Source organism: bacterium (assembly GCA_041649255.1).
GTDB lineage: Bacteria > Hydrothermota > UBA3073 > JACQXS01 > JAQTXJ01 > JAQTXJ01.
The window spans coordinates 57,672-146,476 of the sequence record JBAZNK010000006.1 but is presented as its reverse complement, the minus strand read 5'-3'; the positions used below and the strand labels follow the sequence as shown (position 1 = coordinate 146,476).

Sequence of the window (88,805 nt, the reverse complement as noted above, 5' to 3'; positions counted from 1 at the left end):
CAAAAATACTGTTGGAGAAATGGGTAGTGTATCATCCTTATGATTCCGTTGCAGTGCAATTAATAAAAGAACTGGATAAGGAAATGAAACATCCGATGTCTTTACCGGTAGTGGGTTCATAATATAAACATTGCGTCGCCGTAAGAATAGAATCTGTGGCGGATTAATTCTGTTGTCTGTTTTTCGTGTAAATTCGCGTGCCGTAGCAGGGGATAAAATTCTTTCTGTTATCCGTGTTAATCCATGTTTATCCATGGTAGAAAGCTCTTTGGCGATAGCCATTAGAAATTTCTATCCAGCTCAGCTGGGCTAAATTTCAGTTACAGTTCTCAATCATCATCAAAGAATACTTTTTTGTTCTCTACTCTTCCACGTGTTCTCAAACGGATATTCTTCGGCGTGACTTCTACCAGCTCATCATCCTCGATGAATCCCAGCGCTTGTTCCAATGTCAACTTGATTGGAGCTGTCAACTGGATAGCGTCATCCGAGCCTGCCGCGCGAACGTTGCTTTGTTTCTTCTCTTTGCAGGGGTTGACAATCATATTCTGTTTACGGGCATTTTCCCCGATAATCATCCCTTTATAAATTTCAACCCCCGGTCCGATGAAAAGATGTGACCTGTCCTGTAAGTTTCCCAGCGCATAAGAAGCTGACTTTCCTGTGGTCCCGGAAATCAATACTCCGTTATTACGGGTGGCGATTTCTCCTTTGAATCTTTCGTAACGAGCAAAAGAATGATAAAGTATTCCTTCGCCTCTGGTTGCCATTATAAATTCCGCACGGAATCCCAACAGTCCACGTGTTGGAACGATGTAAACAAGAGTTGTCGTCCCGTTTTTGGAACTCATTTCTTCTATTATCCCTTTTCTTTTGCCGAGATTTTCGATTGCAGTTCCCGCAAACCTATCGGGAACACTTATTATTGCTTGTTCCATCGGCTCCATCGTTTCCCCGTGAATCGTTTTCAAAATTACTTTTGGTTGGGATACCTGTACCTCGTATCCTTCGCGACGCATTTGTTCCAGTAAAATGGAAAGATGGAGTTCTCCTCTGCCCGAAATCCTGAACCCTTCAACTCCGCCGATAGGGTCAACTTTTAATCCTACGTTTGTTCTAAGTTCCCGTCCCAGTCGTTCCCGCAGGTGACTGTTTGTAACGAACTTTCCATCACGCCCTGCAAATGGTGAATCATTAACAAGAAAGTCCATAGTCAAAGTCGGTTCGTCTATTTGGAGCGGTGTCATTGGTAATGGGTTTAATGCCGAACATATTGTCTCTCCAATCGTAATATCGGGCATTCCCGCAACCGCGACGATGTCTCCGCATTGCGCCGAATCCGCCTCTATTTGTTTTAACCCTTCAAAAATGGACAATTTAACAATCTTGGCAGGTTGGATTGAATTATCAAGTTTGCAAACTACGACATCCATATTTTTTATAAGTTGTCCGCTCGTTACTCGTCCAACCGCTATTCTTCCCACATAATCGTCATACTTGAGGTTTGCCGCCTGCAGTTGTAATGGCATTTCGCTTTTGTTAGGGTATGGCGGTATATGTTTAAGAATGGTCTGGAAAAGTGGTTTCAAGTCAGTACTTTTCTCCCCGATGTTGTATTGCGCAACTCCTTCTCTGGAAATACAATATACAACGGGAAAATCAAGTTGAGCATCGGTTGCGTCAAGTTTGACAAAAAGGTCAAAAATCATATCGATTACTTTCTGTGCTCGTTTTCCTTCTTTATCGATTTTGTCAATTTTATTGATGACTACGATAGGGCGGAGGCCGAGTTTAAGCGCTTTTGAAAGAACGAATTTTGTCTGGGGCATTGGGCCTTCTTTTACGTCTACCAATAGAAGAACGCTGTCAACCATTTTCAATACGCGTTCTACTTCCGAACCGAAATCCGCGTGTCCCGGCGTGTCAACGATGTTTATTTTGTAGTCTTCGTAATATATAGAACAGTTTTTGGAAAAAATGGTTATCCCGCGTTCGCGTTCAAGTTCATTGGAATCCATAACCAAATCGGGAACTTCATCTCCCTCGCCAAAAGCTCCTCCCTGCCGGAGCAGGTGGTCGGTTAAGGTTGTTTTTCCGTGGTCAACGTGTGAAATGATTGCAATATTTATTATTTTATACATTTTTTATCTCACTTTCTTTCTGCCTAATATGTATGTCTTTTATTTGTGGTAGATCGGACATTTGTCCGCCTTCTGTCATTCTGAGTCGAAGACGAAGAATCTCACTCTTGTTGCAGGTTTGAGAAAGAATATTTTGTGGCAATGGTAGGTCAGACCTGCCTACCGTCAGGCAGGCATTCTTGTCTGACAGCCAGTCTGTTTTGTTAGTTCCGTAGGGAACGGTTTGTAACCGCTCCATCCCTTTACAACAAGTCATTTTCATACTAAACATTTTGTTAGCTATTTGTTCCTTATCTATATTTTTAGCCTACAAACTCAATTTTGTCAACAAAAAACAAACCTGCTCTCTGTTTCTTTATTCCCGTATCCCCTTATATTTATGGCGTTCTATCCTCGCGTCTTTCTTCTCTTGGTTTCCTGCTATCTCTTCCAATCCCTGTTGAAATTTTCTATTTTCTATGATATCTGTGTTTTCAATTTCGTGTTTATTTTTTAGTGTTTTAGTGCTGGAGTTTACCCCGCTATGTCGGAGATCCCGCCTTGGCGGTGAGCGGGGTGGCTATATGTTTCTGTTATCTGTTTTATTTATTCTTTGACATTTAGATTTCTATATTCTATAGTTTTTTTCTAAACGGAGGAAATTATGAAAAAAAATTATATTTTATTTTCTGTTTTTATTTTTACCGCAGTTGCTTCTAATTCCTTTGCTCAATACTCTGGCTGGACAAATTATACCAACGGACAATATATCACGGCTATTGCCGATAGCGGTAATGAACTATGGATTGGTACTTGGGGTGGACTTGTAAAAATGAACAAAACTACTTCAGAAAGGACATTCTATAACGCTTCAAATTCTGGTTTGCCTGATAACGATATCCGGGCTCTTGCAATACAAGGAAGTAATATTTGGATTGGTACTTGGGGTGGACTTGTAAAATTTGACGGCGCCAACTGGACGGTTTATAATACCTCGAGTTCAAGTTTGCCTGATGACAGGGTTCGTGCTCTTGCCGTAGAAGGGAGTAATATATGGATAGGTACTTCGTGGGGTGGTCTTGCAAAATTTGATGGTACGAACTGGACGGTATATGACACCTCAAATTCCGGGTTGCCTAATAACTGGATTAATGCTATTGCAATAGAAGGAAGCAGTGTCTGGGTTGGCACCACTGGCTATTGGCCTAATGGTGGTCTCGCAAAGTTTGACGGAACTAACTGGACTGTTTATGACACCTTAAATTCCGGAGAGTTTATTGGTACTGTCAATGCTCTTGCAATAGAAGGCACGACTGGTGCAAAATGGATTGGAATGGCTTATGGTGGTCTTGTGAAGTTTGATGGTACGAACTGGACTCTATATGATACCTTAAATTCGAGCAATATTTATGCTCTTGCAATAGAAGGGAGTAATATTTTTATTGGTACTTTTTTGGTTGGACTTGTGAAGTTTGACGGAACTAACTGGACTGTTTATGACACGAGTAATTCCGGGTTGCCTCATAGCACTGTCCTTTCTCTTGCAAAAGAAGGGAGCAATGTTTGGATGGGGACCTTTGATATTTATGGCGGTGAGAGTTGTCTTGCAAAGTTTGACGGCACTAACTGGACCACGTTTAACACTTCAAATTCCGGGTTGCCTTCCAATGGAGCAAATGTTCTTGCAATACAAGGGGCTAATGTATGGATTGGTATCTGTGAGACTCGTTGGAATGGTGTTTTGGGTGGACTTGTTAAATATGATGGCGCTAACTGGACTGCTTTTAACTACTCGAATTCCAGTTTGCCTGGCAATCAAATTTATGCGCTTGCAATGGAAGGAAATAACATCTGGATTGGATCTGACAATCCTTACGATGGTGGGCTTGTAAAATTTGATGGTACAAACTGGGTTGTATATGATACTTCAAATTCAGGTTTGCCTGATTATACCGTCATTGCTCTTGCAACAGAAGGAAGTAATGTCTGGGTTGGCACGTGGAATGGAGGTATGGGAAATGGTCTTACAAAGTTTGATGGCACTAACTGGACTACGTATGACACCTCGAATTCCGGTTTACCGGATAACCTTGTCAATGCTATTGCAGTACAAGGAAATAATATCTGGATTGGTACCGGGGATTGTTATGGAAGTGGTAGTGCTGGACTTGCTAAGTTTGATGGCACTAATTGGACTGCTTATGATACCTTAAATTCCGGCTTACCTGCTAACCGTGTTGGACGTCTTGCAATACAAGGTAATAATATCTGGGTTGGCACTTGGGATGTTACGCAGGATGGACTGGATGGAAAGGGGAGACTTGCAAAGTTTGACGGCACAAACTGGACTGTGTACGACACCTTAAATTCCGGTTTGCCTTCTAACCACATTTATGCTCTTGGGATAGAAGGGAGTAATGTCTGGATTGGAACCGATGAAGGGCTTGTGAAGTTTGATGGTACAAACTGGGTTGTATATGATACTTCAAATTCAGGGTTGCCCGGGAACACCGTTGGTGATATTGCAATACAAGGAAACAAGATCTGGCTTGTAACCAATAATGGCCTTGCAGTATATAATACCGCGGGACTAGAAGAATCATCAATTTCGGATCTCGGATCTCGGAATTTGGAATTAAAAATAAATAAGAACCCTTTTATTAAATCAACAGTAATCACTTATTCCATTCCTTCGAATTCCTCTTCTCCTAATAACTATTATACTAATACACTGTTAACTATTTATGACCTTTCGGGACGATGTGTGAAGACTTTAGTCAACGAACTCAAACCTGCAGGTGCTTACAATCTAACTCTCAATGCAACAGAACTAAAACTAAAGACAGGGGTTTATTTTCTAACCCTTTCTGCCGGCACTTCCAAAACCACCAAGAAACTAATATTGATGAAATAAACTTAAATAACGTAGAAAGGAGGAAAGATGGGAAAAAATGTTTTTTTATTTTCTGTTTTTATTCTTACCGCAGTTGTATCTAACAGTTTTGCTCAACACGCAGGTTGGACCAATTATACCGATGGCCAATGTGTCACGGCTATTGCCGATAACGCAACTGAATTATGGATTGGCACTGAGGGTGGTCTCGTAAAAATGAACAAAACTACTTCAGAAATGACATTTTATAATGCTTCAAATTCTGGATTGCCCTATAATAGTATCAATACGCTTGCAATAGAAGGAAGTAATATATGGGTTGGTGCTGGCGGTCTTGTGAAGTTTGACGGTACTAACTGGACTGCGTATAATACCTCAAATTCCGAGTTGCCGAGTAGCGTCACTGCTCTTGCAATACAGGGAAGTAATATTTGGATTGGCACTTATAAGGGTCTTGCAAAATTTGATGGCACGAACTGGACTGTGTATGACACGAGTAATTCCGGTTTGCCTAATAACCGGATTAATGCTATTGCAATAGAAGGAAGCAATATCTGGATTGGCACCACTGGTGATTGGGATAATAGTGGCCTTGCAAAGTTTGACGGAACTAACTGGACTGTATATGACTCCTTAAATTCCGGAGAGCATATTGGTGCTGTATATGCTCTTGGGATAGAAGGGACGACTGGCGACAAATGGATTGCTACTAACGGATATCTTGCAAAGTTCGATAATACTAATTGGGTTATGTATGATGCTTCAAATTCCGGGTTGCCGAATAACTGGCTTAGGACTCTTGCAATACAGGGAAGTAATATTTGGATTGGCACTTATGACGGTCTTGCTAAGTTTGATGGCACGAACTGGACTGTGTATGACACGAGTAATTCCGGGTTGCCTTATAACTCTATAATTTCTCTTGCAACAGAAGGAAGCAATGTTTGGATGGGGACCTTGGGTATTTGTGGTGGTGGTCTTGCAAAATTTGACGGTACTAACTGGACTGCGTATAATACTTCAAATTCCGGTTTGCTTGAGAACTATGTCTGTGCCATTACAATGCAAGGAAGTAATGTTTGGATTGGAACTACGGGACAATCTTATGGTGGTGGTCTTACAAAATTTGATGGAACTACATGGACTTCGTTCAACCCTTCAAATTCCGCTTTACCTGGCAATGCTGTTTTTGATATTGCAATAGAAGGAAGCAATATCTGGATTGGCGCTGAATATTCTCAAGCCGAATATGGTGGTCTTGCAAAGTTTGACGGCGGCACTAACTGGACTGTATACGACTCATCAAATTCCGGGTTGCCGGATTACGCGGTTATGGCTATTGGGATACAAGGAAGTAATGTATGGATGGGTACTTGGAATGGTGGACTTGCTAAATTTGACGGCACTAACTGGACCGTCTATGACACTTTAAATTCCGGCTTGCCTCATAACTGTGTCAATGTTCTTGCAGTAGAAGGGAGTAACATATGGATGAGTACTTTTGACCATTATTATTCCATTCGCAGTGGCATTGTGAAGTTTGACGGAACTAACTGGACCGTGTATGATAGCTCAAATTCCGGTTTACCTACGAACCGTGTTAATTCTATTGTAGTAGAAGGAAGCAACATTTGGATGGGGACTAGTGGTGGACTAGTGAAGTTTGACGGTACTAACTGGACTGTGTTTGACGCCTCAAATTCTAGCTTGCCTTATAACGGTGTTGGGGCTATTGCAATAGAAGGAAGTAATATTTGGATGGGTACTTATAATCCTGCGTATACTATTGATGATTATTATGAGGGTCTTGCGAAATTTGATGGAACTACATGGACTGTGTACGACACTTCAAACTCCGGGTTGCCGGATAACGATATAAATGTACTTGCAATAGAAGGAAATAATATATGGATTGGAACTTATGGTGGCGGCATTGTAGTATATAATACCGCGGCAGTAGAAGAATCCTCGATTTCGGATTTCGGATTTCGGAATTTGGATTTGAAAATAAACAAAAACCCTTTTATTAAATCAACAGTAATCACTTATCAGTTGCCGAAACTCTCGACTCTTAACTCTCAACTTTTAACTCTCAAACTGTACGATTTATCGGGACGATGTGTAAAGACTTTAATCAACGAACTCAAACCTGCAGGTACTTACAATCTAACTCTCAATGCAAACGAACTAAAACTAAAAACGGGCGTTTACTTTCTAACCCTTTCCACCGGCACTTCTAAAGTAACAAAGAAGTTAATCTTGATGAAATAAAAGATTAAAGATTTATAAACAGTGACTTTAAGAGACTTTAAGAGAAATAGAAATAAAACTCTTATATAATTTTAGCAAGCCCTTTCCAGCTATGTTACAGTCTCTTTGCTGGAAGCATTAGAGACTGGTTATCCAGCAAAGCTGGGCTGGATTAGGGATTGTTATCTGGCGTGAAGCGACACCCCGCCTCCTTGGCGGTGGCCACAAAGTGGGGCTTTTAATCTCTGTTGAAATTTTTTGTTTTCTGCCCTTTCGTGTTTAGTTTTTAGTGCTTTCGTGCTTTTGTGGCAAATTAGTTGTTTTTCCCTTTGCAGAGTGTGATAATTTTTTTCTAATCTGTGTAAATCTGTGTGAATCCCTGCCTGCCGGCCGGATTTTTTCTGTGGTTTGATTTTCCGTTCTCCATTAACCCAAAAACTTTTCTTTCTTTTTTGTTCTCTGCGAATATCCTAATTCTGTTTATCCTTTTTATATCTTTTTCTATTTTATCTCTATGTTTCTCTGTTTTTTAATCTTGTTGTTATCTGCGTTAATCTGCGTCCTTAGTTGGACTTTGTTCCATTAGAAACTTAGTCCAAGTTATCCAGTTCTACTGGGAAAAAATTCTTTCCTTTGCTTTTTAAGTTCATATTTTGTGGTAAGTACGAAGGAAGATAGTAAAAAGAAGAAGCCCTTCGGAAATCTTCCGAAGGGCTTCTTTGTAGTAACTAACCCTTATTCCATAACAATACACTTTGCAGTGGCAGTCCCGGTATTGCATATCAGTCTCACAAGGTAAATTCCCGCCGGGAAATTAAATTCGAGCGTATGATTGCCTGCATTTTTGTTTCCCGCATCTATTACACTTACAGCTCTCCCCGTTATATCGTATACTCTAAAAGACACATTACTCTCTTTTGCAAGTGTATAGGCTATCTTCTTTTCGGCTATATTATAAGAACAGGATAGCGTTTTTTTCTGTTCGGCTTCCGTTATTCCGGTGGGAGGTTCTTCGTATTCAACCCATATTGTATCCACAATTGCCACTCCTCCGGCATTTCCGAACCAATCGTCCATCTCCACGCGATACTGAAAGTATCTCCCCGCAGGAAGTATCCCTTTCAGACTATCGCCGGAATAACTCATCGGTGCGCTCCAGCTAGATGCTTCAACATCTGCCATAGTTAATCCGCATCTAACCCTGTACGTCATAGTATAACCGTCAGGCACGCAATCATGCCACCCGAATCTAAGCCAAGCGACCTTTTTGGAGACATCAAGTATTGACGATTCAAGCCATGCGTGGTCCTCGTAACCCTTTACCATCAGATTTTTCCAGAATGCAAATTTGCCCTTGTCTGTATAAAGAATATCCATAGCAATGTCAGATACTTCACCACAAGGGCCTTTTCCCATATTACACCCGTATACCCAGTGACAATCCGTTGCATTCCCCAAAAAATGTTCCTTGAATCCTCCGCTGGTGCTTTGCTCAAACCAGCCAATTGCATGATAGCCTCCGATTATATCTACCTTGTCGCTCATATCTATGTCCACTGCCATTCCACCGTCTCCGTATTTTGTCGTTCCGCTTGTAATGGGATGAAAGATAAAATTGTTTCCCAGCCCGTTGTTCTCCAACCAGAAAAAATCTCCGCTCTGGGCGCTGACGCTTATATCCATAAATCCATCTGCATTTACATCATTGGGCCAACTGCCGTCAAGCTGTTTCCCGTTCCCATACCTAAAAACAAGATTGAAATTCCCCGCCTTATCATTCAGGTATACCCTTACGCTTTTGGCATTATACGCAGATGTCTGGATATCGACAAACCCGTCATTATTGAAGTCCGCAAAATTTGTTCTCCATGTGGTATCTGCTTTGGCAAGCTTTGAACTTGAGAAGTTCATACTGCCGTCGTTCTTGAAAATGTAAACCGTTCCTTCCCATTTGTTGCCCGCGATGGCGCTGTCGTATTTTTGAGCCACCATATCAATATCCCCGTCGTTGTCAATATCTGCGGTTCTTGAGAAAAACCACCCCACGGAGGATATTATCGTATGACGGGTAAACACTGTGCCGTTGTTTTCAAACCACAGGAACCCCTTATCACCGGAAACCACAATGTCACTGTCACCATCCCTGTCCAAATCATAAGGCCATACCGTTCCGTTAGTTCCAAGAGTAAAAGTTGAATCGATTATATGTTTGGTAAAAGTGAACGAAGCCCCTTGTTCGTACCAGACGACAAATTTTGAAAAAGCTCCAACTAAATCGTAGTGTCCATCCAAATCTATATCCACAGGAACAATTAAATTATGTCCGCCAATCAAAGAGTTTGCCTCTATTGTATATAACTTCCAATTATTCGTATCAATTCCATAGGGTTTAAGAGAAATTTGATTCGGAAGACTGAAAACAATATTGGAACAAGTGTCAAAATTGCTCTCCCATTTCAAAAGAGAACTATGGTTCCCGGGACCGGTATACCAATTCGTCTGTATTTTCAAAACAGCCCCAAGAAGCAGAAGAATATATATGTTTGTCATGTTGGCCTCCTTCCTTTTTCACTTTAGTTATACAGCAATATCTATGTCATTAATTCTTTATGCCCCAAACCCATTGTTTGATAAGGGATTTGCCTTTTAAGAGAAAATTCAATAGTGTGGAAAAATGGGGTGTATTTACCTCATTGTAAATATTTTTATAACAATTTGGGGGACATAGATGTTGGGTGGTATTCTCTTATAAAAGATGAGTCCAGCCTATATTTTTTGAGTTATTTGAAACGAGGTGTTTTTGCCTCACGGGTTTCCGTTTAAAAATTAATCTTTTTCAATATTTTCTGTCTGTCTCAGGAGGATCTACGGTGAAAATGTTTCTCTGTGCCATTTGCTCTTTTTACCTTCTACTTTTTTAGTTGGATTTTGCGATCCGCCTTAGGCTGATTATCCGTTCACAGGGTTGGACTAATTTATTTGTCTTTGTTTCTGCCTGTTGCAACATTTGTGGAGAAAACCTATTGTTTGGCATCCGGGGTAACCTAATTATCGAATAATTGCTACTATTTAGAGTCGGGTTTATGCATTTCTTCCTTAAGTGCATTAGGGGGAAATTGAATTTTTATGCAGCCTTGCGTTTCCCCAAAAGAAATCGCTTCCCATTTCCAGTGCTCTGCTACCCATTTTACTACCATATCATCCCAATCCGGGTATCCCGTTTTTGATAGTATCACTGGTTTGCCAATTACATTCCCTGCGGAATCTACATTTAACTGCATTGAAAAAGATGCTGCTGTCCCCTGTTTTATTACCCAATCAGGATATGGTATTGTCGGAACTTTAACTCTTTTCCTTCCCATAAGTGGTCCGATAATTTCTATTCTCATAGGCACGGTACTTTCAGTTAGCATAGAATCCGTAAAAGCTGATTTTATGTTTTTTACTGCAACTCCGGGCACTGAATCTTCCTCCTTATTCTCTGTGAAATTTTGCATCACTATTCCTAACTCGAAAACTTTTTTTTCATTAAAAAGATTAATCATTTGTTGCATTTCATCCTGTTCAAGCGTTTTTATAAAATTACAGATTCCTTTTTTCCCGATGGAATATACCTTTCCGTTTTTGCGAATACCTAATATATCATTCCGTTCCCATACGCAAAGAATATTCTTATGTTGTATCAATACGTTTTTCCATAATTCTTTTTCTTTTTGCTTAATCGCATCTGTCAGTTCATCTAATTCAGGAATAATATTTAAAAACACCTGCGAAAGAGTATCTTTTGACGAAGTATAAAAAGTCTTTTTCTTGAATGTTAATTTATATCTGATAATTCCATTTCCCGAGTCGGAACAAGCCCATTTCTCATAACTATCCCCTTTACCTTCTTCCCATATGTTTTTCTTAAATGTTTCAATTATTTTTGATAAATACTTTTGTTTGAGTTTGCTTCCTAAGGAACTTTCTCCGTAATTAAAATTCAACTGCCCATCCTGGCAAATCTCTAAGTGACTATACTTTACAGCACCATCAATTTTTTCATATATAATTAATGGGGCACTAAATCTCTGGTCTTTATATTTAACGGTCCCTATAGCATTTTCATATTTGTTTTCTTTGGTGTTTTCGGCTTCGGCAACCCCTCTAATATTAATAACCGTTACAACCACTAAAAGATATAACCAAATCCGCATATTAATTTTCATCTTAATATTACTATTACGATGCAATATGGCTCTCTTTATTATTTTTGTCAAATTATTTTTTATTATTTATGCAAAATTTTTATTATCCTTATAAAAACAGCTGAATTATGGGATACAAAACCGCTTTTGAAAAAGCATTTGTATGGTTTGCTATAGTCACGTATTTTTTAGGGGATAGTTCCGAGCCTTTTCCGAGATCCGTGCTTATAATCTCGTGATTTCTATTCTGCTTCTTTTCTGTAAATCTGTCTCTAAATTTTATCTATTCTTTGTTAAACTCAGTGTCCTATGCAGTGAAATTTGTTTTCTGTGGCCTCTTTACTTTATATGGTGCGCGGGGTGTTTACTATTTTTTATTCTTTTTAAAACTTGACAAGTTTAATTTATTTATTAAATTGACCGTGTAGTCAGAAAAATACTGACTGGTCAGAATGTGGAGAGCGAAGATATGAAAAAAGAAGTAAAAGCAACAAGAAAAGAAAGAGAAAAACAGGGACGAAGGGAAGAAATTTTTAATGCGGCTAAGACGATATTTGCTAAAAAGGGCTTTGAAAAAGCTACGATGGAAGAGATTGCCGAAAAAGCCGAACTTTCAAAAGGAGCGATATATTTACATTTCAAAAGTAAAGACGAATTATTTATTAGTCTCATAGAAAATTATCTTGATAAGCTTACATCTCTAATTAAAAATATAGTTGAAAGCAAAAAACTGCCATTTGAAAAAATTAATGAGATAGTTATGCAAATAATATCTTATCTCTATGCAAACAAGGAATTCGTTTCTATTTTCTCTCCTGAACGAGGAGAATTCCTGCATAAGATGCAAGTAAAAAGTGCAAGGGAAAGAATTCTTTTGAAATTACAAAATCAAACTATACTCATTGCGCGGGTCATAAAAGAAGGTACAGAATCAGGTGTGTTTAAAGACGTAGACCCTCACGCATCCGCTTATATTCTTTTTGGTATGATACATAACACAATTGCCGGGTTAATCATTTATGAGAAAAAAACTTTTAAGAAAGATGCCCTCTTAATAATAGATATGTTTTTAAACGGAGTTAAAAAAGAAGTAGGCAGGAAACAGATTAAATAAAAGTGGAGAATAGAAAGATGAAAAAAGAAATAAAAATAATTACGGGACTGGTGTTTTGTCTTTTATGTTTTAATAGTATATACGCCGGGGATTCTTTAACGTTTTCTCTGGATGATGCTGTCAATTATGCATTAAAACATAGTGAAAGTATGAAAATAGAACAGGCAGGAGTAAAATCTGCCGATGCCGGTACTATGATTGCAGGGGCAGGTTTTCTGCCTAAAGTAAGCGCAAGCGCAAGCTATACAAAACTTGGCAAAACGTCCAATTTTGATATGCTTAGCCCAAGCTATGGTATGATGCAAATGCCTGTATTTGGGCCAATGGGGGATACAATAGGTTTTACTGTTGTGCCCGGCATAATAGGAGCAGATACCATTAGTATTCCAATGGGACAAGAGGAAAACTATATTACCCAATTAACCGTTCAACAGCCTATATTCACTTGGGGAAAAATCATTAGTGGATACCAGATATCCAAATTAAATCTGGATGCAACAAAAGAAGATTACAGAAAAAACAAAAACGAATTAATACTTAACGTTACCAAAGCTTTTTATGGTATTATTGTTCTGGAAGAATTTGTAAAAATTACTGAAGATGGCTATAAACAATTGCAAAAACATACAAATGTTATAGAAAAAAGATATAATGAAGGACTTGCTTCAAAGTTTGATTTATTGAGAGTGAAAGTTCAACTAACAAATATGGAACCTCAGCTGATTAAAGCAAAAGATGGATTAGAACTTGCAAAAAACGGGTTTAAATTAATGCTCGGACTTAAGCAGAATGAAAACATCAAATTGGAAGGGAAATTAGATTATGAGCCAATCACAATAGAATTAGAGAAGTCAACAAAAATCGCTCAAGTTAACAGACCTGAAATTAAGTCAATGAATATGCGAAAAGAAATGGCGAAAAAGGCATTATTTATTAACAGAACATCCAACTTGCCCAATATCGTTGCCATAGGTAATTATAGTTATAAAAAACCTCTTTATTTTACTAATGAATGGGGAACGGATTGGAACGTAACGCTTGCAGCGCAAATGCAAATTTTCAGCGGATTTGAAAATCTGGGAAGAGTGCGACAGGCAAGCGCCCAACTTTCTCAGGCAGAACACGGACTTAATCTTATAAAAGAAGGTATAAAGATGGAAGTCCAATCAACGTATTTACAACTTGAACAGGCAAAAAAACTTGTAACGTCACAAAAAGAAAATATTTCTCAAGCAGAAGAAGCATTAAAAATAGTCGAACAAAGATATAATAATGGACTGGCAACCAGTCTGGAAGTAATGGATACACAGCTTGCTTTAATGCAGGCGAAAACAAACCGGTTACAAGCATTATCGGATTATGTAATAGCAAAATGTGCATTTGAAAAAGCCGTAGGGGGTAAATAATGAAAAAATTAGTAATGTGGATTGTAATAATTGCGCTTGTTGGACTTGTTGGATTTCGTATTTCGGAAAAGTTTAGAAAAGTAAAAGAAAAACCTGCAGAAGTTGCCGAACCTACGGAAGTAACCGTAGAAATCGCTTCTTATGGTTCCATTGCCAAAACTCTTCCTTATATAGGGAACATAGTTGGCAGTGAGCAGGCTTATGTTTTTCCCGTTGAAGAAACCGGGAAACTTATAAGATATGTTGCAAAGGAAGGGAGTATGGTTTCGAAAGGAGATACGATTGCTCTTATAGACCGTAACATAAAAGGTATGGATTTCAAACCTGCCGTTATTAACGCTCCTATATCCGGGATTGTGGGAAATTTAAATTTAGATCCCGGCTCTATGGTTGCTCCCGGAATTCCGGTAGCTATGGTTGCCAATATAAATGCGGTAAAAGTCGAAATAAATGTTCCGGAAAATGATATCTCTTACATAAAAACAGGCAATAAAGCGAATATTAAGGTTTCGTCATATCCAAATGATATCTTTAATGGGAAACTAATAAAAATAAGTCCTGTGCTTAATCCTATGAGCAGAACTTCTCAAGCAAGTATTGCCATTCTTAACCCGGGACATAAATTAAGACCCGGTATGTTTGCAAATGTAGATGTAATAATAAAGGAAGATACTAATGTTATAGTAATCCCTGCAAAAGCAGTTGTTGAAAACGGAGATAAAAAAGTCGTATTTGTTTTAAATGGAGAAACGGCTGAAATGAAAGAAGTTTCAATCGGGCTTGAAAACAACGATTTTGTTGAAATATTAGCAGGTATAAATTTAGGAGAACAAATAATTACTCTTGGAAATTACGGATTAACCGATAAGGCAAAAGTAAAACTTATAAAATAAAGAAATATAAAAATAAAAAATATGCCACGAAATCACAAAATCACGAAATTATATTACAATTTAGTGGGATTTGGTGTCTTAGTGCTTTTGTGGCCGGAGCAATAATATGAATATCGCAAAATTTTCAGTAAATAAAAGAGTGACCGTAACTATGATGATTCTTATCATAGTGTTGTTCGGTTTTATGTCGTTTAGTAAGTTGGGATTGGATTTACTTCCGGATATCGAGTATCCTACGGTTTATGTAATAACAAGTTACTCCGGCGTGTCTTCTCGTGAAATAGAAGAACAAATAAGTAAACCTATAGAAGAAGTCGTTTTAAGCGTAAAAGGCGTGAAATCGATAAAATCAACTTCGGAAGAAGGCTCTTCTATGGTAACGGTAGAATTTGAATGGGGCACCAATCTTGATTTTGCGGCTCAGGATGTCAGGGATATGATTGGACAGATAGAAAACTATCTTCCGGAAGAAGCAGGCGCTCCTTTAGTTTTTAAGTTCAGCACGTCTATGATGCCGGCGGCATTTTACGGAATTACCGGTGATTGTGATTTGAAAGAATTATACAATGCAGTTAAAGATAAGGTAAAAGACAGATTAGAAAGATTGGATGGAGTTGCTTCCTGTGCTCTGACCGGAGGACGGGACAGAGAAATAAGCGTTTTTATTGATGAAACAAGACTTGTTTCATATGGACTTGGGCTTACCCAGATTCTCCCGATGCTCCAGGCTTCCAATATGAATTTTAGCGCAGGATACCTGAATCGTGGATATAAAGAATATTCAATACGAGTCGAAGGAGAATATAAAACACTTGAAGACGTTAAGAATACGGTAATTGGAAATAAAAATGGAGTTCCCATAAAGATAAAGGATGTCGGGGAAGTTATAGATGGTAACAAAGACGTCAGGGGATACGGAAGAACACAGGGCAAAGAAAGTGTCGTTATGGTAGTAACCAAACAGGGTGGGGCAAATACAGTAACTGTTTCCGACAGAATCAATAAAGAAATGGAGAAAATTAAAGAGACTATCCCTTATAATATCAAATTCCACACAATATTTGACCAAGGGGATATGATAAAAGATATAACGAAAAATACCAGCACAAGCGCTCTTGAGGGGTGTATCCTTGCCATTTTATTTGTTTTCCTTTTCCTGACTAACTGGAGACCGACTTTAACAATAGCATTAGCTATTCCTTTTTCAATTATCGCTACCTTTATTGCTATGAATTGGGCAGGTTATACGCTTAACGTTATGACTCTTGCAGGTATAGCTCTTGCGTCGGGAATGTTGGTGGATGATGCCGTAGTTGTAATTGAAAGTATCTATAGAAAAGTAGAAGAAGGAAACGACCGTAAGAGTGCGGCAGTTCACGGCACTAATGAAGTTTTGATGGCGGTAACCGCCTCAACACTCACGACTATTGCGGTATTTGTCCCTCTTGCATTCGCTACCGGAGTGGCAGGCAAAATGTCCCGCGCTTTTGCGCTTACCATATCTTTCGCTCTTCTTGCGTCTCTCCTTATAGCTTTTACAGTAGTTCCAATGCTTGCTTCCATATTATTCAAAAAGAAAGATAGTCAAATCGCATGGGAGAAAAAATTTAATGAGTTTAGAGAATGGTATGGAAGAATTTTACAATATTCTCTCAATCACAAGAGAAAAGTTCTTTCAATTGTTGGTATAGTATTTGTTGGAACAATGTTTTTAATCCCGTTTATCGGTAAAGAATTTATGTCTTCTTTTGACATACCTTTTATTCAGGCAGGACTTACAATGCCTGTGGGAACTTCACTCGAAGAAACGGATAGAGTTGCTCTCCAGATTGAGAATGCCTTTAAATCCATTCCCGAAATGGAAACAGTAACTTCATTCGTAGGTACTAGTGGTTCGGAACATTCTGCTATGGAAGGTGCGGCAATACATAAAGCATCAATAATGGGAAGATTGGTGGATAAAAAGAAACGTAAGAGAGGCGCTGCGGATGTTACGGTTGAACTCAGGAAAAAATTACCTAAAATAGAAGGCGCAAAAATAGATTTTTCCGATGTAAGCAGTGGAATGTTCGGCAATACGGGCGCTCCAATAGATATAAAAATATTCGGTAAAGATTTTCCAACTCTTCAGGATATTTCCTCACGAATTGCCCACCAGATAAAAGATGTAAGAGGAGTAAAAGAGGTAGACATCTCTATGAAAGAAGGAAAACCTGAATTACAAATAAAAATCGATAAAGAAAAAGCTTCTTTGTTCGGATTAACTACATACCAGATAGGACAGGAAGTCAGAACTGCCGTTTACGGTACTGTAGCTTCAAGATTCAGGGATAAAGGCGAAGATATAAACATAAATATAAAACTTAATAAAATTGATGTGAAAGAAATTCAGGATATTGAAAATATTCCCATTGCAACACCTTTTGGAACTACAATTCTTTTGAAACAGGTAGCAAACATAATTTATACCGAAGGTCCCGTTAAAATAGAAAGAGAGGAACAAACCAGAAAGGTTTCGGTTACGGCTAATATTGAAAAAAGAGATGTGGGCGGGGTTGCGAAAGACATTACGAAAAAGATTGCCACGATAAGGAAAAATATTCCTGCAGGCTATTTTATAGAATTTGGTGGCGAATTCCAGAAGATGAACGAAGCATTTTTCACATTGGGGATAGCTTTTATATTTGCTATATTACTTGTATATATGATAATGGCAGCTTTATTTGAGTCGTTGATGCATCCTTTTGTAATAATGTTTACGGTGCCGTTAGGAATTATAGGAATGATATGGGGATTGCTCCTTACACATAAATCCCTTTCAATGACATCGGTTATGGGGTTGATAATTCTTGTAGGTATTGTGGTAAAGAACGGTATTATATTTATAGATTATGCAAATCAGTTGAGAGCAAGAGGAATGGACATTATAGAAGCTCTTATTTCTGCGGGTAAAATAAGATTAAGACCGATTTTAATAACTGCATTGGCAACTATGTCAGGTATGATACCAATGGCGTTTAGAAAAGGTATGGGAGCAGAAATGATGGCGCCAATGGCAGTCGTAGTCATTTTTGGATTGCTGGTTTCTACGGCGCTCACTCTGATAGTTATTCCTATTATTTACACAATATTTGACGGCTTCGCAAAAAGAACCGGCATAAGAGCAAGAAAAACTATGTACGGGAGTAAGTAAGTCTTGTCTTATTTCATTAATATTAATTTCTTACTTATACTGATGTTACCTGCATTTAGCTTGACAAAGTAAATCCCTGATACCAACCCTTTTGCATTAAAACTCACTTCATAACTCCCGGCTTTTTGTATTCCACTGACAAGTTTACGGACTTCTCTGCCTGAAAGATCGTGAATAGTTAATTGGACATTCGTTAATAGTGTATTAGTATAATAGTTATTCGGTGGAACGGTATAACTGATAACCGTTGATTTAATAAACGGATTTTGACTTATTCTCAAATCCGCGTTCCGCATTCCAAAATCCAAATTTGTCTGTTCTTCTATCCCTGTCTCCGTATAAGTTGTCAACCCGCCGCCATTTAATGTTCCAATCCATTTCATATTTCCTTCTATTGCAATAGTCGAAATATACTCATCATTAGGTAATCCGGAATTACTTTGTTTATAAACAGTCCAGTTTGTTCCGGTAAATTTTGCCAATCCATATCCCGTCGCAATCCATTTGGTTGTTCCTTCAATTGCAATGTTGGTAACTCCATTATTTGGTATTCCCGAATTACTCGTATTGTAAGTAGTCCAGCTTGTTCCGCTAAGTTTTGCCAAGCCATAAGCTGTTCCAATCCATTTTATGTTCCCCTCTATTGCTACGGAGAAAATAGAGTTACCCGGCAAACCTGAATTACTCGTGTTATACACAGTCCAGTTCGTCCCATCAAACTTTACTAATCCCGAGGGCGTTCCAATCCATTTAGTGCTTCCTTCAATTGCTATTTCAATAATATTATTATCCGGCAATCCTGAATTACTCGTATCATAAACAGTCCATGTTGCGCCATCATATTTTATTAATCCACTGTAAGTTCCAATCCATACAGTTGTTCCTTCTGTTGCAAGAGTTATAATCCGGTCATCAGGCAATCCGGAATTTTCCGTATCATACAAAGTCCATGTTGCTCCATCAAACTTAGCTACTCCATACATATCCGTTCCAATCCATTTTGTGCTTCCGCTTATTGCTATAGCGGGGATAGTTATTGCAAAATAAGGCAATGCCGAATTACTTTCGTCATATAATGTCCAGTTCGTGCCGTCATAGCTTGTTAATCCGGAACCCGTTCCAATCCATTTTGCGCCAGTCGTGCCTTCAATTGCTATGGAATAAACAAAATCACAGGGCAAACCCGAATTACCTGTCTTATACATAGTCCAGTTTGCGCCATCAAACTTAAAAACGACTCCCATTGCATAATTAGCCATATTACGCTGGTCATAAAGAAGACACCCAATCCATTTTGTAGTTCCATTTACCGCAACTATAAAAAATTCCGGGTCAACTGCCTGATTATTAGGTAAACATGGAATATTGTCATAGTCATAGATAGTCCAATTTGTCCCGTCAAACGCTGCTAATGCATAGTTTGTTCCAATCCATTTTACGTTTCCGTCTATTGCTATTGAAGTAACGTTATTGTGCGGCATTCCGGAATTTCCTGTAAAATACGTTGTCCATGTTGTCCCGTCAAACGATGCCAATCCTTCATAGTATGTCCCAATCCATTTAGTGCTTCCTTCTATAGCTATTGCATTAATATCATCATAAGGCAAACCTGAATTACTCGAATTATAAACAGTCCAGTTCGTCCCGTCAAACTTCACCAACCCACCGGCATCTGTTCCAATCCATTTTATATTTCCTTCGATTGCTATTGCCTGAATAAGATTATCCGGCAAACCTGAATTAGTCTTGTTGTACACAGTCCAGTTTGTCCCGTCAAATTTTACCAACCCCTTGCCCCAGGTTCCAAGCCATTTTACGTTTCCTTCAATTGCTATTGAAAAAACATAATCCTGTGGTATGCCTGAATTTGCCATAGTATAGACAGTCCAGTTAGTCCCGTCAAACTTAACTAATCCGGAAGGCGTTCCAATCCATTTTACGCTTCCTTCGATTCCTATTGCAAAAACATAATTGTCCGGCATACCCGAATTCGCATGGTTATAAAACTCCATATTTCCAGTAGTTGCATCTATAGATACTAACCCGCTGGAAGTTCCAACCCATATTGTATTCCCTTCGCTGGCAACGGCGTTAACATCCATCCCGCTTGTATAATTCGTCCATCCCGGGTATTTCGCATTTGCAGTATTATAAACAATTCCAAGTAGTAAAACAACCATTCCACAAAACTTTTTATTCCTCATATTATTCTCCCATTTTTTCTGTCCCCCAGCTTGCTTACCCTGCAAATTTCTTCTTGTTTTTCAAAAGTATTTTACTTCATCAAAATCAATTTTTTATTTATGCTAATGTTCCCTGCGCTTAATTTAGCAAAGTAAATTCCCGATGCCAACCCTTTTGTATCAAAACTCGCTTCATAATTTCCGGCATCTTTTTTCTCATTTACTAATGTTTTAACGCAATTGCCGGTTATATCGTAAATCTTTAAGGAACAGACATGTCTGTTCCCTACACTAAATTTTATCGTTGTTGATTTGATAAACGGGTTTTTACTTATTTGTAACTCTAAACTTTTTACTTTCAACTCTGAACTCTCTTCTATTCCCAGCATAACGGATGTATTATTTTGATAATTCAAATTTCCACTGCCATCTTGCAGCCATACATAAAGTTCTCCTCCGGTTGAGAACAGAGTATCCGGGATAGAATAGAACACGCCGCTTATATCAAAATTAAAGGTAGGTGCTGAACCTACCTTGTAATAATATATTGCAATACCGCTTGAATCAGCAGGATTTGTCCAGTTGATTCTAAACTTAGACCCGGCAAGCTTTGTAGAAGTCAGATTAATAGGAGCAGAAGGGGCTGTTGTATCAATAAACGGTGTATTAAGGAATGGTTGATATAATACTTTTCCTTTGCTAAAATCGTCATAGTAGTCATAAATCTTAGCATCAATTGTATCGGTATTTAAGCTATTTAAATAATTATATTTTACATCTATATCAAGCGTATCATTATTGTAAAAAGTGTACCCGGTAGCATAAATATTGTTTGTGCGAATAAGAGTATTAAAATTGGATTTGAGATGTATGGCAGAATAAGTGGTATCAGTTATTCTATTATAACGAATCGTAAGTAAATGCGGAAAATCAGGCAAGCTATCAGACTTACTATAAATACTACCAAAATTCTCATCGTTAGCAGATCCATTATTAGAAATAGTGTTGCCGGCTATTGTGAGCGAATCAATAACACAAACATTATAAATTCCTCCTCTTGTATTACCGATAATAGTGTTTCCAACTATTTTACCTGTCCCCATCCAATTATAGATACCCGTACCTGAGGTGTTAGAAACAATATTGCCGGATATTATAGCTGAGCCGGAATTAGAATAATTACTAAGGATACCATAATAACCTGAGTTATTAGTAATAGTGTTTCCAACTATTATGGCTGAACCATAATTACCTTCAGAGGTGTTAATAGCTCCAGAGTTATTAGAAATAGTACTATTAATTATTACGGCTGAACCTTTATAATTATTGATACAATATACAGATGGCATCATTGATGGTACCGGATTATTAGAAATGGTGCAATAACCAACATAAAAAGAACCATTGTCATCATTATATATAGCGGTACTATCTGCATATTCAATCCTGCAATATTTAAGACTACATATTGATGCTGTTCTTAACCATAACCTGCTCCACCCTGCAGTCCCGTTCTTTGTTATTATAATCGAATCGCTCGATGTCCCGATTGCCCTTAAAATTCCCTTGACCATTATATATTTTGCTTCATTAACCTTTACTTCAACTCCCGGCTGAATTGTTAATGTAACTAAAGTATCTACTAAGACATTTCCCGTAACAATATATGGACTGCCTGTCGTGTTCCATACTGTATTTGTGCTAATAATGCCGCTTACATTGGTGGCATTTACGATTGAGAACATAATAAATTGTGTTCCTACAATCAAACTTAAAAATCTTCTCATTTTTCCCCCTGTTTATTTTAACAACAAGTACCCCTCTAATTGATGATATCCTTAAAATCTAGATTTGTCAATGTTTAATACTACCTTTTTCGTTCCTCTGAGAATCAAGAAATTGCTGTGTCGGGGAACTACAAAATAGGGGGGATGCTACAATAAATATTTTACCAGTTAGAATTAGATACTAAGAATTATTAGAAATTCTTAATTGCCGAATAATTACTGTTCCCGAAGCAATTGTAGCGTTATCAGGGCAACTAATTAAATTACTTTATTACAATAATTTTTTTCGTTAATTTATTTTCACCTGTATTTAAGACTATAAAATATGCTCCGGTAGTCAATCCTTTGCTCTCCAAATTAAATTCGTAACTTCCCGCTTTTTGCACTCCATCCAAAAGTTTACGCACTTCTCTCCCGGAAATATCGTTAATAGTTAATAGCATATTAGTATAATAGGGAATGCTATAACTAATAACCGTTGACTTAATAAATGGATTTTGACTTGCCCTGAGCGTAGTCGAAGGGGTTTTGATATTTGATTTTTCTTCTATCCCCACAATATAAATACCCGCCCTGTTATTGCAATCTAAGTTCCCGCTGCTGTCTACTAACCAGACGAATAAAGATTCACCGGGAGTAACAGTAATTGTATCCGGTAAAGAATAGAATGCGCCGCTTGTATCAAAATTCGACATAGGTGACCAGGAAAGGTGATAATAATATTCCGAAATTCCGCTTGCATCAACAGGGTTCGTCCAGTTGATTTCAAATGTCGAATCAACAATCTTTGTAGCAGTAAGGTTAATCGGAGCCGAAGGCGCAATTGTATCGCTGAACGGAGCATTTAAAAATATTTGATAATGAACTATCCCTTTACTAAAATCGTCAAAATAATCAAAAATCCTTGCATTCATTGTGTCGGTGTTAGTAATATTCCAATAGTTATACCTTGCATCTAAATCAGACCCCCCATTATTATACACAACATAACCCGTAGCAGAAATGTTATTTGTTCGTATAAAACCCTCTCCTTGATTATATATAGCAGAAGGGCTGGTATCTATTATTGTGTTATAATAAATTGGGCTTGATGTGCCACTACAAGTATAGATAGCGCCTCCTCCGGAATCAGCCATATTATAAGTTATTGTGTTATGACGAATCATAGCTGCTCCACTAAAAATAGCGCCTCCCTGAGTAAGAGCAAAATTATTAGATAAGATGTTGTTAGTTACTGTAACATTAGCCCCATTGATAAGGATTCCGCCTCCACCAAAAGTTGTAGAGTTATAAGTTATCGTATTGCTATCTATTTTTACGGAGCTGCCGTTGCTGGATGTCCATATACACATCCCTCCGCCAAGCATCGCCGAGTTATTAGTTATAGTGTTGTTAGTTATAGTAATTGAACCATCAGAAGCAAGTCCATAAATAGAGATACCTCCGCCATAACCACCGTTCGAATTGTTAGATATAATGTTCTGTGTTATTACGGCCGAAGTGCCTCCGCCAATAGTAAGTCCTGCGGCTAAACCACTTATAGGAAAGCTATTATCAGTTATAGTGTTATTGGTTATAACGGATATCCCACCATTAATATGAATAGCTCCGCCTATATTATTAGAAATAGTGCAGTGGTCCATATAAATGGAATCTCCAATGTCACTATAGAGGGCAAAATTATTCGCATATTCAATCCTGCAATATTTAAGACTGCATATCACTGCCGGTTTAAGCCATATCCTGCTCCATTCTGCGGTTCCATTCTTTGTTATTATAATTGAATCGCTTGCCGTTCCGATTGCATTTAAAATTCCCTTGACCATTATACATTTTGCCGAATCAAGCCTTACTTCTACGCCGGGCTGAATATCAAGTCTTACTAAAGTATCTACTAATATATTTCCCGTAACAATATACGGACTGCCTGCTGTGTTCCATACCGTATTCGTGCTGATAACTCCGCTTACGTTAGTGGCATTTACGAGTGAAGACACAATAAACTGTGTCCCTATAATCAAACCAAAAAATCTCACCGCCATAGCGGGATGTTTCATTTTCATCTTTCCTCCTGTTGTTTTTAAACCAGCAACTATAAAATAATTAATGTCCTTAAATCCATATTTGTCAATCTTTTTATTAGGATGAAAATAAGCGCAGATTTAAAGAAAAAGATAGTTTAGAATTGAAAGTAGAAATTAAAAATAAAAAGGTATAATAAACTCTTTTTACCTGTCTATCATAGACAGAAAAACACTGTTGAGAAAATTGTAACCTTTATTTTATTAATATCAACTTATTCGTTTCTTTATAATTACCCGTACTAAACTTTGCAAAATATATTCCTGTCGGCAACCCTCTTGCATTGAAATCAATAGTATAATTTCCTGCCTGTTTTTCTTCGTTTATTAATGTCTTCACACACCGCCCTGATAAATCGTTAATCGTTAATAGTACATTCGTATACTCGGGAACACTATAACTAATAAGCGTTGATTTAATAAAAGGATTTTTACTTATTTTCAATTCCGCATTCTGCAATCCAAAATCCGCATTTTCTTCCGTTCCTATTGCGGGATAAAACTTGCTTAAGAAAATATCACCCCCGGCTACTGCGTTAAGGTTAGATGTTCCTGTGCCCGGGTCAAAATTGGACGTACCGGTAAAACAGCCGGAACTATAAATATTCCCGCTGTCATCAATCCCAATGGAATACCCCCCGTCATCTCCCGTTCCACCCATTCGTTTTGCCCAGAGAAAATTCCCGGAAGCATCTATTTTTATTATGAAAATATCATTACTGCCTCTTGAGGTAAGCGTATCATCTCCGGTGTTCCAATCAAAATTGGCTTTCCCGGAAAACAAACCTATCATATAAATATTCCCGTTCTTATCAATCACATTAAACCCGCCTCTTTCATCACCCGTTCCACCCATTGGCTTTGCCCAGATAAGATTCCCGGAAGAATCTATTTTACTTAGAAAGGCATCGTAACCGCCTGCCGAAATTATGGTGTCTTTTGGTGTGGACCACTGATTGAAATCAACCGTGTCCTGGTAATATCCTCCTACAAAAGCATTTCCGTCTTCATCTACGGTAACGTGTCCTCCGCAGTCATTTCCATTTCCGCCCCATGTTCTTGCCCAATAGAAATGTCCACTCGTATCAAATTTACTGAGGAATACGTCAATTTGCCCGCCATTGCACGAATGTATGTCGGCGGGTCCCGTACTATCCGGATTCAGGTTAACGCCTACTGATTCAAACATTCCTGCCCAATATAAAATTCCTGACCTGTTTACATTAATGGCGCATCCGTCGTCATAGTCTGCCCCGCCCCATGTTTTTGCCCAGGCGAAATTTCCATTCGCATTATACTTGACCATCCATGCATCAAAGAAACCATTACAGCAATGGTTGTCAACACCGATGCCCGGATTAAAATCAACCGGAGTTCCTGCCGGGTTGGAGAAATCTCCTCCTCCATAAATATTTCCTACCGGGTCTACGGTAACGCTATATCCTTCGGCGCCCCAAACTCCGCCCCAGGTCTTTGCCCAGAGAAAGTTCCCGCTTGAATCAAACTTGCAGATGTATGGGTTGTTCTGGTGGCTAAGACCGTTTGATATGTGAGTGTCTGCCCCTGCCGGATTGAAGTTGACGGTATCCTGGAATCGTCCTATTACGACTATATTGCCGAAACTATCCACGGCAATGCCATTTCCGACATCGCCTTTGTGTCCGCCCCAGGTTTTCCCCCAAATGAAACTTCCGTTTGCATCAAGTTTACAAAGAAAGGCATCTCTTTCGCCATTAGAAGTATGGCTATCAACACCGATTCCCGGGTTTAAGTCAATTGTGCCGTCAAAATATCCTGTAACATATATATTGCCTATGTTATCTACGGCCATTGAACCGGCAAATTCTTCTCCTGTTCCGCCGAGTTGTTTTGCCCAAAAACCTGTTTGAGCGTTTGCAGATACTGCAAAAAACAAAGAAAGAATAAAAAGTTTTTTCATACTGTCTCCCTGTTATTGTTAAAAATTAATACTTTTAAAACTATCTGTCAATAATTTAAATGTATTGTTGTTATATGCAATCCGAATAGGGGATATGTTTATAATGAAAAGGGCAGGAAACATTAAGCTTCCTGCCCTTTCTTCTTTGCCTTTAGTTTTAGAGTTTAATTAACTTTTTGTTTATCCTGGTTCCTGCATTTAAGTTCAAATAGTATATGCCTGTTGGAACGTTTTTCCCGTTGTCGGATAAGCCATTCCATTTTAAGTTGTATTGCCCCGAAGTTTGCATTGCGTTGACAAGTGTCTTTACTTTGCGTCCGTCAGCACTATATACCGTGAGCTTTACGTTAGTTTGATTCGGGACGTAATAAGAAATTTCTGATGTGGAGTTGAACGGCATTGGATAGACTTGTAAGGATATAGGTTTCCGGATACTTACCTTTTCCTCGGAACCTTGCGATTTTAATGGTGTTATGTCTACAATAACCATACAATGATACTGCCCGCCGCAGATTGACTGCACATTAGTTACCCCGGGTACCGTTAGCGGTTTGTATTTTGTTACTATCGTCCCGTCTCCTAACTGTCCATAACTTCCATATCCCCAAATTTTAACCGTTCTGTCGGCTAAAAGTACTGCATGCCAGTCTACTCCACCGCGAGCTATCGCTATGGCGTTTGTTATCCCGAATACCTGTACAGGTTTTACTTTAGCGATTGTTGTTCCATCTCCTAATTGTCCGTGATTATTAGAACCCCATGTTCTTAATGTTCCGTCCGCCAATAATGCTATACTGCTCGGGTTGCCGGAATCAAAGTAACTCCCGGCTATTGCCGTTGCATTCGTTATTCCGTATACTTTTACGGGTTTAAGTCTATTAGTTTTTGTACCGTCTCCTAATTGTCCCTTGGAGTTGTTACCCCATGCACTTATCGTTCCATCAGCTAACAGAGCAAGTCCGTAATAAGCGCAAGCTGCTATCGCCGTTGCATTTGTTATCCCGTATACTGTTACGGGAGTATACCTGTTAATAATCGTTCCATCTCCCAACATTCCCTGCCCGTATGAATATGAAAAATTATTTCTGCCCCATGATTTTATTGTTCCATTGGATAATAATGCGTATGCAAAATCTCCACCACAGGCTATTGCCGTAACATTTGTTAACCCTGATACAGTTACCGGAGCAGACCTGTTGATAATTGTCCCATCTCCTAATTGCCCGTAAGTATTTCCACCCCAGGTCTTTACAGTTCCGTCAGCCAATAAAGCCATACCAAAAACCGAACTGTTTTTTGAACCTGAACCGCCTGCTGCTATTGCTATTGCATTAGTTATTCCCAATACTTGTACGGGAGTAGTTTTGCTGACCGTTGTTCCGTCGCCTAATTGTCCGAAAGAGTTATTTCCCCATGACCAAACTGTCCCATCCGAAAGTAACGCCAAACTGAAATCGGTTGCCCATTGATGTGCTCCTCCGCCTGCAACTGCTATAGGTGTTCCGGGCAACCCGTTTACTGCAACTGCGAGTAATTTATTATTCCCTGTTGTCCCATCGCCAACCTGCCCAACATCGTTGTGTCCCCATGCTTTTATAACTTGCTGTCCATTAGCTTGCGAGTAGAAACCCAACACACAGGATATAATCAGAAGGAAACTCGACAATTTTATGTTTTTCATTGTCCCCTCCCTTTCTGTTATGTCTCTTTCGAAAATCAACTTCAAAAACTTTCCTTCTCAACTCTTACCTCCTTTCAATAAATTAAAAATTTATTTATTCAATAACTTAGGTGTGTCCATCTGCAACATCTGTCAAGTGCTTTTTGCTAATGTATGAAATTTCGTTACTATATCAATGAAAAATTGATTTTTTAGGTATTTAACCGGGAAGATGAAAAACTTCTTTTCTATCTGAGTCTGCCTTTTGTCATTCTGGGTGTAACGAAGAATCTAATCTCTATTTGCCTATCAGTTATGGGTGCGTCCTAAATATGGTTTTGATTTTAATATATTTTTCCATAACTTTATCCGTATCACAGAATGACATTTAATATTACTTAACTGATAAATTTACTTAAAAATCTGCGCCTTGATTATTATCGCTACTCTTGTATATTGCTACTTAAATAATAGTTGCAAAAACAACTTTCTTGGAATAACTTAGTTCTTGATTATTTTACTTTTTACCCACTCAACTTTGTCAACTCCGGGGATTTTATTACTTAGTTTCCTATTGTGAAAAACTTAATAATTTGTTCGGAGTAAAAATTTAACATTAGACAAACAATAATCAATAAAATACCAATTGCAATAACACTTCCATTTTCCTTAGCAATAAACTTTGTCTCCCGAAACAGAAGAACTCTGCTGATGCGTAAGATATAACCAAGCGTAAATAAATCTGCCAATACAATAGCTAAACTATAAACTGGATGTATTGACCATGTTATCGAACAAAGATGAAATTTGCTTATGAACCCACTTAATGGCGGTATTCCTATAAGACTTAAGCCTCCAATTATAAAAACAGCAGTTGAAAATGGCATTCTCTCGGCTAAACCTTCAAGATTTATTATTTCATTTCCGGTCGAACCTGTATTCTTATTGACTTTCAAATACCCGCTTGATAAAGATTTCAAACCAACTATTATAAGCAACCATCCGGATAAAGCAGTTATTAAATAAAAAATCCCCACGCCTAATCCCTCACTTGCCAAGACGGGCAAGCCTATTGCTAATAAAACATAACCCAGTTGGCTTAAACCACTATAAAGAATAAATTTTTTAATATTATTCTCGACCAGTGCCAGCAGTGCGCCAACTAACATAATAGCGCAGGCAGTAATTTCCCGTAACATCGGCATTCGTATAGCAATGGAAATAATTAGAAAAGCTGCTAATCCGATAATTAACCGTACGGAAAAACCTTTTACAAATTTCCCTAGACCAAAAATGATTTCAACAATAATTTCATAGAACCGTGCAATTGCTCTATCAATATAACGGAAAGTTATCAGGGCAACTTCATTCATCCCGGATAATGCCTGTGGATAAAGGTCATAAACCCCGGATAATGCTCTATGATAAGTTTTATCAAAATAATTCATATCTTTTACTGTTTTATAAAAATCTACTCCTGTCACTTTATTCTCCGGAAGTAATTTCTCACCGCCAATAAACGCTTCGGTTTTTCTTACTTTCCCAACCTTCCCAAAGAAAAATACAATCATTCCTAAAATGATTCCTACCAGGATTAAAGTCGTTGCCATCCCCGGAGACCAGAAACCAATAAAATCTATCATAGGTGCGCCCTTACTTGTCAAGAAAATAGACGGGAAAACAAGATGTTTTAATGGTACGGAAAATGCAAATACACCAAATACTACACACAACCCGGCAAGAAGTATCATTGGTAACCACATTGTCCAATCAACTTCTTTCTTTATTTCTATTTTTTCCTGGTTTGTAGATTGCCCTAAAAATATTGCATACAAAAGTTTTGTAAAACTTGCTAGAGTCAATGCACTTCCAAAAGTTGCTGCAATTAACCAGATAGGCCATAATATCAACCCTTGCCTACCTCCTTCTATTATTCCCTGATAAATCATCCATTTGGAAACAAATCCGTTAAAAGGAGGAACTCCGGAAATGGATAAAGATGCAATTAAACAGGTAACAAAAGTAATAGGCATAAATTTTGCCAATCCGCCAAGTTTTGATAAATCTCTTGTTTTCGCACGATAAATAACAGCACCTATACAAAGGAACAGAAGCCCCTTAAATAATGCATGGTTCATTAAATGAAACAATCCACCGGCAACACCAACAATAGTTCCCGTTCCGATACCAAGAATCATATACCCAATTTGACTTACGCTATGATATGCCAGAAGTCGTTTAGCATCGTGCTGAACTAATGCCATAAATACTCCTACTAATATGGTAATCGAACCAATGGCACAAAGAATGAATTGCCAGACAACTGGCGTTATAAATATCTGCCAGAATATTCTGAGCATCAAATAAATTCCAACTTTAATCATCACCCCTGATAAAAGAGATGAAATTGGTGATGGTGCAGCCGGATGAGCATCGGGCAACCATGTATGTAAAGGAACCATCCCTGCTTTTACTCCGGCACCGATGAAGAAAAATAATAAAAGCCAATTTGTAGCTTTTGAACTAAGTAATAATTCCCTGCTTGAAAGGAGAGAAATATCAACGGTGTTTTGCGAATAATAAATAAAGATAATTCCTAATAACATAAACATTGAGCCGACTATTGTCATAATAAAAAATTTTATTCCGGCATCTACTGAAACTTGCGTTTGATTATGCATAACCAGAAACAGACCAAACAAAGTCATCAGTTCCCAGAATATAAATAACGTGAAGAGATCTCCTGCCACTACCGTTGCAATCATCGAACCAATAAAAAGCATAAGCATTGAATAATAAAAATTAAGATTCTTGTACTCTTTTGCGTAAGAAATTGAAAACAGCGTAGCTAAAAAACCTAAGAAAGAAATTAATAACACCATTATAAGCGCTAACAAATCTAAATTCAGACTCATCGGGGTGTTTAATACGGGAAATGTTGCAAAATTAAATTTAATAGGCGCTATTAATACAACGGGAAGTAACCTTAAAGCAATAACAAAAATTGCTAAAGTAGAAAAAGCTGCAAACCATTCACGTAATACCATCCCCAATAAACAGACCATAGGAACTGAAATAAGAGGTAGGATTAATAAAATTATTAATTCAATTTTTTCCATAATTATTGCTTACTTACCAATATGCAGGTGTAATATGTTTCTTATAATGCCTGTTTACGCCATTTATATTTCTAATTTTTATTTCCATTGCCAATAACTTTACTTCATTTGCTCGACTGCTGTCCGGATAAGATTTAACGGTAATTTCACAAAACATCCAACTACAAGGCCAAGTATCCCAAGTGTCATTACCGTAAAGAGCATAGGAAAAGACTTCTCCCTACAAGACGGATTAGTAGGCTCGCCCATAAAAACTTTATTAAAGAAACGTATCAGATACACCATAGTTAATATGGCAGTAATTATAGCTACCCCTGCAATAATAAAATGTCCGGACTGAACCGTAGCAGTAATAATAAAAAGCTTGCTCCAGAAACCGCCAAACGGAGGGATTCCCATAATAGATAAAGCACAAAGAATAAAAGATATGCCTGCAATAGGCATAGTTTTAAACATCCCGCCCAACTTACGAATATCTTTTTCTTTTGTTTCATGTTCTACAACACCGGCACATAAAAACAATCCCGCTTTTCCTAAACCATGAACAAGTATGAACAATAATCCACCAGTGATACCAACGGTAGTATTAAGAGACAGTCCCAAAAGAATATAAGCAATCTGGCTAATGGTAGAATACGCCAGAATGCGTTTCATATCATTTTCAACTAACGCACAGCACGCAGATACAAAAGCGCCAATAACAGCTATTACAGGAACAATGTTTGACCAGGGAATAGGAGTATGAAATGTCCAGCAGAATATACGAGCAAAAGCATATACACCTATTTTTACCAACACGGCGGCATGAAGTAAAGCAGTAACCGGGCTTGGAGCTACACCGGCAGTAGGTAACCATATCTGGAAAGGCAATTGTGCCGATTTTGATAATATACCCAAAAGTATTAGTAAAAGTGCTAAGTTGTCAACAGGCGCTCCTCGTAATTGAGTTAAATTCAATGTGCCGAATTGCTGATAAATTATTTCCATACCAATAAGCATCATTGCAGAACCAAAGAAAGTAATATAAAAAGCTTTATCGGCGTTGGCTAAATGTTGTTTTTCCCTATAAAAACCAATTAGTCTCCATGAACAAATTGTGGTAATTTCCCAGAATATATACATTAAAAGCAAATTCGTGGAAAAAATTAATCCCAACATTGAACCAATAAAAAGTGCAATAAATGAATAATATTCGCCTAAATGGCGATATGGAACATCCCGCCCTGGCGTGGAATCTTTCATATAACCGAAAGAATAAAAGACAATTAAAGCACCAATAAAAGATGAACACAGTGCCATAAAAACCGCTAAACTATCGAAAGTAAAATTCAAATTAAGCCAGTCAGTGAGTTTAAGTTGTATTACAGGGTATTTACCGGACATAGAAGGGGAAATCAAAAATAAGCTGCCTATAAAAGCGATTATTGTAAACAATAAGGGAAAAAGACCTTTTTCTTCCTGTTTAAATATTTTCACAGAAAATAAAAGCAAATTAAAGCTACTGTTCGTCAAGGTTAAAACGAACGGGCCACATCATCCAAACCCTTACCGGTTTACCGTTTTGCAGTGCGGCACTAAATTTAGTATTATATGCACTCTGGACTGCAGCACTATCAAGGAGTGGATGCACACCTCTAAGAACCACTACTTTCATAACAGTTCCATCCAGGTCAATCAAAACTTTAATGAAAACTGTTCCGCTTACATCAACAGCTTTAGCAGCTTCCGGATATTTAACATTGCCCGTAGAAATTCGTTTAGGTTGAACTTCACATGGAACGAAAGCATTTATATCCGGGATTCCATCTCCTCTGCCTGTATCCTGGGCAGAAGTATTACCTGCGATGTCTTGTTGGGTTGGCGCAGTTTCTTGGGTTGCTTCCGCATCAAGAACCGGTTTTGGAGTTCCTACGATTGGCACGCTCGGTCTATTTACCGTTGTCTGGGGAGTGCTCTCATCCCCGGTAATCGAAGGTGGCGGACCTAATTGTGCATAAGTCATTTTTATTACCCTTTTACCTAAATTCATTTTGTCTCTTTCCTGACGCCATTGTTGATATTTTATTCCTAAAAAAGAAAATAGAATAACAAGAAAAATTAATATATTAGTTATATAATACGCACGTCTGAGATGGCTCCCTTCGCTTTTTACAATAGGGCTTCTTTTCCCAAGTGTAGAAAGCGAAATTTCACTAATTATTGCGTTCGTTATTTGCCACCTCCCCTGGTAGGCTTTGCTTTCTCTTCAATGTGGGGAACAATACAAAAACGCCTCATTCCTGCCTGCTGAACGGTATCTAATAGTTTTACCATATATTGGTAAAGTGATTTTTGTTGGACATCTATTAACACAACTAACTTTGATACACTTTTCTTTATGAATTTATCAAGACTATCTCGTTTCGTCCCTTCAGGTGTGGATTTTAACTGGGCAAGATATTGGGAACCATTCGGCTGACGTTCAATGTTTTTTCGTTCCTCTTGTTGGAGGTAACTTTCAAGCGAATCCCATTCTATGGGAGTTGGTTTCTCATCGGATAATTGTTTTTTTAACTGATTTAAAGAATCAATATAAATAATCACAACGTTTGACTGTGCTGTAGGAACATTCCCTTTGGGAGGTAATGAAATCTCGATTGCTTGCGGTTCACGGAAAACCGTCGTTGTCATAAAAAATATTACTAACAAAAATGCAATGTCAACCATTGGAGTCAAGTCATTAATTACCCGTCCCCGTCGTTTTTTTTGACCTCTTGTTGCCCCTTCAACAGCTGCCATAATTATTAACCTCCGGCTTTTACAAAAACTACCGAACCTTCCTGAAGAATTGTCATCATACTAAATCTTAACATATTAACGTTTGGGTCCTGAAGTATATCCATAAGCTGTAATATAAAACCTGACTGCACATTCTTGTCTGCCTTAATCACAAGATGAATGCGTGGATTTTTTATCCTCTCGTTCATTATAACATAACCTAAAGAACTTAGTGAAATAGGTTGAGCAGAACCTCTTCCCAGATTCCACCAGACAATCAAACTATCTGCACGTGCTTTTAATTGTTGAGGCGTTAAAGCCGCCGATTCATCGACCGTCTGCCGATATTTTTCCGGGGTTTTTAATTCATGTATTGCTCTCTCTATCGCTATTTCTCTTCGAAGCCCTAACCCCCCTTCGTTTACCGGTGCCTGGTATTGGGATATTGTCTGCATTAGAAGGGAAGGATTTATACTGTCAGCAATGCTAAGAGCATAGTCCGCAGGTATAATCGTCAAAATCATAACGTCTGACTCGGGAACCTTGAACGGTGAATGCGATAAAGGCAATGCAACGCCAACTGTTTCCGGTGGTCGGGCGTTATAAGTGCACATAAAGAAAATCACCAATAAAAAACCAATGTCTACCATTGGTGTCATATCCGTAACAATACTCCTACGCGGTCTTTTTGTAATTGCCATTGTATTTAGTTTGACTTTAACATAAAATCATCTTACCACTTTTGACCTGTTTTTTCCAACACATCTGTCGTATCATAAACTACTTCACTTATTTCGTAAGTAAACTTGTCAACACTGTTTACAAAAAAGTTATTGGCAATAATTCCTAAAATTGCATTGGCTAATCCACCGGCAGTATTAAATAATGCCTCCGAAACACCTTTCGCAAGCTGTATCGCATCGGGCGCCCCCGCATGCGCCATTGCCTGGAACGCACGAATCATCCCGATAGTTGTCCCCAGAAGCCCAATCATCGTAGCGATTGAAGCAATTGTTGTCAGTATAATCAGGTTCCTTTCTAATAAAGGAGTTTCGCGGGCAACCCCTTCTTCAAATCGTCTTTTAATTTCTGCCGGATTTTGAGAAACTACCGCCGATTCTCCCGTTCCCTTAACGAGTTTTTGTAACCCGCCTTTCAAAATATTTGCCATAGAACCGGTTTGAGCATCACATTCCGAGATAGCGCCGGCATAATTTCTCTCTGACAGATGTCCCATAAAATTAGATATAAATTCGGCATTGGGTTTCTTCCCCATAGAACGCTTTAAAGTCAGGAATCGTTCAATCATATAAGTTATCAAAAGAATAAATATGAACATTAAAACCCCGACCAAAGGCCCTCCTGCCCTGACAAAATCAGGCATCATCTGGAATATGATGAAACAAACAATTGCGTTACAAACATAAAGCAATGTAGTTAAAAGAGCAATACGTTTAACAAAAGCAAAAGCGATTCCAATACCGATAGCTAAAGCGCCCGGGATACAAAAGGATACAATTATCTTTAGTATGCCGGGGGCATTATGAAGCCCTTCCATATTTATGCCTCCTTGTTATTTATTGTTTTTATCATAGAAATTTATTTATTGTTTTCTTTTTCCTCAGCATTTTCCTTTGCCTCAGCCTTATCTAAAGCATCTAAATAATCCTCATAAGTAGGCTCTTTCTTGGCAGGTTGTTCAAGACTTTTTAACACGTCCTTAACCTCTTTATTAGTTGAATCTATTTTGATTACCTCAGCGCATTCTGCTTTAGCTTTCTGCTTCATACCCAAAAACCCATAAGTCTGAGCCAACCACAAATGTCCCTGGGCATAGTTTGGCTTAATCTCTAAACCTTTTTGCAAGTCAACTATTCCTTCCTTGTATTTCTTTAACTGAATACGCGCTAAAGCTCTATTGAAATAAGCACCCGCTGCAAGGCTGTCTCTTTCAATTTTTTTAGAAAATAAAAGTTCCGAGGAATCATACTTTGTTGCCTGGAAACAAGCTAACCCCAACTCAAAACAGAAAGTAGATTCCAGAGTAGAATCAAGACTAAATGCTTTATTATAAGCATAAATAGCCGCGGGAAAAGAATCTATTTTTGAATAAGCTTTAGCCAAATCAATCCAAATCCCAACATTAGTAGAATCTTTAAGGACAATTTCACTCAAAACCTCTTTTTCCTTAAGACTCATTCCCGCCTGGTTATACAAAACACTTATAAATTTCAGAGAACTTAAACTTGTATCGCTATAGCTAACGGCTTTATTCATTTCATTGATGGCATTATTGTAATCTTTTGTTTGTGAATAAATATTAGCCAGTGCTGTGTATCCTTTAGGGTCTTTCGGGTTTAATTGAATATACTTTTGAAGTTCTGTAATGCCATTCTCATGCTTCTTTTGAGTTGCATAAAAAGAACTCAAAGCAAGATAAGTCGGCGCATAGTTAGGATTTATTTTTTGAGCTTTGGAATAAAAACTCAATGCTTCTTCGTATTTTTTCTGTTTTTGATACAAATTTCCCAATCCAAGTAAAGCGTCAACGTATGAAGAGTTAAGCTGTAATGCCTTTTTATACTGCTCTTCAGCCACCGTGGAGTTACCTCCATTAAGATACACATTACCCAAAAGCGTATGAACCTCAGCACTATTTGGGTTTAAGTCAAGGATAAGTTGGTATTCAATACTTGCTTCCACACTGTTGTCGGAAGTTTGATAAGCTTCTGCAAGAGCTAAACGTACTTTCAACTCATCATACCCACAATCCAACGCATTTTTAAGATATTTAATACCGTTTTCATAATCAGATTTCATCACATAACTTTTACCTAACTCAAAGTTCGCCCCGGGATGTTTAGGTTTTGATTTAAGAATTTCCTGGAATTTTAGAATTGCCTGCTCAACATTGTCTGCATCTCTTAAAACAACGCCTTCTTTTAAAAACTTCTCCGACGAATCTGCCCATACTGTTGCACTAAAATGACTACTGCAACTTAACAAAACAAAAATAATTAGTTTTTTCATATTGTCATTCTGAGCGTAGCGAACCTGCCTACCGCAGGCAGGGAATCTCTACCTACAGAACTTTCATTCTCTTTATATTTAACCGGAACGGTAATAGGTACAAAACCGGTGCCTGCAATTATTTTCTGTCCTTCAGAAGATGTTATAAAACTAATAAATCCGGCATCTAAACCTTTTGGCTCTTTTGAAGTATAAAGATAAATATAGCGGACAAGCGGATATTTACCGGAATGGACTGTTGCCTCATCGGGCGAAACAAATTCTCCTTTTTGTTCGAGAGCAATCTCCAATGCTTTAATCCGCGTATCCTCAATAAGCGGACTCCATGAACTATACAATCTCGACATTGAAATAAAACCTATCCCACCTTTTTCTTTTTCAATAAATTTTACGATACTTTCAGTGTTGTCAAATTGCCAGACAAATTTCGAATATTCTTTTCCCTTAAGGACACTGTCCTGAAACCATTTGTAGGTTCCAGAATTTTCACTCCATATCCCAACTTTTATTGGCAAATCAATCCCGTCTACCTCAGACCAGTTTTTGATTTTACCGCTAAAGATATCTGATATTTGGAAAATAGTAAGCCTCTGGAGTGAGTTATGTGGATTAGTAACAATCGCTACTCCATCCTTGCAAATTTTGAATTCATTTACTTTGAATCCGGCTGCTGTTGCCTGAGTATTTTCTTCTTTGGTTAAGGGTCTCGTAGAAACTGCAATCCTCGCAGAATCAACGAAAATAGAAGATAAACCTGCATCCGAACCTCCACCTAAAGCTAAGATTTTCGCATTAGTGTAAAGATCCATAAAGGTATACGCTTCTTCCATTATCATAGATAAAGCTTCTTCAGACCCCTTTACGGTAATATAACCCGAAATAGTAGTTTCAGGGGATTCCTTTTTACCACAACCGGCAATACAGAATAAAACAATACTTATCGCCAAAATCTTTTTCATTTTGCTGACAGAATAAGACTTCTTTTTATTACCGGGTGTTTTACGGCAAAAAGATAATGCCGAAGATAGAATACAATTAGTAGAAGATTGAAAGGAGTTGGACTTTTTTACAAAAATTAATTTTTCTTCCATATGCCTACGAGGTTAGCTGACGGGCTCGGAGTTGGAAGTCTCCTACTCTGAATCATTACGGTTCAGAGATACGCCCCTACAACCTGCATCCCCCGCATCTACAATCCTTTATAGATTTAGACCTTTTCGGTGCCTACCATATAGACACATTAAAAAAAGTCAAGAAATTTTTAAAAAAAATTATTAACCATCATTTTTTACAAAGTTTTATAAACATAACAATCCTATAAACGCCATAAGCGCATATAACTAAACTAATTATTCCCGGTTTTGAAAAACTTTTAAAATTTTTACTCTGTAATAAGAAAATACTTCCTATGATAATAAACAATATACCGGAAAACAGACGATAAACTATATGCCAATCTATTTTACGAATTATTTCAATGATTTTGCTTGAGTTCCACATATGGTTGTATTCCTTTATGCTAAATCTTCCTCCGGATATTTTATTCTTCCTGCGTTTTCATTTCCCAAAAATAGAGCCATACCAAAGCTTAAAGGACCTATCCTTCCAATAAACATTGTAATTATGATTATTATTTTCTCTAGATGGTTCAGTCCCGGGGTTATTCCCGTACTTAGTCCTATTGTTCCCAACGCCGATGCTACTTCAAAAATGACTTGTTGAATATTGAATCTATTAGTTTGTAATAAAATGAAGAATGTACTTAAAAACAGCGCCAATAAATAAAAGCACAAAGAGGAAGCGGCTAACCATAAACGTTCGTTAGGTATTGTGCGATTTAAAAACTTAACGTTTTTTTCTCCTGACAGTGAACTTTTCATTACTCCTAATAGAGCGGTAAAAGTTGTTGTTTTGAGTCCGCCACCGGTTCCCGAAGGAGATGCCCCGACAATCATTAATATGGTTATTATAAAATATGACAAAACTGAGAGCGTAGATATAGGTATTGTGTTAAATCCCGAAGTCGTTAATGCCGTCATACTCTGGAAAAAAGATGTTAACAAGCGTTCAATAAATGATTTTCCTGTGATACTTGGCTCAAAGAAGAATAATACAATAGCCCCTGACATTATTAATATAAATGTAGACCATAATATTATTTTTGACGTTAAAGATATTCGTTTTTTTGATTTTATACGGTTATTCCATATATCATATACTATTATAAACCCAATAGCCCCTAAAATACACAACGCTGAAATTGTAATATTTACGCCAACATTCCGTGAGAATGATTCAAGACTGTTGTTATATATGCTAAACCCTGAAGTACAAAAAGCCGATATACTGTGAAAAACTGCACTCCAGAGAGAATTCGGCAAATGTTCTATCTTGAAAAATATATACAATAATAATGCGCCTATAAATTCAACGGCAAATGAATAATAAACAAGTATGCGAATAAATTTGGTTATAGTTATATGGTCAGGCAAACAAAAAACATGTTTTTGTATTTTCTCCCTTGAAAAACTTAACCTGCCACCAAGTGAAAGGATAATGAACGAACCTAACGTCATATATCCTAACCCGCCAAGCTGGATTAATATAATTAGTATCATCTGCCCCCAGAAATTATAATTGTCAGCTATGCTTATTGTAGTTAATCCTGTGGTAGAAACAGCGGATGTAGCAATAAAAAAATTATCTAAAAAACCAATCGAGGGCACTTTTTTAAAAAAAGGTAAAGACAGAAGTAATGTTCCTATTAATATATACGAGAGATATCCTAATACAATAATCCGATTATGATTTTTGCTTTTAAGAAATTTTTCAACAACGTTGACGCTTTTCATTCCCTATCCTCCTTTTTTACAATTTTATTCGTATCGGCAAAATAACATTTGATATGCCTTTCCACTGTAGTCTTCTCTGAATTGCAAATGCAGTCTCGTTATGTAACATTTTATGATAAAAGTTTTCAGTTTCAAACACGAGCTGTCCTGTAAATACCGTAGACCGCCTGAACTCACTTGAAACTTCTTCACACAGTTTTGATGCAATATCCACCACGTCCGTTCCCACTCCTATCCTGTATTCCGCAGGGAACCCAAACTTCCTTGCAAGCTCAACATATTTTTCAAGTGATTGTATTACTTTATTTTTTAAGTCTTCTATTTTTTCCTCGTGTTTAAATAAATCCTGGTCAACTACTGCAATGGATACGAATACAAAATTCTTATATAATCCCGGGAATGAACGTGCTATGGATAGAAAACTGTGTACTCCAAAACCGTTATATCCGGTTACAAGCTGTATTGCGGTCATATCTCTTTTATCTGTTGGCGCGTTATTGATATTAATTTCACTGGGCATATCTGCTATGCCTGAAAGAAGAACGTCCAATTTCTTCGTTCCACGAGATACTTTTGAATAATGATTTTTAATTAAATAACACAAAATTATAAGAAATAATGTGATTATTAATGTTACCCATCCGCCTTCGCGGAATTTTTCAAAAACCGTTATTACAAGGATAGTAATACATAGTATGAATGCAACAACGCATATACTGAGATGTTTTTTCCAATTCGTTTCCTTTTTACGGTTTTTGATAAAAAACCACGACATTGCAAACTGCGAAATGGAAAAAGTTAAAAATACATTTATAGAATACATAACTACAAGTGCCGAGATTGAGCCGTGAGTATATATAAGTAGGGCAAGTGCCGCTCCTCCTATGATTAAAACCCCATTCTGCATTGTAAGCCGCTCAGAAAATGATGCAAATCTGTGTGGGAACCATGAATCTACGGACATATTTGCCATAACGCGCGGGGCATCTATAAATCCTGCTTGCGCTCCTACTATAAGCAATGCTCCTTCGGAAAAAATAGTTATTAATGCAAGCCAGTATCCCCAGCGCCATTGCCCGAAAAGACTATCTGCAAGAATTGCGTTCAAGGTTTTCCCCTCGCAGGGTATCACTTTTAACAAAAGATAGCAGATAAATATTCCTCCTGCGGTTATTGCAAGAGAACTCGCCATATATAACATAGTTTTCTTGCCTGTTTCTGCCCTTGGCTCGCGCATAATCTGTAAACCATTTGAAACTGCCTCAATCCCGGTGTACGTTCCTCCTCCTAAGGAGTAAGCTCTTATAAAAATCAGGAAAACGCCCAATCCGCCTATTGCGGAAATATCTCCCCGAAAACTGGAATTTACTTGTTGGGCAATAGGTTTTATTGCCCAAATATTACTGAATACTCCATATCCTATAAGAATAATGTGAGTTACCACAAATACTATAAATATAGGCGCAAGAAAGGTTACTGATTCCTTGACTCCCCTGATATTTAAAATGATGAGCATAATAATCAAACAACCCGAAAAAAGCAGTTTGAATTTATGGAATTCCATAGGGAGATAACTGAAAAGCGCATCCGAGCAAGAAGCTATGGATACGGAGATTGTCAGAATGTAATCAATAATCAAAGCGCATCCCGAAACAACACCTGTCTTTTTTCCGAGTATTTGAGTTGCGACTACGTAACCACCACCACCGTTGGGAAAATGCTCAATAATTCTCATATATGCAAATGAGATTATGAAAACGGTTATTGCAGTAGCAAGCGCGAGAAAAAGCGCTAAATAAGTATGACTACCGATTGCCCTGAAAGCTGCTTCAGGTCCGTATGATGAGGAGGAAAGCCCGTCTGCACCGAGTCCAATCCATGCCAATAAAGGTATAAGAGCTAATTTGTGGAATATACCGGGGTCACGGATATCGCGGGGTGCGCCGACTATTTTCCTGCGAAGTTTTGTTAAAAAAGTTAGTTCACTTTCCGAACCGTCTTTATCCAATTTACATTGTTTCTAAAGGCATAGTGGATTTTGCTGCGGAAGAACCCCTTTCTTGTTTATGGTTTGCCTGATAGTTAAGTACTGCCGGCAATAGAATACTCTCAGTTTTGAATTGGGGTAGGGCAATTGCCCCGGTTACAAAATTTAGTTTTTCTCCCATATGCCTACGAGGTTAGCTGACGGGCTCGGAGTTGGAAGTCTCCTACTCTGAACCATTACGGTTCAGAGATACGCCCCTACAACCTGCATCCCCCGTATCTATATTATTTTATATAGATTTAGACCTCTCCTGAGTGGTTACCCTATATCAATATCAAAAAAAGTCAATAAAATAATGATATTTTTGGTTTTTGTGAGTGATATTTTTACTATTTGTGGTCATCCCTGTCTGCCGTTTTTATTAGTAAGCGCGTCATAAATTGTATAAGAATTAGTTCAAAGGTTTTGTAATTGCCAATGCTACAACACTTGAAAATGACTCATATAACTGCTTTTGGTCGGGTGTTAAAAGTTTGTCCGAAGAAACCCTTAAACCAACTACTCCAACCGTCTTCTCCTGTATCATTAACGGTAAATAATACCAATTAGTGGAAGATAATGTAGCCGTCCCCTTGCCTGCCGTCTGCCCGTTAGCATATACCCATACGGCGACAGCCTGTTCTGCCTCATTTAATAATATATTCTCGTCGTTTTTGGATTTGATTTCCAATTTCCCTGCATCATCAGGTAGAAAAATAACTACACTGCTTTCAAAAGCTTCCGATATGTTTTTGACTGCGCGGGTTAATATGTCATTCAAATCTTTTGCTTTGATAATCTCCCTGCTAAAGGAATATAAAGAATAAACAAACCGCTCCCTGTTTTTTGACCCTCGTATCTCCCGTCTTATTGATTTTACAAGAAAACTTATAGTCATAGAAACAAGAACAAAAACTACAAAACTCGGTAGGTATCTTATGTCTGCAATTCTGAATGTAAGATAAGGCGGGATAAAGAAAAAATCAAAAGCGCATACTGCAATAATTGAAGTAAATAATCCGACACGAATTCCCCATAAAACTCCACTCGCGATTGAAGGTAAAAGAAGCAAAAAACCTATGTTAATTGGTTCGGTATTCAAATGCAAAAGCCAACCGATATAAACAATTACAGAAACAGCTAACAAACTGAAGAGATATGCTTTAAGATCTCTGGCAGCAGGAATATATTCTCTTTTTGATGAATGCGAATCTTTTTCATACCCCTGCTTTTCATCTTCGCCTTCACCTGCAACTAAGACGTATATAGAGCCGCTTTCCCTTATTAGTTTGTCTATTACGGAACCTTTGAATATTCTTTCAAAACGTGTCCTTTTGGATGAACCGGCGATAATCAGAGTTACATTTTTTGATTTGGCGAAATTAAGAATTTCATACGATATAGAACTGCCGTTTAATAAAACAACTTTTGCTCCTAATTCTTCCGCAAGATTAATGTTTTTAGTAAGTTGAAGGGAAGGTTTATTTCCTTTTTCAACTTTTTGGGGTGATTCAACATAAACTGCAAACCATTCAACATCAAGGTCATTTGCCATTCTCCGGGTAAAACGTAATAATCTTTCCGATGCAGGACTTGCGCTTATGCTCACTAAAATTTTTGAATCAACCAGCCATGGTCCCTGGATGGCATTTTTTTCCATAAACGAATGCACATCCTCATTTACCTGCTTTGCTGTATATTTCAAAGACAGTTCCCTGAGAGCAAGAAGGTTGCCTTTTTTGAAAAACTGGCTCATTGCCTGTTCTGCTTTTTTCGGAATATAAACCTTACCTTCTTTGAGCCTTTCAAGTAATTTTTCCGGTGTCAAATCAACAAGCTCTATTTCATCTGCAAGTTCAAGAATGCTGTCAGGTAAAGTTTCGGTGACCTTTATGCCGGAAATCTGCTGAACAATATCATTAAGACTCTCAATGTGTTGAATGTTAAGAGTTGTAAAAACGTTTATACCGTTTTTAAGCAATTCCTCAACATCCTGGTAACGCTTAACGTGCCTTGAAGTCGGGGCGTTTGTATGTGCTAGTTCATCGACAAGAACAAGGGTTGGATGACGGGAAAGAACATTATCAATATCCATCTCATCAAGTGTAATGCCTGAATACTCAATTTTTTTCCGTAAAATAATTTCCAGTCCCGAGAGCAGAGCTTCGGTTTCTTTTCGCCCGTGAGTTTCGGCAATGGCAACTGCAACAGATATGCCTTTGTTACTTGCTGCCTTGCCTTCCTGCAGCATGCGATAGGTTTTACCAACACCGGCACAGTAACCAAGAAATATCTTTAACCTGCCTTTTTTATTGTTCTGTATGTCTTTGGTTTCGTAGGGCAAACCTTCAGGTTTGCGGCCGTTTTCTTCTTCCTGCTTTATTTGTTCAAGAAGTGCATCCGGATTTAGTCTTTTTTCTTCCATATTTAATCCTTTTTTGTCCTATGTTCTACGTGTTGATTTTCTGAATAATACTTAGTACTTCAGCCGGTGTAGTTGCGTTAAGAATTGCATTCTTTACGGACTTATTTCTAAATAACCGGGATACACAAGCCATTGCCTGTAAATGTTCACCGCTGTTTTCAGGTGAACATATAAGTAAGAAAATTAAATGTACAATGCCTCCGTCTAAAGCATCAAAATTTATTCCCTGCCGTGAAATTCCTAATGCGCCTATAATTCCCGATGGGGAAGAGGATTGTTTAGTTAAAGAATCAATTTTACTATGAGGAATGGCAACTCCCTGCCCGATTCCGGTTGACCCTAATTTTTCTCTCTGCAGTAAGGTATCAACAACTTCGGAAGAGTTTTTAATCTTGTTTAAAGTTTTTAGCACTTCTACTATTTCCGTAATCGCCCCTTTTTTATCCGTTGCATTGATGTCAACGATAATAGCTTCAGGGCAAAGAAAATCCATAATCTTCATTTTTTAGCTCCTTGAGGAATTGTATCCATTTTATATTTGCTTTCAAGTTCGTCAACAGCAATATTAAGTTTCAGGACGTTGACTCCGGGACAACCCCATATACCAAGAAAATCTTTATCTATATTATTATTAACTAACTGTATAACCTTGTCTGTCGGAATTCCTCTTACTCCGGCAACTCTTTTTACCTGCATCATAGCATTTTCCGGAGAAATATGCGGGTCTAATCCGCTTGCCGAAGCAAGTACCATATCTGCAGGAACGGAGTTTTCCGTTATTCCATTAATCGCTTTTACCGAGTTTATTCTTTCTTCTACTACTTCTATAAACTTCTTATTTGAAGGCCCATAATTACTGCCACCGGAGCCCGAAGCATTATAATCAACAGCAGAAGGTCTGCTTTGGAAATACTTGTTATCCGTAAAAAGTTGACCTATAAAAACAGACCCGACTGTCTCGTTTCCTTTTACAATAAGGCTGCCGTTTGCTTTGTAAGGAAGTGTCAAACGTGTCACGATTGTAATAAATGCCGGGTATATTAACCCAAGAAGTATTGAAAATAGTATAAATGCTTTTAATGATTTTATAAATTCTTTCATAGTTAATGCACTAATTTTAACGAAACAATCAAAATATCAATTAATTTTATTCCGATAAATGGCAATATAATTCCTCCCAACCCATATATAAGCGCATTATTTCTCAACAGCTTTAATGCGGATGTGTGTTGGTATTTTACCCCTCTCAAAGAAAGCGGGATAAGCAAAGGTATAATAATTGCATTAAATATTACTGCAGATAAAACGGCGCTTTGTGGTGTTGCAAGGTGCATAATGTTTAACATGCTAAGTCCTGCAAGGGCGGGAATTATTGCAAAATATTTTGATACGTCATTTGCTACGCTGAAAGTAGTTAATGCGCCTCTGGTTATAAGTATTTGTTTGCCGACTTCTACTATGTCAAGAAGCTTGGTCGGGTTAGAGTCAAGGTCTATCATATTTGCCGCTTCACGCGCAGACTGAGTCCCTGCATTCATTGCAACGGCTACATCTGCCTGTGCAAGCGCAGGAGCGTCGTTAGTTCCGTCACCTATCATAGCTACCATATAACCCCTGCTTTGAAATTCTCGAATAGTATGCAGTTTCGTTTCCGGTTTTGCCGGGGCTATAAAATCGCTTACGCCTGCTTCTGCCGCAATAACTACAGCTGTAAGTGGGTTATCCCCGGTTATCATTATTGATTCTATTCCCATTAATCGGAGCTTGTGCAATCTCTCTTTTATGCCCTGTTTTAAGATGTCTTTTAAACGTATGATTCCAAGAACTTTTCCGTTTTCACAAACAGCCAGGGGAGTCCCGCCATCTCCCGATACGTTGTCGGCATTGCGCTGAACGTCCGGAGGCAGCCCTTTCCCTTCATTTGCTCCATCTAAAGCAAATGAAAAAGATTTTGCAAAATCTTCTATAGACTCAACTGCACCTTTACGAATTTTTTTGCTATCTGCTATGTCTATGCCGCTCATTCTTGTTTCTACACTGAATTGAACGTATTTTGCGCCTTCCGGAGTTTTGATGTCCTGTCCCCTGATTTTCAGTTTTTCTTTTGCAAGTATTACAATACTTCTCCCTTCAGGCGTTTCATCTGCTAAGGACGAAAAAAGCGATGCATAAGCAAGTTCTTCTTCGGATACGCCTTCTGCAGGTAGAAATTCCGTCGCCATCCTGTTTCCTATCGTAAGCGTACCTGTTTTATCCAGAAGCACCACGCTTACGTCTCCTGCTGCCTCAACGGCTTTTCCGCTTAGAGCAACAACGTTATTTGAAATAAGTCTGTCCATCCCGGCGATGCCTATTGCAGGTAAAAGCCCGCCTATAGTCGTCGGCATAAGGCAAACAAGCAAAGATATCAAAATAGGGATAGATATGTTGATATTAGTATATCCGGCAAAGTATTTTAATGTTATAACGACAACTAAAAACAAAACCGTTAATCCTATTAGAAGTATTTCAAGAGCTTTTTCATTGGGAGTTTTTTGTCTTTTTGCGTTTTCTACCATTTTTACCATCTGGTCAAGGAAAGTTTCTCCGGGGTTTGCCGTTACCCTAACTTTAATTTTTCCCGATAATAATCTTGTGCTTCCTGTTACGCCGCTCCTGTCGCCTCCGGATTCTCTTACCACAGGAGCAGATTCGCCGGTTATTGCAGATTCGTCAACGAGAGATACGCCTTCAATTATTTCACCGTCACAAGGTATAAGGTCGTTTTCTTCAACTATGACTATGTCGCCTTTTACAAGCGTTAATCCGGGTATTGTTTTGATACTGCCGTCATCGAGAATTTTTTTTGCGATTGTTTCACTTCTTGTTTTTCTTAGTGTTTCTGTTTGTGCCTTCCCTTTGCCTTCTGCGAGCGCTTCTGCAAAATTCGCAAACAGAACGGTAAACCAGAGCCATATACTTATTTGAATGTCAAACCCGGCGTTTACACCGGTTAGTATGTCTTTTAAGGCAATAATAGTAGTAATTACCGAACCGATTTCCACAATGAACATAACAGGATTACGAACAAGAGTTCTCGGGTTAAGTTTTAGTACTGAGTTTCTGACTGCCCGTATTACGATATCTTTCTGCCAGATACTTTTTTTATAAATGTTTTCCATATTTTATTATTCTTCCTCTCCCGTAGGGGCGAACCTATGCGTTCGCCCGTTAACTCGCCCTTTTGTATTCCTCAATCTGTTACAATCAATTACATTCCTTACAGTTTTTACTACAAGTTACCATCTGTTTTTCTCTTCACTATAATTAAAAAACTTTCCCGGCAATAATGGATATATGTTCCAGAAATGGTCCTAATGCCAACACCGGAAAAAAGGTCAAAGCTCCCACAATAAGTATCACGCTTACAAGCATAATTACAAACAAAACGCTTACCGTAGGAAACCGTATACTCTCCGGAACAAACTTCTTATTTATTATTGAACCGGCAATTGCCAGAGCCGGTATTATTGTCGTAAACCTGCAAACAAACATTGAAAAGGCCAATGTAAGATTATAAAACGGGGTGTTGGCATTCAATCCTGCAAATGCAGACCCGTTATTGCCTGCGCCCGAAGCAAATGCGTAAACTATTTCCGAGAGACCGTGAGGACCGAGATTATTAAGGCTTGAAATGCCTGCTTTCGTTGAAATCGCTATTGCCGAAAAACAGAGTTGTATGATTGAAGGAACTACTAATCCGGTAATTGCCATTATTACTTCAAACGGTTCAAGCTTTTTCCCGAACAGTTCAGGTGTTCGTCCAATCATAAGACCTACGAGAAACATTGTGAGTATTGCATAAAATATTAACCCCACAAAGCCGACGCCTACACCTCCGAAAATCACTTCACCGATAGCGATATTAAATATAAGTACAAGTCCTGTTAACGGCATAAAACTGTCGTGCATTGAATTAACTGCCCCGCAAGAAGTAGAAGTCGTTGAATGAGCAAAAACTACCGAAGCTAACTCTCCGAATCTGACTTCTTTCCCTTCCATATTCATTCCGTTTTTTACACCAAGTTTTGCGAGCAAAGGATTGCCGTGAAGTTCAGCGTATACTGCTATGCTCAAACCAAGCAGATATACTATCATTATTGAAGCAAATATAACCCACCCCTGTTTCCTGTTTTTTATCATTGCCCCGAACATAAAAGGAAACCCTCCGGCTATTATCATAAATCCAAGTATTTCCAGAAAATCGGTAAAAGGCGTAGGGTTCTCGTAAGGATGCGATGAGCTTGCATTAAAAAAACCACCACCGTTAGTTCCTAATATTTTAATCGCTTCCTGTGATGCTACAGGTCCCTGGGCGATAACCTGTTCCTGTCCCTGTAAAGTTTTTGCTTTGGTGTACGGATTAAAGTTTTGAATTACTCCGTTACAAACAAGTACTATTGAAAATATTATTGCTAAAGGCAGTAAAAGATAAAGTATGGAACGGGTCATATCAACCCAGAAATTCCCTATTTTATTTATGGATTGTTTGACAAAACCTCTTATTAAAGCTACCCCGACTGCTATGCCTGTTGCAGCAGAGAGGAAATTCTGCACGGTAAGCCCAAACATTTGTGTGAAATAACTCATCGTTGATTCGCCGCCGTAAGCCTGCCAGTTTGTGTTTGTAACGAATGATATGGCAGTATTTAAAGCAGTATCCCATCTTACTGCGCCAAACTTCTGAGGATTAAATGGAAGTAAATACTGAATACGCTGAAGCAGGAAAAGTACTAATATTCCGATTACGTTAAAAAGGATAAGAGCAAGTAAATAAGTTTTCCAGTCTGTTTCATTATCCGGGTTAACACCTAAAAATTTATATATAATTTTTTCTGCCGGGTTTAAAATAGGTGATAGTATGGTTTTCTGACCATTGAAAACCTTTACCATATACTCGCCCATTACAACGGAAAATAGTGTTAGAAAAAATAGGAATACTACTATTTGAAATAACAACATACTGTTGTTTCAAAAAGCATAATGGAGTTTATTTTTGAAGGAACAACGATTAACGTCCTAAAGTTTTCTCCCATATGCCTACGAGGTTAGCTGACGGGCTCGGAGTTGGAAGTCTCCTACTCTGAACCATTACGGTTCAGAGATACGCCCCTACAACCTGCATCCCCCGCATCTATATTATTTTATATAGATTTAGACCTCTTAGGTGGCTACCTTATATCAATGTTAAAAAAAGTCAATAAAATAATGATATTTTGTAGGTTTTTTGCCCAGTTTCGGGTGGATTATTCAAAACTTAACCACAGAACATATAGAGAAGGTTTTTCACCGCAGAGACGCAAAGTACGCAGAGAAAAACGGAAAATAGAATTTTTTGAGTTAAAAAATTAACAGATAAAAGAAGAGTTTTACAGAAGAGGACACAGAGAGAAAAATGAGGATTATATCCACTAATCCGGCAAAAGATTCCGGACTATAGTGAACACGAATAAACGCGAATTATGGATAGACAGAAAAAGTTAATATGATAATCTTGCAAAACAAATAGAAATAGACCTCCAAGTATAGATGTCTATTAATCTTTTCTCCGTGTGCTCTGTCTTCTCTGCGTTCTCAGCGTCTCTTTGTTCTGTGGAAATCTTGTATAAATCTTTTTCTGTTTTTTTATATTATTTGTTTTAATATTGTGTGAATCTGTGAAATCTTGTGGTTACAATTTTGTATTTCTGTAGTTTGGTTACTTTTTTAACAACTTTCCTCTTGTCCATACGATTCTGTAAATTGCCGTCAAGATTGTCGTAATCATCAAAAACCACAGGAAATAAATAAATATTGCCGGTCCGAAGAAGCTGCCAATTATGATTATCGGAATTCTAATACCTCTATCGGCGAGTCCTCCTTTACACTCTTGTCCAAGACTTTCTGCTCTTGCCCTTGCATAAGGCACTATAGATGAACTTCCAATGGTTAAGATTGTTATAATGCATGTTGATATATCATTCCCTTTCATATACCACAAGAACATCCCGAACAAGATTACGAAATCCGACACCCTGTCAAGACAGGAATCAAGAAATGCTCCGGCTTTAGAGACTTTGTTTGTGATTCGAGCAACTTCCCCGTCAAGCATATCAAATATCCCGCCTACGAGTAAAATAATACCTGCTATCCAGAAAGTTCCGTTGCTGTAATAAACGCCGGATATACAGGTTATGATGAAGCCGATGATTGTTAGAAAATCAGGGCTTAATCCGGATAAGCCTTTGGCAACGGGAGATAAAAGTTTACGTACTTTTAATTTTATTGAATCCATTATTTGTTATCTGCTTCAAGTTACAAAAAGACTATAGAATATAAAAATAAAAATGTCAAAGAATAAAAGAACAGAATAGTAACCACAAGATTTCCAGCAGAGCAGGATAAGTTGGTCTAATGTTCCTTACGGAACAAAGTCCAACTAATCACACGATTAACACGAGAAAAGAAGAACAGAAAATAGAAATTTTTAACAGGGATTTTAAGAGATTGTATGAGATTCTTTATTTTATAACTGTAAGTTTTTTTGTTATCTTAGAAGTGCCGGTGGAAAGGGTTAGAAAATAGACTCCTGTTTTCAGGTCGTTTGCGTTGAGAGTTGTGGTATAAGTACCTGCAGGTTTTGATTCATTGATTAATGTTTTAACGCAACGGCCGGAAAGGTCGTAAATAGTTAATAGTGTATTAGTATAATAGTTATTCCCTCCTACGGCGGGCAGGCGGGAAGAGGAATTCGGAGGGATGGAATAAGTTATTACTGTTGATTTGATAAAAGGGTTTTCCCGAAATTGGAGCGTAGCGACATCCCGCCCTGGCGGGACCGAAATTGACGATTCTTCTATTCCTATAGTATTATATACTGCAATACCACCAACATAAGCAACAATCCATTTATTATTTCCTTCTACTGCAAGAGCAACAACACTATTATCAGACAACCCAGAATTTGAGGTATTGAAGACAGTCCAGTTAGTACCATCGTACTTCACAAGTCCACCCCAAACACCAATCCATTTATTATTCCCCTCTATTGCAATAGCACGGACTTGATTAGAAGGCAAAGCGGAATTTGAGTGGTTAAAAACCGTCCAGGTAGTGTCGTCGTATTTCGCAAGACCACCATTCAAAGTGCCAATCCATTTGTTATTTCCTTCTATTACAATAGTAGTGACCCAATTATGAGGCAACCCGGAATTTGAGGTATTGAAGACTGTCCAATTAGTTCCATCAAACTTCGCAAGTCCCCCACCACCAGAGTAACCACCAGTGCCAATCCAAATATTACTTCCATCTATTGCAATAGTATTAATAGTATTATGAGGCAACCCGGAATTTGAGGTATCATACACGGTCCAGTTAGTGCCATCGAACTTCGCAAGCCCTCCTTTACCATGAATATCCAAAATACCAACCCAGATATTATTTCCATCTATTGCAAGAGCATTGACATAGTCATCAGGCAAACCTGAATTTGAGGGATTAAATATAGTCCAGTTAGTATCATCAAATTTCGCAAGGCCGCCACCGTCAGTGCCAATCCATTTATTATTCCCTTCTATTGCAATAGCACAGGCACCACTAGAAGGCAATCCTGAATTCCATATATTAAATACAGTCCAGTTAGTACCGTCAAATTTTGCAAGACCATCAGTAGTGCCAATCCATTTATTGCTCCCTTCTATTGTAATAGTATTCGCTAAGTAACAAGGAACCCCTGAATTTGAGGGGTTGAATATAATCCAGTTAGTGCCGTCAAATTTCGCAAGTCCATCTCCGTCAGTGCCAACCCATTTATTATTCCCTTCTATCATAAGTGCGTTGATATTATTAGAAGATAAACCAGAATTTGAGGTGTTAAAGACAGTCCAGTTAGTATCGTCAAATTTTGCAAGACCATTACAAGTGCCAATCCATTTATCACTTCCTTCTATTGCAATAGCCTCAACCCAGTAAGTAGGCAAACCGGAATTTGATGGAGTATAGACAGTCCAATTAGTGCCATCAAACTTTGCAAGGCCACAAGAAGTGCCAATCCAGATATTACTATCTTCTATTGCAAGAGACCAGACCCAGTTAGCAGGCAACCCGGAATTTGACGTGTCATATACTGTCCAGTTCGTACCATCAAACTTCGCAATCCCACTATCGTTAGTGCCAATCCATATATTATTGTTTCCTTCTATTGAAAGAACATTGATCTGGTTAGATTGCAAACCAGAATTTGATGTATCCCACACAGTCCAGTTAGTCCCGTCAAATTTCGCAAGACCATCAGTGCCAATCCAGATATTACTATCTTCTATTGCAAGAGAAGAGACATGGTTGCCAGGCAATCCAGAATTACTTTTATTATAGACAGTCCAATTAGTGCCATCAAACTTTACTAGGGCACCATAATCACTCCCCATAGCACCAATCCAGATATTATTTCCTTGTATTGCAAGAGCAGTAACCATGTTATAAGGCAACCCGGAATTTGCATGATTGTAAAATATCATTTCATTATTGCTTTTATTCATTTTTACGAGTCCACCATAAGTACCAATCCATAGTTCATTGCCGTTATCAGCAATAGCCGTGATCAATTGTCCGTTAGTATAATTTGTCCAGCCGGGGTGCTGAGCATTCGTAATTGCGGTAATAAAAAGAAAAAACATTATTACTTTTAATTTTCCTCCGCCAGAGGCGGATTTCCAACCAAATAATTTTGGATAAAAATCTCTCCCGCAACAAACTCGGGACAAACAATCCCTAATTAAACATAAGGGCTTGTAAGTAATGGCTGATTCCAAAGAGCTTTTAATTGCTTCGCTCAACATTTTGTTACCCCCACTTACAGAAAAAATATATATTAAGCTTACTTTTAGATATTTAAGAGGGAAATTAGAAAAGTCAAGGGGAAAAGTAGATGGGCGTTAATTCATGGTTTCAATTTGTAATAATCCTGTTAATCCTGTCCAAATTGCCTCTATTCTGTTGTCTTTTCTTTGTCTGTTTCTTGCGCAAATCGTGTGAAATCTCGTGGTTCCAATCTGTAATCTTTCGACCTTCTAAAAACGCTTGACTTTTTGAGTTTCTTTATTAAACCATAATTATTATGGAAAAACTAATATTCGGTATTTCAGGAGTAAGAGGAATTTTCGGCTCGTCTCTTACTGAAGAAGTAGGGGAGAGACTCGGAAAAGCTTTCGGGAGTTTCGTTAAAAACGAAAAGGGTAAGAAGATTGTCGTCGGAAGGGACTTGAGAAAAAGTGGCGAATTAGTTAAATCATCTTTTATAAAAGGAATAATAAGTACAGGTTGCGATGTGATTGACCTTGGCTGCTGTGCTACGCCTACTTTGCTGTTTAATATTCAAGCGCTTAAAGTAGATGGCGGGGCAGTTGTCACGGCTTCTCATAACCCTGAAGAATGGAACGGAGTCAAGTTTGCCGGTTCAAACGGATGTTTCCTTAATGCGGAAAATGTAGAAAAAGTTTATAATTTCTATAATAAAGACATATCCGAAAGTTCACAAACAGGAAAAATTATTACCGACAGCGAAGGCACGAAAAGACATAGTTCTGCTGTAATTAGTAAGATAGATAAAGATAATATAAGTAAAAAACATTTTAATATTGTTTTCGACGGGTGCAGGGGAGTTTTGAAAGAAGAAGGAAAACTTTTCCTTGAATCAATAGGGTGTAACGTTATAGAAGAAAACCCCGAAAGGAAACTTGAGCCTCTTGCTGAAAACCTGACGGGACTGGCAGAAAGAGTAAAAAAAGAAAAAGCGGATGCGGGTTTTGCCGTTGACCCTGATGGAGACAGGTTGTCTATCGTTAATGAAAAAGGAAAAGCAATAGGTGAAGAATATACGTTGGCGCTTGTAGGGAACTGGTTGCTTAAAAAAAGAAAGGGAATCGTAGTAACGAACCTTTCTACTTCAAAAATGATAGAAGACATTGCTCTTCAGAACGGGAATACCCTTTTACGGACAAAAGTAGGCGAGATTAATGTCGTTGAAGGAATGAAAAAAATCGGGGCGATTCTGGGCGGGGAAGGCAACGGCGGAATTATAGACCCTGAAATTCAATATACAAGAGACGCAATAGTCGGAATGGGAAGGATATTAGAATGTCTTGCATCTACGGGGGAAACGTTGAGTGCTCTTGCAGAAACAATTCCCGAATATTATATGAAAAAAGATAAGATAATTATAGATGATAAAACTTCCATAGCTCAGCTTTTATCGTCTCTTCCGTTTCCCAAAGAAAAGGAAAATACGGAAGACGGGATAAGAATTGACTTCCGTGATGGCTGGGCTCATATCAGAAAATCCAATACCGAACCCATAGTCAGGATTATATACGAAGGGAAAAGTGAAGCCATAATGCATAAATTAGACGAATGGGTCGCCGTTTTGAAATCTAAGAATATATAAATATAGAAAAAAGTTGACTGAAGTAACTTTATAATTAATATACCACCAATGTTGATACTTTTTATGTTACTTTCATATACTCTGCCTTCTTACGAAGAGCTTGTCTATAGCGTCAAGTATGGGGTAATGACTGCAGGAGAGTTAAGGCTTGAATATAAACAGGATTCTTTAAAAGGTAATTACGTAAGATGCGAGGAAAGAACGAATGGAGTTATGGGTTTTATATTTAGTATTGAAGATTGGTATGAATCTTTTTCGGACAGTAATTTTACGACTCAAAGATTTGAAAAAGACATTAAAGAAGGAAATTATAAAAAACATCTCTCTGTGGTTATAGAAAATGGACAGGCTACTTACCAGGATGGCAAGGTAGTTCCCGTAGTTGACTCCGCAAAAGATATTATAAATATATGGTATTGGCTGAGAACGCAGGAACTTGTTCCCGGTGATACTATTACCGTGGCATTACATGCGGATAAGAAAAATCATAAAGTGAAAACCGTTATAAGAGAAGAAAAGGTAAATGGCAGGAACTGTATAGCGGTAGTTCCGAATCTTACAGGAATAAAAACATTCGGCTCGAAAGGCGGGATTGTTATGTATTATGACGAAGATAGAACCCCTGTTAAATTTACGGTTAAATTCAAATGGGGTGATTTGGAAGTCGAACTTAAAAGAAGAAGTGCAAATTAAGGGGGAAAAATGAAATACCTACATAAACCTGTTTATGCAACTGCCGGATATAATACAATTGCTTTTGGCACAGGAAGAAAAGAATTTAGTCCTAAAGCCTCAAGACCCGGTCTTGAACAGTATATTATGGAAGCCGGAAAAGGGACAATATCTCAAATAAACGACCCTTCTAATATTGACGAAGGCGTTATTTCAAATTTTATGATGGCGCGTTTTAATCATCAGAGCAACCGTCCCGGATTTTTTCCTATGATTCATCCGTCATTAAAATATAAACCCGCAACCGGAGTTGAAGGCGCTTGTGGATCCGGAGGTTTGGGACTTACGTTAGCTGCAAAAGCCGTATTAGCAGGAGTTTCGGATGTTGTTATGGCACTTGGAGTGGAAGTCCAGAATACCGTTAAAGCCGTTTATGGTGCGGATTTTTTGGCAGGAGCTGCTCATTATAACTCTGAAAGGAAAGAAGGACATGCTTTTTTCTTCCCTGCGGAATTTTCTAAACGTGCAGGTAAATACTTTGAAAAATTCGGCAAAGAAAAATCACGCGAAGCTATGGCTTTATGGTATGCTCAGGCAATTGAAAATGCCCGTAAAAATCCTAAAGCTCAGGAACATCATAATGCTATAAAGGATTTGTTTAAAGCCGGTATGACTCCACCAAACCCGGTTGCTTTTTGTGAACATATAAATATATTCGACTGCTCGAAAGTTTCTGACGGGGCATCTTCCATTATATTTGCAAGCGAAGAAGGATTGAAAAAATTGGGAGTATCCAAAAAAGATGCGGTAGAAGTTATGGGATGGGGGCAATGCGAAGACGATATAACTACTCCTCCACCGGACCTTACAAAATTCAAAACCACCGAACAAGCGGCAAATCTGGCATATGAAAGAGCAGGTATTTCCTTTAAGGATATAGGACTTCTGGAAGTCCACGATTGCTTTACAATTAGTGGATTAATATCTATGGAAGCTGTTGGAGCAACTAAATACGGAGAAAGTGCCGATTTTGTAAAAGCAGGAAAAACTCGTATAAACGGAGAATTGCCTACTAATACTACGGGTGGACTTATTGGATATGGACATCCTGTAGGTGCTTCCGGTGTGAGACAGGCTGTTGATATACTTCATCAATTAACCGGAAAAGCCGGCGATTGTCAGACAAAATTTAATCCTACAAAACCTTACGGATTAATGGTTTCTATGGGTGGAAATGATAAAACGGTCATAGCAATGGTATTCAAAAAAGCAGATTGAAAAATTGTTTTTTACTTGACACTAAAGAGTTTTATAATAGTATGAACATACTTTTTTTATAAAGCAAGGAGCTCATAATGAATCTATTATTTTATGTACTTTTAAACACTCAACTTTATACTTCCCCTTTAGAACCTAAAGTTTCCCGGGGATTTTCAGAATGGCTATCTACCAAATCTCAGGATACTAAAGTAAAGGTATGGGTTTTTTATACGGATAAAGGTATAAAAGAAGAAACGGAATATAAAAAAACTATTACAAAGATTGAAACAGCGCTTTCTCCAAAAGTAAGGGCAAATAGACTCACAGTAAGGAAACCGGATATGTTGTGTGATTTTACGGATATCCCTGTTTATAAACCTTATATGGATGAACTGAAAACAATGGGGGGTAATGTAAGAGTTACTTCCAAATGGTTAAATGCATCTACTATTATAATTCCTGTAAAGTTGTTATCTGAAATAGCTAAAAAACCGTATGTTTATAAAATAGAACCTGTCAGGACATTACAGAGTAGTACGGGAACATATGTTTCTGTTAAGAGTGGTACTGGAATAGATTACGGAAGTTCGAAAAAACAACTTGAGCAATTGAATTTGATAAAAGCTCATAATTCGGGTTATACGGGAACAGGAGTTATTTTGGGGATACTTGATACGGGATTTGAATGGCGTAAAAATGAAATACTTGAAGGTATTAATGTAATAGCAGAACGCGATTTTATAGGTAAAGATGATACTACGTCTTATCAGGAAAATCAGATAGATAGCTTGTGGGATGGTGTAAACACTATTATTTATCGCGAAGAAAGTCCATATGGGCAGAAACAGATAGTGCATGGAACTGCTATGTTGTCTTTGCTGGGGGGGAGAGCTTCAAATAGATGTATTGGTGCGGCTTTTGGCGCATCATTTGCACTTGCTAAAACAGAACTTTTATACTCAACTCAAGAAGGTTTTGATTATATAGCTGAAGAAGATTGGTGGATTGCAGGAGCGGAATGGCTCGTGGATAGTGTAGGCGTGAGTATCATATCCAGTTCTCTTGGTTATAGAAGATGGATAAATCCCGGACAGACACCTGCTTATGCTTTTGATTCTCTTGATGGGAAACATTATCCTCTGGATGTATGTGCAAGCCAGTTATGGAATAAAGGAGTTTTGTTGGTAACGGCTATGGGTAATTATTATGTTTCAGGGCCATTGGCAGAGACAGCAGATACTTCTATTGTATCGCCAGCTTCTGCGGATTCTATCCTTGCAGTAGGAGGAGTTGATACGCTTGGAAAATGGGTTCATATGGATAACGGAACAAGTCCGATTACAGGTTCCAGTATAGGCCCAAGAGGTGATGGTGTTATGAAACCTGAGGTATGTGGTCCGTGGGCAGGTAATTATGCTATGCCAGAACCTTTTTCTTATCCCGATTATGATTCTATAGTTGACTACAATGGACGCGGAACATCTGATGCTACAGCTCTTGTTGCAGGTGTTTGTGCTTGCGTCAAACAGGCCTATCCTGATTGGGGACCGATGAAAATAAGAGAAGTGATTATGAAAACTGCAAGTAAAGCTGCTTCGCCAAATGATACTTTAGGATATGGTATAGTAAATGCTTATGATGCAATTAATTATGAGACTCCCAAACCACCGGTATTGCCTCTTAATAAAAATGAAATTTTGATGTTTTCTCCTGCTCCATATAGAGTATCTACGGGAGAAAAACTTCTGATTCATTATCAACTTATTAATGCTTCCTGCCCGCATATTTGGATATATACGGTGTCTGGTAAGAAAATATGGGATAAGGGATCTGATTTAAAAGGAATGGGGAAACATACTGAAGAATGGGATGGAAAAACAAATAACGGAGAAAGGGTTAGCAGTGGAGTATATGTCTGTATTTTAACAACTACTGACGTTGAAGATAAAGATGTGAAAAAATTTGTCGTGATTAAGTAATGATTCCCCGATAGCTCAATCGGCAGAGCGGCTGGCTGTTAACCAGTAGGTTGTAGGTTCGAGTCCTACTCGGGGAGTAAAATTTTGGGGAGATATTTTATCTTTCCAAAATTTTTGCTTTTCATCGCTAACGAGAACCTAATTTGCAATCTGCGAATAGTCAATATGAATAACTCAAACAAAACATCAAGTCAAATCCGGAAAATAAAAAAAGCTTACGATGCTTCGGTTGACCGTTATAATAGCCATATTGAAGATGAAAGCTTATTGCCCGAAGAGTTTAAAGATTCCGAAAGATATAAAAAACTAAAGAAAACTTTACAATCCGTTTCTTTTGATAGTGACAATCCTGAGATAAAAAAATATTTAAACCCGAAAAGTAATATGAATTTCCTGGATGTAGGTTCCTGTGCCAATCTCGTAGTTACACAATTACATCACTGGCCATCAACTTATTATGGCATAGACATCAGTCCAAAGCTAATACAAGTTACCAGGAATTATGTTTTAAGAAATAATATTAAAAAAGTCGGCGGATTGTATGTTACGGAAGTGGCAAAAATGCCGTTCGAAAATAATTTTTTTAATATTTGCGCAGTTATTGGTGTTTTGGAATATTTTGATATTGAATACATCAAGAAGTCATTTAAAGAACTTCATCGAGTTCTGAAGTCTGATGCGAAAATGGTCATTGATATGCCAAATCAAAATCATCCTGATGTTAACACAATGATTGAGTTGGAAGAATACTTGGGTAGACCTCGACATAAACTTCCTACAAATAGACAATTTGAAGAAGAATTGAAGAAATTATTTTTAATCGAAAGAGTTGATGACTCAAAAATAATGAAGGCGTATTTTGTTCGAGCTAAAAAGAAATAAAAAATTATCACAACAAACGGAGGCATAATGAAAGATAGCAAATTGAGTAACGGACTAAAACTAATAATAAGCATAATCGTTTGTCAACTTGCAGGTGTTATCGGTGCAATTTTTACAACCCCCTCAATATCAACATGGTACAGAACTCTGGAAAAACCATCGTTTAATCCACCGAATTGGGTTTTTGGCCCGGTATGGACAACGCTTTTTTTGCTTATGGGAATATCGGCATTCCTTATATGGCGTGAAGGAATAAAAAAATCACAGGTCAGAATTGCACTCGGTATTTTCATTACACAACTGCTTCTTAATATTCTATGGTCTGTTTTATTCTTCGGTCTGAAACTTCCAATTGCAGGGTTTTTTGAGATTATATTATTGTGGTTTGCAATTTTGCTGACAATACTGAGTTTTTTCAAAATTTCAATTCCGGCGGGGATACTTCTAATACCCTATATCCTTTGGGTAAGTCTTGCATCCGTTCTGAATTTTGCACTCTGGAGACTTAACTCTTAGAAGAAATCTTGAGAAAGTAATAGAAATTGTTTCTACTTATTGCAATGCTGCAGAATCTTTTTAATTGCCGCTACAATATCCTCTAAATCTTTTTTGTTTCCAAGCAAAACATAATGTGGCAACCAGACTGCTTCTTTACAGGCTTGTTCACACGCAGGTAAATGGATTTGAGAATACCGCAGACTAAAGTCTGCGGCTACCGGTTTCTCCCCAATTTTGGAGTTGAATGCAGGTTGACGGGTAAGAGGCATTATGTATCCGCCTGATGCAGGAATACCTTCTTCGTTTAATGCTTTTATAAATTTATCTCTGGACATACCATTAAAATGCTTTGATTTATATTTAAATATGTATAGATGATAGGGATGAATAGTTACGTTTTTATCTCTTGCGATAGGCTCAATCCCCTTAATTTGTTTCAACTTTTCTGTAAGCAGTTTGGCGTTTTTTTCTCTTATTTCATTATGCTTTTTAACGCGGGTAAGTTGCGCTAATAGTATAGCAGCCTGGAATTCCGTTAGCCTGCTGTTTCCGCCTAAAGCATAATGCATATACCACGGCTCGCCTTCTTTCCTGCCGCAGTTTACAAGAGATTTACACTTTTTTGCGAGAGTTTCATTATTAGTAAGAATTATTCCACCTTCCCCACATGTCATATTTTTGCTGGACTGGAAACTAAAAATACTTATATCTCCGATTGTGCCGACTTTCTTTTTCTTATATTCTGCACCATGTGCCTGAGCAGCATCTTCTAAAACGGCTAAATGATGTTTTTTGGCGATTTTTAGGATGCTATCCATATCTGCCGGCATCCCACCAAAATAAACGGGAATAATCGCTTTAGTTTTTTTCGTAATTACTTTTTCTATTTCAATAGGGGATATGTTATAAGAGTTGCTTTCAATATCAACGAAAACCGGTATAGCGCCGATTTCTGCTACTGCATAAGCTGTCGCTATAAAAGTATATCCGGGAACGATTACTTCATCGCCGGGTTTAATTCCTAATGCTTTTAGAGCAATCTCAAGCGCTTTCGTCCCGCTGTTAACGCATATTCCAAACTTCGCATCGTGAAATTTGGCAAACTTCTTTTCAAACTCGTTTACCCTGTCTCCGTCAATACATCCCCATTTGTTGCTTTTAAGTGTATCCTCAAGAGCTTTTTGCTCAAGCTTATCATACACAGGCCACGAGGGAAAGATTTTTGTTTTTTTCGATGTTAAATGTTTCATTCGTTAAATACGCAAGCTGAAGCTTGCGGCTACCTATTATGTAGGGGCGTATTGCAATACGCCCCTACATAAATTATTTTCTATTCTAACGGCAACAGCGACAATGCGCTGAAATCAAAAGCTTTAATGTTTATTTTATTATTACTCAATTCTTTTCCTGTTCCACTCTTAATGACTTTTTCATCCCTCATATTTACAAGTTTATATTTTTTGTCGGCTTGCATTGTCAAGGGAAGCAATGTCATTTCTACCGGTTTATCGGTATGGTTAATCATTGCCACTCTTGATTCGTTCGGTAAAGTAGCCATTGCAAAATCCATATCTTTATTCCCGCCTAATATGTCAAAAGGTCGTGCATTGCCGTTTTGTTTCAATGCGTAATCAAAAATATCTCTTACTAAATCCGGCATTACTTCGGATGCCTGGGTAAGACTCAATGCTATTGTAAACACTTTACCTTTGCCGAAATTGTTAAGCATAACTGCAGAACTTCCGTCTTCAAAAACGGCTATCGGTTTAGCAGTTGTCGGTGTCCAGGACGGGGAATTTAGAATTTCAGGAGTGATAGTTGTCAATACGGAATCTCCATTTTTAAGGGTTACGATAGCTTTTGAAGATGATGAAAATAATAAAGATGGGTCAAGCGCATTTTCTCCCGCTTTTATCCTGTTCGCCAATGTTTCTTTCATAATTATGTCTGAATGGTTGGTTAGTTTATTCTCGTTACCTCCGCAAAGGTCTTTCCGAACAAATCTGTCTCCATAAGGAATGTTATGACCGAAGAGTATGACTATCCCACCTTCTTCAATAAATCTCTTCAATAAAATACTGTCCGTTTCCTGCATTCCCGAAACATCCGGTAACACAACTACGAATTTGTTTTTCAAAAGATAATCTAATTGTACCGTATTCAGGTTCATTGGATAGAATGGAGGAATTTCTTCGCCCACGGGTGGAATAAAAGGTATAATGTCAAAAGGAATCCCGAGAGAACGAAGAGCTCCGAATGCCGGTAAAAATGCCTCTCTCCAGTAATGGACACAAAAATCCGTATAAGGATAATAAAAGACGATAGGATTTTTTTTGATATTTGCTATTTTAGAGAAAATCAAGTCGAAATCTTTATATCCTTGTGCCGTAACTTTTATATCTTCTTTTGCCTCTTTTAATCCATCTTTCATATAATTAAATAAATCGTGATACGTGAAGATGGTAATCCCGTCTGTTCCGTAAATGGTAGCAGCGCTCCAGATTTGGGTTATCATGTCTTCTTTGGGTGCAAGATATTTACCTGCTACTGCTTTTTCCGCGGGACCGAATATTTCAAAATGACAGAGCGTAATTTTATTTTTTATTAAATTTGCGCCGTTTGAAAGACAAGTGTTATCTCTTGTGCGGTTAATAGGGAAACAAAGTCTGTTGTCCGTTCGGTAAGATGCCATTACCTGCCCCTGGTAAATAACGACGTCAAGGTTATCTATTGCCGCAAGGTATCCTGCAAGAACCGCATCATTTACATAAGGCGCGCAACCCGTTAATAAAGTAGGTTCAACGGATTTTACGTAATCACAAAATTGTCTCACAAGCAGTGCTAAATCAAGTCCCGAACCTTCCTGTAAACAGTAGAATCCGGCAAAAGACGGATGTTTTGCGTATAGTACCCAGAGTTCGGATATGATTTTCTGCATATTGGCAAACATTTCGGAATAAGGCATTGGACGGCTGAAATCCCATGATATTGAGATTAAAACGGGATAACCTTCCTTATCGCACAAATCAAGAAACATCCCGAGGTAGTCTTCCTTGGAAGATAATTTACAGACTTTGGAAGGATACATAGCCTGTTTTCCGTTAATGATATAGTGCGCAACCATAAAATTACCGCCTATACTTGAAAATCCGTTCAGGTATTCGCTCATATAAGCTTTGGTGTTTTTCTCGGGAACACGTCCTCCTACGATAAAGAAATCTCCTACAATATATCCTGTTATAAAGTGAGCTTTACCTAATAATTTTTTGTCAACGGAAGAATAAACCGTTACATTCCATAAACCTTTACTACTTTCACTTGTCTGTATGGATGCTTCGTATCCCCCTGTTGATTTTGAGAATTCTATTCTTTTTACTCCGTATCCCGGTTCTAGTACGTCTGCGTAAACTTGGGTGCCTTCAGTTAACTCGCCTGTTACTTCTATTTTTACTTTTTCTCCCGGTTTCGGACGTAATTTATCTACGGATATACTAACAGAAGCAAAACTGTTACTTATACATAAGAAAAACAAAGCACTGATGAAAAAAACTTTTCTCATTTCTCCCCCTATATTTTTTATCTAACGACTGTAATATTAAAATCAAAAGTGTCAAATGTTTTTTATGGGATTTAAAATCATTACCAAAAATGAAAATATATGTCTCCCGTTTGTTTATATTAGTTGTGTTTAGTATCCAGAGAATTTGTAGTGTTGACAAATTATTAAATTCGCATTATGAATAAAAATGATAAATATTTTAATGCCAATTAAAATTAAGGAGGATGTTATGAAAAAAATTATATTTCTTCTTCTGATGTTACCGATTTCCGCATTTGCTACGTTTCCCGAAGGACATGAAATTATGGGATTGGGACCTGAAAATACATATCCCATAGTTCCGACAGTGAATGGTGGAAATACTTTTTATTTTCCTGAAGATGCAGATATGATGAGCGGATATGTTTCGTTAATAAAATCATTAGGTGTAAAATATTGTGGTGCTCAGGAGCCGATGCGTTTGGATGAAGACCCTCCTTATTTTGCAAAAGGAGTGTATCAAAGATTGCCTTCACTTGGGGATTCTGGGACGGAAATAGACCTTGATAACAAAAAAATATCTTATGGCCCCGGGAGTTATGCTGATACGATATGGTCACATTGTTGTTACAGACCTGTTTGGAGAAATTTCCTTATTAATTGTATGAAAAGAGCTATAGATGCAGGTTCGGAAGTCGGGGTCTATGATATTGCTCTATTAACTGCTAGTGCTCCTCAATGTTTCTGCCCCCAACACAATGCCGGATTTAAAAACTGGCTTGATAGTAAATATGATTCACTTGAACTTGCAGGTATGGGAATACATAACATAAATACTTTTGACTATGCGGATGCTCTCAGGGACAGCGGCTGGACTGCAAATACTTTTAGAAATGAAATTACGAACAACGGCGGAGAAGGTATATGGTTATGGGATGAATGGCAGCCGTTCAATTATTTTACGATTCAGGATTTCTGGAATTCTCTTTCAAGTTCATTGAAAAATTATTCTGACAGTGTATACGGAAGAACTTTTTACATTACCGGTAATGCATGGGTACAGGATGCCCGTATGTGTCTTATAGACTCTTATATGGATTATGTCTCGTATGAATTTTTCTTTGAGTCCGACTATCCTGTTGAAGCCAATGCGGCGTGGACTTATAAAACTACTCTCAGCAGGGGAAAAAGAGGAGATATCTGGAATAAGCCGACTACTAATGATAATACCGATTTCGCTCCATTATTTATGGCCGAAGCTTACGCTAACGGTGGATTTTATACCGCGGGAGATAATCCTAACCAGAGACATATAGCTACAAAATTAGAACCCATTTTGCAAATGGTAGCTTCCCAACCTTCACTCTTTGATGTTGATGAATACGGTGATTTTGGACTAATATATTCTTTGTCATCATGGAGGCATACTGCTTCGGATTCAAAAGCTTCTTATGAGGGCGCTCATCGTTTATTACAGGATGCTCATATACCTTATGATGTGATATTCGGGGGAGATAATGATTGGGCGGTTGATAGTTTTGCGCAGGGGAAACTTAATAAATACAGAGCCGTTGTGCTTCCAAGAACGGAGTGTTTGAGCAATGCCCAGATAAATATGCTGCTCGCATATTGTAATGCGGGTGGAATTCTCATAGGTATAGGCAATGTCGGGACGAAAAATGAAAATGGAACTTCCGTTACAAGAACTTCATGGCAAAACTTATTCAATGGCAAGATTGTTAATTATGGCTCGGGGAAAGTTATATCCTGGAAAAGTGACATTACTTATGGTTATGAAACGGATACAACTGGCAGAGGGGCTGTATGCAGTAACTTTATTGTAAGAACTGATTCTCTGATGGAAAGATTGGTGTGTACTAATTATTCTTCTTTAGTGCACTTAACAAGATTGGTAAAATCAACGGATTCTTCACAGATAATACATCTTTTGAATTATAACTATAATACAAGTGACAGCAGTATTATTGCCCGGACAAATGATACTCTGGATATTAAAATTCCTGCTTCTATGAAAAAAGATTCTCTTTACGTTCTATTTTATACACCGAGTTTAAATGCCCCGAGAGAACAATCTCTTAATTATACGAAAAGCAGTGGAAGAGTGAAGTTTTGTATCCCAAGACTTGATATATGGGGAATAGTAAAAATAGGTCGTCTTTCAAGTTACGAAGACTGGGTTGGCGTGCCTACACTCTTGCAACCGTCAGATTCATCCGGGGTTGCTTCAAATACGGTTACTCTTTATTGGTCAAAAACTGCAGGTGTCAGCGGAAGCTATAAATTGCTTCTTTCAAAATACAGTGATATGAGCGATACACTTTTTATTGATACTCTTTCGGATACTACTTCTCAGGTAGTCGTTCCTCGTGACGGAATGTATTACTGGAAAGTTGAAGCAATAAACAGTCAGGGGCGTAAAAGTGGATTGCAAGCGCATCCAAACTATTTTGTTTCTCATACCAACTCGGATGATATATGGGGAGAGGTCAAAGGACACTGGACAAAAAGTAAAAGGGATTATATTGTAGTCGGGGATATCTGGTTAAATAGGCTGGATAGTCTTTATATTGACCCGGGTGTTACGATAAAATTTGATGGAAATTATAAGTTTAAAATAAAAGGATACCTTGATGCTGTTGGCACAGAAGATGAACGAATTCTATTTACAAGAAACAGGATTTCCGAAGATTCAAGATGGGGAGGACTCAGGTTTGATGCAACAGAGGCTGCAGGACATCCGAGAGTAAAATATTGCACTATAGAATACGGAAGAGCAAGGGGAAGTTCACCTGACAGAAATGGCGGGGGTGTATATATGTATGGCTCTCCCGTATGGTTTGAAAATAATATAATAAGATTTAATAAGGCAGAAGGTGACGGTGGCGGGATATGTTTTGCTTCAAGTTATCCCAATTCGTTCCTGAAAAATCAGGTATATGGTAATGAAGCAGGCGGATACGGAGGAGGGGTTTATTGCTCGCAGGGTGGTCCTTACGATATTTATAATTCTACAATAGCAAATAATAAAGCGGGATTATATGGAGGAGTATACTCTTATGGGTATAGCATAAGCGCAAAGAATACGATTATTTATCACAATTCCCCGGGTTCTTTTTACTCGTCTTATCCCGATTCATTTACTTATTCCTGTGTTCAGGGAGGACTTATCGGGACAGGTAACATAGACCAGTTGCCTTTGTTTGCGGATACAGCAGACGGAGATTTTTCGCTTGTGGAAACGTCCCCGTGTGTAAATACCGGAGACCCTGATTTCTATCTTATAGACCCGGATGGAAGCAGAATAGATATGGGTGCGGTTCCTTTTAATTGGGGAAGAGCTACTTTTTTACCAACACTTTTGTCTCCTGCGGATTCTTGCCCGGCAAAAAATAATGTAAAATTCATATGGTCTTCTACTGTAAGTTCAAAAGGAAAATATACTTTTGAAATTGCGATGGATTCACTTTTTACAACCGGCATTACGTATGTAGCCATTAAAGATACTACTTTTACTCTTGCTATACCAACGAGCGGACTTTCTTATTGGCGAATTGAGGCTTTCGATTCCATTGCTAGCAAATGGGAAGTGCGTTCAGGTTATCAAGACCATCCTTTTAAGACGTTTATAGATACGTTAAAACCGGCTATTCCGAATTTAATACAACCGGTTAATAGGCTTTTCACAAAAGATACTACCCCGACTTTTGTATGGAGAAAAGTAAACAAGAAAAAATCATTATTGGATAAGGGGTTCGTATCTTCTGAAGAGGAGGCTTCTCCTTCAAACGATATTTTGCCGGTATCTTTATTTTCTAATTCCGCTCCTGTTTTGGCGTCTGTGCTCCCTGTTTCCCATTCCTTCGTTCCACTCAGGACGAATATTTGTCATTCTGAGCGAAGCGAAGAATCTCAACATATTATTCTAGGCAAACTCCGTGAAAAAACAATTCCTCTTAGACAATCGAGAACGTTTGTGACTCCAGTTCAAAACCCGACATTACCTTTAATTCAAAACAAGGGAACTACATATAAGCTGGAAATATCTCCTGATAGTTTGTTTATTTTAAATGTTAGAAGATATACAATAAGTGGCGATACAAACTTTACGATTCCCGATACTGTGGCGCTCAGGGATTCTTTATATTTCTGGAGAGTAGAGGGAATTGACGGTGCAGGGAATCATTCCGGGTTCCAGTTAGCACCTTTCAGGTTTACTATTGATAAAAAATCTCCTGTAGTTGCGATAATATTCCCGGATTCAGGAAGCCATCTTCTCCCTAATGACACTGCTAGAATAAGATGGACTGCAACGGATATTAATGGGATAGATTCTATTTCTATTTTGTTCTCTAAAGATAATAAGGTGACTTTTGATACTCTGATAAGGGGAATTAAAGACTCGTCCTCTTTCAAATGGACGACTCCGAATATAACTGCGGATAGCTGTTATATAATTGTAAAGGCTTATGACCGCGCACTTAATATCGGAGAAGATACGGGAGGACGCTTTAGAATTGGCGTAATAGGAGCGGAAGATAAGGATATTCCGGTTGTCCTTTATTTGAATTCACCTGTTCCTAACCCATCTTGCAAATATGCGGGCATTTCTTTTGGCATACCGGCAGCATCTGCAGATAAGCTTGTAAGCGTAAAGATATATAATATTTCCGGCGCTCTGGAAAAAGTAATCATAAATGACAACCTGAACCCCGGTAGATATGTTATGAAATGGGATAGAAAAGGAAAAAATAATATCCTTGTCGGTAATGGAATATATTTTATAGAAATGAAAGTAGAAGGTTTCAGAAAAGTAAGAAAATTAGTCTTAATCGGGAAATAGAGTATTTCTAACTCTAATTCTTGTGCCTTAGGGGATTATTTTTTATTGGGCTTTTGCATTTATTTTTGAAATTGTTATCTATATTTATGTATAATTTTTGTTCACCTATTATTCCTTTAGCATTTAGGTAAACAAGATACGCGCCTTCTGCAAGTGCTCCTCCAAGAAAAAAAGATAATTGCGCTCCTTCTTGACGTATTAGATGCTTAATTGGAATTAATATAGAATCTTCTTTTATTATACTGTCCTCAGGATATAAAAATAAATTTCCTATATAGTTAGAACAATTTTCATCTATGTTTATTATTATTTCAGGATAATTTACTCCACAGTCAATGTTTTTATCTTTATCTATGAATGAAATTTCACTTATTGAGTAAATTCCTGCCGGGATACAAAAACCAAAGTCTTTATTGGGGTTTAACAAAATACTTATTGTTTTTAATTTCGGATTTACAGTTGATTTTAGGGATATTGCAATAGAAAGAGCTTGTGAATACTCGTCAGGAATTGCTCCACTTATTACTTTTCCTGTCTCGTCAATAAATGTTTCTATCTCATTAAAAAGATAGTAATGAGGCTTAGGATCATAGAATGCTCCTTCTTTATCCGGGTCAAAGTTTACGCCTTTTTCATCATATGAAATTACCTTGCCTTTGATTACTATGAAGTTTCCATTTTCCCATAAAATTAATACAGGTTTTTCTCCTATCCATTTATCTTTGCAGGAATAATAGCCTTCAATACTGGTTAAGCAATCTTGTTTTTTAGAAAGAGGAATAACTTGAGACTTAGTGCAACTTAAAAACAAAGATGTAAATAGAAAAATTATACATACAGGTTTAATAGTTTTGAGCACAGTTACTCTTCTTTTCATTGAATTTAATATCCAAATTAATAGAAAAAATTACCAAGAAGTCAAGTTTATTTTCTTCTTCGAATAATATGTATAGCTAACGATTGATGTTTTCAGTAATTTTGTTGCTCAAATAAAATGTTTTTCAATCTTGAATATTAAAACTGTGCGGAGATAAACCAAATTTCTTCAAATCAATACAATTCTTCTTATCAAAAACTATCCCTTCTTTTTTCAACAATTTCATCTGAAGTTCGTATCCCTTTTTAGGTTTTAGAGATATGCTTCCTTTGCTGCTTACGACTCTATGCCAGGGGAGAGCATATTTCTTGGTAGAAGAATGTAGTATATAGGGAACCTGTCTCGCAGCACGGGAATTCCCTGCTACTAAAGCAACCTGTCCGTATGTAGCTACTTTGCCTTTTGGAATGTCTTTTATCGCTTTTATTACTCTTTGATAAAAAGATTTTTCTTCTGTTTCGAATAGTTCATTTAAATTTTGAATCATTATATTTAATATATTAGTAGAAGTTATAAAATCAAGCATTTTTATTGACTAATTGTAATTACAGAGTAGGTAGTATGCAGTAGATATTAGAAAGGAAACGGAAAAATAAGTTGCTATTATGAAAAAGCAAAACAACTATATTAGTCTTATGAATCGCTCAATCAGAGGAGTTTTTAATAATGCATTAAGAATTTCTCTAAAAAGACCTTCTATGCTTTATTTTGTTTTGCAAACTATTATACGGCAAAGGAAAGCAATAAAATTAAGATTATGTTGGGAAAATAAAGGGTTTCATATTCCTCCGGCTATTATTGCCAGTATTACGGGCAGATGCAACTTAAAATGTAAAGGCTGTTATGCAAAGATTAATTGCAAGCCTTCTACTAAAGAGATGACAACTGAACAGTGGAAAAAATTAATGGAACAGGCAAAAGAACTTGGGATATCAATTATACTGTTAGCGGGGGGTGAGCCTTTTATAAAAAAAGAAATATTAAATATTACAAAGCGTTTTCCTGAAATTATTTTCCCGGCATTTACTAATGGTCTTTTGCTGAATGAAGAAATCATAATGGAATTAAAAAAACAAAAGAACGTAATTCCCGTTATAAGTATGGAAGGGTTCGAAGAAAACACTGATGAGCGTAGGGGAGAGGGAGTTTATAAAAGCATACAAGAAAAAATAAAAGCACTAAACAATAAAGGTATATTTTTTGGTGCTTCTTTGACAATTACAAAAAATAATTTTGATATGATAACGGAAGAGAACTTTATAAAAAAGCTAATAAAGAATGGCTGTAAATTATTTTTCTTTGTGGAGTATGTTCCTATAGAACAGAAAACTGAAAATATGGTTCTTGCTGATGTTCAGAAACAAGAATTGGAAAAGATAATAAAGAGGTTTAATGCTCAATTCAGAGGTATATTTATTGCTTTTCCCGGCGATGAAATAGAGTATGGCGGATGTCTTGCCGCAGGACGTGGTTTTATTCATATCAGTCCAGAAGGCAATCTTGAACCCTGTCCTTTTGCTCCATATTCAGATACGAATTTGAGTAATATATCATTAAAAGAAGCTTTGCAATCTGATTTTTTAAAAAAGGTACGAGAAAATTCCGAATATTTAGTTGAAGGAAAAGGCGGGTGTGCTCTTTGGAATAACCGTGATTTGGTTAAATCTTTGATGAAATAATTGGAGTAAAAACAAGAATTGCAATTATTCTTAGAAAATTTGTCAAATGAGAAGAGAAATCCTTTGACTTTTCGTATGTTATAATATATTTAAATGGAAAATTAATATAGGAGCAAAATGAAAAAATCTATCAAATTATTTCATTGGTTACCACGGATTATTTGTATTCTGGCTATTCTTTTTGTTAGTCTGTTTGCTTTTGATTCTTTTTCCCCGAATCTTACAATCTGGCAGCAACTTTTAGCATTTTTTATGCATCTTATCCCGGTTTATGTTTTAATTATTTTTCTTATTGTTGCATGGAAAAGAGAATTAATTGGCGGGATTCTTCTTGCTTTGATAGGCATTGGGATTACTCCGTTTTTATTTAATTTGAACTATAAAAGGAATCACTTTTCTGTTTTTCAAAGTCTTGGCGTTGTTATGGCAATTGCCTTACCCTTTATAATTGTGGGTATTCTATTCATTGTAAGTTATATTATGAAGAAAAATAATCTTCCGCCGGAGAGTAGAAAATCCAATTAAAAAATGCATTACGTTATTTTATTCAATAGTGTTCACTTTGTTATGAAAGCAGAAAAAGCTATAAAGGAAAAAGGTATTGGAGTCCAACTAATTCCTGTTCCGCGTCAATTTTCTTCTGATTGTGGTATGGCTATAAAAATAAAAGAAGAAAGTATAGAAATTGTAAAACAATTAATTGAAAAAGGCAATTATAAGGTGGAAGGTATTCATAAAATATCTGAATAATATTAGTATTTCAATGTTTTCCCGGATATATTGTAAAAATTATTATGCTTTCACTTATTAAATTATTAATCGTTGTTTTTATTTTTATATTCCTCGTATCCAGAAAATTAAATATCGGATTAATAATGCTTTTTAGTTCATTATTAATGGGAATATTTTTTCTGATGTCTCCTATGAATATTCTTAAAAGTTTTGCTTCCGGGACTTTCAATTTAGACACCTTAAAATTACTCGCTACTGTTTATCTTACCTTAACGTTCGGACATTTTCTAAAGGAATTTGGCTATTTTAATAAAATGAAAATCTCACTTGAAAACTTAATTCATAATAGAAACATTACAATCGCAATTCCTCCTGCTATTGTAGGTTTTATTCCGATGCCTGCCGGTGCAATGTTATCCGCTCCTATGGTTGAAGAAGCCAGCAAGGGGATGAACTTATCGCCTGAGTTAAAAACGTTTATAAGTTACTGGTTCAGGCATCCCTGGGAATATTGCTGGCCTGTTTATCTTGGAATGATTCTTGCTTCAAGTGTTCTTAATATGCCTGTTCGCACCCTTAGTTTAAATCAATATCCGTTATCTATTGCCATTATAGTCGTGGGTATTGTTGTATGTTCTATAATGTTCCCTAAAGAAGCAAAAAACATACCTCAAACTTCCAACTTAAAAACAAAAAAGAGCAGAGATTTGGGAACATTTTTTATCAGTATTTTACCGATTCTTTTGGTTTTTGTGTTTGTGGTTGTTGCAAAATTGGATGTTATTATAGCGCTTGCAATTACCGTAATAATGTTAATTTTCCTACAAAAACCTTTCCCAAAAAATATCTTACCGGGATTAAAATCTGGTTTGTCTTTGGATATAAGTTTATTACTTGTTGCCGTTATGATATTTAAAAAAGTTCTGGAGAATTCGGGAGCGCTTACTTCTATTACTCAATTTTTGGGGAATTCTAATACTTCATCTTTAGCCCTGCTTGCCTTTATACCTTTTATTGTCGGATTTTTAACCGGTGTAACTACCGCATTTGTGGGAATTGCGTTTCCTATGTTGATGCCGTTATTACATAATAACCCGACTTATGTTATGTTTGCATATGCATTCGGATTTGCCGGAGTTTTACTTTCCCCAGTCCATCTTTGCCTTGCAATAACAAAGGAATATTTTAAAGCAAATTTATGGGGAGTTTATAAAATGCTTATACCCTCAACCGCTTTTGTAATGCTTGTGGCTATTGTTATGATAGTGATAAAATTGGGATAAGTAGAATTTTTTCAAGTAAAGCAATAAGATAAAATTGACAAAAAGTTTTAATAAAGTAAAATAGAAACTATGAGATTTTTCCATCAAAGACAGATTCGTTTCTGGCCAAGTATGTTTCGCTTTTCTTTTTGTCTTTTTCTGCTGTTGAGTTTTATTCCTTTTGCATATTCTCAATATTGGGAATTTGGAAAGAACAAAGTTCAATATAAGGGATTTGACTGGAAAGTTGTAGATACTGACGAATTCAGTTTGGTCTATTATCCTGGCGGAGAGGAACTTGAAAAATTTGCACATAACGTAATAACAGAGAATTATGAAAGGTATTGTAAAGCTTTAAATCATAAACCTAAGGGACGGGTTCCTGTTATAATGTATAATTCTCATAACGATTTTGAGCAGACAAATATTACTACTGAAGTAGATGAAAGCGTAGGCGGATTTACCGAAATTTTTAAGAGTAGAGTTGTTGTCCCATTTGATGGTTCTTACGAGGTTTTTAGACATGTGCTCTCACACGAACTTGTGCATGCGTTTCAGTTTAGTGTGTTAAAAGGAGATGGATTTACTCAGGTTCTTGCATTGAAAGTTTCTCAAATTCCATTATGGTATATGGAAGGTATGGCGGAATATTTTTCACTCGGGTGGAATGCGGAAGCAGATATGGTAATAAGAGATGCTTTATATTGGGACAAGATAAGACCCGTAGATAGACTATATGAAATACAGGGGTCATATTTAATGTATAAAGAGGGACAATCAATATTAAACTTTATCGTAAATAGATATGGGGAAAATAAAGTAGGAGAAATATTAAAAAAACAGGGGATAATAGGAAATTTTGAAGGTTCCCTGGAACAGGTTCTTGGGATAGATGAAAAAGAATTAAATCGTTTATGGATGCAAGAATTAAAAACTAAGTATTGGAAAGAATGTGCCGGTAAACTGCCGGTTCCAGAAAACACTAGACAACTTACGGATAGAGATGGCAAATATGCCTTTAATACTAGTCCCGTAATATCTCCGGATGGAAGTGAAATAGCATTTTTTTCTGACAGGGACGATTATGAAAGTCTTTATCTGATGTCCGCAATAAACGGTGAAGTAAAAGCTAAGTTAATAGGAGGCGGAAAAACAGAGGCATTTGAATCATTTCATATTATGCAAGGAGGAATAGGTTGGTCTCCTGATAACCAGAAAATAGTTATGGTTGCAAAAAATGCAGGTAAAGATGTTTTATATATTATGAATTCACATAGTCGTAAGATAACAAAGAAAATTGTACCTGATCTGGATAGAGTCTTTTCCCCGTCGTTCTCGCCGGATGGTAAAAAAATAGCTATAAGAGGAGTAAAAGAAGGTGCTGCGGATATATATGTTATTGATTTGAAAAGTGGTGATATGGAGCAAATTACGGAAGATATGTATGATGATATGACTCCATCGTGGTCGTTGGATGGAAAATATATACTTTTTTCGTCCGATAGACCTTGCGAAGATAGTGTGTGGCGATATGGTTATTATTCAGTGTTTCGTGTAGGTGCTTTTGATAATGTGGTAGAAAAAATGCCTATAGATATGCCCCGGGCAAGTTGTGTTGTATCGCCTATGCAGGTAGTTGGAGATTCAACGGGAGATACATGTGTTTTATTTGTATCAAATTATACAGGGGCAAATAATTTGTTTGTGTTTCATAGTCGGGACAAAAAATTATTACAACTTACTGATGTTATAGGGGGCGTTTTTACTCCATCAGTGACAAAAGACGGCAAATATCTTACATTTTCATTATATTGTAAAGGTGGCTGGGATATATATGCTATAAAGAACCCAACAAGTAAGGGATTTGTAGCTGATTCGGAGAAAGTTTTTTCCTTGAAATATAATATAATTAATAAAGATACGACTCCGGATTCGGGGAAAAAACTTGGCTTAAGGATTACTCCGGATTGGGCAAGCGGGGGATTAGCTTATTCTTCAAGCGGAAGTTCAATATATGCAGAATTTTTGATGTCGGATTGGGCAGGCAACCATCAGCTTTATCTGCAATCCAATAGTCCAGATAATTTATTGGGTAACTTTTATGTGAGTTATTTGTATCGTCCACATCGTTGGGATTATGGAATTGCTTTTGCAAGAGAAGAATATGGGTATTATACCTCTTCTTATTATGAGTGGAAAAAACATAGTGAAACAGGGGGGGCTTTTTTAGCTCAATATCCGGTGGATAAATTCAGAAGAATAGAATTAGACTGGCAGGGCTTTCTTACAGAGGAAGAAGGTTTTCATACGGATGGAATTGCCGATAGTAGTTTGGGGGCGGAGTGGTATTATATTACAGGACCTAGTATTTCTTTTGTTTTGGATAATTCAATATGGAATCAGACGGGGCCTTATAATGGGGAGAGAATGAAAATTTCTTTAAGTAGTAAATTACCATTGGAAGATATGCCGGGGGAGAGATATAGTCGCGCATACAATCTTTATTCAATAGATTTAAGAAGATACTTGAGGATAACAAATAATTTTTCTTTTGCTATGCGATTTATGAACATTGGAATATGGGGAAGAGATGAAATATCTACATATATCACTGATGCAGATTATTTGAGAACGGGATGGGGCGTAGATTTGGTAGAAGGCAAGAATCTTGGACTTTTTAGTATGGAGTTCAGGTATCCTTTTATAGATGAAGTAAAAATAGCTTTTCCATTGCCTCTTATATTGGGTGGAATAAGAGGAGGAACTTTTGTGGATTTTGGTTATGGAAAGGATAATTTTAATTTCAAGGAAATGAAAATCATGCAGAATGGTGAGTTAAAAGATTTGAAAATGAGTTTTGGGACAGGGATAAGAATGAATTTATATCAATTCTACTTAAAGATGGATTGCGCATGGAGTACGGATTTAATGCATAGTATTTCACAACCATGTTATTATATTTCACTTTCCCCGGAGTTTTAACAAATCATAAGTAAGATGCTTGTATTACAATTTTTTACTTTTTCTATGAGTTATTAGAAAAAAACTCTCCTCTAAAAATTACGTCCCCATCTTTTTTTTAGATTAGAATTTGAAAAACATTGACGCTTTCAAAGTTATGGGTATACTAAAAATCTGAAAAGATGGTAAATAGTTATACGGGTGAATTTGCAGCATTAGCGACTGCTTTGTGCTGGACTTTTACATCCACTGCTTTTACTATAGCTTCAAGATATGTTGGAGCCGGGGTAGTAAATAGAACACGTTTAGCCGTAGCCGTATTTTATCTTTTAATTGCTCATTTTTTTATAGAAGGATATTTTTTTCCAATACATATTGAATTATCTCAACTGGGATGGCTTGGATTATCAGGGATAATTGGACTTGCTTTGGGGGATGCTTTTCTTTTCCAGTCTTTTGTTCTTATAGGAACGCAATTATCAATGTTGATTATGTCACTTGTTCCTATTATAAGCGCATTGATAGCATGGATTTTCTTAAAAGAAACATTAAAACCTATTGAAATATTCGCCATAATTTTAACTATAAGCGGCATAATTATAGTACTATTACAAAAGCAGAATTTTTTATCAGGCATATCTGACCGTAAAAAATACTTAATTGCCTTACGGCAACTCAAAATAGGTATTCTTTGCGCTATTGGAGGAGCTTTTGGACAGGCAATAGGTCTTGTAGTTGCCAAAAAAGGTATGGGTAATTTATCGGGATTGTCGGTAACTCTCATAAGAGTACTAACAGGGGCAATTGTTATATGGATATGGACTATTTTTAGCGGGAACGTTAAACAAACATTTCAAAAATTAAATAATAAAAAAGCTAATTTGTTTATTGCCGGAGCTGCATTCGGAGGGCCATTTTTAGGAATATGGATGTCGATGGTTGCTATTAAATGGACAAGTATCGGCATCGCTTCAACGCTTATGGCATTACCTCCTATTATGTTGTTACCGGTAGCATACTGGGTTTTTAAGGAAAAGGTCAATTTTTGGGCAGTAATCGGAACTCTTATTGCAGTTGCAGGGTCTGCTATTATTTTTCTGACATAAAACATATGAAAGAAGCTTTTCAAAAGGCATTAAAGGATTCATTAAAAGTATCGTGGATGTTAATACAGGTATATATTCCATTATCCCTGTTAACTATTTTTCTTAAACAAATAGGATTCATTGATTTTATCGCTCCTTTTTTTGCTCCAATGATGAGATTAATAGGATTGCCGGGAGAAACTGCCATTACTTTGATTGCAGGATTCACGAACAACATATATGCAGCACTTGGAACAATGGCTGCATTTGATTTAACACCCAGACAGGTTACAATTCTCGGGATTGTAATAGGGATATCACATAATTTAATTGTGGAAACAGGGGTTCTGATTAAATTAAAGATGGCAAACTTTAGGATTGCTTTTTTCAGAATAGCCGTTGGACTCATAACCGGAGTTCTCATAAATTTGATACTACCTCAAAATATAAAAGGAGTAAGATTAAGCCCATATTATAAGGCAAACGATTTCTCCTGGCTTAAAAGTTTTCAAAAAATAGGGATTACATGTCTTCAGATAGTAGTTATTATATTTTTAATAATGTTAATGTATGAATTAGTAATGTTGTGGAAGCATAAGGGCGTTATAAAACAGAAATTCAAACCAATCTCTAAAATAATTGGTTTTAGTGATTCAGCTTTTGTACCGTGGATTATAGCATTTATTGTTGGAATTGCATATAGCGCAGGGATACTTTTTCAACTCACAAAAAATCAAAAACTTAATCACAGGGATGTGTGTTTAATAACTACTTTTTTATGTGTAGCACATGCGGCAGTGGAAGATACAATGTTATTCGGACTTTTAGGGGGAAACCTGATATGGATTATAGCAACTAAAGCTATCGTAGCATTTACAATAACCAGAATATTTGCTACACGCGATATTTATAAGAAATTTTTATGGATAGGCTTGCGAAAAGAGTAAAAAACAAAGGGGGATATAATGTACCTTGCGACTTTCAAATTTAACAATAAAATTTTTATAGGTTTAAAACTTGGAGATAATTTATTTAGACTTGATAAAACGTACACCTATTTTACCGAAAAGCTCTCGCCTATATGGTTAAAAGACATGCTCTCTTTAATTGAAAGGGAAGATATTTTAAGTGAACTAAAAGAATTAAATGAAAAACTACAGAGTATTATAACAGATCCTGATAAATATAATGAATTATCAAAAAAAGATATAATATACAAAGTTAGTGATGTGCAAATAGCTGCCCCAATTTTAAACCCACATAAACTCATTTGTATCGGGTTGAATTATAAAGACCATTGTTTAGAACAGAATATAACGATTCCTAAAAATCCAATACTTTTTTCGAAGTTTAACACAGCTATAATAGGATATGGGGATAATATCATACGCCCCCGGCAAACGGAACAATTGGATTTCGAAGGTGAACTAGCCTTTGTTATAGGGAAAAAAGGAAAAAATATTCCCATAGAAGACGCTATGGATTATATTTTTGGATATACTATTTGCAATGACGTAAGCGCAAGAGACATACAATTCTCCGACAAACAATGGTTAAGAGGAAAAAGTTTTGATACGTTTGCTCCTATGGGGCCATTTTTAGTTACTAAAGATGAAATAGAAGACCCGCATAACCTCAATATAAAAGTAACTTTGAATAAAAATACTATGCAGGACTCGAATACGAAAAATATGATATTTAATATCCCGTATCTTGTAAATTTCATATCCAATGTATTTCCTTTAGTCCCGGGAGATGTTGTTACAACGGGAACTCCGAATGGGGTGGGAGTTTTTCGTAACCCGCCGGTTTTTCTTAAAGAAGGCGATAAAATTACTATAGAAGTAGAAAAACTTGGTATTTTACAAAATACAGTTATAATGGAAAAATAGAGTATAAAAAAATATTAAATGAATAATCATATAGAAATTGCTTTATTAATGAGCGCAATGGCAGGGTTGTCTACTACAATAGGCAGTTTATTTGGCATATCTATAAAAAAACCGAGCGACCGCCTTATGAGTTTTGTGCTAGGTTTTTCAGCAGGTGTAATGATTATGGTGTCTTTTGTTGAATTGTTAGCTAATAGTATTGAATCTATTGGGTTTTTATCTGCAAATATTGGATTTCTTGTTGGGATGGGCGTTATGTTTTTAATTGATTATTTTATTCCGCATGAATATATTGGTCAGAAAGACTGTTTCCCGATGAAACAAAGCGATAAACTTCTTCGTGCAGGATTACTTATTGCATTAGGCATAGGAATTCATAATTTCCCTGAAGGTATCGTTACTTTTGTAAGCACACTGAAAGATGTGAAATTAGGGGGTATGATTGCAGTTGCAATTGCATTACATAATATTCCGGAAGGGTTGGCAGTTGCAATTCCTGTTTATGCGGCAACCTGTAATCGTAGAAAAGCTTTCTTATGGTCTTTTTTTCCCGGACTTGCAGAACCACTGGGTGCATTAATGGCATGTTTTATACTTGCTCCAATTTTAAATGCAACCGTATTAGGTTGGACGCTTGGAATTGTGGCCGGAATTATGATTTTTATATCACTTGACGAATTGATTCCACTATCAAAAAGTTTCGGGGAGGAACACTTACCAATATTAGGCATCATCATAGGCATGATGTTTATTATTTTCAGCTCTTTTATATTAAAAGTGTAAAAAAACATAATCTACTCAGCATAGATACTCTCTAATATCATTCTTAGATTAAAATCATTTCAATTCTGAATTTTTTCTTGACAAAGTATTATTTTAATTTAATTTCACAAATACTATGAAACATATTATTAAGGATTTGAAGGTGAAGGGAATAACTTTGACTCCGCAAAGAATGGCGATAATAGAGTTTTTGAAGAACAATTTTAATCATCCCACTGCTGAAGATATTTACAAAGCGCTTGAAGAGAAATATCCTTCTATGTCTATAGCTACCGTATATTCTACGTTAGAATTATTGAAAGCGAATGGATATATTCAGGAGCTTTCCATTAGAAAGAGGGGGAAGGCTTGTTTTGATTTTAATTCCAAAAATCATCATCATTTTTTGTGTTTGAATTGTGATAATATAATTGATATTGAGTCCGAATGTATAAATACCTGTCCAATAGTAAAGGCAGGGCAATTGGAAGGATGTAAGGTAGGAGAAATTCAGGCGTATTTATACGGATTATGTTCGAATTGTAATAAGAAAGATATAAAGAAAAATAATAAAAAATAGCAAATAGGGGGAGGCGATGGAAAAAACTGACTGCCGACAGAAAACTATAGATATGTTTTGTTATCAATGTTCCCAGACTGCAAACGGAACCGGATGTACTGTAAAGGGTGTATGTGGAAAAAGTCCTACAGTAGCGAAATTGCTTGATAATTTAATATTTATAATCAAAGGTATGTCTGCTTATTTATATCACGCAAGGGAGCTTGGTTTTACTGATCCTGATATAGACGGATTTTTAGAAAAAGCATTTTATTCTACGTTTACGAACGTAAATTTTGATGCAGGAAGTTATGTTCAATTGGCTGTTGAGGCAGGGCAAATGAACATAAAGACAATGAAACTCCTAAAAAAAGCATATATTGATACGTATGGAGAACCTATTCCGGTTAAAGTTCAGACGGGGATATTCAAAGGACGTGGCATTATCGTTACCGGACACGGATTAAAAGCTCTTGAGCATTTACTAAAGCAAACGGAAGGTATGGGAATAAACGTTTACACTCATTCCGAAATGTTGCCTGCTCATGGTTATCCTGGATTGAAAAAATACAAACATCTTGTTGGTAACATTGGTAAAGCCTGGTTTGACCAGAAAAAAATATTTTCGCAATATCCAATGGCTATTCTTGCAACATCAAACTGCGCTCTTATACCAAAAGACGATTATAAGGATAGAATGTTTACAACCGGTCCCGTAAGGTTGCCCGATGTAAAACATATAGATAATTATGATTTTACGCCTGTTATAGAAAAAGCGAAATCTTTACCCGAGCTTGAAGAAAGTAAGGGAGATGTGGTGTTTACAACAGGATTTTCCAAATCGGTTATTATGTCTCTTGCGGGAAAAATCAAAGAACTGGTAATGAGCGGGAAAATCCGTCATTTCTTTCTTATAGGTGGATGTGATTCGCCGATTGGAAAAGGTGAATATTATAGAGAGTTTGCAAAAAAACTACCTAAAGATACGATTATTCTTACTCTTGCCTGTGGGAAATACAGGATAAATGATTTGGATTTAGGTGATATTGAAGGTATCCCAAGATTGATAGACCTTGGGCAGTGTAACGATTCAATAGTGGCGATTGAAATTGCTGCAGCGCTTTTCGAGTTGTTTGGAGTTGAAATTAATAAATTGCCTTTGACTCTGGTATTGAGTTGGACAGAACAAAAAGCAGTGGCTATTTTATGGAGTCTTTTGTCGCTCGGGATAAAAGGAATATATCTTGGTCCGATATTGCCGGCATGGGTAAATGGAGATATATTAAAAGTCCTTCAGGATAATTACGATATAAGACTTATAAGCGAACCGGACAAAGATATAAAAGAGATATTGTCTTAAAATTGGAGGGAAAGTGGAATGTAACAAAGAACAATTATGCTCGGAATGTTTATCATTAAAACCACATAAGTTAGTTGATTTTGTAGAATATCAAAAGGATTCAGTTGTAAGTAAAACTATTATAGATAAAAAAATAGGAACGGTAACCGTATTCTCTTTTGATAAAGGACAAGGATTAAGCGAACATACAGCTTCTTTTGATGCTATGGTTTGCATTATTGATGGGGAAGCGGAAATTACCATATCCGGGAAACCGTCTATAGTTAAAACAGGCGAGACGATGATAATGCCGGCTAATCAGCCGCATTCATTAAAAGCAATAACTCAATATAAAATGATGTTAGTAATGATAAGGGCTTAACAAAATGAAAGTGAGGTTAAAATGAACGCGAGAGAGTTGAAACCAAATGTTTACTGGGTTGGAGCCGTTGATTGGGATAGAAGATTATTTGACGAGCTTATACCTTTGCCAAACGGAACAAGTTATAATTCTTATTTAATTAAAGGTAGTGATAAAACGGCATTGGTAGATACTGTTGACCCGTCTAAAACATACATCCTTATAGATAGGTTGAATCAGTTAAGCGTAAAAAAAATAGATTATGTTATAATTAATCATGCCGAGCAAGACCATTCCGGCAGTTTGCCCGATATTTTAAAAATATATCCGGAAGCCAAAGTAGTAACTACTTCCAAATGCAAAACTATGCTTATTAATTTATTGGAAGTGTCTGAAGATAAGATTATATCTGTGGAAGATAGAGAAACGTTGTCATTAGGTGATAAAACACTTGAATTTATGCATTTCCCTTGGGTTCACTGGCCTGAAACAATGATAACTTATTTAAGGGAAGATAAGATTTTATTTTCGTGTGACCTTTTTGGCGCTCATTTTGCAACAAGTGATTTATTTGTAAAAGATGAAACAAAGATTTATGAATCGGCAAAAAGGTATTATGCAGAAATTATGATGCCTTTTAGAACGATAATACAGAAGAATTTAGAAAAAATAGAGGGTATAAATATAGATATTATCGCGCCAAGTCATGGTCCCATACACAATAAACCTACTTTTATAATTGATGCTTATAAACACTGGATATTTGATGCACCGCAAAATATAGTTGTAATTCCTTATGTGAGTATGCATAATAGCACAAGAAAAATGGTAGAATATTTTGCAGAAGCTTTGATTGCAAGAGGAATAGCCGTTAAGCAGTTTAACCTTGCAGACAGTGACATAGGGGAATTGGCAATGTCGTTAGTAGATGCTGCTACCGTTGTAATAGGTGTGCCTACTGTATTAGCCGGAGCGCATCCGCTTGCTGTTTATGCAACGTATCTTGTAAAAATATTAAGGCCTAAATTAAGATTTGTTTCTTTAATTGGTTCTTATGGTTGGGGTGGAAAGACAGTTGAACAACTTGCAAGTATTATTTCAGGATTGGAAGTGAAAATATTGGATGCCGTATTATGTAAAGGCTTACCAAAGAAAGAAGATTTTGAAGCGCTGGATAGATTGGCAGACAGTGTTTTTGAAAACCATAAAAGTTTAATAAACAGTTAAAATCCAGCCCAACATAGCTGGATAAGTTGGTCTAATCCCGCCATGGCGGGAAAGTCCAACTAAGGAGAAGAAAATGGATAAATATATATGCAAAGTTTGTGGGTATATTTATGACCCTGACGCAGGTGATCCTGATTCAGGAATAACACCCGGAACATCTTTTGAAGAAATACCGGATAATTGGGTATGTCCGTTATGCGGGGTTGGTAAAGACCAGTTTGACAAGATGGAATAGGATTGTAAGGAGAATTTATGATTAAAAAGAAAATGGAAAAAGCACTGAATAAGCAAATAAATTGGGAACTATATTCTTCTTATTTTTATCTATCAATGGCTACTTATTTTGAATCTATTAATCTTAGCGGGTTTGCTAACTGGATGAAAGTTCAGGCGCGGGAAGAGTTAGAACATGCGATGAAGATGTTTAATTATCTGGTTGAGCAAAAAAATAGAGTAATACTTTCAGGTATTGCTTCTCCGCCTTCAGACTGGAAATCTCCGCTTGATGTGTTTGAAGATACGTATAGACATGAGAAAAAGGTGACAGGATTAATAAATAAACTTATTGAACTTGCCGGAATGGAAAAAGATTCTGAAACAAAAGCTTTCTTGCAGTGGTTTGTAAAAGAACAGGTTGAGGAAGAAGAAAATGCAAGTAAGATTGTAAAAAGACTTAAACTTATAGGCAATTCTAAAAGTAAGTTAGCAGTATTTGATAAAGAGCTATCGAGGAGAAAGTAGAAATGTCGAATATTATACCGGATGCCGAATTAGATTGTATTGGGCTTTACTGCCCTATGCCTATTGCTATGACAAAAGAAGAAATAGAAAAGCTTGATATAGGAAAGATATTAAAAGTAACAACGGATGACCCTGCAGCGGAAGAAGATATAAAAAGATGGGCGAAAAGAATGGGGCAGGAGATTGTTGAATTTAAAAAAGAAGAAACAATATTGACTTTTTTTATAAAAAAGCTTAACTAATACAAGGAGAACTATGAGCAAGATACTTTATGTACAGAGTAGCGGAGTAGATACTCCTGAACGTTTATATGCTCCGTTTGTGCTTTCAATTGCAGCTGCTTCTATGAATGTGGAGACATCCATATTTTTTCTTATTAAAGGAGTAACGGTTGTTAAAAAAGGCGAGGCAGAGAAAGTTAAAATAGGAAATATGCCTCCGGTTAAAAAGTTTATGGACCAGGCAATAGCTGCCGGAGTTAAATTGTTCGTGTGTGAGCAGAGTACGCAACTTTTTGGAATGGCAAGAGGGGATTTTATTCCCGAAGTAAAGATTTCCGGAGCAGCAACGCTTAATGATTTAGCCCTTGAAGCAGATAGGGTTATTAGTTTTTAATAAAATGAAAAACATATATTTGGATAATGCTTCTGCAAGACCTGTTGACCCCAGAGTATCTGAATTTATAGGGGAATACCTTAAAGATACTTTTGGCAATCCGTCGTCTCTTCATTCGGCGGGATTAGAAGCTAAAAGAGTTATAGAAGAGGCAAGAGTAAAAGTTGCAGAACTTATTAATGCGGAAAATGAAAATTGTATTATATTTACAAGTGGAGCGACAGAAACCAATAATTTAGCCATTAAAGGAGTGGCGCTTAGGAACAAAGAAAAGAAAAGAAGAGTTGTTTCCAGTGATATAGAGCACATTTCGGTTCTTAACTCTATGAAAGAACTGCTGAAAATCGGAATTGAGTTTAGTATCGTACCTGTAGATTCTTATGGCGTCGTGGATATTGAGAAGTTAAACAATATTCTGAGCAGCGATGTTGTAATAACTTCCGTAATGTATGCAAACAGTGAAATAGGAACCATAGAGCCTGTGAAAGAGATAAGTGAAATGGTTCATAAAAAAGGTGGGTATTTTCACAGTGATGCAACGGCGGCGGCGGGACATATACTAATAGATGTGCAAAAAGACGGGATAGATTTATTGACATTGTCGTCTAATGATATGTATGGTCCACAAGGAATAGGCGCGTTGTATATAAAACCGGGAGTAAAGATTCAACCAATAATTTTAGGGGGGGGACAGGAGAAGGGAATACGTTCCGGAACCGAAAACTTATTTGCAATTGCCGGGATGGGAGAAGCTTCAAGAATAGCAAAAAAAGAAATGGATGAAGAAGCGAAGAGGCTTATAAAAATGAGGGACGAGCTTATTGACGGAATATTGAAAATAGAAAATTCTTATCTTACGGGACATCCTACACAAAGATTACCCTATCAGGCAAGTTTTAGGTTTAATCGCATAGAAGGCGAAAGTATTTTATTAAATATGGATATGTACGGTATTCAAATAGCAACAGGGTCAGCCTGTTCTTCAAAAACATTGGAGCCGTCACATACTTTATTGGCAATAGGTTTAAAACACGAAGAAGCTCATGGTTCAATGGTACTTACGCTTGGTCGCACAAATAATCCGGAGGAAATACCTGTTGTGGTAAAAGCAGTAAAAGAAACCGTGGAAAGATTGAGAAAACTATCACCATTATAGAAAGGGGGGGATTTGTATGGCACAAATAGGCTATACCGATAAGGTTATGGAGCATTTTCAGAACCCAAGGAATGTTGGGGTTATAGAAAATGCTGATGGGTATGGGAAAGTTGGAAACCCGGTTTGCGGGGATTTAATGGAAATATATATTAAAGTAGAAAAGGATATTATAACGGATATAAAGTTCAGGACTTTTGGGTGTGGTTCCGCGATAGCTACCAGCAGTATGGTAACGGAAATGGCTAAGGGAAAGCATATTGATGAGGCAATGAAGATAACCCGTAATGATGTGGCAAATGAGCTTGAGGGGTTACCTCCTCAAAAAATGCATTGTTCTAATTTAGCAGCAGATGCTCTTCATGAAGCGATTAAAGATTATAAAGCGAAATCCGTAAAAGACTTTGCAGATAGTGATGGCAAGGGGGCAAAATGATAGAAAGACTTCAGACATATAAATGCAGTATTTGTGGGAATATTGTAGAAGTCTTGCATGTTGGCGGCGGGATTCTTGTTTGTTGTGGGAAACCAATGGAGTTATTAAAAGAAAAGACCGAAGACGTGGGAAAAGAAAAACATATTCCCGTAGTAGAAAAATCAGGGAATACAGTAAGGGTTAAAGTTGGTTCTATTCCTCATCCTATGGAAGAGAAGCATTATATAGAATGGGTAGAGTTAATTACCGGAGAAGGTACCCTTCTAAAGTTTTTAAAACCCGGTGATAAACCTGAAGTTGAATTCGAAGTCAATTCTGGCACTGTATGGGCAAGAGCGTATTGTAACGTGCATGGGTTTTGGAAATCTGTGTGACAGAAAGCCAGTTAATAAGAGAATCAAATTTTATACCTGCTATTTTATATACTTATTTTTATATTGGTATGAGTATGTTTTGAAGGTTTCATATACAAGAAAAAAGTTAACCGTTGACAAGAAGAAAAAAATAATTTAATCTAATGGTTGATTTTTTATTAGTATAAATGGCGGCGTTTCTCAGCTGGAGATACAGAACCAATAATATAGAGTATAAAACCATCTGTTATTTATCTGTTCCCCCTAACAAGAAACGTAATCTAATTGTGAGTTGAGTGACTATAATGTCTTGGTGTTGGAGACGCAATTCACCCTCTGTTGAATTTGAGGTAGAGAAAGAGATTACGAGAGTTTAGTCTCCCCTATTTGGTAGTTTATCAAAGTTGGCATAGAATTTTATATCCTTGAATTTAAGATTTTATACCTGTCCCTTAGTAACTAAAAAACATTTGACAAAACAAACAATGAATTATAGTAAGGAATAACGTTTATGAATTATAAATTTATTTATTTTGATTTTCTGTATTAAAAATAAGGAGAGTTAAAATGTTGAGCATAGTGAAATCCGCCTCAGGCGGAAAAAAAGTTATCTTTTTGATATGTATTTGTATCAGTCAACAAGTATCGCAATGTAGAGCAGAAGACAAAGGCACGCTTCTATGGTCGTTTCATGGGACTGAATCAATGACTTGCGTATCTTCAATCCGAGATGTAAATGGAAATGGATTTAATGATGTGCTTGTGGGGACTTGGAATGATACGCTATTCTGCTTTGAAGGGAAGAGTCAGGATAGCGCAATAATATTATGGACGTTTACTTTTGGAAGGTTTGATGATTTAATAACGGATACAGATACAATTTCCGATGTGAACGGGGACGGGATATGTGATGTGGTGGTATCCAGTTTTGGGCATGAGGTCTTTTGTCTTGATGGGCAGAGCGGGGATACTATATGGATGTTTTATGCTAATTCTGTAAAGAACCTATTTCCGAAAGAAAAATCATCTACTTATACATGGCTTCAGCCGATGGGAGACGTAAATGGGGATGGCATATGTGATGTGGTAGTGGTGCCTCGTGAACTTTATAAAGCTTTTTGTATTGACGGGGCAAGCAAAGATTCAGCAACTGTGTTGTGGAGTTTTCCGTTAAGCGGGTATGCAAGAAGTTCTTATAGCGTTACTTCACTAAAAGACGTTAACGGGGACAGTGTTGCAGAGGCTGTAATAGGAGCAAGTGAAAGCAGCGGACACCCTGTAAGTTGCGTCTATTGTATAAGCGGGAAAACAGGAGATACTTTGTGGATATATGATAATCCCGAAATGGCAGCGGAGTGTGTTAGCACAATAGAAGATGTAAACAACAACGGGACACAAGATGTTTTGTTGGGAACTCAACTTACTCCTTATAAAGCTTATTGTCTTGAAGGAAATACCGGTAAAGTTATATGGGAATATAGCGCCGGAGCAAATATGTTAAAAATCATTTCTATTGATGACATAAATGGAGATGGAAAGCGTGAAGCAATTTTAGGGTGCGGTAGCGGTAGTGGCGGTTATTTAGTTGCTTGCATAGAAGGCGACAGTGATAGCTTAGGTCATTTGCTCTGGTCTTTTCCCGCCGGCTATATCGTAAATCATCTTGAACAAACATCAGACATAGATGGGGATTTGATTCGTGACATAGCAGTAGGGACGTGGAATGGACATATCTTTTGCATATCCGGGAAAACCGGAACTCCGATTTGGTCATATTCAGGCACAGATACTACGTCATTCGGAGATATTATGGGTATGACAACGCTTAAAGATGTGAACGGCGATGGGTTTGATGAAGTAGTTGGTGTAACTTACGGAGGCGGAAGCCATCACGGGGAAGTGTGGTGTATTTCGGGAAAAGCATACAGGATAGAGGAAAAACCAAATCCCGCCAAGGCGGGATCAAAAATAACGGCTTTGCCTAATCCATTTGTAAATTCAACTACTATCCGTTATCTCCTGCCTGCTGGCGATAAGAAAGCGAAAATAACGATTCATGATGTTTCCGGACGCTTAGTCCGTCAATTCCCGGCTAACAGTTCACAATTGACGAATAACGAAATAAAATGGGACGGGAAGGACAATAACAATAAAACATTGCCTGCCGGGATATATTTTATCAAATCAAATACAAATGAAAATAGTTTACAGAAATTGGTTAAATTGAGGTGAATATGGTGCATTGCGCCAGAGGAGACAAATGAAAACACTATTTAGTTTGTTTTTATGCGGGGTCTTAATTTCAACTTCTTATGCAGAAGATAAAGGCACGCTATTGTGGTCGTTTCAGGGAAGCGATAGAATGTTGTGCGTATCTTCAATTAGAGATGTAAATGGAAATGGGATTAACGACGTGCTTGCAGGGAATGCCAATGATACGCTGTATTGTTTTGAAGGAGCAAGTCAGGATAGTGCTGTTAGTATATGGAAATTCAAGGCTCCCAATATGGTCGTAGATGTAGATTCCATTCCTGATGTGAATGGGGATGGTATTCCAGATGTAGTTTTATGTAGTGGAGGTCCCTATCCTGCATTTTGTCTTAGTGGTGCAGATGGAAGTGTTATATGGCGATTTACTGATTCTACGGCAGGATTCTATACCTTTGTAGAACCTATGGGAGATGTAAATGGAGACGGAATATGTGAT

At 37.2% G+C, this 88,805-nt stretch carries 67 protein-coding genes, 1 tRNA gene and 3 riboswitches (1 of these 71 only partly in view); of the genes, 36 read left to right on the top strand and 32 right to left on the bottom strand.

Features of this window, described 5'->3' with window-relative positions; translation table 11 throughout:
• Positions 1 to 329: 329 nt before the first annotated feature.
• Entirely contained in the window at positions 330 to 2,141 is a 1,812-nt protein-coding gene (gene typA / locus WC614_05910; GenBank protein MFA5032539.1) for a translational GTPase TypA, read from the bottom strand.
• A complete protein-coding gene (locus WC614_05905) occupies positions 2,134 to 2,403 on the bottom strand; it encodes a hypothetical protein (protein MFA5032538.1) in 270 nt (89 codons plus the stop codon). The genes typA and WC614_05905 overlap by 8 nt, the downstream gene beginning before the upstream one ends.
• A 381-nt stretch (positions 2,404 to 2,784) precedes the next feature.
• On the opposite strand from WC614_05905, the gene WC614_05900 reads away from it, so the two are divergent.
• Entirely contained in the window at positions 2,785 to 5,034 is a 2,250-nt protein-coding gene (locus tag WC614_05900; GenBank protein MFA5032537.1) for a two-component regulator propeller domain-containing protein, read from the top strand.
• Positions 5,035 to 5,061: 27 nt separating this feature from the next.
• A complete protein-coding gene (locus WC614_05895; GenBank protein MFA5032536.1) occupies positions 5,062 to 7,284 on the top strand; it encodes a two-component regulator propeller domain-containing protein in 2,223 nt (740 codons plus the stop codon).
• A gap of 714 nt (positions 7,285 to 7,998) precedes the next feature.
• On the opposite strand, the gene WC614_05890 is transcribed toward WC614_05895, so the two are convergent.
• Both WC614_05890 and WC614_05885 read right to left on the bottom strand, forming a co-directional pair.
• On the bottom strand, positions 7,999 to 9,813 hold the full coding sequence (locus tag WC614_05890; GenBank protein MFA5032535.1) for a T9SS type A sorting domain-containing protein: 1,815 nt from the start codon (positions 9,811 to 9,813) through the stop codon (positions 7,999 to 8,001).
• A gap of 515 nt (positions 9,814 to 10,328) precedes the next feature.
• The gene (locus WC614_05885) at positions 10,329 to 11,459 is read right to left on the bottom strand and encodes a hypothetical protein (GenBank protein ID MFA5032534.1); all 1,131 of its coding nucleotides are present in this window, start codon (positions 11,457 to 11,459) and stop codon (positions 10,329 to 10,331) included.
• 460 nt (positions 11,460 to 11,919) lie between these two features.
• On the opposite strand from WC614_05885, the gene WC614_05880 reads away from it, so the two are divergent.
• The 4 genes from WC614_05880 to WC614_05865 all read left to right on the top strand — a co-directional run bounded on the left by WC614_05880 (position 11,920) and on the right by WC614_05865 (position 18,056).
• Positions 11,920 to 12,564, top strand: coding sequence for a TetR/AcrR family transcriptional regulator (locus tag WC614_05880; protein ID MFA5032533.1), 645 nt, complete (start codon positions 11,920 to 11,922; stop codon positions 12,562 to 12,564).
• A 17-nt stretch (positions 12,565 to 12,581) separates the two neighbouring features.
• Positions 12,582 to 13,970 (top strand): TolC family protein, encoded by a 1,389-nt coding sequence (locus tag WC614_05875; protein ID MFA5032532.1) that lies wholly within the window; start codon positions 12,582 to 12,584, stop codon positions 13,968 to 13,970.
• On the top strand, positions 13,970 to 14,863 hold the full coding sequence (locus WC614_05870) for an efflux RND transporter periplasmic adaptor subunit (GenBank protein MFA5032531.1): 894 nt from the start codon (positions 13,970 to 13,972) through the stop codon (positions 14,861 to 14,863). Before WC614_05875 ends, WC614_05870 begins: the two co-directional genes overlap by 1 nt.
• A gap of 106 nt (positions 14,864 to 14,969) precedes the next feature.
• The gene (locus WC614_05865; GenBank protein ID MFA5032530.1) at positions 14,970 to 18,056 is read left to right on the top strand and encodes an efflux RND transporter permease subunit; all 3,087 of its coding nucleotides are present in this window, start codon (positions 14,970 to 14,972) and stop codon (positions 18,054 to 18,056) included.
• Positions 18,057 to 18,064: 8 nt separating this feature from the next.
• On the opposite strand, the gene WC614_05860 is transcribed toward WC614_05865, so the two are convergent.
• The 24 genes from WC614_05860 to WC614_05745 form a co-directional block, all read right to left on the bottom strand.
• Entirely contained in the window at positions 18,065 to 20,260 is a 2,196-nt protein-coding gene (locus tag WC614_05860) for a T9SS type A sorting domain-containing protein (protein MFA5032529.1), read from the bottom strand.
• A 71-nt stretch (positions 20,261 to 20,331) separates the two neighbouring features.
• The gene (locus tag WC614_05855; protein ID MFA5032528.1) at positions 20,332 to 22,026 is read right to left on the bottom strand and encodes a T9SS type A sorting domain-containing protein; all 1,695 of its coding nucleotides are present in this window, start codon (positions 22,024 to 22,026) and stop codon (positions 20,332 to 20,334) included.
• A 263-nt stretch (positions 22,027 to 22,289) separates the two neighbouring features.
• Positions 22,290 to 24,089, bottom strand: coding sequence for a right-handed parallel beta-helix repeat-containing protein (locus WC614_05850; protein ID MFA5032527.1), 1,800 nt, complete (start codon positions 24,087 to 24,089; stop codon positions 22,290 to 22,292).
• Positions 24,090 to 24,303: 214 nt separating this feature from the next.
• Positions 24,304 to 26,046 (bottom strand): SBBP repeat-containing protein, encoded by a 1,743-nt coding sequence (locus WC614_05845; GenBank protein MFA5032526.1) that lies wholly within the window; start codon positions 26,044 to 26,046, stop codon positions 24,304 to 24,306.
• Positions 26,047 to 26,203: 157 nt separating this feature from the next.
• Positions 26,204 to 27,727, bottom strand: a complete 1,524-nt coding sequence (locus WC614_05840; GenBank protein ID MFA5032525.1) for a FlgD immunoglobulin-like domain containing protein — start codon at positions 27,725 to 27,727, stop codon at positions 26,204 to 26,206.
• 542 nt (positions 27,728 to 28,269) lie between these two features.
• Positions 28,270 to 30,825 (bottom strand): NADH-quinone oxidoreductase subunit M, encoded by a 2,556-nt coding sequence (locus tag WC614_05835; GenBank protein ID MFA5032524.1) that lies wholly within the window; start codon positions 30,823 to 30,825, stop codon positions 28,270 to 28,272.
• A gap of 99 nt (positions 30,826 to 30,924) precedes the next feature.
• Positions 30,925 to 32,301, bottom strand: coding sequence for an NADH-quinone oxidoreductase subunit L (locus WC614_05830; GenBank protein ID MFA5032523.1), 1,377 nt, complete (start codon positions 32,299 to 32,301; stop codon positions 30,925 to 30,927).
• A gap of 22 nt (positions 32,302 to 32,323) precedes the next feature.
• Positions 32,324 to 32,854 (bottom strand): TonB family protein, encoded by a 531-nt coding sequence (locus WC614_05825; protein MFA5032522.1) that lies wholly within the window; start codon positions 32,852 to 32,854, stop codon positions 32,324 to 32,326.
• A gap of 179 nt (positions 32,855 to 33,033) precedes the next feature.
• Positions 33,034 to 33,603 carry a biopolymer transporter ExbD gene (locus WC614_05820; GenBank protein ID MFA5032521.1) on the bottom strand — a complete coding sequence of 190 codons (570 nt, stop codon included), beginning with the start codon at positions 33,601 to 33,603 and terminating at the stop codon, positions 33,034 to 33,036.
• A 5-nt stretch (positions 33,604 to 33,608) separates the two neighbouring features.
• A complete protein-coding gene (locus WC614_05815) occupies positions 33,609 to 34,283 on the bottom strand; it encodes a biopolymer transporter ExbD (protein ID MFA5032520.1) in 675 nt (224 codons plus the stop codon).
• Positions 34,284 to 34,315: 32 nt separating this feature from the next.
• Positions 34,316 to 35,140, bottom strand: a complete 825-nt coding sequence (locus WC614_05810) for a MotA/TolQ/ExbB proton channel family protein (protein MFA5032519.1) — start codon at positions 35,138 to 35,140, stop codon at positions 34,316 to 34,318.
• 41 nt (positions 35,141 to 35,181) lie between these two features.
• Positions 35,182 to 36,612, bottom strand: a complete 1,431-nt coding sequence (locus WC614_05805) for a tetratricopeptide repeat protein (GenBank protein MFA5032518.1) — start codon at positions 36,610 to 36,612, stop codon at positions 35,182 to 35,184.
• Positions 36,609 to 37,703, bottom strand: a complete 1,095-nt coding sequence (locus WC614_05800; protein MFA5032517.1) for a phosphate ABC transporter substrate-binding protein — start codon at positions 37,701 to 37,703, stop codon at positions 36,609 to 36,611. Before WC614_05800 ends, WC614_05805 begins: the two co-directional genes overlap by 4 nt.
• A riboswitch (cyclic di-AMP (ydaO/yuaA leader) is annotated at positions 37,690 to 37,836 on the bottom strand. (Overlaps the previous gene by 14 nt.)
• Before the next feature lie 57 nt (positions 37,837 to 37,893).
• Entirely contained in the window at positions 37,894 to 38,112 is a 219-nt protein-coding gene (locus tag WC614_05795) for a hypothetical protein (GenBank protein ID MFA5032516.1), read from the bottom strand.
• A 14-nt stretch (positions 38,113 to 38,126) separates the two neighbouring features.
• Positions 38,127 to 39,464 (bottom strand): potassium transporter TrkG, encoded by a 1,338-nt coding sequence (locus WC614_05790; protein ID MFA5032515.1) that lies wholly within the window; start codon positions 39,462 to 39,464, stop codon positions 38,127 to 38,129.
• 16 nt (positions 39,465 to 39,480) lie between these two features.
• Positions 39,481 to 41,472: an amino acid permease gene (locus WC614_05785; GenBank protein ID MFA5032514.1), complete on the bottom strand. Its 1,992-nt coding sequence runs from the start codon at positions 41,470 to 41,472 to the stop codon at positions 39,481 to 39,483.
• 1 nt (position 41,473) lies between these two features.
• Positions 41,474 to 41,632, bottom strand: a complete 159-nt coding sequence (locus WC614_05780; protein MFA5032513.1) for a hypothetical protein — start codon at positions 41,630 to 41,632, stop codon at positions 41,474 to 41,476.
• Positions 41,619 to 41,767: riboswitch (cyclic di-AMP (ydaO/yuaA leader) on the bottom strand. It overlaps the preceding gene by 14 nt.
• 135 nt (positions 41,768 to 41,902) lie before the next feature.
• A complete protein-coding gene (locus tag WC614_05775; protein MFA5032512.1) occupies positions 41,903 to 43,915 on the bottom strand; it encodes a DUF4118 domain-containing protein in 2,013 nt (670 codons plus the stop codon).
• 25 nt (positions 43,916 to 43,940) lie between these two features.
• On the bottom strand, positions 43,941 to 44,417 hold the full coding sequence (locus WC614_05770) for a PTS sugar transporter subunit IIA (protein ID MFA5032511.1): 477 nt from the start codon (positions 44,415 to 44,417) through the stop codon (positions 43,941 to 43,943).
• On the bottom strand, positions 44,414 to 45,016 hold the full coding sequence (kdpC, locus tag WC614_05765; GenBank protein ID MFA5032510.1) for a potassium-transporting ATPase subunit KdpC: 603 nt from the start codon (positions 45,014 to 45,016) through the stop codon (positions 44,414 to 44,416). Before kdpC ends, WC614_05770 begins: the two co-directional genes overlap by 4 nt.
• Positions 45,017 to 45,018: 2 nt before the next feature.
• A complete protein-coding gene (gene kdpB / locus WC614_05760; protein MFA5032509.1) occupies positions 45,019 to 47,076 on the bottom strand; it encodes a potassium-transporting ATPase subunit KdpB in 2,058 nt (685 codons plus the stop codon).
• Between the two features lie 145 nt (positions 47,077 to 47,221).
• Positions 47,222 to 48,916 carry a potassium-transporting ATPase subunit KdpA gene (gene kdpA, locus WC614_05755; GenBank protein ID MFA5032508.1) on the bottom strand — a complete coding sequence of 565 codons (1,695 nt, stop codon included), beginning with the start codon at positions 48,914 to 48,916 and terminating at the stop codon, positions 47,222 to 47,224.
• Positions 48,917 to 48,976: 60 nt separating this feature from the next.
• Positions 48,977 to 49,125: riboswitch (cyclic di-AMP (ydaO/yuaA leader) on the bottom strand.
• A gap of 527 nt (positions 49,126 to 49,652) precedes the next feature.
• The gene (locus tag WC614_05750; GenBank protein MFA5032507.1) at positions 49,653 to 50,228 is read right to left on the bottom strand and encodes a CDP-alcohol phosphatidyltransferase family protein; all 576 of its coding nucleotides are present in this window, start codon (positions 50,226 to 50,228) and stop codon (positions 49,653 to 49,655) included.
• A 226-nt stretch (positions 50,229 to 50,454) separates the two neighbouring features.
• Positions 50,455 to 52,770 (bottom strand): two-component regulator propeller domain-containing protein, encoded by a 2,316-nt coding sequence (locus tag WC614_05745; protein ID MFA5032506.1) that lies wholly within the window; start codon positions 52,768 to 52,770, stop codon positions 50,455 to 50,457.
• Positions 52,771 to 53,048: 278 nt separating this feature from the next.
• Between WC614_05745 and WC614_05740 the strand changes: the two genes are divergently transcribed.
• The 7 genes from WC614_05740 (at position 53,049) to WC614_05710 (ending at position 59,683) form a co-directional block, all read left to right on the top strand.
• Positions 53,049 to 54,374 carry a phosphoglucosamine mutase gene (locus WC614_05740; protein ID MFA5032505.1) on the top strand — a complete coding sequence of 442 codons (1,326 nt, stop codon included), beginning with the start codon at positions 53,049 to 53,051 and terminating at the stop codon, positions 54,372 to 54,374.
• Between the two features lie 48 nt (positions 54,375 to 54,422).
• On the top strand, positions 54,423 to 55,067 hold the full coding sequence (locus WC614_05735) for a DUF3108 domain-containing protein (GenBank protein MFA5032504.1): 645 nt from the start codon (positions 54,423 to 54,425) through the stop codon (positions 55,065 to 55,067).
• 9 nt (positions 55,068 to 55,076) lie between these two features.
• The gene (locus WC614_05730) at positions 55,077 to 56,324 is read left to right on the top strand and encodes a 3-ketoacyl-CoA thiolase (GenBank protein MFA5032503.1); all 1,248 of its coding nucleotides are present in this window, start codon (positions 55,077 to 55,079) and stop codon (positions 56,322 to 56,324) included.
• 77 nt (positions 56,325 to 56,401) lie between these two features.
• Positions 56,402 to 58,285 carry a S8 family serine peptidase gene (locus WC614_05725; protein MFA5032502.1) on the top strand — a complete coding sequence of 628 codons (1,884 nt, stop codon included), beginning with the start codon at positions 56,402 to 56,404 and terminating at the stop codon, positions 58,283 to 58,285.
• 4 nt (positions 58,286 to 58,289) lie between these two features.
• Positions 58,290 to 58,362: transfer RNA gene (locus tag WC614_05720), tRNA-Asn, on the top strand.
• A gap of 88 nt (positions 58,363 to 58,450) precedes the next feature.
• Positions 58,451 to 59,167 carry a class I SAM-dependent methyltransferase gene (locus WC614_05715; GenBank protein ID MFA5032501.1) on the top strand — a complete coding sequence of 239 codons (717 nt, stop codon included), beginning with the start codon at positions 58,451 to 58,453 and terminating at the stop codon, positions 59,165 to 59,167.
• 27 nt (positions 59,168 to 59,194) lie between these two features.
• Entirely contained in the window at positions 59,195 to 59,683 is a 489-nt protein-coding gene (locus tag WC614_05710) for a TspO/MBR family protein (GenBank protein ID MFA5032500.1), read from the top strand.
• A gap of 32 nt (positions 59,684 to 59,715) precedes the next feature.
• Here the strand turns inward: WC614_05710 and WC614_05705 are convergent, their stop codons facing one another.
• Both WC614_05705 and WC614_05700 read right to left on the bottom strand, forming a co-directional pair.
• Positions 59,716 to 60,915, bottom strand: a complete 1,200-nt coding sequence (locus tag WC614_05705) for a DegT/DnrJ/EryC1/StrS family aminotransferase (GenBank protein MFA5032499.1) — start codon at positions 60,913 to 60,915, stop codon at positions 59,716 to 59,718.
• Between the two features lie 80 nt (positions 60,916 to 60,995).
• Positions 60,996 to 63,224 (bottom strand): alpha-amylase family protein, encoded by a 2,229-nt coding sequence (locus WC614_05700; GenBank protein ID MFA5032498.1) that lies wholly within the window; start codon positions 63,222 to 63,224, stop codon positions 60,996 to 60,998.
• A gap of 229 nt (positions 63,225 to 63,453) precedes the next feature.
• On the opposite strand from WC614_05700, the gene WC614_05695 reads away from it, so the two are divergent.
• The gene (locus tag WC614_05695; GenBank protein MFA5032497.1) at positions 63,454 to 68,064 is read left to right on the top strand and encodes a hypothetical protein; all 4,611 of its coding nucleotides are present in this window, start codon (positions 63,454 to 63,456) and stop codon (positions 68,062 to 68,064) included.
• Between the two features lie 13 nt (positions 68,065 to 68,077).
• On the opposite strand, the gene WC614_05690 is transcribed toward WC614_05695, so the two are convergent.
• On the bottom strand, positions 68,078 to 68,941 hold the full coding sequence (locus WC614_05690; protein ID MFA5032496.1) for a hypothetical protein: 864 nt from the start codon (positions 68,939 to 68,941) through the stop codon (positions 68,078 to 68,080).
• Between the two features lie 124 nt (positions 68,942 to 69,065).
• Complete coding sequence (locus WC614_05685) at positions 69,066 to 69,428, bottom strand: methylated-DNA--[protein]-cysteine S-methyltransferase (GenBank protein MFA5032495.1); 363 nt, start codon at positions 69,426 to 69,428, stop codon at positions 69,066 to 69,068.
• Between the two features lie 118 nt (positions 69,429 to 69,546).
• Between WC614_05685 and WC614_05680 the strand changes: the two genes are divergently transcribed.
• From WC614_05680 to WC614_05575, 22 genes are all read left to right on the top strand, one after another.
• Entirely contained in the window at positions 69,547 to 70,620 is a 1,074-nt protein-coding gene (locus tag WC614_05680) for a radical SAM protein (GenBank protein MFA5032494.1), read from the top strand.
• 117 nt (positions 70,621 to 70,737) lie between these two features.
• Complete coding sequence (locus WC614_05675; protein ID MFA5032493.1) at positions 70,738 to 71,145, top strand: hypothetical protein; 408 nt, start codon at positions 70,738 to 70,740, stop codon at positions 71,143 to 71,145.
• Between the two features lie 3 nt (positions 71,146 to 71,148).
• Entirely contained in the window at positions 71,149 to 71,370 is a 222-nt protein-coding gene (locus WC614_05670) for a DUF3343 domain-containing protein (GenBank protein ID MFA5032492.1), read from the top strand.
• A gap of 44 nt (positions 71,371 to 71,414) precedes the next feature.
• Positions 71,415 to 72,635, top strand: coding sequence for a DUF401 family protein (locus tag WC614_05665; protein MFA5032491.1), 1,221 nt, complete (start codon positions 71,415 to 71,417; stop codon positions 72,633 to 72,635).
• Positions 72,636 to 72,704: 69 nt separating this feature from the next.
• Positions 72,705 to 75,596 carry a hypothetical protein gene (locus WC614_05660; GenBank protein ID MFA5032490.1) on the top strand — a complete coding sequence of 964 codons (2,892 nt, stop codon included), beginning with the start codon at positions 72,705 to 72,707 and terminating at the stop codon, positions 75,594 to 75,596.
• A 161-nt stretch (positions 75,597 to 75,757) separates the two neighbouring features.
• The gene (locus WC614_05655; GenBank protein MFA5032489.1) at positions 75,758 to 76,681 is read left to right on the top strand and encodes a DMT family transporter; all 924 of its coding nucleotides are present in this window, start codon (positions 75,758 to 75,760) and stop codon (positions 76,679 to 76,681) included.
• Positions 76,682 to 76,686: 5 nt separating this feature from the next.
• On the top strand, positions 76,687 to 77,607 hold the full coding sequence (locus WC614_05650; GenBank protein MFA5032488.1) for a nucleoside recognition domain-containing protein: 921 nt from the start codon (positions 76,687 to 76,689) through the stop codon (positions 77,605 to 77,607).
• An 18-nt stretch (positions 77,608 to 77,625) separates the two neighbouring features.
• Positions 77,626 to 78,552, top strand: a complete 927-nt coding sequence (locus WC614_05645) for a fumarylacetoacetate hydrolase family protein (GenBank protein ID MFA5032487.1) — start codon at positions 77,626 to 77,628, stop codon at positions 78,550 to 78,552.
• Positions 78,553 to 78,570: 18 nt separating this feature from the next.
• Positions 78,571 to 79,335 carry a zinc transporter ZupT gene (gene zupT, locus WC614_05640; protein MFA5032486.1) on the top strand — a complete coding sequence of 255 codons (765 nt, stop codon included), beginning with the start codon at positions 78,571 to 78,573 and terminating at the stop codon, positions 79,333 to 79,335.
• Between the two features lie 115 nt (positions 79,336 to 79,450).
• Complete coding sequence (locus WC614_05635; GenBank protein ID MFA5032485.1) at positions 79,451 to 79,894, top strand: Fur family transcriptional regulator; 444 nt, start codon at positions 79,451 to 79,453, stop codon at positions 79,892 to 79,894.
• Between the two features lie 46 nt (positions 79,895 to 79,940).
• On the top strand, positions 79,941 to 81,233 hold the full coding sequence (gene hcp, locus WC614_05630; protein ID MFA5032484.1) for a hydroxylamine reductase: 1,293 nt from the start codon (positions 79,941 to 79,943) through the stop codon (positions 81,231 to 81,233).
• A 13-nt stretch (positions 81,234 to 81,246) separates the two neighbouring features.
• Positions 81,247 to 81,594, top strand: a complete 348-nt coding sequence (locus tag WC614_05625) for a cupin domain-containing protein (GenBank protein ID MFA5032483.1) — start codon at positions 81,247 to 81,249, stop codon at positions 81,592 to 81,594.
• A 21-nt stretch (positions 81,595 to 81,615) separates the two neighbouring features.
• A complete protein-coding gene (locus WC614_05620; protein MFA5032482.1) occupies positions 81,616 to 82,800 on the top strand; it encodes an FprA family A-type flavoprotein in 1,185 nt (394 codons plus the stop codon).
• A gap of 73 nt (positions 82,801 to 82,873) precedes the next feature.
• Complete coding sequence (locus WC614_05615; protein MFA5032481.1) at positions 82,874 to 83,035, top strand: rubredoxin; 162 nt, start codon at positions 82,874 to 82,876, stop codon at positions 83,033 to 83,035.
• A gap of 17 nt (positions 83,036 to 83,052) precedes the next feature.
• Positions 83,053 to 83,541: a ferritin gene (locus tag WC614_05610; GenBank protein ID MFA5032480.1), complete on the top strand. Its 489-nt coding sequence runs from the start codon at positions 83,053 to 83,055 to the stop codon at positions 83,539 to 83,541.
• A 2-nt stretch (positions 83,542 to 83,543) separates the two neighbouring features.
• Positions 83,544 to 83,783, top strand: a complete 240-nt coding sequence (locus WC614_05605; GenBank protein MFA5032479.1) for a sulfurtransferase TusA family protein — start codon at positions 83,544 to 83,546, stop codon at positions 83,781 to 83,783.
• A 13-nt stretch (positions 83,784 to 83,796) separates the two neighbouring features.
• The gene (locus tag WC614_05600) at positions 83,797 to 84,156 is read left to right on the top strand and encodes a DsrE family protein (protein ID MFA5032478.1); all 360 of its coding nucleotides are present in this window, start codon (positions 83,797 to 83,799) and stop codon (positions 84,154 to 84,156) included.
• 4 nt (positions 84,157 to 84,160) lie between these two features.
• Positions 84,161 to 85,312: a cysteine desulfurase family protein gene (locus WC614_05595; GenBank protein ID MFA5032477.1), complete on the top strand. Its 1,152-nt coding sequence runs from the start codon at positions 84,161 to 84,163 to the stop codon at positions 85,310 to 85,312.
• 16 nt (positions 85,313 to 85,328) lie between these two features.
• Positions 85,329 to 85,745 (top strand): Fe-S cluster assembly scaffold protein NifU, encoded by a 417-nt coding sequence (gene nifU, locus WC614_05590; GenBank protein ID MFA5032476.1) that lies wholly within the window; start codon positions 85,329 to 85,331, stop codon positions 85,743 to 85,745.
• Positions 85,742 to 86,119 carry a desulfoferrodoxin gene (locus tag WC614_05585; GenBank protein ID MFA5032475.1) on the top strand — a complete coding sequence of 126 codons (378 nt, stop codon included), beginning with the start codon at positions 85,742 to 85,744 and terminating at the stop codon, positions 86,117 to 86,119. Before nifU ends, WC614_05585 begins: the two co-directional genes overlap by 4 nt.
• Before the next feature lie 546 nt (positions 86,120 to 86,665).
• Positions 86,666 to 88,330, top strand: coding sequence for a PQQ-binding-like beta-propeller repeat protein (locus tag WC614_05580; GenBank protein MFA5032474.1), 1,665 nt, complete (start codon positions 86,666 to 86,668; stop codon positions 88,328 to 88,330).
• Between the two features lie 28 nt (positions 88,331 to 88,358).
• A protein-coding gene (locus WC614_05575; protein MFA5032473.1) for a T9SS type A sorting domain-containing protein crosses the window boundary here: on the top strand, positions 88,359 to 88,805 show its beginning. Its footprint extends 1,200 nt past the window's final position; 447 of the gene's 1,647 nt are visible here — the first part of the coding sequence; it begins with the start codon at positions 88,359 to 88,361; its stop codon lies off the right edge, out of view.

Excerpts from the sequence above, each read along its gene's own strand:
- typA (MFA5032539.1), bottom strand. The coding sequence starts at position 2,141 with ATGTATAAAATAATAAATATTGCAATCATTTCACACGTTGACCACGGA.
- WC614_05905 (MFA5032538.1), bottom strand. The coding sequence starts at position 2,403 with ATGAAAATGACTTGTTGTAAAGGGATGGAGCGGTTACAAACCGTTCCC.
- WC614_05900 (MFA5032537.1), top strand. The coding sequence starts at position 2,785 with ATGAAAAAAAATTATATTTTATTTTCTGTTTTTATTTTTACCGCAGTT.
- WC614_05895 (MFA5032536.1), top strand. The coding sequence starts at position 5,062 with ATGGGAAAAAATGTTTTTTTATTTTCTGTTTTTATTCTTACCGCAGTT.
- WC614_05890 (MFA5032535.1), bottom strand. The coding sequence starts at position 9,813 with ATGACAAACATATATATTCTTCTGCTTCTTGGGGCTGTTTTGAAAATA.
- WC614_05885 (MFA5032534.1), bottom strand. The coding sequence starts at position 11,459 with ATGCGGATTTGGTTATATCTTTTAGTGGTTGTAACGGTTATTAATATT.
- WC614_05880 (MFA5032533.1), top strand. The coding sequence starts at position 11,920 with ATGAAAAAAGAAGTAAAAGCAACAAGAAAAGAAAGAGAAAAACAGGGA.
- WC614_05875 (MFA5032532.1), top strand. The coding sequence starts at position 12,582 with ATGAAAAAAGAAATAAAAATAATTACGGGACTGGTGTTTTGTCTTTTA.
- WC614_05870 (MFA5032531.1), top strand. The coding sequence starts at position 13,970 with ATGAAAAAATTAGTAATGTGGATTGTAATAATTGCGCTTGTTGGACTT.
- WC614_05865 (MFA5032530.1), top strand. The coding sequence starts at position 14,970 with ATGAATATCGCAAAATTTTCAGTAAATAAAAGAGTGACCGTAACTATG.
- WC614_05860 (MFA5032529.1), bottom strand. The coding sequence starts at position 20,260 with ATGAGGAATAAAAAGTTTTGTGGAATGGTTGTTTTACTACTTGGAATT.
- WC614_05855 (MFA5032528.1), bottom strand. The coding sequence starts at position 22,026 with ATGAGAAGATTTTTAAGTTTGATTGTAGGAACACAATTTATTATGTTC.
- WC614_05850 (MFA5032527.1), bottom strand. The coding sequence starts at position 24,089 with ATGAAAATGAAACATCCCGCTATGGCGGTGAGATTTTTTGGTTTGATT.
- WC614_05845 (MFA5032526.1), bottom strand. The coding sequence starts at position 26,046 with ATGAAAAAACTTTTTATTCTTTCTTTGTTTTTTGCAGTATCTGCAAAC.
- WC614_05840 (MFA5032525.1), bottom strand. The coding sequence starts at position 27,727 with ATGAAAAACATAAAATTGTCGAGTTTCCTTCTGATTATATCCTGTGTG.
- WC614_05835 (MFA5032524.1), bottom strand. The coding sequence starts at position 30,825 with ATGGAAAAAATTGAATTAATAATTTTATTAATCCTACCTCTTATTTCA.
- WC614_05825 (MFA5032522.1), bottom strand. The coding sequence starts at position 32,854 with ATGAATTTAGGTAAAAGGGTAATAAAAATGACTTATGCACAATTAGGT.
- WC614_05820 (MFA5032521.1), bottom strand. The coding sequence starts at position 33,603 with ATGGCAGCTGTTGAAGGGGCAACAAGAGGTCAAAAAAAACGACGGGGA.
- WC614_05815 (MFA5032520.1), bottom strand. The coding sequence starts at position 34,283 with ATGGCAATTACAAAAAGACCGCGTAGGAGTATTGTTACGGATATGACA.
- WC614_05810 (MFA5032519.1), bottom strand. The coding sequence starts at position 35,140 with ATGGAAGGGCTTCATAATGCCCCCGGCATACTAAAGATAATTGTATCC.
- WC614_05805 (MFA5032518.1), bottom strand. The coding sequence starts at position 36,612 with ATGAAAAAACTAATTATTTTTGTTTTGTTAAGTTGCAGTAGTCATTTT.
- WC614_05800 (MFA5032517.1), bottom strand. The coding sequence starts at position 37,703 with ATGGAAGAAAAATTAATTTTTGTAAAAAAGTCCAACTCCTTTCAATCT.
- WC614_05795 (MFA5032516.1), bottom strand. The coding sequence starts at position 38,112 with ATGTGGAACTCAAGCAAAATCATTGAAATAATTCGTAAAATAGATTGG.
- WC614_05790 (MFA5032515.1), bottom strand. The coding sequence starts at position 39,464 with ATGAAAAGCGTCAACGTTGTTGAAAAATTTCTTAAAAGCAAAAATCAT.
- WC614_05780 (MFA5032513.1), bottom strand. The coding sequence starts at position 41,632 with ATGGGAGAAAAACTAAATTTTGTAACCGGGGCAATTGCCCTACCCCAA.
- WC614_05775 (MFA5032512.1), bottom strand. The coding sequence starts at position 43,915 with ATGGAAGAAAAAAGACTAAATCCGGATGCACTTCTTGAACAAATAAAG.
- WC614_05770 (MFA5032511.1), bottom strand. The coding sequence starts at position 44,417 with ATGAAGATTATGGATTTTCTTTGCCCTGAAGCTATTATCGTTGACATC.
- kdpC (MFA5032510.1), bottom strand. The coding sequence starts at position 45,016 with ATGAAAGAATTTATAAAATCATTAAAAGCATTTATACTATTTTCAATA.
- kdpB (MFA5032509.1), bottom strand. The coding sequence starts at position 47,076 with ATGGAAAACATTTATAAAAAAAGTATCTGGCAGAAAGATATCGTAATA.
- kdpA (MFA5032508.1), bottom strand. The coding sequence starts at position 48,916 with ATGTTGTTATTTCAAATAGTAGTATTCCTATTTTTTCTAACACTATTT.
- WC614_05750 (MFA5032507.1), bottom strand. The coding sequence starts at position 50,228 with ATGGATTCAATAAAATTAAAAGTACGTAAACTTTTATCTCCCGTTGCC.
- WC614_05745 (MFA5032506.1), bottom strand. The coding sequence starts at position 52,770 with ATGTTGAGCGAAGCAATTAAAAGCTCTTTGGAATCAGCCATTACTTAC.
- WC614_05740 (MFA5032505.1), top strand. The coding sequence starts at position 53,049 with ATGGAAAAACTAATATTCGGTATTTCAGGAGTAAGAGGAATTTTCGGC.
- WC614_05735 (MFA5032504.1), top strand. The coding sequence starts at position 54,423 with ATGTTGATACTTTTTATGTTACTTTCATATACTCTGCCTTCTTACGAA.
- WC614_05730 (MFA5032503.1), top strand. The coding sequence starts at position 55,077 with ATGAAATACCTACATAAACCTGTTTATGCAACTGCCGGATATAATACA.
- WC614_05725 (MFA5032502.1), top strand. The coding sequence starts at position 56,402 with ATGAATCTATTATTTTATGTACTTTTAAACACTCAACTTTATACTTCC.
- WC614_05715 (MFA5032501.1), top strand. The coding sequence starts at position 58,451 with ATGAATAACTCAAACAAAACATCAAGTCAAATCCGGAAAATAAAAAAA.
- WC614_05710 (MFA5032500.1), top strand. The coding sequence starts at position 59,195 with ATGAAAGATAGCAAATTGAGTAACGGACTAAAACTAATAATAAGCATA.
- WC614_05705 (MFA5032499.1), bottom strand. The coding sequence starts at position 60,915 with ATGAAACATTTAACATCGAAAAAAACAAAAATCTTTCCCTCGTGGCCT.
- WC614_05700 (MFA5032498.1), bottom strand. The coding sequence starts at position 63,224 with ATGAGAAAAGTTTTTTTCATCAGTGCTTTGTTTTTCTTATGTATAAGT.
- WC614_05695 (MFA5032497.1), top strand. The coding sequence starts at position 63,454 with ATGAAAAAAATTATATTTCTTCTTCTGATGTTACCGATTTCCGCATTT.
- WC614_05690 (MFA5032496.1), bottom strand. The coding sequence starts at position 68,941 with ATGAAAAGAAGAGTAACTGTGCTCAAAACTATTAAACCTGTATGTATA.
- WC614_05685 (MFA5032495.1), bottom strand. The coding sequence starts at position 69,428 with ATGATTCAAAATTTAAATGAACTATTCGAAACAGAAGAAAAATCTTTT.
- WC614_05680 (MFA5032494.1), top strand. The coding sequence starts at position 69,547 with ATGAAAAAGCAAAACAACTATATTAGTCTTATGAATCGCTCAATCAGA.
- WC614_05675 (MFA5032493.1), top strand. The coding sequence starts at position 70,738 with ATGAAAAAATCTATCAAATTATTTCATTGGTTACCACGGATTATTTGT.
- WC614_05670 (MFA5032492.1), top strand. The coding sequence starts at position 71,149 with ATGCATTACGTTATTTTATTCAATAGTGTTCACTTTGTTATGAAAGCA.
- WC614_05665 (MFA5032491.1), top strand. The coding sequence starts at position 71,415 with ATGCTTTCACTTATTAAATTATTAATCGTTGTTTTTATTTTTATATTC.
- WC614_05660 (MFA5032490.1), top strand. The coding sequence starts at position 72,705 with ATGAGATTTTTCCATCAAAGACAGATTCGTTTCTGGCCAAGTATGTTT.
- WC614_05655 (MFA5032489.1), top strand. The coding sequence starts at position 75,758 with ATGGTAAATAGTTATACGGGTGAATTTGCAGCATTAGCGACTGCTTTG.
- WC614_05650 (MFA5032488.1), top strand. The coding sequence starts at position 76,687 with ATGAAAGAAGCTTTTCAAAAGGCATTAAAGGATTCATTAAAAGTATCG.
- WC614_05645 (MFA5032487.1), top strand. The coding sequence starts at position 77,626 with ATGTACCTTGCGACTTTCAAATTTAACAATAAAATTTTTATAGGTTTA.
- zupT (MFA5032486.1), top strand. The coding sequence starts at position 78,571 with ATGAATAATCATATAGAAATTGCTTTATTAATGAGCGCAATGGCAGGG.
- WC614_05635 (MFA5032485.1), top strand. The coding sequence starts at position 79,451 with ATGAAACATATTATTAAGGATTTGAAGGTGAAGGGAATAACTTTGACT.
- WC614_05620 (MFA5032482.1), top strand. The coding sequence starts at position 81,616 with ATGAACGCGAGAGAGTTGAAACCAAATGTTTACTGGGTTGGAGCCGTT.
- WC614_05615 (MFA5032481.1), top strand. The coding sequence starts at position 82,874 with ATGGATAAATATATATGCAAAGTTTGTGGGTATATTTATGACCCTGAC.
- WC614_05610 (MFA5032480.1), top strand. The coding sequence starts at position 83,053 with ATGATTAAAAAGAAAATGGAAAAAGCACTGAATAAGCAAATAAATTGG.
- WC614_05605 (MFA5032479.1), top strand. The coding sequence starts at position 83,544 with ATGTCGAATATTATACCGGATGCCGAATTAGATTGTATTGGGCTTTAC.
- WC614_05600 (MFA5032478.1), top strand. The coding sequence starts at position 83,797 with ATGAGCAAGATACTTTATGTACAGAGTAGCGGAGTAGATACTCCTGAA.
- WC614_05595 (MFA5032477.1), top strand. The coding sequence starts at position 84,161 with ATGAAAAACATATATTTGGATAATGCTTCTGCAAGACCTGTTGACCCC.
- nifU (MFA5032476.1), top strand. The coding sequence starts at position 85,329 with ATGGCACAAATAGGCTATACCGATAAGGTTATGGAGCATTTTCAGAAC.
- WC614_05585 (MFA5032475.1), top strand. The coding sequence starts at position 85,742 with ATGATAGAAAGACTTCAGACATATAAATGCAGTATTTGTGGGAATATT.
- WC614_05580 (MFA5032474.1), top strand. The coding sequence starts at position 86,666 with ATGTTGAGCATAGTGAAATCCGCCTCAGGCGGAAAAAAAGTTATCTTT.